The 115,042-nt window shown below is 64.2% G+C and carries 98 protein-coding genes and 3 pseudogenes (2 of these 101 running past the window's edge); 40 read left to right on the forward strand and 61 right to left on the reverse strand.

Features of this window, described 5'->3' with window-relative positions; all coding sequences use genetic code 11:
* The 3 genes in view from AC1DZT_RS17385 to AC1DZT_RS17395 are tightly spaced (each overlapping or abutting the next) and all read right to left on the reverse strand, a layout consistent with a single transcriptional unit that may run on beyond the window.
* Positions 1-61 carry the 5' end (the start) of an iron chelate uptake ABC transporter family permease subunit gene (locus AC1DZT_RS17385; RefSeq protein ID WP_478008038.1) on the reverse strand. It extends 731 nt beyond the left edge of the window, so 61 of the gene's 792 nt are visible here — the first part of the coding sequence; the start codon lies at positions 59-61; its stop codon lies beyond the left edge, outside the window.
* On the reverse strand, positions 51-836 hold the full coding sequence (locus tag AC1DZT_RS17390; protein WP_478008039.1) for an ATP-binding cassette domain-containing protein: 786 nt from the start codon (positions 834-836) through the stop codon (positions 51-53). The genes AC1DZT_RS17385 and AC1DZT_RS17390 overlap by 11 nt, the downstream gene beginning before the upstream one ends.
* Positions 833-1,411 (reverse strand): Fur family transcriptional regulator, encoded by a 579-nt coding sequence (locus AC1DZT_RS17395; protein ID WP_478007912.1) that lies wholly within the window; start codon positions 1,409-1,411, stop codon positions 833-835. Before AC1DZT_RS17395 ends, AC1DZT_RS17390 begins: the two co-directional genes overlap by 4 nt.
* Positions 1,412-1,510: 99 nt before the next feature.
* Here AC1DZT_RS17395 and AC1DZT_RS17400 point away from each other — a divergent pair, with 99 nt between their 5' ends.
* Together AC1DZT_RS17400 and AC1DZT_RS17405 are read left to right on the forward strand one after the other, a co-directional pair.
* The gene (locus AC1DZT_RS17400; protein WP_478007913.1) at positions 1,511-2,392 is read left to right on the forward strand and encodes a zinc ABC transporter substrate-binding protein; all 882 of its coding nucleotides are present in this window, start codon (positions 1,511-1,513) and stop codon (positions 2,390-2,392) included.
* A 63-nt stretch (positions 2,393-2,455) separates the two neighbouring features.
* Complete coding sequence (locus AC1DZT_RS17405; RefSeq protein ID WP_478007914.1) at positions 2,456-3,439, forward strand: aldose epimerase family protein; 984 nt, start codon at positions 2,456-2,458, stop codon at positions 3,437-3,439.
* 114 nt (positions 3,440-3,553) lie between these two features.
* Here the strand turns inward: AC1DZT_RS17405 and AC1DZT_RS17410 are convergent, their stop codons facing one another.
* From AC1DZT_RS17410 to AC1DZT_RS17425, 4 genes are all read right to left on the reverse strand, one after another.
* The gene (locus tag AC1DZT_RS17410) at positions 3,554-4,285 is read right to left on the reverse strand and encodes a dienelactone hydrolase family protein (RefSeq protein WP_478007915.1); all 732 of its coding nucleotides are present in this window, start codon (positions 4,283-4,285) and stop codon (positions 3,554-3,556) included.
* 28 nt (positions 4,286-4,313) lie between these two features.
* Positions 4,314-7,439 carry an efflux RND transporter permease subunit gene (locus AC1DZT_RS17415; RefSeq protein WP_478007916.1) on the reverse strand — a complete coding sequence of 1,042 codons (3,126 nt, stop codon included), beginning with the start codon at positions 7,437-7,439 and terminating at the stop codon, positions 4,314-4,316.
* Between the two features lie 3 nt (positions 7,440-7,442).
* Positions 7,443-8,639, reverse strand: coding sequence for an efflux RND transporter periplasmic adaptor subunit (locus AC1DZT_RS17420; RefSeq protein ID WP_478007917.1), 1,197 nt, complete (start codon positions 8,637-8,639; stop codon positions 7,443-7,445).
* Between the two features lie 161 nt (positions 8,640-8,800).
* Entirely contained in the window at positions 8,801-10,039 is a 1,239-nt protein-coding gene (locus AC1DZT_RS17425) for a urate hydroxylase PuuD (RefSeq protein ID WP_478007918.1), read from the reverse strand.
* Positions 10,040-10,146: 107 nt separating this feature from the next.
* On the opposite strand from AC1DZT_RS17425, the gene AC1DZT_RS17430 reads away from it, so the two are divergent.
* Both AC1DZT_RS17430 and AC1DZT_RS17435 read left to right on the forward strand, forming a co-directional pair.
* Positions 10,147-11,076, forward strand: coding sequence for a LysR family transcriptional regulator (locus AC1DZT_RS17430; protein WP_478007919.1), 930 nt, complete (start codon positions 10,147-10,149; stop codon positions 11,074-11,076).
* Between the two features lie 171 nt (positions 11,077-11,247).
* Entirely contained in the window at positions 11,248-13,290 is a 2,043-nt protein-coding gene (locus tag AC1DZT_RS17435) for a putative bifunctional diguanylate cyclase/phosphodiesterase (protein ID WP_478007920.1), read from the forward strand.
* Positions 13,291-13,379: 89 nt separating this feature from the next.
* Here the strand turns inward: AC1DZT_RS17435 and AC1DZT_RS17440 are convergent, their stop codons facing one another.
* Genes AC1DZT_RS17440 through AC1DZT_RS17450 form a run of 3 tightly spaced genes read right to left on the reverse strand, consistent with a single transcriptional unit; the run spans position 13,380 to position 16,525 of the window.
* Positions 13,380-14,513, reverse strand: a complete 1,134-nt coding sequence (locus AC1DZT_RS17440; protein WP_478007921.1) for a Gfo/Idh/MocA family protein — start codon at positions 14,511-14,513, stop codon at positions 13,380-13,382.
* 12 nt (positions 14,514-14,525) lie between these two features.
* Positions 14,526-15,416, reverse strand: coding sequence for a TIM barrel protein (locus AC1DZT_RS17445; protein WP_478007922.1), 891 nt, complete (start codon positions 15,414-15,416; stop codon positions 14,526-14,528).
* Positions 15,413-16,525 (reverse strand): Gfo/Idh/MocA family protein, encoded by a 1,113-nt coding sequence (locus tag AC1DZT_RS17450; protein ID WP_478007923.1) that lies wholly within the window; start codon positions 16,523-16,525, stop codon positions 15,413-15,415. The genes AC1DZT_RS17445 and AC1DZT_RS17450 overlap by 4 nt, the downstream gene beginning before the upstream one ends.
* 88 nt (positions 16,526-16,613) lie before the next feature.
* Between AC1DZT_RS17450 and iolD the strand changes: the two genes are divergently transcribed.
* From iolD to AC1DZT_RS17470, 4 genes are read left to right on the forward strand one after another with little or no spacing between them, the layout of a single operon-like run.
* Positions 16,614-18,473 carry a 3D-(3,5/4)-trihydroxycyclohexane-1,2-dione acylhydrolase (decyclizing) gene (gene iolD, locus AC1DZT_RS17455; RefSeq protein WP_478007924.1) on the forward strand — a complete coding sequence of 620 codons (1,860 nt, stop codon included), beginning with the start codon at positions 16,614-16,616 and terminating at the stop codon, positions 18,471-18,473.
* The gene (iolC, locus tag AC1DZT_RS17460) at positions 18,470-19,444 is read left to right on the forward strand and encodes a 5-dehydro-2-deoxygluconokinase (RefSeq protein ID WP_478007925.1); all 975 of its coding nucleotides are present in this window, start codon (positions 18,470-18,472) and stop codon (positions 19,442-19,444) included. The genes iolD and iolC overlap by 4 nt, the downstream gene beginning before the upstream one ends.
* Before the next feature lie 11 nt (positions 19,445-19,455).
* Positions 19,456-20,295 (forward strand): 5-deoxy-glucuronate isomerase, encoded by an 840-nt coding sequence (locus AC1DZT_RS17465; protein WP_478007926.1) that lies wholly within the window; start codon positions 19,456-19,458, stop codon positions 20,293-20,295.
* Complete coding sequence (locus tag AC1DZT_RS17470) at positions 20,292-21,137, forward strand: class II fructose-bisphosphate aldolase (RefSeq protein ID WP_478007927.1); 846 nt, start codon at positions 20,292-20,294, stop codon at positions 21,135-21,137. Before AC1DZT_RS17465 ends, AC1DZT_RS17470 begins: the two co-directional genes overlap by 4 nt.
* 395 nt (positions 21,138-21,532) lie before the next feature.
* Here AC1DZT_RS17470 and AC1DZT_RS17475 read toward each other — a convergent pair whose 3' ends face one another.
* Positions 21,533-22,558 (reverse strand): LacI family DNA-binding transcriptional regulator, encoded by a 1,026-nt coding sequence (locus AC1DZT_RS17475; RefSeq protein WP_478007928.1) that lies wholly within the window; start codon positions 22,556-22,558, stop codon positions 21,533-21,535.
* A 244-nt stretch (positions 22,559-22,802) separates the two neighbouring features.
* Between AC1DZT_RS17475 and AC1DZT_RS17480 the strand changes: the two genes are divergently transcribed.
* The 12 genes from AC1DZT_RS17480 to AC1DZT_RS17535 all read left to right on the forward strand — a co-directional run bounded on the left by AC1DZT_RS17480 (position 22,803) and on the right by AC1DZT_RS17535 (position 35,584).
* Positions 22,803-23,927 (forward strand): fatty acid desaturase family protein, encoded by a 1,125-nt coding sequence (locus AC1DZT_RS17480; protein WP_478007929.1) that lies wholly within the window; start codon positions 22,803-22,805, stop codon positions 23,925-23,927.
* An 81-nt stretch (positions 23,928-24,008) separates the two neighbouring features.
* Positions 24,009-24,941, forward strand: a complete 933-nt coding sequence (locus tag AC1DZT_RS17485) for a substrate-binding domain-containing protein (RefSeq protein WP_478007930.1) — start codon at positions 24,009-24,011, stop codon at positions 24,939-24,941.
* 75 nt (positions 24,942-25,016) lie between these two features.
* Positions 25,017-26,036, forward strand: a complete 1,020-nt coding sequence (locus AC1DZT_RS17490) for an ABC transporter permease (RefSeq protein WP_478007931.1) — start codon at positions 25,017-25,019, stop codon at positions 26,034-26,036.
* A gap of 2 nt (positions 26,037-26,038) precedes the next feature.
* Complete coding sequence (locus tag AC1DZT_RS17495) at positions 26,039-26,797, forward strand: ATP-binding cassette domain-containing protein (protein WP_478007932.1); 759 nt, start codon at positions 26,039-26,041, stop codon at positions 26,795-26,797.
* Positions 26,797-27,840 carry a hypothetical protein gene (locus tag AC1DZT_RS17500; RefSeq protein ID WP_478007933.1) on the forward strand — a complete coding sequence of 348 codons (1,044 nt, stop codon included), beginning with the start codon at positions 26,797-26,799 and terminating at the stop codon, positions 27,838-27,840. Before AC1DZT_RS17495 ends, AC1DZT_RS17500 begins: the two co-directional genes overlap by 1 nt.
* Positions 27,837-28,853 carry a hydroxyacid dehydrogenase gene (locus AC1DZT_RS17505; RefSeq protein WP_478007934.1) on the forward strand — a complete coding sequence of 339 codons (1,017 nt, stop codon included), beginning with the start codon at positions 27,837-27,839 and terminating at the stop codon, positions 28,851-28,853. Before AC1DZT_RS17500 ends, AC1DZT_RS17505 begins: the two co-directional genes overlap by 4 nt.
* A 474-nt stretch (positions 28,854-29,327) precedes the next feature.
* Positions 29,328-30,554, forward strand: a complete 1,227-nt coding sequence (locus tag AC1DZT_RS17510; RefSeq protein ID WP_478007935.1) for a BtaA family protein — start codon at positions 29,328-29,330, stop codon at positions 30,552-30,554.
* A gap of 4 nt (positions 30,555-30,558) precedes the next feature.
* Positions 30,559-31,203, forward strand: coding sequence for a class I SAM-dependent methyltransferase (locus AC1DZT_RS17515; RefSeq protein WP_478007936.1), 645 nt, complete (start codon positions 30,559-30,561; stop codon positions 31,201-31,203).
* Positions 31,204-31,340: 137 nt separating this feature from the next.
* The gene (locus tag AC1DZT_RS17520; protein ID WP_478007937.1) at positions 31,341-32,039 is read left to right on the forward strand and encodes an SDR family NAD(P)-dependent oxidoreductase; all 699 of its coding nucleotides are present in this window, start codon (positions 31,341-31,343) and stop codon (positions 32,037-32,039) included.
* Positions 32,040-32,276: 237 nt separating this feature from the next.
* On the forward strand, positions 32,277-33,887 hold the full coding sequence (locus AC1DZT_RS17525; protein WP_478007938.1) for a substrate-binding domain-containing protein: 1,611 nt from the start codon (positions 32,277-32,279) through the stop codon (positions 33,885-33,887).
* A complete protein-coding gene (locus tag AC1DZT_RS17530; RefSeq protein ID WP_478007939.1) occupies positions 33,887-34,483 on the forward strand; it encodes a 5-bromo-4-chloroindolyl phosphate hydrolysis family protein in 597 nt (198 codons plus the stop codon). The genes AC1DZT_RS17525 and AC1DZT_RS17530 overlap by 1 nt, the downstream gene beginning before the upstream one ends.
* Positions 34,484-34,492: 9 nt before the next feature.
* Complete coding sequence (locus AC1DZT_RS17535; RefSeq protein ID WP_478007940.1) at positions 34,493-35,584, forward strand: hypothetical protein; 1,092 nt, start codon at positions 34,493-34,495, stop codon at positions 35,582-35,584.
* A gap of 609 nt (positions 35,585-36,193) precedes the next feature.
* Here AC1DZT_RS17535 and AC1DZT_RS17540 read toward each other — a convergent pair.
* Positions 36,194-37,102 carry an AraC family transcriptional regulator gene (locus tag AC1DZT_RS17540; RefSeq protein ID WP_478007941.1) on the reverse strand — a complete coding sequence of 303 codons (909 nt, stop codon included), beginning with the start codon at positions 37,100-37,102 and terminating at the stop codon, positions 36,194-36,196.
* Between the two features lie 168 nt (positions 37,103-37,270).
* Complete coding sequence (locus tag AC1DZT_RS17545; RefSeq protein WP_478007942.1) at positions 37,271-38,323, reverse strand: NAD(P)-dependent alcohol dehydrogenase; 1,053 nt, start codon at positions 38,321-38,323, stop codon at positions 37,271-37,273.
* 357 nt (positions 38,324-38,680) lie between these two features.
* Here AC1DZT_RS17545 and AC1DZT_RS17550 point away from each other — a divergent pair, with 357 nt between their 5' ends.
* Positions 38,681-39,691 (forward strand): zinc-dependent alcohol dehydrogenase family protein, encoded by a 1,011-nt coding sequence (locus AC1DZT_RS17550; RefSeq protein WP_478007943.1) that lies wholly within the window; start codon positions 38,681-38,683, stop codon positions 39,689-39,691.
* A 173-nt stretch (positions 39,692-39,864) separates the two neighbouring features.
* Here AC1DZT_RS17550 and AC1DZT_RS17555 read toward each other — a convergent pair whose 3' ends face one another.
* Both AC1DZT_RS17555 and AC1DZT_RS17560 read right to left on the reverse strand, forming a co-directional pair.
* Positions 39,865-41,562 carry an adenylate/guanylate cyclase domain-containing protein gene (locus AC1DZT_RS17555; RefSeq protein WP_478007944.1) on the reverse strand — a complete coding sequence of 566 codons (1,698 nt, stop codon included), beginning with the start codon at positions 41,560-41,562 and terminating at the stop codon, positions 39,865-39,867.
* Between the two features lie 374 nt (positions 41,563-41,936).
* Entirely contained in the window at positions 41,937-42,836 is a 900-nt protein-coding gene (locus tag AC1DZT_RS17560; protein WP_478007945.1) for a LysR family transcriptional regulator, read from the reverse strand.
* Between the two features lie 98 nt (positions 42,837-42,934).
* Between AC1DZT_RS17560 and AC1DZT_RS17565 the strand changes: the two genes are divergently transcribed.
* The 8 genes from AC1DZT_RS17565 (at position 42,935) to AC1DZT_RS17600 (ending at position 52,333) form a co-directional block, all read left to right on the forward strand.
* A complete protein-coding gene (locus AC1DZT_RS17565) occupies positions 42,935-43,942 on the forward strand; it encodes a zinc-dependent alcohol dehydrogenase family protein (protein WP_478007946.1) in 1,008 nt (335 codons plus the stop codon).
* A 197-nt stretch (positions 43,943-44,139) separates the two neighbouring features.
* Complete coding sequence (locus tag AC1DZT_RS17570; protein ID WP_478007947.1) at positions 44,140-44,502, forward strand: hypothetical protein; 363 nt, start codon at positions 44,140-44,142, stop codon at positions 44,500-44,502.
* Positions 44,471-45,412, forward strand: a complete 942-nt coding sequence (locus tag AC1DZT_RS17575) for a helix-turn-helix domain-containing protein (RefSeq protein ID WP_478007948.1) — start codon at positions 44,471-44,473, stop codon at positions 45,410-45,412. The genes AC1DZT_RS17570 and AC1DZT_RS17575 overlap by 32 nt, the downstream gene beginning before the upstream one ends.
* 228 nt (positions 45,413-45,640) lie before the next feature.
* Entirely contained in the window at positions 45,641-46,573 is a 933-nt protein-coding gene (locus AC1DZT_RS17580; RefSeq protein WP_478007949.1) for a formylglycine-generating enzyme family protein, read from the forward strand.
* 16 nt (positions 46,574-46,589) lie between these two features.
* On the forward strand, positions 46,590-48,038 hold the full coding sequence (locus AC1DZT_RS17585) for an arylsulfatase B (protein ID WP_478007950.1): 1,449 nt from the start codon (positions 46,590-46,592) through the stop codon (positions 48,036-48,038).
* Between the two features lie 28 nt (positions 48,039-48,066).
* Positions 48,067-48,849 carry a porin family protein gene (locus AC1DZT_RS17590; protein WP_478007951.1) on the forward strand — a complete coding sequence of 261 codons (783 nt, stop codon included), beginning with the start codon at positions 48,067-48,069 and terminating at the stop codon, positions 48,847-48,849.
* Between the two features lie 243 nt (positions 48,850-49,092).
* Entirely contained in the window at positions 49,093-51,192 is a 2,100-nt protein-coding gene (locus tag AC1DZT_RS17595) for a mechanosensitive ion channel family protein (RefSeq protein ID WP_478007952.1), read from the forward strand.
* Between the two features lie 10 nt (positions 51,193-51,202).
* Positions 51,203-52,333: an alpha/beta hydrolase gene (locus AC1DZT_RS17600; RefSeq protein WP_478007953.1), complete on the forward strand. Its 1,131-nt coding sequence runs from the start codon at positions 51,203-51,205 to the stop codon at positions 52,331-52,333.
* A 273-nt stretch (positions 52,334-52,606) separates the two neighbouring features.
* On the opposite strand, the gene AC1DZT_RS17605 is transcribed toward AC1DZT_RS17600, so the two are convergent.
* From AC1DZT_RS17605 to AC1DZT_RS17620, 4 genes are all read right to left on the reverse strand, one after another.
* Positions 52,607-52,981, reverse strand: coding sequence for an antibiotic biosynthesis monooxygenase family protein (locus AC1DZT_RS17605; RefSeq protein ID WP_478007954.1), 375 nt, complete (start codon positions 52,979-52,981; stop codon positions 52,607-52,609).
* 1,022 nt (positions 52,982-54,003) lie between these two features.
* Positions 54,004-55,035 (reverse strand): IS110 family RNA-guided transposase, encoded by a 1,032-nt coding sequence (locus AC1DZT_RS17610; RefSeq protein ID WP_478007955.1) that lies wholly within the window; start codon positions 55,033-55,035, stop codon positions 54,004-54,006.
* 117 nt (positions 55,036-55,152) lie between these two features.
* Entirely contained in the window at positions 55,153-56,718 is a 1,566-nt protein-coding gene (locus tag AC1DZT_RS17615; protein ID WP_478007956.1) for a hypothetical protein, read from the reverse strand.
* The gene (locus AC1DZT_RS17620) at positions 56,676-58,895 is read right to left on the reverse strand and encodes a hypothetical protein (protein ID WP_478007957.1); all 2,220 of its coding nucleotides are present in this window, start codon (positions 58,893-58,895) and stop codon (positions 56,676-56,678) included. Before AC1DZT_RS17620 ends, AC1DZT_RS17615 begins: the two co-directional genes overlap by 43 nt.
* 365 nt (positions 58,896-59,260) lie before the next feature.
* On the opposite strand from AC1DZT_RS17620, the gene AC1DZT_RS17625 reads away from it, so the two are divergent.
* A complete protein-coding gene (locus AC1DZT_RS17625; RefSeq protein WP_478008040.1) occupies positions 59,261-62,131 on the forward strand; it encodes a UvrD-helicase domain-containing protein in 2,871 nt (956 codons plus the stop codon).
* Between the two features lie 6 nt (positions 62,132-62,137).
* Here AC1DZT_RS17625 and AC1DZT_RS17630 read toward each other — a convergent pair whose 3' ends face one another.
* From AC1DZT_RS17630 to AC1DZT_RS17700, 15 genes and pseudogenes are all read right to left on the reverse strand, one after another.
* Positions 62,138-62,593 carry an N-acetylmuramoyl-L-alanine amidase gene (locus tag AC1DZT_RS17630; protein ID WP_478007958.1) on the reverse strand — a complete coding sequence of 152 codons (456 nt, stop codon included), beginning with the start codon at positions 62,591-62,593 and terminating at the stop codon, positions 62,138-62,140.
* 107 nt (positions 62,594-62,700) lie between these two features.
* Positions 62,701-63,042 (reverse strand): hypothetical protein, encoded by a 342-nt coding sequence (locus tag AC1DZT_RS17635; RefSeq protein WP_478007959.1) that lies wholly within the window; start codon positions 63,040-63,042, stop codon positions 62,701-62,703.
* A 48-nt stretch (positions 63,043-63,090) separates the two neighbouring features.
* Positions 63,091-64,788, reverse strand: coding sequence for a DUF2793 domain-containing protein (locus tag AC1DZT_RS17640; protein WP_478007960.1), 1,698 nt, complete (start codon positions 64,786-64,788; stop codon positions 63,091-63,093).
* A 10-nt stretch (positions 64,789-64,798) separates the two neighbouring features.
* Positions 64,799-68,755: a baseplate multidomain protein megatron gene (locus tag AC1DZT_RS17645; protein ID WP_478007961.1), complete on the reverse strand. Its 3,957-nt coding sequence runs from the start codon at positions 68,753-68,755 to the stop codon at positions 64,799-64,801.
* Positions 68,755-69,225 (reverse strand): C40 family peptidase, encoded by a 471-nt coding sequence (locus AC1DZT_RS17650; RefSeq protein ID WP_478007962.1) that lies wholly within the window; start codon positions 69,223-69,225, stop codon positions 68,755-68,757. The genes AC1DZT_RS17645 and AC1DZT_RS17650 overlap by 1 nt, the downstream gene beginning before the upstream one ends.
* 11 nt (positions 69,226-69,236) lie before the next feature.
* The gene (locus tag AC1DZT_RS17655) at positions 69,237-70,112 is read right to left on the reverse strand and encodes a DUF2163 domain-containing protein (protein WP_478007963.1); all 876 of its coding nucleotides are present in this window, start codon (positions 70,110-70,112) and stop codon (positions 69,237-69,239) included.
* A complete protein-coding gene (locus AC1DZT_RS17660) occupies positions 70,109-71,218 on the reverse strand; it encodes a phage distal tail protein, Rcc01695 family (RefSeq protein WP_478007964.1) in 1,110 nt (369 codons plus the stop codon). The genes AC1DZT_RS17655 and AC1DZT_RS17660 overlap by 4 nt, the downstream gene beginning before the upstream one ends.
* The gene (locus AC1DZT_RS17665) at positions 71,218-73,650 is read right to left on the reverse strand and encodes a phage tail tape measure C-terminal domain-containing protein (protein ID WP_478007965.1); all 2,433 of its coding nucleotides are present in this window, start codon (positions 73,648-73,650) and stop codon (positions 71,218-71,220) included. Before AC1DZT_RS17665 ends, AC1DZT_RS17660 begins: the two co-directional genes overlap by 1 nt.
* A complete protein-coding gene (locus AC1DZT_RS17670) occupies positions 73,643-73,873 on the reverse strand; it encodes a DUF7697 family protein (protein ID WP_478007966.1) in 231 nt (76 codons plus the stop codon). The genes AC1DZT_RS17665 and AC1DZT_RS17670 overlap by 8 nt, the downstream gene beginning before the upstream one ends.
* Positions 73,870-74,307 (reverse strand): hypothetical protein, encoded by a 438-nt coding sequence (locus AC1DZT_RS17675; protein WP_478007967.1) that lies wholly within the window; start codon positions 74,305-74,307, stop codon positions 73,870-73,872. Before AC1DZT_RS17675 ends, AC1DZT_RS17670 begins: the two co-directional genes overlap by 4 nt.
* Positions 74,307-74,954 (reverse strand): annotated as a pseudogene (locus tag AC1DZT_RS17680) (phage tail tube protein); the annotation flags it as partial. The gene AC1DZT_RS17675 and the pseudogene AC1DZT_RS17680, both read right to left, overlap by 1 nt.
* A gap of 84 nt (positions 74,955-75,038) precedes the next feature.
* Positions 75,039-75,575, reverse strand: a pseudogene (locus tag AC1DZT_RS17685) (phage tail tube protein); the annotation flags it as partial.
* 24 nt (positions 75,576-75,599) lie between these two features.
* A complete protein-coding gene (locus tag AC1DZT_RS17690) occupies positions 75,600-76,022 on the reverse strand; it encodes an acyl-CoA transferase (RefSeq protein WP_478007968.1) in 423 nt (140 codons plus the stop codon).
* Positions 76,023-76,053: 31 nt separating this feature from the next.
* The gene (locus AC1DZT_RS17695; protein ID WP_478007969.1) at positions 76,054-76,566 is read right to left on the reverse strand and encodes a PIN domain-containing protein; all 513 of its coding nucleotides are present in this window, start codon (positions 76,564-76,566) and stop codon (positions 76,054-76,056) included.
* An 11-nt stretch (positions 76,567-76,577) separates the two neighbouring features.
* Complete coding sequence (locus AC1DZT_RS17700; protein ID WP_478007970.1) at positions 76,578-77,819, reverse strand: helix-turn-helix domain-containing protein; 1,242 nt, start codon at positions 77,817-77,819, stop codon at positions 76,578-76,580.
* A gap of 151 nt (positions 77,820-77,970) precedes the next feature.
* On the opposite strand from AC1DZT_RS17700, the gene AC1DZT_RS17705 reads away from it, so the two are divergent.
* Positions 77,971-78,195: a DUF2188 domain-containing protein gene (locus AC1DZT_RS17705; protein WP_478007971.1), complete on the forward strand. Its 225-nt coding sequence runs from the start codon at positions 77,971-77,973 to the stop codon at positions 78,193-78,195.
* 89 nt (positions 78,196-78,284) lie between these two features.
* Here the strand turns inward: AC1DZT_RS17705 and AC1DZT_RS17710 are convergent, their stop codons facing one another.
* The 9 genes from AC1DZT_RS17710 to AC1DZT_RS17750 all read right to left on the reverse strand — a co-directional run bounded on the left by AC1DZT_RS17710 (position 78,285) and on the right by AC1DZT_RS17750 (position 88,225).
* On the reverse strand, positions 78,285-80,498 hold the full coding sequence (locus tag AC1DZT_RS17710; RefSeq protein ID WP_478007972.1) for a hypothetical protein: 2,214 nt from the start codon (positions 80,496-80,498) through the stop codon (positions 78,285-78,287).
* 105 nt (positions 80,499-80,603) lie between these two features.
* Positions 80,604-81,221: a DUF6441 family protein gene (locus AC1DZT_RS17715; RefSeq protein ID WP_478007973.1), complete on the reverse strand. Its 618-nt coding sequence runs from the start codon at positions 81,219-81,221 to the stop codon at positions 80,604-80,606.
* On the reverse strand, positions 81,218-81,529 hold the full coding sequence (locus AC1DZT_RS17720; protein ID WP_478007974.1) for a head-tail joining protein: 312 nt from the start codon (positions 81,527-81,529) through the stop codon (positions 81,218-81,220). Before AC1DZT_RS17720 ends, AC1DZT_RS17715 begins: the two co-directional genes overlap by 4 nt.
* Positions 81,526-81,864, reverse strand: coding sequence for a DUF2190 family protein (locus tag AC1DZT_RS17725; protein ID WP_478007975.1), 339 nt, complete (start codon positions 81,862-81,864; stop codon positions 81,526-81,528). The genes AC1DZT_RS17720 and AC1DZT_RS17725 overlap by 4 nt, the downstream gene beginning before the upstream one ends.
* 74 nt (positions 81,865-81,938) lie before the next feature.
* The gene (locus AC1DZT_RS17730) at positions 81,939-83,972 is read right to left on the reverse strand and encodes a prohead protease/major capsid protein fusion protein (RefSeq protein WP_478007976.1); all 2,034 of its coding nucleotides are present in this window, start codon (positions 83,970-83,972) and stop codon (positions 81,939-81,941) included.
* A 7-nt stretch (positions 83,973-83,979) separates the two neighbouring features.
* Complete coding sequence (locus AC1DZT_RS17735) at positions 83,980-85,500, reverse strand: phage portal protein (protein ID WP_478007977.1); 1,521 nt, start codon at positions 85,498-85,500, stop codon at positions 83,980-83,982.
* Positions 85,500-85,709 (reverse strand): phage head-tail joining protein, encoded by a 210-nt coding sequence (locus tag AC1DZT_RS17740; RefSeq protein WP_478007978.1) that lies wholly within the window; start codon positions 85,707-85,709, stop codon positions 85,500-85,502. The genes AC1DZT_RS17735 and AC1DZT_RS17740 overlap by 1 nt, the downstream gene beginning before the upstream one ends.
* Position 85,710: 1 nt before the next feature.
* Positions 85,711-87,717, reverse strand: coding sequence for a phage terminase large subunit family protein (locus AC1DZT_RS17745; protein WP_478007979.1), 2,007 nt, complete (start codon positions 87,715-87,717; stop codon positions 85,711-85,713).
* Positions 87,665-88,225 (reverse strand): hypothetical protein, encoded by a 561-nt coding sequence (locus AC1DZT_RS17750; RefSeq protein ID WP_478007980.1) that lies wholly within the window; start codon positions 88,223-88,225, stop codon positions 87,665-87,667. The genes AC1DZT_RS17745 and AC1DZT_RS17750 overlap by 53 nt, the downstream gene beginning before the upstream one ends.
* Before the next feature lie 111 nt (positions 88,226-88,336).
* Here AC1DZT_RS17750 and AC1DZT_RS17755 point away from each other — a divergent pair, with 111 nt between their 5' ends.
* The 3 genes from AC1DZT_RS17755 to AC1DZT_RS17765 all read left to right on the forward strand — a co-directional run bounded on the left by AC1DZT_RS17755 (position 88,337) and on the right by AC1DZT_RS17765 (position 90,091).
* Positions 88,337-88,561: a hypothetical protein gene (locus AC1DZT_RS17755; protein ID WP_478007981.1), complete on the forward strand. Its 225-nt coding sequence runs from the start codon at positions 88,337-88,339 to the stop codon at positions 88,559-88,561.
* Between the two features lie 88 nt (positions 88,562-88,649).
* Positions 88,650-89,210, forward strand: a complete 561-nt coding sequence (locus AC1DZT_RS17760) for a DUF3489 domain-containing protein (RefSeq protein ID WP_478007982.1) — start codon at positions 88,650-88,652, stop codon at positions 89,208-89,210.
* A gap of 50 nt (positions 89,211-89,260) precedes the next feature.
* On the forward strand, positions 89,261-90,091 hold the full coding sequence (locus AC1DZT_RS17765) for a DUF429 domain-containing protein (protein ID WP_478007983.1): 831 nt from the start codon (positions 89,261-89,263) through the stop codon (positions 90,089-90,091).
* Here AC1DZT_RS17765 and AC1DZT_RS17770 read toward each other — a convergent pair.
* The 18 genes and pseudogenes from AC1DZT_RS17770 to AC1DZT_RS17855 form a co-directional block, all read right to left on the reverse strand.
* Positions 90,088-90,321, reverse strand: a complete 234-nt coding sequence (locus tag AC1DZT_RS17770) for a DUF7220 family protein (protein ID WP_478007984.1) — start codon at positions 90,319-90,321, stop codon at positions 90,088-90,090. The genes AC1DZT_RS17765 and AC1DZT_RS17770 overlap by 4 nt on opposite strands.
* Positions 90,318-90,701, reverse strand: coding sequence for a hypothetical protein (locus AC1DZT_RS17775; RefSeq protein WP_478008042.1), 384 nt, complete (start codon positions 90,699-90,701; stop codon positions 90,318-90,320). Before AC1DZT_RS17775 ends, AC1DZT_RS17770 begins: the two co-directional genes overlap by 4 nt.
* 304 nt (positions 90,702-91,005) lie before the next feature.
* Positions 91,006-91,512: pseudogene (locus AC1DZT_RS17780) on the reverse strand (DNA cytosine methyltransferase); the annotation flags it as partial.
* Between the two features lies 1 nt (position 91,513).
* The gene (locus AC1DZT_RS17785; RefSeq protein ID WP_478007985.1) at positions 91,514-92,854 is read right to left on the reverse strand and encodes a site-specific DNA-methyltransferase; all 1,341 of its coding nucleotides are present in this window, start codon (positions 92,852-92,854) and stop codon (positions 91,514-91,516) included.
* Positions 92,855-93,294: 440 nt separating this feature from the next.
* Positions 93,295-93,672, reverse strand: a complete 378-nt coding sequence (locus AC1DZT_RS17790) for a DUF6362 family protein (RefSeq protein WP_478007986.1) — start codon at positions 93,670-93,672, stop codon at positions 93,295-93,297.
* Positions 93,665-93,865, reverse strand: coding sequence for a hypothetical protein (locus tag AC1DZT_RS17795; RefSeq protein ID WP_306122298.1), 201 nt, complete (start codon positions 93,863-93,865; stop codon positions 93,665-93,667). Before AC1DZT_RS17795 ends, AC1DZT_RS17790 begins: the two co-directional genes overlap by 8 nt.
* A complete protein-coding gene (locus tag AC1DZT_RS17800; RefSeq protein ID WP_478007987.1) occupies positions 93,862-94,401 on the reverse strand; it encodes a crossover junction endodeoxyribonuclease RuvC in 540 nt (179 codons plus the stop codon). Before AC1DZT_RS17800 ends, AC1DZT_RS17795 begins: the two co-directional genes overlap by 4 nt.
* 339 nt (positions 94,402-94,740) lie before the next feature.
* Entirely contained in the window at positions 94,741-97,056 is a 2,316-nt protein-coding gene (locus AC1DZT_RS17805) for an AAA family ATPase (RefSeq protein WP_478007988.1), read from the reverse strand.
* Positions 97,053-97,823, reverse strand: coding sequence for a hypothetical protein (locus AC1DZT_RS17810; protein ID WP_478007989.1), 771 nt, complete (start codon positions 97,821-97,823; stop codon positions 97,053-97,055). The genes AC1DZT_RS17805 and AC1DZT_RS17810 overlap by 4 nt, the downstream gene beginning before the upstream one ends.
* Complete coding sequence (locus AC1DZT_RS17815; protein WP_478007990.1) at positions 97,820-98,230, reverse strand: DUF6511 domain-containing protein; 411 nt, start codon at positions 98,228-98,230, stop codon at positions 97,820-97,822. Before AC1DZT_RS17815 ends, AC1DZT_RS17810 begins: the two co-directional genes overlap by 4 nt.
* A gap of 3 nt (positions 98,231-98,233) precedes the next feature.
* Complete coding sequence (locus tag AC1DZT_RS17820) at positions 98,234-99,919, reverse strand: DEAD/DEAH box helicase (protein WP_478007991.1); 1,686 nt, start codon at positions 99,917-99,919, stop codon at positions 98,234-98,236.
* 13 nt (positions 99,920-99,932) lie between these two features.
* Positions 99,933-100,553, reverse strand: a complete 621-nt coding sequence (locus tag AC1DZT_RS17825; RefSeq protein WP_478007992.1) for a hypothetical protein — start codon at positions 100,551-100,553, stop codon at positions 99,933-99,935.
* Between the two features lie 101 nt (positions 100,554-100,654).
* Positions 100,655-101,530, reverse strand: coding sequence for an ATP-binding protein (locus AC1DZT_RS17830; protein WP_478007993.1), 876 nt, complete (start codon positions 101,528-101,530; stop codon positions 100,655-100,657).
* A complete protein-coding gene (locus tag AC1DZT_RS17835) occupies positions 101,530-101,826 on the reverse strand; it encodes a hypothetical protein (protein ID WP_478007994.1) in 297 nt (98 codons plus the stop codon). Before AC1DZT_RS17835 ends, AC1DZT_RS17830 begins: the two co-directional genes overlap by 1 nt.
* Positions 101,823-102,311 carry a hypothetical protein gene (locus AC1DZT_RS17840; RefSeq protein ID WP_478007995.1) on the reverse strand — a complete coding sequence of 163 codons (489 nt, stop codon included), beginning with the start codon at positions 102,309-102,311 and terminating at the stop codon, positions 101,823-101,825. Before AC1DZT_RS17840 ends, AC1DZT_RS17835 begins: the two co-directional genes overlap by 4 nt.
* A gap of 10 nt (positions 102,312-102,321) precedes the next feature.
* On the reverse strand, positions 102,322-102,531 hold the full coding sequence (locus AC1DZT_RS17845) for a helix-turn-helix transcriptional regulator (RefSeq protein ID WP_478007996.1): 210 nt from the start codon (positions 102,529-102,531) through the stop codon (positions 102,322-102,324).
* Between the two features lie 215 nt (positions 102,532-102,746).
* Positions 102,747-104,597, reverse strand: coding sequence for a 7-cyano-7-deazaguanine synthase (locus AC1DZT_RS17850; protein ID WP_478007997.1), 1,851 nt, complete (start codon positions 104,595-104,597; stop codon positions 102,747-102,749).
* Complete coding sequence (locus tag AC1DZT_RS17855) at positions 104,594-105,382, reverse strand: hypothetical protein (RefSeq protein ID WP_478007998.1); 789 nt, start codon at positions 105,380-105,382, stop codon at positions 104,594-104,596. Before AC1DZT_RS17855 ends, AC1DZT_RS17850 begins: the two co-directional genes overlap by 4 nt.
* A gap of 496 nt (positions 105,383-105,878) precedes the next feature.
* Between AC1DZT_RS17855 and AC1DZT_RS17860 the strand changes: the two genes are divergently transcribed.
* From AC1DZT_RS17860 to AC1DZT_RS17885, 6 genes are all read left to right on the forward strand, one after another.
* Positions 105,879-106,334: a DUF2924 domain-containing protein gene (locus AC1DZT_RS17860; protein ID WP_478007999.1), complete on the forward strand. Its 456-nt coding sequence runs from the start codon at positions 105,879-105,881 to the stop codon at positions 106,332-106,334.
* Positions 106,331-107,638, forward strand: coding sequence for a recombinase family protein (locus AC1DZT_RS17865; RefSeq protein WP_478008000.1), 1,308 nt, complete (start codon positions 106,331-106,333; stop codon positions 107,636-107,638). Before AC1DZT_RS17860 ends, AC1DZT_RS17865 begins: the two co-directional genes overlap by 4 nt.
* On the forward strand, positions 107,635-108,018 hold the full coding sequence (locus AC1DZT_RS17870; protein WP_478008001.1) for a hypothetical protein: 384 nt from the start codon (positions 107,635-107,637) through the stop codon (positions 108,016-108,018). Before AC1DZT_RS17865 ends, AC1DZT_RS17870 begins: the two co-directional genes overlap by 4 nt.
* A 173-nt stretch (positions 108,019-108,191) precedes the next feature.
* Entirely contained in the window at positions 108,192-108,398 is a 207-nt protein-coding gene (locus AC1DZT_RS17875) for a type II toxin-antitoxin system Phd/YefM family antitoxin (RefSeq protein WP_478008002.1), read from the forward strand.
* Positions 108,395-111,718 carry a helicase-related protein gene (locus tag AC1DZT_RS17880; protein ID WP_478008003.1) on the forward strand — a complete coding sequence of 1,108 codons (3,324 nt, stop codon included), beginning with the start codon at positions 108,395-108,397 and terminating at the stop codon, positions 111,716-111,718. Before AC1DZT_RS17875 ends, AC1DZT_RS17880 begins: the two co-directional genes overlap by 4 nt.
* On the forward strand, positions 111,715-115,042 hold the 5' portion of the coding sequence (locus AC1DZT_RS17885) for an Eco57I restriction-modification methylase domain-containing protein (protein WP_478008004.1). Its footprint extends 698 nt past the window's final position; only the first 3,328 of its 4,026 coding nucleotides appear in the window; its start codon is at positions 111,715-111,717; its stop codon lies off the right edge, out of view. Before AC1DZT_RS17880 ends, AC1DZT_RS17885 begins: the two co-directional genes overlap by 4 nt.

Consider the following 115,042-nt stretch of genomic DNA (forward strand, 5'->3'; position numbering starts at 1 on the left):
CGGTCGCCAGCGACACGCCCACCCCCGCCAGCCCGGCCCGGATCAGAAAATCATCCAGCATGGTGGTGGCCCTCGTGGTCGTGGTGGTGGTGATCGTGGTCATGGTCATGCGCGGCAGCGGCGCCGTCATCATGGCTGTGGTCATGGCGGTGCTGGTAGAGCGCCAGCGCGCCTTGAGTGCCCAGACCGAACAGCGCCCGATAGGCCGGCGCTTCGGAGACGACGCGCGGCGTGCCCTCGCAGCAGATGTGGTGGTTGAGGCAGATCACCCGGTCGCTTGCCGCCATGACGACGTGCAGATCATGGCTGACCATCAGCACCGCCGCCCCGGTTTCCTGCCGGACCTCGGCGATCAGCCGGTAGAAGGCGGCCTCGCCGGGCTGGTCCAGACCCTGGGTCGGTTCGTCCAGCACCAGAAGCCCCGGCCGGCCCAGAAGCGCCCGCGCCAGCATGACGCGCTGCAACTGGCCGCCCGACAGGCCCGCCAGCGGCTTTGCGCCACTGCCCGGCATGCCGACGCGCATCAGAACCGCCTCGGCCTCGGCATCGGTCACCCGGCGCGGCAGCGACAGGAAGCGGCGCACGCTCAGGGGAAAGCTCGGGTCGATGGCGAGCTTCTGCGGCACATAGCCGATGCGCAGCCCCGGCGCGCGGGTCACACTGCCCCCGGCCAGCGGTACCATGCCCAGCAGCGCCCGCAGCAGCGTGCTTTTGCCCGAGCCGTTCGGGCCCAGCAAAGTCACGATCTCTCCCGCCTCGACCGAGAGGGAGATCTGCGACAGGACCTCCGCCCCGCCGAGGCGGACGCTCAGATTGGCGGCGCTGATGAGCATCAGGCAAGCCCCCGCCGTCCGGCACCCGCGGGGTTCACTTGCGCGCCATCCGCCTCGGGCCCGGCATGGTCGCGGCAGCCGGGGCAGAGGCCCAGCGCCTCGACCGTGGCGCGTTCGACGGTAAAGCCCATCGCCTCGGCGGATTGGGCCAAGGCGGCCCCGATGGCGCGGCCCGGCGCTTCGGCCACGGCATGGCAGGCGCGGCAGATCAGGAAGGCCGGGGAATGGACCTCGCCCGGATGCATGCAGGCGGTAAAGGCATTGAGGCGGCGGATGCGGTGGGCAAGCCCCTGTTCCTCGAGGAACTCCAATGCGCGGTAGGCGACGGGGGGTTGATTGCCGAACCCATCGGCGGCCAGCCGCTCCAGCACGTCATAGGCCCCCATGGCGCGATGCGCCTCCAGCAGGATCTGCAGGGTGCGCTTGCGCACCGGGGTCAGCCGCTGCCCGCCCTCGGCCAGCTGCGCCTCGGCCAGGGCCATCACGTCACCGGCGCAGCGCGCATGGTCATGCGGGGCAAAGGCGAGGTCGGGCTGGCTGCAACCGGGGCAATCCGGTCCGCTGGAATGGTCGTGCATCGGGCATCCTCTGCGCAAGTGTGTTATAGTATAACATTTGCGTTGACATGTTATACTATAACAATCTACACAGACCGCATCCCAAGCGAAAGACCCAATATGCGTATACCTGCTTCTCTTCTGCTGGCCGCCTGCCCGGCGCTGCTGGCCCTGTCCAGTGCTGCATGGGCCGAAGTGCCCAAGGTCGAAACCGATATCCCGCCCGTCGCCGCCCTTGTGGCGCAGGTGATGGAGGGTCTGGGCACGCCGGGCATGCTTCTGGACAAGGGGGGCGACGAACATGACATGCAGCTGCGCCCCAGCCAGATGCGCAGCCTGTCAGGGGCGGGCCTGCTCGTCTGGGTCGGGCCGGAGCTGACGCCGGGGCTGGACACCGCGCGGCAATCGATCCCCGGGCTGCAGGATCTGGCACTGCTGGACGATCCGGCGACCCAGCGGCGCGATTATGCCGAGGGCGGGCTGAACCCGCATGCCTGGCTCGCGCCGGGCAATGCCAAGGTCTGGATCGACCTGATCGCAACCCGCCTCGCCACGATCGATCCCGAACATGCCGAGGCCTACAAGGCCAATGCGGCCAAGGCGCAGGCGCGGCTGGCGACGCTGGACAAGGACCTTTCCAGCCGCCTGTCGGGGATGAAACAGCCCTTCGTCACCTATCACGACGCCTATGGCTATTTCGCCGCGACCTATGGGCTGAACTATCTGGGCGGGCTGGCGGCGGGGGATGCCGCCCCGCCCGGCGCGGCGCGGATCGCCGAACTGCACCAGATGGCCGCGAGCGGCGCCATCGCCTGCGCCTTCCCCGAGGCGCAGCATGACCCGGCGCTGATCACCAACCTCGTGCAGGGCACCAAGGTCTTCGTAGGCCCCGGGCTGGACCCGGTGGGCTCGATGCTCGATCAAAGCGCAGATGCCTATGAAGAGCTGCTGACCGGGCTGACCGACAGCCTCATGGCCTGTGCAAGCCACGTTAATCCTTGACGCTTCGGCCCTCCTCCTCCACCAAGACGGCAGCACGTTTGCGTCGGGATCAGGAGGGCCGCCATGTCAGAAGCCAATATCACCAGCTTTGGAAAGACGGCGGACGGGACCGAGGTGCAGAAGATCACCCTGACCTGCGAGGGGCTGACGGCCGCCGTGATCACCAAGGGCGCCACGCTGCAGTCGGTCCGGATGGAGGGGGTGGCGCATGACCTCACACTCGGCTCGGACCTGTTGAGCGACTACGAGGGCAAGCTGCGCCATCACGGCTCGCTCGTGGCGCCGGTGGTCAACCGGTTCACCGATGGCAAGGCCACGATCGGCGGCAAGGCCTATGCGTTCGAGAAGAACCAGGGCGGCATCCATACGCTGCACGCCGGGGCGGTGGGGACGCAGCACAAGGTCTGGACGATTGTCGCGGCGGATGCGGCCTCGGTCACGCTGGCGCTGGACCTGCCGGATGGCGAGGGAAATTTCCCCGGCAACCGCCATGTCGAGGCGACCTTCTCGGCCCTGCTGGGCAACCGGCTGCAGATGGAGGTGCGCGCCACGACCGACGCGTTGACCCTCTTCAACGCGGCCAACCACAGCTACTGGAACATGGACGGCAGCGAGAACTGGGCCGGCCACACCCTGCAGATCGCCGCTGCCACCTATCTGCCGGTGACCGAGACCTTCGCCCCCACCGGCGAGATCGCCGATGTGAGCGGCACGCAGATGGACTTTCGCCGCGGCCGCAAGATCACCCAGGGCGATACCGAGCTCGACAACAACTTCTGCCTCTCGGGCGGGCGGCAGGGTCTGCGCGATGTGTTGTGGCTGACCGGGACCTCGGGGCTAAAGATGACCATCGCCACCACCGAGGCGGGCATCCAGGTCTATGACGGCCGCGCGGCGGTGCGGCCGGGGCGCGGGATCTACGAGGGTCTGGCCATCGAGGCGCAGAACTGGCCCGATGCGCCCAATCATCCGGGCTTCCCCTCGATCGAGCTGAAGCCGGGGGAGACTTATGAGCAGGTCACCCAGTGGCGGTTCAACCGGTCCTGAACGGTCTTGCCGGGGAAATCGGGGGGGCCAGCCCCCCCGACCCCCCCTGCCGGAGGGGCTTTCCGCCCCTCCCGGGCCACGCCGAGGATATTTCTCTCTGGATGAAGACGCGAGTCAGAGCGATTCTGACAGCAGGGCTTCGAGGCGGCGCCAATGGCGTTCGGCACCGGCAGCGTTGAAGGCGGCGCTGTCGGGGACGCACCAGCCATGCGCCATGCCCTTGTAGTTTTCCAGAACATGGTCGACCTCGGCCTCGCGCAGGGCTTGGGCAAGGCGGGCGGATTGCGGGGGCGGGAAGCTGCCATCGACGCCGGCGCTGCCGACATAGACCTTGCCGGTGATCTGGGCCACCCGAAGATGCGGGCTGTCGGCGGCCTCGCTGGCGAGATTGCCGCCATGCAGGCTGGCCACGGCGCGGATCCTTTCGGCAAAGCTTGCAGCCGCATTCAGGGCCCTGGCGCCCCCCATGCAGTAGCCGATGGCGGCGACGGGGCCGCTGGCCCCCTCCTCCGCCAGCATGGCGAGCAGGGCCTCGGTATCGGACAGGGTCTGCGCCTGCGAAGTGCCGGTGATCATCCGCATCAGGGCGGCGCGGCTGGCGTCCTGGCTGAAGGCGGTGGCGGCCTCGAAAGGACCATAGGCGCCGAAGCGGTAGAAGAGGTCCGGGAGCAGGACGACATGGCCGAGCGCGGCAAAACGTTCGGCCATCTGCGCCAGGGCGGGCCGCGGGCCGAAGGCATCCATGTAAAGGATCACGCCGGTTTTGCCCCCCTTCTGGGCCGGGTGAAACACCTGCACCGCCATCCGGCCCTCGGGCAGGTCGGCTGTTCTGGTCTGCGCGGTCATCCTGGGGCTCCTTTCTGAAATGGGCGTCTCATTCGCCGGCGGTTTCGGCGGCCAGCGCCGAGGCATGCAGCATCTCGTGTTCCAGCGTGACCTGTTCGTGCGAGCGCGGCTTGCTGAAGGGGGCGACCAGCAGATAGGTCGCGGGCGTCAGGAACAGGGTCGACAGGGCGGCAAAGCCCAAAGCCCCGACGATGACCCAGCCCAGCGCCACCCGCGCCTCGGCGCCCGGGCCTTCGGCAAAGACCAAGGGCAGCGCGCCGAGGATGGTGGAGAGCTTGGTCATCATGATCGGCCTCAGGCGGACAAGGCTGGCCTGCTGGATCGCCTCGCGCACCGAAAGCCCCTCGTCGCGCAGCTGGTTGGCAAATTCGACCACCAGAATCCCGTTCTTGGCCATGATGCCGACCAGAAGCACCAGCCCGATCTCGGAATAGACGTTCAGTGAGCCGCCGGTGAGCAGCAGCGCATAGACACCGCAGGCTAGGCCGAAGGGCACGGTGACCATGATGATGGCCGCGCTGACGAAGCTTTCGAACTGCGCCGCCAGCACCATCAGGATCACCAGCGCGGCAAAGCCGAAGGTCGCGGCCAGCCCGCCCGAGTTCTGGCCGATCGTCGCGGCCTCGGCCAGGGGGATGATCGACACGCCGGGCGGCAAGAGCGGGATCAGCGTGGCGCGGGCCTGGTCATAGCCATCGCCGATCGGGAAACCGTCGCTGAGGCCGGCGGTGATGTCGACCGCCCTTTGCTGCGACTCGCGGTTGAGCGAGGGCGAGGAGGCGCCTTCGCTGAGCTCCACCAGGGTCGCCATCGGGATGAAACGGCCGTCCCCGGCGCGCACGAAGATGTTCTGCAGATCGGTCGGGTCGTTGATCGGCTGGCTCGTCGATTGCAGATAGACGGGGTAGGTCTGGCCGCCGAGGTCGATGTCGCCAAGCGGCTTGCCGTCCAGCATCGCCTGCAGGGTCGTGCCAAGCCCGGTCACATCGACGCCAAGCTGGGCGGCGCGGATCCGGTCGATCTGCACGGTGACCTGGGCCTGGGTCGCATCATAGCTTGACCGTACCTGGCCGAAGCGCGGGTCGGCCGACAGCGCCGACACCGCGATATCCGAGGCCTTGGCCAGCGTGTCGTAATTCGTCCCCACCAGCGCGAATTGCAAGCCGTTGCCGCCGCCACGGATGTTCAGGCTGTTGGGCTGGATCGTGGTGGCCCGCACCCCCGGCACCTGGGCGATGGCCTTGTTCACATCGGCGGCGATCGCCTGCTGGTTGCGCTTGCGCTGATCCTGCGGCGCCAGCGAGATCGACATGAAGGCCCGGTTGGTCGAGCCGCCAAAGCCGGTGATCGCAAAGACATTGGACACCTCGCCCGCGGCTTTCAGCGGGGCCAGAAGCTCTTCGATCCGGCCGATCTGGGCAGTGGTGTAATCCAGGCTGACATTGGTCGGCGCCTGCACGCTGACGAGGATGCGGCTGCGGTCCTCGGGCGGGGTCAGCTCCTGCTTGAGGGAGGGGAAGGCCAGGGTGGCGAAAAGCGCGAACAATCCCGCCGCCAGCATGATCAGCCAGGGCACGTTCAGCGCGCCATGCAGCAGGCGGCCATAGAGCCGGGCGATGGTCGCGCCAAGCCGGGCCACGGCGCCATGCCCCTCGCCGGGATCGCGCCGCAGCGCCTTGGCCGCCATCATCGGCGCCAGCGACAAAGCCACCACGGTGGAGACCATGACCGCGATCGCGAGGGTGATGCCGAACTCGCGGAACAGGGCGCCGACCTGACCGGGCAGGAAGGAAATCGGGATGAAGACCGCCGCCAGCGTGACCGAGGTCGAGAGGACGGCGAAATAGACCTCCTGCGTGCCGCTGACGGCGGCGGCGCGCGGCCCCTGCCCCTCGCGCCGGAGGCGGACGATGTTTTCCAGGACCACGATGGCGTCATCGACGACGAGGCCGGTGGCCAGCACCAGCGCGAGCAGGGTCAGGATGTTGATCGAGAAGCCCGCAAGGTAAAGACCCGCCAGCGCCCCCGACAGGGCGATGGGCATCGAAACCGCCGGGATCAGCGTGGCGCGCCAGTCGCGCAGGAACAGGAAGATGATCGCCGTCACCACCGCCACCGAAATCGCCATCGAGCGGACCACCTCGGCCACGGCGCCCTTGATGAAGACCGCGTCGTCCGAGGTGATCTCCATCCGCACGCCGGGCGGCAGGTTGGGGCGCAGCATGTCCAGCGCGCGCTGGATGCCGTTGGAAATGTCGATCGTGTTGGATTGCGCCTGCCCGATGACGCCCAGCCCGACCCCGGCCCGCCCGCCGGAGTTCAGCTTGGTGCCGCTCGGGTTCGGGGCGAGGAAGGCGGTCGCTACATCGGAGAGCTTGACCTCCTTCTTGATGTTCAGCGCGGCGATCTGGTCCAGCGTCACCACCTTGGCTGTGGCGCGCACGATGATGTTCTGGTTGGTCGCGTTCAGCGTGCCGGCCGGGCTGTCATAGGACACATCGGCCAAGGCCGCGCTGACATCGGCCATGGTCAGCCCGCGCGCGGCCAGCGCCGCCGGGTTGATGTCCACCGTCAGGATCTGCGCCGCGTCGCCATAGGTCTGGATATCGGCCACCCCGTCCACCGCGCGCAGACGGTCGATGATCGTGTCGTCGATCAGGTCGGTCAGCGGCCCGACGCCCATCGTGTCCGAGGTGACCGCGATCTGCATGATGGCCTGGGCGTTGCTGTCGGCCTTGACCACGACCGGGTCCTTGGCATCGGTCGGCAGGGTAGAGCGCAGCCGCGACACCGCATCCCGCGTGTCCGAGGCCGCGACATTGAGGTCGGTCGCGGCCGAAAATTCCACCGTCGTCCGGCTCTGGCCATAGCGCGAGGTCGAGGACAGCCCCGTCACGCCAGAGACCCGCGCCACCGCCCCCTCGATCAGCGCGGTGATCGAGCTGTCGACCGTATCGGCGGCTGCGCCCGGGTAATTGGTGCTGATGGTCAGGACCGGGCGGCTGACATTGGGCAATTGCTGGACCTGCAGGCCCAGAAGGGCGGCAAGCCCGGCCACGAAGATCATCGCATTGATCACGAAAGCCAGAACCGGGCGCCGGACGAACAGCGCCGCCAGCGCCGCCCCCTGCTGAAGCTTGGCCGCCTCCGCCATGGCCTAGTTCCCCGCCGCGGCGGCGTTCTGCCCACCCGCGTTCTGCCCACCCGCGACCTGCACCTTGGCGCCGGGTTTCAGCCCGTCCAGCCCCTCAGTCACCAGCGCGTCGCCGGCTTTCAGCGGGCCCGCCACCAGAACGCTTTCGGTGTTGCGCTGCATGATGCGGACCATGACCTTGTCCACCTTGTTCTCGTCGCCCTCCGCCGGGGTCACCCGCCAGACATAGGCCCCGTCCGAGCCCCATTGCACCGACAGCGGGTCCACCGTGACGAAGGTCTGGCCGGGGAAGGTCATCAGCACGGTGCAGCCCATGCCGGGCTGCAGGTTGCCGTCGCGGTTGGCGACCTCGGCCTGAACCTGGAAGGTGCCGCTCGCCGGGTCGATCTGGTTGTCGATCGACGAGACCCGCGCCGCAAGCGTCTGGTCGGGATGCGCCACCGGCACCAGGGCGGCATCGGCCCCGACCTTGACCATGCCCACCAACCGCTCGGGCAGCCAGAAATTCACTACGAGGGCCGAGGAATCCTCGATCGAGACCAGTTCGGTCTGCGCGGTCACCGCATTGCCGGGATTGATCTTCAGGATCCCCACCACGCCCGAGATCGGGGCGAGGATGCTGCGGTCGGCCAGGTCCTGCTCGGCCGCGCGCAGGTTCAGGACGGCCAGCTGGGCGGCAAGCTCCACCGCCTGGGTCTGGGTCGCCGGGGCGGCATTGCTTTGCACCAAGGCATGGTTGCGCTCGACCGTGCGGTTGGCGTCATCCACCGCCAGCCGGGCCTTGTCGCGGGCGATTTCCTGCACGGTGGAATCCAGGCGCGCGATCAGCTGCCCGGCTTCGACATGCGCGCCCGATTGCACGAGGATCTCGGTCAGGGTGCCGCTGGCCTTTGGCATCACCATCACCGATTGCAGCGCGGCACTGGTGCCCAACGCCGTCACCTTGTCGTTGATCACCTGCTGGCCCGCCGCGCGCACCCGCACCTTGGCGATGCGCCCCTTGCCCGAACCACCCGCGGCGGAAGCGCCCGCAGCAGGGGGCGCCTCGGCCGCCTCGCCGTTCAGCCCCAGCGCGGCCATCGGCCCCGCCATGCCATGGCTGGCCAGAAACGCCGCCGCACCCGGCGATAGTTTCAACCCGGCATAGCCCGCAACCACGATCAGGACCAGGGCGAGGATAAGCTGTTTCCAAAAGGACAAGCGGGCAGTCTCCTGAATAACCGGGCCGCAACCCTGCCAGTGCTATCTTTGCGCGAAGCGCCGCGAGGTCAACGCGGCAACCCGGCTTTTCTGACACGATCTGGTTATCCACCCGCGCCCGACAAGGCTTCTACGCCCGGGGCCCGGTTTTCCGTCGCCAATCAGCCGTCCAATCCGGCCGGGGCGCTGGCGCCGCGAAACCATTTGACGATGGCGGCGCGTTCCTGCGGCTCGATGAAGGAGAGGTTGGCGGGCGGCATCGCATGGGTGATCCCGGCCTGTTCATAGATCCGCCGCGCCTCGCGCGCGATGTCGGTGGGGGTTTCCAGGACGACGCCCTTGGGCGCCCAGGGAATGCCCTCATAGCCCGGCTCCCGCGCATGGCACATCGAACAGCGGCCCTGCACGATGCTGACCACATCGTCAAACCCCGAGGCGCTGGCATAGATCAGCGCCGGGCCTTCCAGCTTGGCCTCCTCCTGCGCATGGGTCATCGGCGCGGTCGAAAGCCAGGCGATGATCAGGAACAGCACGCCCGTGACCGCCCAGGTCCAGTGCGGGCTGCCCTGCTTGGCATGGCGGGAGTTGAACCAGTGCCGGATCGTCACACCCATCAGGAAGACAAGGCTCGCGATGATCCAGTTGTACTTCGTCGCGAAGATCAGCGGGTAGTGGTTCGACAGCATCAGGAAGATCACCGGCAGCGTCAGGTAGTTGTTATGCGTGCTGCGCTGCTTGGCGATCTTGCCGTATTTCGCATCTGGGGTTCGGCCCGCCTTCAGATCCGCCACCACCACGCGCTGGTTCGGCATGATGACGAAGAACACATTGCCCGACATGATCGAGGCGGTGAAGGCCCCCAGGTGCAGCAAGGCCGCCCGGCCCGAGAAGACATGGACGTAAAACCAGCTCATCGCGACCAGAAGCACGAACAGCGCCACCATCACCGCCGTCTGGTTGGCATTGACGAAGACCTTGCAGATCGTCGTATAGGCCACCCAGCCAAAGGCCAGCGAGGCGAGCGAGATCGCCACCGCCTGCCAGACGGTCAGGTCCAGAACCTCGGGGTCGATCAGGAAGAACTGCGCGCCCATGTAATAGACCAGCACCAGCATGGTGAAGCCCGAAAGCCAGGTCGTGTAGCTTTCCCATTTGAACCAAATCAGATGCTCGGGCAGCGCGGCCGGGGCCACCAGGTATTTCTGGATGTGGTAGAAGCCGCCGCCATGGACCTGCCACTCCTCGCCATTGGCGCCGGGCGGCAGGGGCACGTCGCGGCGCAGGCCGAGGTCGAGTGCGATGAAATAGAAGCTCGACCCGATCCAGGCCATCGCCGTGATCACATGCAGCCAGCGCACCGCGATCTGCACCCAATCCCACAGCACAACCCAATCATACATCGCCTGGCCCCCATCGCTTTGGCAAAAATCTATACCGCGCCGCACTCTTCTGTTAATCCTGCAAATGCCGGATCACTTTCAAAAAATGCAAAAGGGCCAAAGCGCCGATGTCCTATGTGAACAATTTACGCATGTTCGTGCGGGTCTATGAATTGTCCTCGATGTCGGCGGCGGCGCGCGACCAGCGCACCTCGCCCGCGGTCGCCTCGGCGCGAATCTCGGAGCTGGAAAAGCACCTTGGCATCCGGCTCTTCAACCGCACCACCCGCAGCCTGCAACCGACCGAGAATGGCCGGATCTTCTATGACGGTGCCTTGAAGGTGCTGGAGGCGATCGACGAGGCGGAAGCCTCGGTCGTCGAAGTGGCGCAGAACCCGCGTGGCGTGGTCTTCGTGGCGGCTCCCCTGGGCATCGGGCGGCGCTTCATCGCGCCGCATGTGCCCGGTTTCAAGGACCTCTACCCCGCCATCGACGTGCGCCTGCGCCTGTCGGACCGGGTGATCGACATGACGGCAGAGGGGCTGGATCTGGCCTTCCACCTTGGCACGCTGGAGGATTCCACGCTGAAGGTCCGCCTGATCGCCGATTGCCCGCGGCTTCTGTGTGCCGCCCCCGCCTATATCGCGCGGCGCGGCATGCCGGCGGATGGCGAGGCGCTGGTGCGCGACAGGCACGACTGCCTGAACCTGCGCTTTCCCGGCGCGAAAGAGTTCCAGTGGACCCTGCAGACCCCCGAGGGCCCGCGCCGCTTTGAAATCACCGGGCCCTTCGAATCCGACGATGGCGATGTGCTGACCGGCTGGGCGCTGGACGGGCGGGGCATTGTCCTGAAACCCGTGTTCGAAGTGGCCGATGCCCTGCGCGACGGGCGCCTGGTGCCGGTGGCCCTTGCCACGCCGCCCCTGCCCACGCAGCTGTCCCTGCTGTCGCAGCACCGCAGCGCCAAGGACAGCAAGATCCGGCTTTTCACCGATTTCATGGTGGCCCGGATCAAGGAGGAACTGCGCCGCGCCGCAGGTGTCGTCGCCGGCACCTGAGCCGCAAGAACCCGCGCTGGCGGGCCTTTTCCGGCCCTTACCGCCGTTCAACCAAAAGCTGTGGCGCTCTGCGCAAACCCGCAAAATACCCTCGCATTTTGCGCCAATGCGGATAGTCTGGCCTCGTCTGGCGCATTTTTTATCGAGTCCCTCAACCACAGGATTAGCTTTTTGGTTCAATTGCGCGAAACCGGGGGCGAGAGCGAGGTGCCCGGCACCTCCTCGGAAAAGACCGTGTTGACCTTTGCGCAACTGGGCGCCTTTCAGGACAGCCGCTTTCCTGTCTGGGTCTTCGACATCGACCTGTCGCGGGTGGTCTGGGCCAATGGCCCGGCGCTGGAAATCTGGTCCGCCGCCTCCACCGCCGAGCTTATGCAGCGCGACATGGCGCAGGACATGTCCAGTTCGGTGCAGGCCCGTCTGCGGCAGTTCCAGTCCGGCTTTGCCCTGGGCGAGGTCTATGACGAACAATGGACGATCTTCCCCCTCGGCAAGCCGCGCGTGCTGTCCTGCCGGTTTCGCGGCTGTCTTCTGCCTGATGGGCGCCTGGCGATGCTGGCCGAGGCGCAGGCGATCGGGCGGCAGGATCTGAACCTGCGGCGCAGCTCGCAGGCGCTGCTTTACACCTCGGTCATGGTCACGACCTATTCTGCCAGCGGCGAATGCACCTATGCCAACCCGGCCGCGCGCCGCGCCTTTCCCGCCGCAGGCAAATCCGCGCTGACGCGCTTCCTCAACCCGGTCCTGCGCGAAATTCTGGCCGAGGCCCCGAGTTTCGACGCCGAGGGCACCTATCTGAGCGAGGTCTCCACCTCGCGCGGGATGCGGACCCATGAGGTCGAGATCCGCCAGAGCTATGACCCGATCGAAGGGCAGCGCAACTTCCTGATCACCGAGATCGACGTCACCGAACAGCAGGCCGCCAAGCGCGAACTGGCCAATCTCGCCACGCAAGACGGGCTGACCGGGCTGCACAACCGGACCTACCTCGCCCTCTCGGCCGCGACCTTCATTGAGGATTCGGTTCGGCGCGGCAAGCCGGTGGCGCTGCTTCTGCTTGACATCGACCGGTTCAAATTCGTCAACGACACGCTTGGCCATGCGGCGGGCGACGAGCTTTTGCGCGAAATCGGCCTGCGGCTCAGCGCGGCCCTGCCCGAGGATGCGCTCCTCTCGCGGCTTGGCGGGGACGAGTTCTGCTGCCTCCTCTGCGCGAGCGAGGGCGAGCGCGCCTTCCTGCGCGTCGCGGCCACGGTGCTGAAGGAACTGCGCCGCCCGGTGATCGTGGACAGCTACGACCTCAGCGTTTCGGCCAGCGCCGGGCTCAGCATGGCCGAGGCCGGGCGGGTGACCTTCGACGAATTGCTGCGCAAGGCGGATCTGGCGCTGTTCGATGCCAAGGGCAGCGGCGGCAATGCGGTGCGGGTCTTCCGCCCCGAACTGGCCGAACGCAGCCAGCGCTTCCTGCAGGTCGACAACGAATTGCGCGAGGCCCTGTCGCGCAACCGGCTGGAGCTGTTCTACCAGCCGCGCGTCTGTTTCAGCAGCGGTAAGATCGTCGCCGCCGAGGCGCTGATCCGGCTGAACTCGCCCAGCGGCGCCGCGGTCCTGCCGGACGAATTCATCCCGGTGGCCGAGGCGACCGGCCGCATCTCGGCCATCGGCCGCTGGGCCCTGCGCGAGGCGGCCCGGCATCTGGTGGCCCTGCGTCAGGCCAGGGCCACGATCAACCTGTCGGTCAATGTCTCGCCCCGGCAATTCGCCGACCCGTCCTTTCTGGGCCTGTTGCGCCAGCTGCGCCCGACGATCGACGCCGATGCCGGCGATATCGAACTGGAGATCACCGAGAACATCCTGGTCGAAACCGACCGCCGCCTGCAGCGCGTGCTGATGCAGATTTCGGAACTGGGCTACAAGCTGGCGATCGACGATTTTGGCACGGCCTATTCCAACCTCGCCAGCCTGACGCGCTATCCGATTTCCTGCATCAAGATCGACCGGACCCTGATCGCCCACAAGGACTTTCGCCTGCTGGTGACCGGCGTTCTGACCATCGCCCGCGCCTTCGGGGCGCGGATCGTGGCCGAAGGCGTCGAGACCGAGGTGCAGCGCCAATGGCTGGAAGACAATCTCTGCGACGAGTTCCAGGGCTATCTCTTCTCGCGCCCGGTGCCCTTTGCCGAACTGGTGCGGATGGTGGCCGGGCAGCCCTGAGAGGGAAGCCGCACAAGGCGGCTCGCCCGGTACGGATTCAGACGCCCGCCAAAGCCCCCCGCCGGTGCAGCCCTAGTGCGGATGCCTCGTCAGCGGAACATCGGCGGCCTTGCATCGACCCATTCGCCCCTTGCCTTGGCCGAGGCCACCGCGGCATGGACGGCGGCCATCGAGCGCAGGCCTGCAGCGGCGCGGGGCAGGCCGGGGCGGGCCTCACCGCGGATCGCATCGGCCAGATCGCAGTAGATGTTGGCCACCGCCATCGGGAAACCCTCGGGATGGGCAATCGCCACACGGCTTAGGCGGCGGGCGTCCTCGCAAAGCCCCGCCTCGCCCTTCTCCATGATCTGGGTGCGGCCGCCCACCGGCGTGTAGATCAGCTGGTTGGGCTGTTCCGAGGCCCAGCGAAAGCCCCCCGTCTCGCCAAAGACCTGGATGTCGAAGCCATGCTGCCGCCCGATGGCCACCGAAGAGGTCCAAAGCCGCCCGACCGTGCCCTTGCCCATGCGGAAGTTGACCATGGCGTCATCCTCCAGCTGGCGCGAGGCGATGGTCGAGGCGAAATCGGCCGAAAGCGTGGTGACCTCGTCGTCGCAGAGGAAGCTCGCCATATGCAGCGCATGGATGCCGCAATCGGCGAACTGGCCCGAGACGCCCGCCATCGCCGGGTCATAGCGCCAGCGCACCCGGGGGTTATCCGCGTCGGTGGCGTCGCCGTGGTGGCCGTGGCTGAAGTTGGTGACAACGAGGCGGACCTTGCCGATCTGGCCCTCCTGCACCATGGCGCGGGCCTGGCGGACCATCGGATAAGCCGAATAGCAATAGTTGACCGCGCAGATCTTGCCGGTCTTCTCGGCGACCCTGACGATCTCCTCTCCCTCTTCGACGGTCAGGGTCATCGGCTTTTCGCAAAGCACGTTGAAGCCCGCCTCGAGAAAGGCCTTGGTGATCTGGAAATGGGTGGAATTGGGGGTCGCCACGGTGACGAGGTCGAGGCGGTCGGGGCGGCCCCGCTCGCCCGCCAGCATTTCGGTCCAGTCGCCATAGGAGCGGTCGGCGGCCACGCCCAGCCGCTGCGCATAGGCGCGGCCCGCCTCGGGCCGATGATCCAGCGCCCCCGCCACCAGACGGAAATGCCCGTCGGCCAGGGCGCCCAGCCGGTGAGCCGGGCCGATCTGGCTGCCCTCGCCGCCACCGATCATGCCCCAGTTGAGTTGTGCCATGAGGAGCTCCTTTCAAAAACCGATGGAGGAAAGATAGGCGCGGTTCTTGCGCGCGTCGTCGACTGGGCTGACGTCGAGGGTGGGGTCGCAGTCCTGCTCGACCGTGCACCAGCCTTGAAAGCCCGCCTCAAGCAGGATCTGCCGGACGGCGGGAAAGTCGACGTCGCCCTGGCCGAGGTTGCAGAAGATGCCCTGCCCGCAGGCCTCGTAAAACCCCGTGCTGGCGGCAACCGCCCGGGCCTTGACCTTCGGGTCGATGTCCTTGAAATGCATATAGGAAATCCGGCCGACATGGCGGCGCATGAAGGCCACCGGGTCGAAGCCCGCGTAAGAATGGTGCCCGGTGTCGAAGCAGATTTTCAGGATGCTTTCGTCCACCTCGTCGAGGAGGCGTTCGAGTTCAGGCTCGAAATCGATGAAACCCGCCGCATGGGCATGGATGCCAACGGTCAGGCCGAAGTCCTCGGCCCCGATCCGCGCGACCTGGGCGATGCGGTCGCGGAAGGCGGCCCATTCGGCGGCGTCCATCTGTTCGGCATCCCCGGCCCGCCCCGCCGTCGGTGCCCGGCGGGGGGAGATGCTGTCGATCAGCACGAGGTGGCGCGCGCCATGCGCGGTCAGCGCCTTGCAGGTGCGCAGGGCGGCGTCCTGAACCTCCTCCCACTTGGCCGGATCGTGGAAGGGGCGGAAGACCACGCCGCCGATGAGTTCCAGCCCGTTCTCGGCCAGGGCCTCGCCGAGGATCGCCGGGTCTTCGGGCATGAAGCCGATCGGGCCAAGCTCGATCCCGCGGTAGCCCGCCGCGGCACATTCGGCCAAGACTTGTCGCCAGGGCGGGTTGCGCGGGTCGCCTGCGAATTCGACGCCCCAGGAACAGGGCGCATTGCCGATGCGGATGGTCATGGGGTCGCTCCTTGCGGGACGGCGTGCCATTGGCCATCGGCGGAGGCCCGGAACGCGGTCTCGATGATCTGGGCGACGGCAAGACCGTCGCGGAAGGTCGGCCAGACCGGCTGGCCGCTGTGGATCGCGGCGAGGAAATCCCGCGCCTCGATGATGATCTGGTCCTGATAGCCGGTGCCATGCCCCGGCCCCTGGCAGAAGGCGGCGAAGTCGGGATGGGCCGGGCCGGTCAGGATGCGGGTATAGCCGCGCAAGGCCTCCGGCCCCTCGGCACGATAAAGCCAGACGGCGTTCTGATCCTCCTGGTCAAAGCGGATGCCGCCTTTCGTGCCATGGATTTCATAGGCATAGCCCATCTTGCGCCCCGTCGCCACGCGGCTGACGTAAAGGTGGCCCATGGCGCCAGAGGCAAAGCGCAGCATCAATTGGCCGTGGTCGTCGTTGTCCACGGTGCCGCCGGGGCGGCTGACATGGACCGTCCCGATCCGCGCCGAAAGCTCGGCCACCGGCCCCATCAGCGCCAGCATCGCGTTGATCGGATGGGGGGCGAGGTCGCCCATGCAGCCATTGGCACGGCCCGTGGTCCGCCAGCTTGCCGGGGCCTTGGGGTCGGCGAGGAAATCCTCGGTATGTTCGCCGCGAAACCAGGTGACCTCGCCGATGGTGCCCTGCGCCAGCAGCTGGCGGACGAATTGCGTGGCGGGGGTTCGGACATAGTTGAAGCCGATCATGTTGGCCTGACCCGAGGCCTCGGCCGCCGCGACCATGGCCCTGGCATCGTCGAGCGACGCGCCAAGCGGCTTTTCGCAGAAGACCGGCTTTCCGGCGGCAAAGGCCGCCTCGGCAATCGCGCGGTGGGTGGCCTGCGGCGAGGCGATGACCACCGCCTGCACCTTCGGATCGGCCACGAGGTCGCGCCAGTCTGCCGTGGCGCGGGCAAAGCCATAGGTCGCGGCATGGCGCGCCGCGGATTCCGGGCTGGTGGCCGCGATCACCTCCAGCCGCGGCCTCAGCGCGGTGTCGAAGACCGCAGCCACCGCGGACAGCGCCACGGCATGCGCCTTGCCCATGTAGCCGCCGCCGACCAGGCCTATGCCGATCTCTGTCATCCCGCCTCCCGAGCGATATTGCAACCGGTTGCAAAAGATGTATCCTTGGCGGCGAAATCGCGCAAGCCCCGTTCGAGAGGCACCAAGGATGCAGACGATCCGACTGACCGTGGCCCAGGCCATCGTGACCTGGCTGGCCAACCAATATGTCGAGGTCGACGGGGTCGAGCGCCGCATCTGTGGCGGGGGGTTCGGCATCTTCGGCCATGGCAATGTTCCCTGCTTGGGCGAGGCGCTCTACCCGTTCCGCGTGGAACTGCCGCTCTACCGGGGTCAGAACGAACAGAGCATGGGCTTCGCTGCGGCGGCCTATGCGAAATACCACCTGCGGCGGCGGTTCATGTTCTGCACCGCCAGCGCCGGGCCGGGGACCGCGAACCTGTTGACGGCGGCCGCGCTTGCCCATGCCAACCGCTTGCCGATGCTGATGCTGTGCGGCGATACCTTCCTGACCCGGCTTCCCGATCCGGTGCTGCAGCAGCTGGAGCATTTCGGCAATCCGTCGCTTGGGGTGAACGACGCCTTCAAGGCGGTGAGCCGGTATTGGGACCGCATCACCCATCCGGCGCAGATCTTGCAGTCGCTGCCCGCGGCCTTGGCCACGATGCTGGACCCTGCCGATTGCGGCCCGGCTTTCCTCGGCCTGCCGCAGGACCTGCAGGGCTGGGCTTTCGACTATCCGGCGGCCTTCTTCGACCGCCGCCTGCACCGCATCCGCCGCCAATCCCCCGATATGCGCGAGATCGCCGAGGCGGCCTCGCTGCTGCAAGCCGCCAAGCGGCCGGTGATCGTGGCGGGCGGCGGGGTGCAATATTCCGGCGCTGCGGGCGTGCTGACGGCATTCGCCGAGGCGCATGGCATCCCGGTCGTCGAGACCATCGCCGGCCGCGCCAACATGCTGGCCTCGCATCCCCTGAACATCGGCCCCCTCGGCGTCACGGGGTCGGACAGCGCCAATCGGGTGGCGGGGGCGGCGGATGTGGTTCTGGCCGTCGGCACGAGGCTGCAGGATTTCACCACCGGCTCCTGGACGGTCTTCGCCCCGGATGCCCGGCTGATCGGGCTGAATGCCGGGCGGCAGGATGCTTCCAAGCACCAGTCTCTGGCCGTGGTGGGCGACGCGCTTCTGGGGCTTCGGGCGCTCGGGGACGCCTTGGGCGCCCATGCCGCGCCGCAGGACTGGACCGCCCACGCCCAGGCAGAACGCCGGGCCTGGGATGCCTATGTCGAGGCCAACATCGCCCATGGCAACCGGCCCAATTCCTATGCCCAGGCCATCGGCATGGTGAACGCGCTGTGCGACCCGCGCGACCGCATCGTGACCGCCGCCGGGGGCCTGCCGGCCGAAGTCACCGCCAATTGGCGGACCCTCGGCCTTGGCACGGTGGATGTGGAATTCGGCTTTTCCTGCATGGGCTACGAGATCGCGGGCGGCTGGGGCGCCCGCATCGCGCAAGCCGAGGTCGAGCCCGCCAGCGACACCGTGGTCTTCGTCGGCGACGGGAGTTACCTTCTGATGAACTCCGACATCTACTCCTCGGTCCTGACGGGCAAGAAGCTGATCGTTCTGGTGCTCGACAACGGCGGCTTTGCGGTGATCAACAAGCTGCAGAACAACACCGGTCAGCCCAGCTTCAACAACCTGATCGCCGATTGCCCGACGGTCACCGCGCCATTCGCAGTGGATTTCGAGGCCCATGCCCGGGCGATGGGCGCCCTGACCGAAACCGTGGCGAACCCGGCCGAACTCGGCGCGGCCTTCCTGCGCGCCAAGGCGGCCAGCAAGACCTCGGTCATCGTGATGCAGGTCGACCCCTACGAAGGCTGGACCACTCAGGGCCATGCCTGGTGGGAGATCGGGACGCCCGAAGTTTCAGCCTCCACCAGCGTGCTGGAAAAACACGCCGAGGTCGAGGCCGGGCGCGCGGCGCAAAGGCCGGGGCTGTGAGCGCCGATCTCGCACGCCTCGGGCGCCTGCCCTGCCTCGTCATCGGGCGGGCGGGGATGGACCTTTACGCCGACCCGCCGGGAGCAACGATCGAGACGGCCACCCGCTTCACCACCGCATTGGGGGGCTCTTCGGCCAATATCGCGGTGGCGTTGACCAAGGCGGGCGCCAGGGCTGCGCTTCTGACCTGCATCTCGGATGATGCGGTGGGGCGGTTCTGCCTCGCACAGCTGGACGCCTATGGCGTGGACCGCACTCATGTCCGCGCTGCGGGCGGTCCGGCGCGGACCTCGCTGGCCGTGGTGGAAACCCGGGTCGAGCGTTGCCAATCCGTCATCTACCGCAACGTAGCGGCGGATTTCGACATGACCACCGCCGATGTCGAAGCTGTCGACTACACCCGCTTTGGCGCGCTGGTCACCACCGGGACGGCGCTTGCGGCGGAGCCGTCGCGCAGCGCCACCTTCCGCGCCTTCGACCTTGCCCGGGCGGCGGGCCTGCCGCTGATCTTCGACATCGACTACCGGCCCTATTCCTGGGCCTCGCCGCAGGAGGCCGCGCAGGTCTATTCCCGTGCTGCAGCGCTTTGCGACGTGATCGTCGGCAACGATCTGGAATTCGATTTCATGGCCGGCGCGCCGGGCGCGGGCCTGGCCAAGGCCCGCAGCCTTAGCGCGGGGATCGTCGTCTACAAGATGGGCGCAGAGGGCGCGATCACCCTCCAGGGCGGGGAAGAGATCCGCACCGGCATCTTCCGCACCGCGGCCCTGAAGCCCACCGGGGCGGGGGATGCCTTCCTTGGCAACCTGATCGCCAGCCTCGCCAAGGGCGAGGCCCTGAAGACCGCCGTGCTGCGCGGTTCGGCCGCTGCCGCCATCGTCGTCTCTCGAGTGGCCTGCGCGCCCGCCATGCCCACGACCGAGGAACTGGACCGCTTCCTTGCCTCTCACATCGGCCCAACCGGGGCCTGATAGGACATAAGATGCACATAGCCCCGCATGACAACCGGAACCAAGCCATCGTCGACATGGGCAACCCCTTGGTGCCCCTCGTCTATTTCAACATCGTCACCCTGAAGGCGGGGGCGCGTTTCGACTACCGCACCCCGGGATACGAGACTTGCGTGGTCCCCGCCACCGGCACCGTGACGGTGGAGACGATGGGCGAGACCTTCGCCGACATCGGCCATCGCGGCGCCGATGTCTGGGATGGCGAGCCCGAGGGCGCCTATGTCCCCTCGGGTGCGGCGGCCCGGATCACCGCACGCACCGACACCGAGGTCTTCGTGGCCGGCGCAGCCTATGCCGAGACGCTGCGCCCCTTTGCCGTGCGTGCCGCCGATATCGACCGCGTGCAATATGGCTCAGACGACACCAAGACCCACCGCAAGATCAAGCATATCCTCGGCGCCGCCCATCATGACCGCGTCGGCCGCCTGCTGGTCTCTGAACTCTTTACCGTGGGCGCGGGTGGCTGGTCGGGCTTTCCCAGCCACAAGCACGACACCGACCGCCTGCCGGAGGAGACCCGCCACGACGAATGCTACAACTTCCGCTTCCGCCCCGATTACGGCTCGGGGATGCAGATGCTGCAACGGGTCGATAACGCGCCGGGCGAGGCCTATCACATCATGAACCGCTCGACCGTGCTGATCGACAAGGGCTATCACCCCTGCTGCGTGCTGCCGGGCTACGAGATGTATTACTTCACGATCCTCGGCGGCCAGAGCCAGCGCAGCCTGAAGCAGTATTTCCAGCCGACCCATGCCGCGCAATTGCACACGATCCCCGGCATCATGGACATGGTGGCCAAGTTCAAATGACGCTTGCGACGCTGGAACAGGTCCTGCAACCGGCGCTGGCGGGCGGATATGCCGTCCCGGGCCTCGTCTGCCTCGGCTGGGAGGACATGCGCGCCTATGTCGCCGCGGCCGAGGCCGAGCGCGCGCCAATCATCCTGCAGGCCGGTCCGGCCTGTCGCGCCCACACGCCCTTGCGGGTCCTCGGCGCGATGTTCCGCCACCTGGCCGAGGCCGCCTCGGTTCCCGTCGTGGCCCACCTCGACCACGGCACCACGCTGGAGGACTGCCGGGCGGCGCTGGCTTCGGGCTTCACCTCGGTGATGATAGACGGGTCAAGCCTGCCGCTGGCGCAGAACATCGCCCTGACGGCAAGGGTCGCCGAACTCGCCCATGCCGTCGGGGCCTCCTGCGAGGGCGAGATCGGCTTTGTCGGCTATGCCGGGGGCGCCGCCTCGCGCGGAACCGATCCGGCGGAAGCCGCCCGCTTCGCCCGCGAAACCGGGATCGACGCCATGGCGGTCTCGATCGGCAATCTGCACCTGCAGTCGGACCCCGGCGGCGGGCTTGACCTTCCCTTGCTGCGCGCGATCGAGGCGGTGACCACGGTGCCCCTGGTGATCCACGGCGGCTCGGGCGTCGCCCCGGCCGAGCGTCTGTCGCTGGCCGAGGGCAGCCGGATCGCCAAGTTCAACATCGGCACCGAACTGCGCCAGGCCTTCGGCACGGCACTGCGCGACAACCTGCACCGCGACCCCAGCCAATTCGACCGCATCGCCCTTCTGAAGGCCACCGAAGCCCCGGTGACAGAAGCCGCCAGAGCCGTGATCCGCAGCCTTGGCGCCTCTGGCCGTACGACGCCCTGAGAGGACCGGCGCTGAGACACCGCTTTCGCCTCGCGCACGACGCACCCGCAAGCGTTTTGATCAGGCGAGGGACGGTGACCCAGGCGGCGGGGTCAGATCGCGCAGGCGCGTGAAAACCGGGCCCTGACGCCGCGACAGCACACCCCAGTCCGGGGCCACAGAAGGGGTCGCCACGGATTGCGTCACCCTTTGCGACCCATGTTGGCCTGGTGCGCGCCTTCGCCCAAGTCGATTGGTGGGGGTTGCATCGCCTTCTGGGCGACGCGCGCGAACGTGCCAAGGCCAGAGTCGACGCCCGGATGCAGGGGAGCTCGTCGCCAAATATGCGCGGTGGCGGAGGTCGTCCGCGCATTTGACCAAATCCCATGAATTAAGGGTGCCGGACCCCTCCCTCTTCAGCGGATCGGGATGTTTTCGCGCAGCACGATGCGCGGTTCGATGTCTTTCAGGGTCAGCAGGGGCGTGCTCGCGGCGATGGCGCCGAGGAGGCGGACGACGGCCTGTTCGCCGACCAGACGGGCGTTCTGGTCGATCACCACGTCGATCTGATCCGCGGCCAGCCAGGCGCGGGTGCTGTCGGTCAGATCGTGCATGATCACGAAGGGGCGCCTGGGAAGACGTGCCTCCTGCAGCGCGCGCAGGATGCCGGTGCGGCCCGCGCCGACGCAGTAGACGCCGACCAGATCCGGCGTGGCGCGCAACAGCGCCGTCATTGCCGCGCGGGAACGTTCGCGGTCCTCGCCGGTCTCGACGGCGGGCAGCAGGGTCAGGTTGGGAAAATCATGCTCCAGCAAGGCGCGGAAACCGTATTCGCGGCCCTGATGGCCGTGGTAGGCCCGGGTGCCGAGGAAAAGGCCCACCGATCCCGAAGCCGCCCCCGCCATCCGCCCCATGATCAGCGCTGCCGTGCGGCCGGCGATCGTGTTGTCCACCCCCACATAGGCCGAGCGCGGCGTGGCCAGCACGTCCGAGGCGATGGTGACCACACGCACCCCGGCCTCGCAGATCCGCCTTATCGCCTCGCGTGTCTTGGGGTGGTCGACGGTGACAAGGCCGACACCGCTGGTCTTGAGCGCCAGGTTTTCCAACGCGGGCAACAGGACCTCCGGGCCGAACCCGTCCAGCGGGCGGACGTTGCAGGAAGCGACGAGGGGGAGGTTGGCGGAAAAGGCACGGATGCTGTCGGCCATTTCGGCCATGAAGCCGTTTTGCAGGAAGGGGATGAAGAACTCCAGATGCACGGGGCGCGAGGGCAAGGGCACCATGCCCTCGAAGGGCAGATAGCCCAGATCGCGCGCCGCCTGCAGGACCCGCTGCCGGTTGGCCGCCGACACGCCGACACGACCGTTCAGCACGCGGTCCACGGTGGCGGTGGAGACACCGGCGCTGTGGGCAACGTCGATGATCGTGGTCTTGCCCATGGGCTTTCCCCCGTCCTGCTCCTGATGCGCAGTATGGGCGTCGCGGCGCCGTCACGCAAGAAAACCATCAGCCGGCTTTGATGTGATCTGATGTAATCGGCGGTTGTGACATTCTGCCGCATGCCGGAAGATGCCCCGGAGGACATGGGTTGAGTACATGGGCGGCGGGCAGTTCCGGCACCGGGATGGACCCGCGCAAGGAGGAGGCCATGACACTTCAGCACAGCGGCAGGGGCACGACCCGATGACGGCGAGCGAGGCTGATCTGGTTCCGGCACGCGACTACGGGCTGACCGGGGCCTCTGCGGCCTCTGCCATCGCGCGCGGGCTTGCGGCGGCGGAATGGTATCACACCGAGGTGCCGCGCCGCGAGATGAAGGCCCTGATGCAGCGCCGCGATGGCCCGGCGATCCGCGACACGCTGATCTGGCTGGCCCTGCATCTGGCCTTCGCGGCGGGCGGGATCTGGTTCTGGGGCTCCTGGATCGCCGTGCCCTTCTGGCTGGCCTATGGGGTTCTTTACGGCTCGGCCTGCGATTCGCGCTGGCACGAATGCGGCCATGGCACCGCCTTCCGGACCCCTTGGATGAACGACGTGGTCTATCACATCGCCTCGTTCCAGGTGATCCGCAACCCGATCAACTGGCGGTGGAGCCATGCCCGCCACCACACCGACACGATCATCGTCGGCCGCGATGCCGAGATTGCCTGGATGCATCCGGTCAAGCTGGTGCTGAAGGGGCTGGCCTTCGTGGGCTTCGTCGATGCCTGGGCCTCGCTGAAGGGGATCGCCCGCAACGCGATGGGACAGCTTTCGCCGGACGAGAAGGACTACATCCCGCAGGCCGAGCGCCCCAAGGCGGTCTTCTGGGCCCGCGTCCACATGGCCATATATGGGGTGACCCTGGCGGCCACGCTCTGGATGCTGGCCGCGGGTATGGGCTGGAAAGCCGCGATCCCCTTCCTGCTGATCGGCGGCCCGCGCATCTACGGGGCCTGGCACATGATCATGACCGGGCTTTTGCAGCATGGCGGGCTGGCCGAGGATGTGCTGGACCACAGGCTGAACAGCCGGACCGTCTACATGAACCCGATTTCGCGCTGGATTTACTGGAACATGAACTACCATGTCGAACATCACATGTTCCCGATGGTCCCCTACCACGCCCTGCCCCGCCTGCATCAGGCCATCAAGCACGATCTGCCCGAACCGAACCCTTCAATCTGGCACGGCTACAAGGAGGTCTGGCAGGCGGTGCTGCGCCAAAGGCATGAGAAAGGTTACTACTTCCGCCGCGCCCTGCCGCCCGGCGCCCGCCCCTATCGCGACGATCTGCACGACACGGTTCCCCAGCGCGCCTCGGCCTAGGCGCCAAAGAAGAACCGGTCCGCACCCAAAAACAACGACGTCCGGCATTGTGCCTGACGCACTACGGAGGAGGAGAAGCTGATGTTGAGACGTTCCTTTCTGGGGGCTGTCGCCCTTGTTGCCCTGACCGCCGGCATGGCCAGCGCCGAGGGCAAGACCTTCTACTGGATTTCCCATGGCGGCCCGGCCGACCCGGTCTGGACCTATTTCCTGCAAGGGGCCGAGGCCTGGGCGAAAGAGACCGGCAACACGGTCAACACCTCGTTCTACTCGGGCGACGTGCCGAGCCAGCAGGAGGCGGTCCGCTCGGCCATCGCGGCCAAGGCCGACGGCATCTGCTCGACCAGCCCCGATCCGGGCTCGATGGTCGATGTGGTGAAAGAGGCGCGGGCGGCGGGCATTCCGATCGTCAACTTCAACACCCCCGACACCAAGCCGAACTGGAACGCCTATGTCGGCGGCGACCTTCTGCATGTGGGCCGGGCCTGGGCGCAGTATCTGGTTGACCACAAGATGGTGAAAGAGGGCGATTTCGTCTGGATGCCGGTCGAAGTGCCGGGCGCCTCCTATGGGGTCGAGGAAGAGAAGGGCATTGCGGAGGTCTTCAAGCCCCTGAACATCACCTGGGAAGTCACCGACGCGACGCTCGACCAGGCCGAGGTCATCAACCGGATGACCGATTACGTCACTGCCAACCGCGCCAAGATCAAGGCGATGATCGGTCTGGGCGACATGGTGACCGGTTCGGTCAAGCGGGTCTGGGATCAGGCCGGGGTCAAGCCGGGCGAGATTCCGGTCGTGGGCTGGGGCAACTCGCTCGACACCACTTCGGAGGTGACCGATGGCTATGTGGCCGCCGGCATGTGGCAGGACCCGCAGGCCACGTCTTACATGTGCCTGTCGGCCCTGCTGATGGAAACCGATGGCATCCCGATCGGCTTCAACATCATCACCGGCGCGCTTTACGAAAAGGACAAGGCGCCGCTTTACGCCAAGATCATGGGCGGCAAGTAAGCCTTCCACCTCAGGCACCCATCCGCCCGCAAGCTCCTGCGGGCGGAAACCTTTCCCTTATTCGCAGGACCCGTCATGACTGACCAGGGCACCACCCCCGCTGCGCATCCTCCAGAACTGGGGATCGTGCGGCTCTTCATCGCCAAGCCAGAGTTCGGCCCTCTGGTGCTTCTGGTGCTGATGATCGTGGTCTTCACCTCGATCAACCCGGCCTTCGCCTCGCTCAACAACATCGGCAACGCGCTGACCTTCACGGTGGAATTGGGCCTGATCGCCCTGTCGATGACTTTGCTGATGACGGCGGGCGAGTTCGATCTTTCGGTCGGCTCGGTCTTCGGCTTTTCGCCGGTGATCATGTGGACCTTCTTCAACACCGGAATCATGCCGCTGCCCGCGGCCTTTCTGGCAGCGCTGCTGATCGCGATGGCCATCGGGCTGGTGTCGGGCCTTTTCGTCACCCGGCTGGGCATCCCGTCCTTCCTCGTGACGCTGGGGATGCTTCTGGTGGTGCGGGGCAGCGCGCTCTGGCTGACCGACGGCTTTCCGCAGCGCACTTGGGATGCGCATGACCAATGGCTGTCGCAGGTTCTGGTGGGCGATTTCTACATCGGCGGCCTGCGCATCTACATGAGCCTGATCTGGTTCATCCTGCTGGCCACGCTGAGCCATTACCTTCTGACCCGGACCCGTTTTGGCAACTGGATCCAGGCCACCGGCGGCAACCCCGGGGCGGCGCGCAACCGGGGCGTTCCGACCCAGAGGGTCAAGGTCACCCTCTTCATGATGTCCGCCGCGATGGCGGCCTTTGCCGGCATCATCTCCTCGATCCGGGTCTCCGCCGCCAACCCCAACTCTGGTGCTGGCTATGAGCTGGAAGTGATCGCCATGGTGGTGATCGGTGGCACCGTGCTGACCGGCGGGCGCGGCACCATCGCCGGCACCGTCCTGGGCGTGCTGATCCTGCGCCTGATGCGCAACGGCATCGTGCTGATCGGCGTGCCGGGTCTGGCCTACAACATCTTCATCGGGGCGATCATCCTTGGCATGATGGCGCTGCACGCCGGGCTGGAACGCCGGCACAACACGGGGACCTGACCATGACCGACACCCCTCTGGTGGAAATGCGCCACATCGAGAAATACTATGGCCGCGTCCATGCCCTGCGCGACGTGAACCTGACGATCAAGAAGGGAGAGATCGTCGGCCTCCTCGGTGACAATGGCGCCGGGAAATCCACCCTGATCAAGGTCTTGTCGGGTGCTGTCCCCTATACCTCGGGCGAGATCCGCATCAAGGGCAAGCCCATCGTGATGACCTCGACCAACGATGCCATCGGCGCCGGGATCGAGACGATCTATCAGGACTCGGCCCTTGTCCCCATGCTGTCCATCGCCCGCAACCTGTTCCTGGGGCGCGAGCTTACGACCGGGCCGGGCTTCATGGGCCGGCTGGATCAGGACCGGATGAACGCGGTGGCGGCGGACCTTTTGCGCCGGGTCGGCATTTCGAAGAACATCCCGCCGACCACGCCGATCGGCTCGCTGTCGGGGGGCGAAAGGCAGGCGGTGGCGATTGCCCGCGCGATGTATTTCGACAGCGACCTCATCATCCTGGATGAGCCCACCAACAACCTTGGCGTGGCCGAAACCCAAGGCGTGCTGCGCTTCGTGCGCGAGGCGCGCGACACCGGCCATTCCTGCATCTTCATCGCCCACAACATCCACCATGTCTTTCAGGTGGTCGACCGCATGGTGGTGATGCGGCGCGGCACCGTGGTGGCGGATGACCTGCGCCCCGCCACATGCTCGATCCAGGATGTCGAGGATGTCATCACGGGCGAGCATCTGGCCCTGTGATGCAGACACGCGCGGAAGGCATAAGCTTCGGCTTTGACGCCAGCACCGGCCTGCTGGACGGCTTCACGGTCCAGGACGGGACCCGGACCATCGCCCCCCTGCACCGCGCCCCCTGGGTCGGCACGGGCGAGGCGATGCCACCCGGAGCAGCCCCCCATATCGCAACCCTTGGCGGGGATTTCTTCTGCGCGCCCTTTGCGATGTCGGAAGAAGGCTCGCCAATGCACGGCTGGTCCGCCAACGCGCCCTGGACGGTGGTGGCCCACGCAGGCGGCATCCTGCGCGCCGTTCTGTCGCGCCCGCTCCGCGGTGCGACGCTGGTCAAGGAACTGGCGGTGGAGGATGGCCACCCCTTCGTCTATCAGCGCCACGTCTTCATCGGCGGCACGGGCCGGATGCCGGTGGCAAACCATGCCAATCTGTCGCTGAAGAACGGCGGGCTGATCCGCACCTCGCCCAAGCTGCGCTGGGAGACGACCGCGAAACCGCAAGAAAGCGACCCTGCCCGCGGCCGCTCGGCCCTGCGCTACCCCGCCCAAAGCACCGACCCCCGGGCCTTTCCCGGCCTCGAAGGCCCCTGCGATCTGACCCGCTATCCCTGGAACCCCAGGCATGAGGATTTCGTCATGGGCCTTGAAGCCCCCGGTCACTGGCTCGGCTGGACCGCCGTGACCCGCCCGGCCGAGGGGGATCTTTACCTGTCGCTCCGCAATGCCCATGCCCTGCCCTTGACGATGCTCTGGCATTCGAACGGCGGGCGCGATTATGCGCCGTGGTCGGGCCGCCACATCGGCTGCCTTGGCGTCGAGGAAGGCGCCACGGCCCATATGCTCAGCCTGTCGACCGAGGCCGACCTTTCCGGTCCCGGCGCCCTGAACCTGGGCGGCGTGACCGAGGTGCGCCATGTCATCGGGGCGGTGGCCTGGCCCTCGGGCGAAGCCGTGGCCGAGATCCTGGCCGGCGAAGGCTTCATCGACATCCGCGGCGAGGCGGGGGCGTCGCGCCGGGTTCCCTGCCGCACAGACCTTCTGAAGGACGCATGATGCATATCCTCTATGACCCCGAGCCCCGCGCCAGCGAGGAGATCTTTTCCGCCACCGAACTGGCCGATCTGCGCGCGCACCACACCGTCATCGAATGGCAGGGCGAGGAGCGTGACGCCTTCTACGCCCGCCACCTGCCGCAGACCGAGGTCCTGATCTCGCAGCAGGCGATGGGGGCAGACCGGCTTGCCCTGGCGCCGCATCTGCGGGTGATCTTCAACGTCGAGACGAATTTCCTGCCCAATGTCGATTACGACACCTGCTTTGCCCGCGGCATCCATGTGCTGGCCCCCGGCGCCGTCTTTGCCGCCCCGGTCGCCGAGATGGCGCTTGGCATGGCGCTGAGCCTCGCCCGCAACATCCACGGCGAACATGCCGCCTTCCTGCGCGGCGAGGAGAAATGGCTCTTCGAGGGCAACAAGCAATCCGAGCTTCTCGCCGGCTCCACCGTCGGCATCGTAGGCTTTGGCGACCTCGGCCGCGCGCTGCATCGGCTGCTGCAGCCCTTCGCCCCCCGCGTTCAGGTCTTCGACCCCTGGCTGCCCGAGGGCCATCTGCGCCGGCTTGGCGTCGAACCGGTCGGCTTTGACCAGCTGATGGCCGAGAACCGCTTCGTCTTCGTCATGGCCACGATCACCACCGACAATGCCGGCATGATCGACGCCCGCGCCCTTGCCCTGATGCAGCCCGGGGCCATGCTCTTGCTGATGAGCCGTGCCGCCGCCGCAGACTTCCCCGCCCTGACCGCGGCGGCACGCTCCGGCCGGATCCGTGTCGCGACGGATGTCTTCCCGGTCGAACCGCTGCCCCCGGAGGATCCGATCCGTGCCGTGCCGAACATGCTGTTCTCCCCCCACCGCGCCGGCGCCCTGACCTTCGCCCTGCGCGAGATCGGCACCCGCGTGCTGGAGGACCTCGCCCTGATCGCCCGCGGCCTGCCCCCCGTGGCTTGCCGAAGGGCCGAGAGGGAAACGGTGACACGCATGCGCTCGAAGCCGGTGGAAAAGGCGTAACGGCGTCGCTGTCGCAACGGTGGGGCTGTTGACTGTCAACAGCCCTGATGTTTGCACGGCTGTCGTGACGCTCGTTGCTTCCGAGACTCCCGGTCGGTCCTCAGCATCAAAGCTGAACCGGACGGCGCAGAAGCGTCAGCTGGACCGCGTCCAGTCCATCGCAGACGGATTGCGCAAAGTTCCTCCGTCAGGGCTTCAGGCTGCTCTGCGGCATCGAATTGGCGCGGACCGGCACCAACCGGGGCCTGCGCCTGCAGAAGCGCCGTCGCCACGAGGGATCCCTTGTCACAAACCCTTCGCGTTTGGGTCGCAGGATTGTGACCTCTGCACGGTAGCAGGACGGCACTCCAACCCAAACCGACGCGTGGGTTTCCCCTTCGCATGGGGTCGGAGCCGAAACCGAAGGGCGCGCCGAGCGATCCGGTGCCCCAGAGCCTGCCCCGAAACGCAGCCCGACAGCGGAGGCCGCTTCAGATGACCTATTCACCGGCGATGGAAGATCAACTCGGGTCCGCGGTGCACCAGAACGCCGCCTGGAGCGTGACCGGCCTGCTTGAACGCCTGTTCTCGCGCCTGTTTCACGGGCTGGTCTATCCGCAGATCTGGGAAGATCCCGTGGTCGACATGGCCGCCCTTCGGATCGGGCCACAGGACAACATCATCTGCATCGCCTCGGGCGGGTGCAACGTGATGTCCTATCTGACCGCCCGGCCACGCTCGATCGTCGCGGTGGACCTGTCGCCGGCGCATGTGGCGCTGGGTCGGCTGAAGCTGGCGGCGGCGCAGTATCTGCCCGACCAGGCGCGTTTCTTCGACTTCTTCGGGCGCGCCAATCTGGCGGGCAATGTCGCGGCCTATGACCGCTTTCTCGCCGCCCACCTCGACCCCGAGACCCGGGCCTTCTGGGAGGCGCGTCCGCTGGGCCGCCGCCGCATCTCGATGTTCCGGCGGGATTTCTACCGCTTCGGCCTTCTCGGCCGCTTTCTGGGCGCGACGCATCTGGTGGCCCGGCTCGGCCGCGTCGATTTCACCGATTTCCTGAAGGCCACGAGCCTGGAGCATCAGGTCCGCTTCTTCGACGAAAGGGTGGAGCCCCTGTTCCGCAACCCCCTGGTGCGCGCGCTCGCCAAGCGGCGCGCCTCGCTGTTCGGCCTGGGGATTCCGCCGGCGCAATATGACAAGCTGGCGGCCGATGGTGGCGGCGACGTGATACCGGTGCTGCGCGAAAGGGTCCGCAAGCTGATGTGCGACTTTCCGGTGCGGCAGAACTACTTTGCCGCGCAGGCCTTTCAGCGCGGCTATGCCAAGACCGAGGACGGCTCGCTTCCGCCCTATCTCGAGCCGCAGAACTTCGAAACGCTGCGCGACAATGCCGGGCGGGTGCAGGTGCTGAACCGTTCGCTGACCGATCTTCTGGCCGAGGCGCCTGACCGGTCCAAGGATTGCTATGTGCTGCTGGATGCCCAGGACTGGATGACCGATGCCCAGCTGAACGCCCTTTGGACTCAGATCAGCCGGACGGCAAAGCCCGGCGCGCGGGTGATCTTCCGCACCGGCGGGCAGCAGGACATCTTGCCGGGCCGGGTGGCTGCGGACACGCTGGCCGGCTGGCATTATGACGAAGCCGCCTCGCGCCTTGGCTTCACCAATGACCGCTCGGCCATCTACGGCGGGTTTCACCTCTACCGGCGCAAGGACTGATCCCATGGCACAGCAGTCGCTTGGCCATGCCGCCCTGATGGATGCCACCTACCGCTATCAGCGGGTGATCTACGACGCGACCCGGCGCTATTACCTGCTTGGGCGGGATCAGCTGATCGCGGATCTGGCGCCGGCGCGGGGCCACCGCATCCTCGAAATCGCCTGCGGCACCGGGCGCAACCTCGACCTCATCTCGCGCCGCCATCCGGGGTGCCGGCTCTTCGGCCTCGATATCTCGGGCGAGATGCTGCATTCGGCCCGGGCCAAGCTTGGCCGCCGCGCCCATCTGGTGCAGGCCGATGCCTGCAGTTTCGATGCGATGCGGGCCTTTGGCGAGGCGGAGTTCGACCGGATCATCCTGTCCTATTCCGTCTCGATGATCCCGGACTGGATGGCGGCGCTGGACACCGCGGCGCGCCACCTTGCCAAGGGCGGGCAGTTGCATGTCGTCGATTTCGGCGACCTGTCCGGCCTGCCGCAATGGTTCCGTCGGGCGCTGCACCGCTGGCTGGCGAAATTCCATGTGACACCGCGCGAAAACCTTGCCGTAGCACTGGAGAGCGTCGCGGCACGGCATGGCTGCGAGGTCCGCCACGGCACGCATTTCCGCGGCTATGCCCGGCGTGGCACCTTGATCCGGAACGGGTGACCGTTGTCCGGAAGGCCTCACCTCCAGCAGGCATGACACCGCGCGCGCGGCAGCGGTGCCGCGATCAGGTCTTGTCTGGCGCGGCGGAATCCCGTTCACTTAAGATGATCCTTTCCCTGGCTTACGGAGTTCCCATCATGGCGCCACAGCTGACCGGCAGGCATGTCGTTGTGACGGGCGGAACCGGCGCGCTCGGGCAGGTCGTCGTGGACCGGCTGCTGGCCGAGGGGATGATCTGCCATGTGCCCCGCCACGGCGCCGAGGGTGACGAGACCCCCGTCCCCTCCGGGCTGCATCTCGTCTCCGGCATCGATCTGACGGATGAGGCGGCGGTGGCGGGCTTTTACGGCGCCATCCCCGAGCTTTGGGCTTCCGTGCATCTGGCGGGGGGCTTTGCCATGGCGCCGGTGACCGCGACGGGAAGGGCGGATTTCCTGCGGATGATCGAGATGAATGCCGTGACGACGTTCCTCTGCTGCCGGGCCGCGGTGGCGGCGATGCGCAAGGGCGGTCAGGGGGGGCGCATCGTCAATGTGTCGGCCCGACCGGGCCTGGACCCCCGCAAGGGTTCCGGCATGGTGGCCTATGCCGCGGCAAAGGCGGCGGTGGCCGCGATGACCCAGGCGCTGGCCGAAGAGGTCAAGGCCGACCGCATCCTGGTCAACGCCATCGCGCCCTCGACCCTCGACACGCCCGCCAACCGCGCGGCGATGCCGAAGAGCGACCCGTCGCACTGGCTGAGCCCCGAGGCGGCGGCAGAGGCCGTCCTGCAGATGATCTCGCCCGCGAACATGGAGATCAGCGGCGCGCTCCTGCCGCTTTATGCCCGCGCCTGAGGGCCCTGCCCGCAAGCCGCCTGAAAGCCCGGGCCTTGCGGAGTGCCGGGACTTCTGTCGCAAAACTGTCATCGAACGGACGTCTTACTCAACCGCCTGACGCGGAAAGGGACCCTGCGGCGGGCGGAGGCCTTCGGCCGACCTGTCTTTCGTCTTTCCCCACACTCGGCGCTTGGTGGAAAGCCGCAAGCGGTCTCGGTCTTGGCTGTCGAAGCTCTGGCGCGGCGGGAGAGTTTGATGAAACGGGTGCTTTTGATCGTGGCGGCCCTGGCGGTTGCGGCCGTGGCGCTGGTGTCGGGGCTTGGGCTTTTCACGCCGCCGCCGGTGCCCCTTTCCATCCTCGCCGGGTCGGAGAACAAGACGCTGGAGCCTTTGATCCTTGACTGGGCCGGCAAGAACAACACGCAAGTCTCGCTCACCTACTTAGGCTCGGTCGATATCTCGCGCGAACTGCAGAAGGGCAGCGCCAGCAGCTATGACGCGGTCTGGCCGGCGCATTCGCTGTGGATCGCACTGGGCGATACGAAAAAGGCCACCAAACACGCGGAATCGATCCTGCGCTCGCCGGTGGTGCTGGGTCTCAAAAAATCCATCGCGGAGAAGCTGGGCTGGGTCGGGCGGCAGGACATCACCGTGCAGATGATCGCCGAGGCCGCCAGCGCCAACAAATTCCGCCTGGCGATGACCTCGGCCACCCAGTCGAACTCGGGCGCCGCGGCCTATATCGGCTTTCTCTATGCGATGGCCGGCAATCCCGACCTTCTGACCATGGCCAACCTCGAGGACCCAAAGGTGCAGGACGGGGTGCGCCGGCTTCTGGCCCAGGTTGACCGATCCTCGGGCTCCTCGGGCTGGCTGAAGGATTCGCTCGTCGCCAACCCCACCGCCTATGATGCGATGGTGAACTACGAATCCACCGTGCTGGAGGCCGATGAGGCGCTGACCGCCGCCGGGGCCGAGCCGCTTTACATCATCTACCCCGCCAACGGGCTTTCGGTCGCCGACAGCCCGCTTGCCTATATCGACAAGGGCGATGCGGCCCGGGAAAAGGCCTTCCTCGCCCTGCAAGGCTTCCTTCTGTCCCCCGCCACGCAAAAGACCCTCTCGGACCTTGGCCGCCGCTCGGGGATTGTCGGGATGGAGGCGCAGGGGGCGGACCCCAAGGTCTGGAACAGCGCCTGGGGCGCCGACCTTGCCCGCGACATCGCCCCGGTGCCGATCCCGGGGCCCGATGTCATCGCCGAGGCCCTGACCCTCTACCAGACCGAGCTGCGCAAACCCTCGCTGACGGTCTGGGTGCTGGATGTCTCCGGCTCGATGGGCGGTGCGCCGATCGAACAGTTGAAACAGGCGATGACCCTGCTCTTGGACAAGAAATCCGCCGCGGTGAACCTGCTGCAACCCTCGCGCCGCGATGTGACCATCATCATCCCGTTCAATGACAGGGTCGGCCAGCCCATCGTCGTGAAGGGATCGGGCGATGCCGACCTTGCCGCGGCGCTGGCCCAGGTGGATCGGCTGCAGGCGGATGGCGGCACCGATCTTTACGCGGCCCTCGGCACCGCGCTGCAGGCCTTGCAGCCCTACAAGGACGACGGCACGCTTTTCACCTATCTGCCGGCGATCGTGGCGATGACAGACGGCGCCTCGGATATGGGCAATTTCAACTGGTTCACCCGGATCAGAAGCCAGATCGGCTTTGGCACCGATGTGCCGATCCATGCCATCGCCTTCGGAGACGCCGACATGGCGCAGCTGACCGCCCTGACCAATGGCAGCATCGGGCGCCTCTTCATCGCAAGCGACGATCTGGCCGGGGCGCTGCGTCAAGCCAAGGGTTACAACTGATGGGCCTGCCCGACGGAACCCGGCAGATCCTCGCCGCCCTCATGGCCTCCGCCGCCTTCCTGGCGCTGTTCATCGCGGCCGACCTCGTCTGGTGGCTGGCGCTTGGCCTTGCCGCCGTGATCTATGCCGCCCTTCTGCTGCTGATCCCGCGCCGCCGCCCGCTGACCGAGGTGATGGTCTCGGACCAGGTCACGGCCGAGGATATCGCCCGCGCGACCGAGGCGCTGAAGGACGCCGCCCTTCGGCTGGGCGAGGCCGCCAAACGGGCGCCCGAGGCCGACCGCGCCGGGCTGGTCGACATGTCACGCCACCTGTCCTCGATCCGCGAGCTGATCCGGGCCGACCCGCGCAACTACCGCCAGACCCGGCAGTTCATCTCGTATTTCCTTCCGCTGATCGTGACCGCGGTCGAATCCTATATGGGCCTGGCCCAGCTGGCGCAGAAGGAGAATGCCGCCCGCCTCGCCGAATTGGGCAGCCTGATCAAGGGTTTCCTGCCCGTGGTGCAGAAGATCGACCAGGCCTGCATCGAGAACGACTTCACCGAGCTGGAGGCGCAGGTCTCGGCCCTGCAATTCCAGTTGAAACGCGTATAGAGGGGCGTCATGAACCGCACCATCCTTGGCCTCGTCCTTCTGCTGGTGGTCGCCGGCGTCACGATTGCCGCCACCCAGTTCAACCTGATGGGCCTCTTGCAAAGGGCCGCGCCGGTCTCGCCGGTCACCGTCTCGATCTTCTATGGCGGCGAGAAGGCCTCGCTTCTGGCCAATCCCAGGATCACCGCGATCCTGAAGGACCGCTATGGCGTGACGCTTTCGGCCACCAAGGCCGGCTCGGTGGAGATGGTGACCACGCTCGACACCAGCGGCAAGGATTGCCTCTGGCCCTCCAACGGCGTGTCGGTCGAGATGGCGCGCGCTTCGGGCAAGACGGTGCTGTCGGATGCGACGATTTTCAATTCCCCCATCGTGCTTTACGCTTGGTCCGACGTGGCCGATGCGCTGACCCGCGCCGGGGTTGTGCATGCGGGCGCCGATGGCACGCTTTACGCCGATGTGCAGGCGCTGGGCGGGCTGATCACCAGCGGCAAGCGCTGGAAGGAGGATCTGGGCCTGAACATCTACGGCCCCTTCAAGGTCACCTCCACCGATCCGGTCAAGTCGAACTCCGGCCTGATCTGGGCGGCGCTGCTGGCCCATGGCTTCAACGCGGGCGCAACCCCGACCGAGGCGGACCTCGAGGGCCTTCTGCCGAAGCTGAAGAGCTATTTCGCGGCGATGGGCTTCATGGAAACCTCCTCCGGCGATCTCTTCGAGAATTTCCTCAAACAGGGCAAGGGAGCGCGGCCGATCATCGTCGGATATGAGAACCAGATGGTCGAGTTCATGACCGAAAACCAGCGCTATGCCGATCTGATCAAGACCAAGATCAAGGTGATCTACCCCGAGCCCACCATCTTCGCCTCGCATCCCCTGATTTCGCTGACCCCAACCTGCAAGCGGCTGGCCGATGCCCTCTCCGACCCCGCCCTGCAGCAGATCGCCTGGGCCGAGCACGGCTTTCGCACCGGCCTGATTGGCGTGACCAATGACCCGGCGGCGATCCGCGTGGCCAAACTGCCCGAAACCGTGGCCCTGGTGGTGCCGATGCCCTCGGCCAAGGTGATGATCGACATCGTGGCCGCCGTGGAGAACTGAGTCGTGTTTCGACGTGCAGAATTGCCCCCGGCTTTCTGTCGGTCCGTCCGTTGCGAGGCAGCAGAAGGGGGCTGAAACGGGGGGAGACGATCACGTAGGTGCGGCAGGTCTTCCAGGTTCAGGTCTGGTCGGTGAAGAAGAACCTGCGGGAACAGGACGCATCTCGGATACCGCCCGGAAGGTCCTGCAGTCCACCGAGATGAACCGCGCCGGGTTTGCCGGAGGCTCCAACTTCTGAGTAGGATGAGCATCATGAGCAAGAACAAGCTTGCCCCTGTTTGAGGAGGATCAGTTCCACGACGAATGGCGCGAATGCGCGGCGCGTGACCTGCAATCGGTGTTTCACCCGGCGACGGCAGCAAACCCGACCATAGGGCAGGAAAAAACTGGCCCATGGCGACCGCGTCCCGGTCGAAAAAATCGCCTCCACGGATCGGCCTTGGGCGAGCGACGATACAAAGTCCTGTGCGCACGGGGATTTGGCGTGCGATTGCATTTTAGCTGGCACCAGGTCTCTACGCTGCTCCGATTGCGGAAAGTGCGCTCTGTGCTGACTGGGCCGGCACCGCTCATCCGGATACAGGCCAGCCGTGACGATGGACCTGGCTGCTACCACGGTTGCGACTTCGGTGCATTGGGTTGCCGAAGCCGCTTTACGTCCTGAACGGGCGGCGCGCCGAACAGCCGACTGTATTCCCGGTTGAACTGAGTGACGCTTTCGTAGCCCACAGCGAAGGCCGCTGTCGCCGCATCGGTATCCTTGGCCAGCATCCGGCGACGCGCCTCGTGCAGGCGCAGAAGCTTCTGGTACTGCAGCGGGCTGATCGTCGTTATGTCGCGAAAGTTTTTATGAAAGGTTGAAAGGGCCATCCCAACCTGATGCGCCAAATCTTCGACCCGAAGTTTTTCCGCGTAATGGGCGCGCAGCCAGCTTACGGCACGAGAAATCTGGTCGCCCTTGGACCCAAGCCGCACCATCTGCCGCAACCGGTCGCCGCCCACTCCGGTCAGGATACGGACCAGGATCTCGCGGTGGATCATGGCGTGCAGTAACGGGATGTCCCGCGGCGATTCCAAAAGGCGCACCAGGCGCAGGACGGCCTCCAGCATGTCCGGAGTTACCGGCGCGGTGACGACACCGGGCGTCGACGCTTCGCCGCGCGTTCCCGCGGCATCGATCTCGGCGATGACCTCCCGGGTCATGTCGAGGTCCAGGGTGATCTGCAGCGCGACGTAGGGATCGGTGGGGCTGGCAGCCGGCACTTCGGTGATGGTCGGCAGTCCGACGGAGGTGAGAAAGAAACGGTGCTCGTCATACGAGCGGTCGATGTCGCCTATCAGAATGCGTTTGGAGCCGCGGGTTCCGACGCAGAGGCTTGGTTCAAAATGGTAGGTCCGTATGGGCATCGGTTCGGTAAGCCTCGCGACCCCCAGCCCGGGGACGATGGTCGGACCAGACTCATGGCCTTCGAGATAGGCTGTGATGATGCGGCACATCTCGGCCCGTGCCCGGTCCATGCGAAGCGTGTCCGCAGACGGGGCCAGATGATCCGCAAGGTGTAACGCGGTTGGCAAAGTCCGCCTCCGTCAGGGAGTTCTGTTCCACGTGATCGATTTTTCGTGTTGCGGGTCTTGGGTTTGTCCAGGCGTCGTTCAAGATACCCGGACATCAAGGTCACATAGCATTCAGGGTGCCTTCATATCCAACACAAAGCGGTAGCGCACATCGCCCCGCCGCAGTCGGTCCAGCGCCACGTTGATTTCGCCCTTTCCGATAATCTCGACCTCTGCAACGATGCCATTCGCGGCGCAGAAATCCAGCATTTCATGGACCTCGCGCGTACCGCCGACGCCGCTGCCGGCCAGAGTCCGCCGGCCCGCCGTAAGAAGATAGGTCGACGGCGAAAGGCTTGCCGGGACGCCAACGACGCATAGCACGCCGTCACGCCTTAACGCGGCAAGGTAGGGGTCCACGTCATGAGTGATCGGGATCGCGTCAAGGATGAAGTCGAACCGGCCCGCCTGAGCCTTCATCGCTTCGGTGTCGACGGAGACCACCGTCTCGTGCGCCCCGAGACGCAATGCTGCCTCGGCCTTGGCGGGGGATGTGGTGAAGGCAACCACGTGCGCACCGAGCGCCCGTGCGAATTTGACCGCCAGATGCCCGAGGCCGCCAATCCCTGCGACACCCACGACCTGGCCCGGCCCGACGTTCCAGTGGCGCATCGGCGCGAAGGTCGTCGCCCCGGCACATAGAAGTGGGGCCGCGGCGGCAGGGTCAAGGCCGGGGGGAAGCGGATAGACGAAGAGTTCGTCGGCGATGAAATTGTCCGAGAACCCGCCACGAAGCCGCGTGCCATCCACCCGGTCAAGCGAATCGTAGGTCGGCGTGTGGCCCTCGACGCAATAGAATTCGTCGTGGGAATTGCAGTTGGCGCATTGTCGGCAGCTGTCCACGATGACCGAAACCGCAACCATGTCGCCGACCGCATGGGCTTCGACCTCGGTGCCGATCTCGATGACCCGGCCAACGATCTCGTGGCCGGGCACCAGCGGATATTCGTTGCCCCATTCCGCGATGAAATGCAGGTCAGTATGGCAGATACCGCAATAAAGCACGTCGAGCGCCACGTCGCGCGGTCGCAGCTGTCGGCGGTTGAATGCGAAGGGCTGCAGTCGTCCGTTCCGCTCCATCGCAGCAAAGCCGCGGGCCGGGCGTGTGAGAAGGGCTTCGCTCATGGGGTTCTCCTTGCTCCGGGACAGTGCCGCTGCCCGTCTCATTTCGGTTCCGCGATGATCACCGGTCTCACCCTGTGGCGTGAGACCGTTCTTGCGGAATTCTTGCCCAATCCTCTCGCACGGCGCAGAAAAGCTCTGCCCGTTCGGGTGGATGCCAAGTCTCTCCTCTCCGGCCGCGACGCTGTGTGCGGTGTTCGACGCGCCGTGCGGCGACGGCAGCTCGCGGAATGTCCGCGACAGGCGGCCGGCAGTCCCGACAGATGCAATTCAGACGATCAGGCAAGCTTCCCGCAGGATCCGGCTTTCCGGTGCCCGCCCGCACGCCCATGTCCGGAACAACCAGACAGGAGTGCCGCCATGAAGACCTATCGCTTGACACAATCCATTGGCCCCGAGGGCCTTGCCCTGCTTGACGAGGCGATCCCCGACCCCGGCCCTGGCCAAGCGCTCGTGCGCATCCGTGCGACGGCAATCAACTACCGGGACCAGTACGTCCTTAAAGGCTGGATACCGAACGTGAAGGCGGAGGTCGTGCCGCTGACAGATGCCGCGGGCGACGTCGTCGCAATTGGAGCGGGCGTCCGCCGGGTGGCGGTTGGTGATCGCGTCGTCGGCACGATCTTCGCCAACTGGCAAGGCGGACCCTACACGTTCTCGCCCGAGCAATTCACTGTCGAGCACGACGGATGGTTGACGGAATACAAGGCGGTCGCGGCCGAAGCCCTCGTCCGCATACCAGACAACCTGAGCTTCGAGGAGGCTGCCGCTGTGGTTTGCACTGGAACGACCGCTTGGACGGCGCTCGACGGCGTCCGTGGCGGCGACACCGTGCTGACGCAGGGATCGGGCGGCGTCTCGCTCTTCGCCATACAGTTCGCCCATAGGCTTGGGGCCCATGTCATCGCCACGATCGGCGACCCTGATAAGGCCGACCGGCTGAGGGCGCTCGGCGCGGACGATGTGCTCAGCTATCGCGACGCGGACTGGGGCGAACAGGCCCGGGTGCTGACGGGTGGTCGGGGCGTTACCCGTGTCGTCGAAGTCGGCGGTGCGAGCAATATGGGACAGTCGCTGAAGGCGGTCGCCACCGGCGGGCAGATCTCGCTCGTCGGCATCCTCGGTGGCGCCGAAGGCAGCGTCGATTTCATGGCGATGTTCGCGGCTCAGGCCACTGTGCAGCCGATCCCGGTCGGCAGCCGGAACAACCTGGAGGCGGCCTTTCGGCTGATCCAGCAGCACGGGATCCGCCCGGTGATCGACAAGGTTTTCGACTTCTCCGAGGTCCGAGATGCCTTTGCCTACGCCGCCGGAGGCCGCGCGTTCGGGAAAGTGATCATCCGCGGCGTGCCGCCAGAGTGCGCTGCATGAGACCGGACAGTTGCGCAGCGCCAAAGATCTGGCACTCTGGCCAAGCCAGACGTTCTGTGGAACGACTGGCTGTAGAGGGTTTGAACAGGAACGCGGTTTTGCTCCGCCTTCCGCAAGTCGCCAACGATCGGTTCCGGTGGGGCAACTGGCTTCATGTCAATTTACCGGGGCACTTAATCAAACCCGGCGCGTTGAAGGCCCTCGAGCAGATGCTCTCGATCCTCATGTCGTTTGAATGGCCTCATGTTCATGAAAAGCTGCGGTGAGAATTGCGGTTCACGCTCGAACAGCTTGTTTCGTGCGTTCTCTGCCTCAGTCAGGTCTCCGAGTTGCGCGCTGGCCGCCGCAAGACCTGCCAATACGCCGATTGACGGGTCGAGGATGGCGCTGAAAACGTCGGAGGCCTCGCGGTAATTCCGGGCGCAGTAGAGCGCCAGCCCAAGATTGGTCGCGTACCAGGACGGGTGCGCCTCATGCCGCGCCATGGCGCCTTTCGCCCAATCGACGCCTTCCTCGGGTTTGCCGAGATAGGTGGCGAGGGGAGAGCGGAGGGCCATGATGTGCGTGCTGTAAGGGTTGAGCGCCGTTGCCTTCTTGTGATGGACCTCCGCGACGTCCAGTTGTCGCGCATACATCGCGATCTGTCCGGCCACGAGATGGCACCAGCTTTCGCTGGGATCGAGGGAAAGGGCGTGCTCGGCAGCCTGACGGGCGGCAGTCAGTTTATGCGCCGTCGGGCTCATCGACCAATTCCTGAGGCGCATCAGCCCAAGCCAGGCCCAGGCAAGGCCATATCCTTCGTCAAGCGTTACGGCGGCCTCCAGATGCATCAGAGCAAGTTTGTTTGAATCCCTGTCGGGCCTGTTGGCGTAGTGCAATCCCTGCAGAAAGCGATCGAAGGCCTGAGCTTTCTCCGGACGCAGGCGGCGGACCGCTTCGATGCTGCTGTCCTCGATGCGCCCGGCCACCGTGGCAACGACGCGAGCGACGACATCATCCTGAAAGGTCAAGACTTCCTCGACTGAAGAAGCAAAGCGTTCTGCCCAAAGAGTACGCCCTGATTTGCCTTCGACAAGCTGGACATCGACTCGCAGGGCCCCCGGCAGACGGCGCACCGAGCCCTGGACGACGTAGGTCACCCCCGTCTCGGCGGCAAAGTGCAGCGGGTCGTCGAAAGCTGCCGCTGCCGGTCCGGTCACCGCAAGCTGCCGAAATCGGGACAGACCGAGGACGAGGTCATCTGCGAGACCCTCGGCCAGATAGGTTTCGGTATCCGACGAGACCGCCTTGAAGGGCAGGACACCGACGCGCGTCAAATGCAAGGGTGCCGCGTCACTTGGGGCCGGATCGGGTTCGCCGACGCGGCATCTGAGGACACGCACGGGACCGAGAATGTTCTTCAGAACCTGCGGTCCCAATTCGACCAGCGGCGCATCAATCTCTCCATCCACCGCAGCGACAGCCGGCCCGGAAATGCAGATGCCACCCGGATATGCGAGGCTTTCGAGGCGCGCGGCGATGTTCACGGCATCACCCAGCAGATCGCTGCCGAAGGGATGAACCGCGCCATGGTGGATGCCGATGCGGTAGGTCAGCACCTCGGCTGATCTGGCCTCGACCGGGATCCTGCGCTGGATCGCTATGGCTGTATCGACGGCGCGCTTCGCCGATGGAAACTCTGCCAGGATGCTGTCACCGGCCGTCGAGAAGATCCGCCCCCCGCGCCGGTCGACCTCTTCTGAAAAGATCGTGCGACTGGCGGAAAGCGCACGGAGCGCCAGGGCTTCATCGCGGCTCATGGCCCTGCTGTATCCGACGGCGTCCGCGGCAAGGATAGTTGCCGTGCGGCGCTCGATCGCTGTCGTGACCAAGATGAGCTGCCCCTAGTTCAACGGATCAAGTTCGCAATTAGCATGTCGGGTGCAGCCAAGATAGGATTCCTTGCCGTCGAAACTTGCCAGTAGCGCGTGGCCCCCTGTCGCCCATTCAGTCCTACATGGAACTGAAGATGACGAAAATACCATCCGGACTTCGGCACCGGCTGAGCGGATCGTGAAGGACATCGACCGCACGGGCCGCATCCTGCATTCTTTTGATAAGAAGCTCCGCATCCTTTGTTCGGACTTCGTGGATAATCTCGGACCTGGTGAGAAAGTACCTGAAGGGGCTGCGTTTGGTGATCGCAGAACGCCACGCTGGTGCCCTCCCCGTCCAAGGCCGTTTTCCGCTGACAGTGCCCCGTCCCTTACTCTGAGCCCGGCTTCCAGCCTGCGGTTCCGGGCCCGTCATGCTTGATTCTTGCGATGATGAGGTCCAGCAAAGCGCGCAGTCGCGGCAGCCGTTTCAGATCGCGATGGTAGCCAATCCAGGTGTCGCGGGACGGTGGGCTCTCGCCCAGATCGACCAAGGAGATCCCCGCGGTCGCCTCTCCCAGAGCCTTCGGCAGCACCGCCAGTCCTGCGCCCAGAGCGCAGAGGCGCGCCTGCACCTCGCGGCTGTTGCCGCGGCATACGACCTTTGCCTTGGGTAGGGCCTGCGTGACCCAGGCTACGTCCGGCATCCCACCGAAGGCGGTATCCATCAGGATGAGCCCGCAGCCGGTGCCGTCGCCCCGCTCGACCGGGGTATGGCCGGGCCTTGCGTAAAGACCGTAGGGTAGGGTCACCAGTTTGCGTGCGATCACCTCCGGTTCATCGAAGGGCTGGATCCGCATGACCAGATCAGCCTCCCGTCGAGACAGGCTGTAAAGGCGTGGGTCGGTCAGCAGTTCGACGGTGACGTTGGGGTGCAGCTGGGTAAATTCCGCCAGAACCGGGCTCAGCAGCGTCGTGCCGAACCAGTCGGAGCACGACAGGCGCAGCATCCCCTCCAGCCCGGCGACACTGCCCGCCAGCTGGCGCTGCATGGCATGGGCTTCCTCCTCCATGTGGAGCGCATGGGCGAACATCGCCTGGCCTTCGTCGGTCAGGATGAAGCCGTCACTGGTGCGCTGGAACAGGGCGGCGCCGACCGCCTGTTCCAGCACCCGCAACCTGCGCCCCATCGTGGGTTGGGTCTGCTTCAACCGCCGCGCGGCCGCACCCAGCGTGCCTTCGCGCGCGATGGCAAGGAAGATCGGAAGATCGCTCCATTCAAGGTCAGGCATTGCGCACCCATGCATTTATGTATGGAAATCGTGCGATACTTTTCATCGTCATGCACGGGTATTGAGCACATATTTGGCGCATCACCAAGGAGATTGTCATGACCCACCCGGAACGGACGATGAAGGCCGCGCTTGTCGAGACCAAGGATGCCGCCTTCCGCATAGCAACCCTTGCCCGTCCGGCCTTGAACCCGGGCGAGGTTCTGGTCCGCATCCATGCAAGCGGTGTCAATCCGCTCGACACGAAGATCAGGGCCGGTGCGGCGGCCCATGCCCGTCATCCCCTGCCGGCTGTCCTCGGTCTCGATCTGGCGGGCGTGGTGCAGGAGGTTGCCCCCGACGTCACGGGTTTTCGCCCCGGCGACGCGGTTTACGGGATGACCGGCGGGGTTAGCGGCATTCAGGGCACGCTGGCGGAATATGCCGCCGTCGATGCCCGGCTTCTTGCGATCAAGCCCGCCAACCTGTCGATGCGCGAGGCCGCGGCCCTGCCGCTGATCACCATCACCGCCTGGGAGGGTTTGGTGGACCGGGCGAAAATCCGCTCCGGCCAGACCTTGCTGGTCCAGGGCGGCGGTGGCGGCGTCGGCCATATTGCGGTGCAGATCGGCGTCGCACTTGGCGCAAGGGTCTATGCCGTCGACAGCGCGGGCAAGGCGGACTTCATCCGCGCGATGGGCGCCACGGCCATCGATTACGCCAGCGAGACGGTCGAGGACTATGTCGCGCGCCACACGGGCGGCGCGGGGTTCGACCACGTCTATGACACCGGCGGCGGCGCCGTTCTCGATGCGTCCTTTCAGGCGGTGAAGCGGTTCGGCCATGTGGTGAGTTGCCTTGGCTGGGGCACACATGCGCTGGCCCCCCTGTCCTTCAAGGCGGGTACCTACTCGGGCGTCTTCACCTTGGCCCCGCTGCTGGATGACGAGGGCCGCGACCACCATGGCGACATCCTCAAGGCAGCCGCCGCAATGGTCGAAGCGGGCCAGCTCAAGCCCCGTCTCGATCCGCGCGTCTTTTCCCTTGAGAGGGCAGACGACGCCTATGCCGCCATCACCGAAAGAACGGCAAGGGGCAAGATCGTCGTCTCCATCGTCGCCGAGTGAGCCACGGTCCTTTTCACAGGCGCTCCTCATGAAAAGATGGTTCATTCCCGGTGCCTCGCGCGGTTTTTGGCGCGCGCAGACAGAAGCTTTGTTCGGGGCGAGGGTCGTTGACGTTGATCACGCGTCCGCCAGTGCGGTTCGTCTTGGGGCGACAGAAAAGAGCCATCGCATACCCGGACAGACGCGCCGAAATCATCATGGATCTGGCCGACCCGCCTGCTCGGCTTCCCTTGGGGAATGACACCTTTGAAGCAATCGAGGCCAAGCACCGCTCCGATGCCGCGATCCTGCACGTCTGGAGAAAGGTCGCTGTCTCGACCGATTCTCCGGCGTGTCAGGGCTTGGTGTTCCTCAACTGCCTCTTTCAATTGCGCCAGGATGGCCTTCACTTCGATCCAATGCCGATCAAAAGTTTAATTTGTTCGAAAAAAGGCAAAATGATATTAATTTGCAATGTACGACAGAAACAGCGTCCGTCTTTCCATGATTCACACTTTGCCAGCGGTGGCAGAGGCCAGGGGTGTGTCCTTGGCCAGAATTCTGGCGCTGGGTGGGCTTGAGGCGGATGCTTTTCTCGACCGCGACAAGGTGGTCCGGCGCAGTCAGATCCATGCGATCATGCAGGGTCTGGCCCGCAAGAGCGGCGATCCGACCATCGGCTTCAGGATGGCGGATGCCACGGATCCCGACATGCTTGGCCCGTCGGGACGCTCGCTTCTGGTGGGCCGAACTTTGCGCGAGGCCCTGGCGCTGCAGCGGCGGCATCTGCCCGGGTTGCAGCGCGGCACCTCGATTGCGATGGCGAATTTCGGCCCGCGGTTTCAGTGGACGCATCACCTGCATTGCAGCGACCCCGGCGAGGCGCGGTTTCTGAACGAAGGTATCGCGGCCTTCACCGTCAAATCCGTCCGGGCGCTGTCCGGCGACCCTGACGCGCGGATGCATGTGGTCCTGCCGCACCGGCCGATCGCGCCCCTGTCCACTTACGAGGCCGCCCTGCACTGCGCCGTCTCCTTCCTTCCGGGTCCGGATTTGATCATCCGGTTTGATTCGAAACTGCTCGATTGCCGCAACGCCCTGCACCGTCAGGACGGGCCCGAGCTGGATCAGGCCAGAGTGAGCGCGATGCCGGTCGAGGTGGATCTGACCGACGCGCAGCTTCTGCGGTGCCTGCCGCGGATGTTCGACGTGGCGGTTCTCATGGGGCGGATGACCCTGCGCGACACGGCGCAGACCCTGGGGCTTTCGCCGCGCAGTCTGCAGCGGCGGCTGGCGGCCATCGGCACCTCGTTCGAGGAAATCGTCGATCAGTGGCGGGATCGGCAGGCGCTGGCGCTGTTGAGCGGCCCGGACGGGGGAACCGCCCAGATCGCGGCGCGCCTCGGCTATACCGACGCATCGCATTTCATCCGGGCATTCCGGCGCTGGCATGGCACCACGCCAAGCGATTTCCGCCGCGAGCGGGCGTAAGGCCGCGCGTGACTGCCAAGCGCGGGCCGCGCGGGTTGCCGACATTATGGCGCGAAATGGCAATTGAGATGGCGGCAGGCTGCACCTAATGTCGACCCAGGCACTTTGTGAGAGTGTCCTTGTAACAATCTGAAAAGATTGATGTTCCCTAAACCTCGCCCCGCTTTGCGGTGGCGGGGCCCGGGAAAGGTTTGTGCGCTGGAAACTCGGACAATCGGGCAGGTTGACATGTCGCCGAAGGCAAAACGAAAGGACCCGGTGGAGACGCGCCTTGTCGCCGGGACGGTGATGATCCGCATCGAAAGCGGCATCTTTCACATGGGGTCGGAAGAGCATTACCCGGAAGAAGCCCCGGTGCACACGCGCAGCGTCGAGGCCTTCTGGATCGACCGGACGCCGGTCACCAATGTCGAATTTGCCCGCTTCGTCGCCGTGACGCGCCATGTCACCCTGGCCGAGCGCCAGCCGCGCCCCGAGGACTTTCCCGAAGCGGACCCTTCGCTTCTGGTGCCGGGGTCACTGGTCTTCCGGACGCCCGATGCGGCGGCTGACCCCGAAGACGGGCTGGCGTGGTGGAGCTATGTGCCGGGCGCCTCCTGGCGCTGTCCGCAGGGCCCGGGCAGCAGCCTGGAAGGGCTGGACGATCACCCCGTCGTCCACATCGCCTTCGAGGACGCCCTCGCCTATGCCACCTGGGCCGGAAAGGACCTGCCGACCGAGGCGGAATGGGAATTTGCGGCGCGTGGCGGGCTTGACCGCGCGGAATTTGCCTGGGGTGACGACCTCGTGCCCGGTGGCAGGCACATGGCCAACACCTGGCAGGGCCGCTTCCCGGTCGAGAACACTGCGGAAGACGGCTTTGCCGGCACCTCGCCGGTCACGGCCTTTCCCGTCAACGGCTATGGGCTTTACGACATGATCGGCAATGCCTGGGAATGGACGAAAAGCCACTACCGCGCCAGCCATGCCGAACCCCGGCCCTCGGCCTGCTGCACCGCCACCGCAAGGGCCGGGGCAACCGAGCATAAGGTCCTGAAAGGGGGTTCGCACCTTTGCGCCCCGAATTACTGCCGCCGCTACCGTCCCGCGGCCCGGCAGTCGCAATCCATCGACACCTCCTCCAGCCACATCGGGTTCCGCTGTGTGCTGCGGGATCAATGACAACAGCGAGGCAATCATGAAAGACATCGACATCTCCGCCGCCCAAGACGATACGCCGCGGCCGACGCGACGCGACATCCTCGCCGGTTCCGCAGGGTTCCTGGCCGCCGTGGCCGGCCTGTCCGTGCTGGCCGGAAGGGCGCAAGCCAAGGACAGCAAGCGTCCGCATATCGTCTATATCCTGGCGGATGACCTCGGCTTTGCCGATGTGGGCTTTCGCGGCTCGGATATCCTGACCCCGCATATCGACAAGCTGGCGGCCGGGGGCGTGGTGTTGCAGCATTTCTACACCCAGCCGCTGTGCACGCCGACCCGGGCCGCGCTGATGACCGGGCGCTATCCGCTGCGCTATGGCTTGCAGGTCGGCGTCATCCCCTCGGGCGGGCGCTATGGCCTGGCGCAGGATGAATTCATCCTGCCGCAGGTTCTGAAGCAGGCGGGTTATGCCACCCGCATGATCGGCAAGTGGCATCTTGGCCATGCCGACCGCGCCTTCTGGCCGCGGCAGCGCGGGTTCGACTATTTCTACGGCGCGCTGGTCGGCGAGATCGACCATTTCAAGCACGAGGCGCATGGGGTCACCGATTGGTATCGTGACAACGAACTGGTCGTGGAAGAGGGCTATGACACCGAACTTTTCGGGGCCGATGCCGTCCGCCAGATCGCGGCGCATGACCCCGCGACCCCCCTGTTCCTCTATCTGGCCTTCACCGCGCCGCACACGCCCTATCAGGCGCCGCAGGCCTATCTGGACCGTTATCCCGACATGGCCGACCCCAACCGGCGCACCTATGCTGCGATGGTCTCTGCCATGGATGACCAGATCGGTCAGGTCGTGGCGGCGCTGGAGGCCAAGGGCATCCGCGAAGACACGCTGATCGTGTTCCACAGCGACAATGGCGGCACGCGGTCGAAGATGTTCGTGGGCGAAGGCGCCGTGGGCGGCGATCTGCCGCCGCGCAATGATCCGCTGCGCGACGGCAAGGGCAGCGTCTACGAGGGCGGCACCCGCGTGGTGGCCCTTGCAAACTGGCCGGGCCACCTCGTGGCGGGCCAGTCCGAGGGCGTCATGCATGTCGTCGACATCCTGCCCACCTTCGCGGCCCTGGCAGGGGCGGACACCGGCAAGACCAAGTCCCTGGACGGCAAGGATGTGTGGAAGGCCTTCGAAGCCGGCCAAGCCTCGCCGCGCAAGGACATGGTCTACAACATCGACCCGGGAACCGGCGCCCTGCGGGACGGCAAATGGAAACTGGTCTGGACCGCAACCCTGCCACCCAAGGTCGAGCTTTTCGACCTCGCGGCCGATCCGTCAGAACAGAAGGACCTGTCGGCGGCGCATCCGGAAAAGGTGGCCGAGCTGCAGGATCGCGTGATCGATCTGGCCCGCTCGATGGCACCGCCGCTGTTCTTTGCGACCGCACTGGGCGCGACCCTGTCGCAGCCGCTGGCGATCGCCGACTGAAATCCCGCTTCCAGAAGGAGAATTACCGATGCGACAGAACGAAAAACCCACCCGGTCGCGGGTCATCGCCGGTGCTCTGCTCCTCGCGCTGGCTTCGGCCGGTGCCGCAAGGGCCGAGGGCCCGACGGCCGGCAGCGGCAAGGAGGTGATCCTGTCGGGCTATCTCTTTGCGAGCGGGCTGAAAGGCCGGGCGTCCACGACGCCCGGACTGCCGCCGGCCAATATCAACCTGAGCTTCCGCGACGTGCTCGACGACCTCGACTTCGGGTTCATGAGCGCGGTCGAAGTGCGCAACGGGCGCTGGGGCTACATGGGGGATATCATGTACTCTCATGTCTCGCCCAGCGGCACCGTGCCGGGCCCGCTGCCGGTCTCGGCCGGGCTGGACCAGAAGAGCCTGACCCTGCAGGGCAACGTCTATTACCGCGTGCATGAAAGCGCGCAGGTCAATGTCGATCTTGGCCTGGGGCTGCGGTACTGGAATGTCGACAACGCCGGCACGGTTGCCCCCGGTTCGCCGGCCTCCATCGGCTTCTCCCATACCGAAAGCTGGATCGACCCGGTCATCGGCGCCCGGATGAACGCCAAGATCAGCGGGCCGTGGAGCGTCACGCTTGCCGGGGACGTGGGCGGATCGGGTGCGGGTTCGGATCTGACCTGGCAATTGCAGGGTACGGTGAACTTCCAGAAGAACGACAAGTTTGCCTTCTACGCCGGCTATCGGGTGCTGGCGGTCGATTACAAGAACAGCGGCTTCATCTACGACGTGACGATGCGCGGTCCGGTCATCGGCATGTCGATCAGGTTCTGAAGCGCCCGGCGGCGCGGGTTTTTACCGAGAGAAGCAAAAGACATGAGGGGTCGGGTCGCCACAGGCACCGGCGTGAATGGGGGCGCGCGAAAGGAAATGCGGTTGCTGCAGAAATCACCACTCGGACGGATATTCGCAGTTGTCTGGCCCTGCCTGTTCCTGCTTCTTGCGACCCCGGCCTTTGCGCAGGACGGAGCCCGGCCGACGAGTGCCGACCTCCGCTCGCCTGCAGCAGTCGATGCGATGGTGTCGCGGCTGACCGATCAGGAGGTGCGCGACCTTTTGCTGAGCGAACTCGGCGCGCGGGCCGCCGCAGCGGAACCGGCCGCCCCGCCGGCGGATTCCGTTGCCGGGCTTTCAGAGCGGCTGAATACCCTCGCCTCCGAACTTGGCACGGCCGTGCGGGAAAGCCCGGCGCATGCAAGGGCCGCCTTTGTCGCCTGCCGCGATTATCTTGCTGAATTGGGCAGCCGCGGCACGGCCTGGCTTGCCGCGGCGCTGCTGATCGCCCTGATCCTCGGACACCTGGCTGACCGGGTTCTGGCGGGCAAGGTGGTGCCGCCGGTGACGCTTTCCACCCTGCCGGGGGTCGGCGCCGTCGCAGTTCCTTCCGCTGTCGCGGCCCTGGTCGCGCCGCTGCGCCACCTGTCGCACGAGATTATCGGCGCTGTCGTGGCGCTGGCGGTGTCGGCTGCCGCCGCGGCTTTCCTGCTGCCACCGCGCGAGACGCGGGTGGCGCTGACGGTCCTGGTCTGGCTGGTCTTCGTCCCGCGCCTGGGGCTTGAGTTGGCGCGGCTGCTGACGCGGTCGCAACCGGCGGGGGCAAGGTCGGCGCGCCTGTTCCCTGCGGGCATCCTGCTTGCCTCCGTCCTTGCCGGCATCGCAGAGACGCTGTGGCGCATCGCGGTCGAGACGGGGCGCCAGGAGCAAACGCAGGGCGCCGGGTTCTGGGTGAACACGATCGTTTTCCTGCTTCTGGCCGCGATGGTCTGGGCCTCGCGCCCGGTGCTGCGCGACACTGTCGGCAATGGCGCGGCGGGGCAGCCTCGGTCGCTGTTCGAACGGGCCTATCCTGCCCTTGCCTTGGCCGCCATCCTGTGGACCTGGCTCGCCTCGACCGCAGCCATGGCCGCGGGTGCGCCGCAGGGCATGCAGACAGGGCGGCACCTGATCGGCCTCTGCCTGCTGCTGGCGACACCGATGTTCGACGGGCTGATCCGCACCGGAGTCCTGGCCGCGCTGCGGGGCGCGCAGGGCAGCGGCGCCCTGGCCGATGCCGCCAAGGAGGCGGTCTATTCCAGCGGCGTGCGGATCGCGCGGGTGGTCTTCTTCGGCGCCGTCGTGCTGGTGACGGCCTGGCTCTGGGAGATTTCGCTCTACCGTGTCGCATCGTCCGGCGTCGGCGAGGTTCTGGCGCGGCGCAGCGTCATGGCGCTTCTGATCCTTCTGTCGGGCTATGTGGTGTGGGAGCTGATCCGGCTGCTGATCAACCGCCGTCTGTTGATCGAGACGGGGCATGCGCCGAACCCGCTTTCCCCCGAAGAGGTGGATGACGGCTACCAGCCGAGCGCGGCATCGCGCCTGGCCACCATCCTGCCGCCGCTTGGCTTTGTCGCCCAGGTTGCCGTCCTGGTCATCACGGTGCTGATGACGCTGGACGTGTTGGGCGTGAATGTGACGCCCCTGATGGCGGGCGCGGGCGTCGCCGGAATTGCGCTCGGCTTCGGTGCGCAGAAACTGGTGGCCGATGTCGTCTCCGGCGTCTTCTTCCTGATCGAGGATGCCTTCCGGGCCAATGAATATGTCAAGACCGGCGGCATCGAAGGCACGGTGGAGAGCCTGTCCATCCGGTCGCTGCATCTGCGCCAATCCGACGGCGCGCTGAACTGCATCCCCTACAGCAATGTCAGTGCCATCACCAACATGAGCCGCGACTGGGGGACGATGAAGCAGGTCTTCACCGTGCCCTTCGACACCGACATCGAGAAGGTGCGCAAGATCTTCAAGCGCATCGGCCAGGATCTGATGGCCAACCCGGCCTTCGCGCCCGCCTTCATCCTGCCTTTCAAGTTCAAGGGCGTCAGCCAGGTCAACGATGTCGGCATCGTGGTGCGGGGCAAATTCATGTTCCGTCCGGAACTTTCCCAGCAGTTCCTGATCCAGCGGGAAATCTACCGCCGGGTGCAGCTGGATTTTGCCGCGGCGGGCATCGCCTTTGCCCGGCGGGAGGTCCGCGTGGCCGTCAGCGACGGGGGGCCCCTGCCCTCGACGGTCGTTCTGGGCGGCGCGGCAGCCCTTGCGGCACCCGTCTCCGACCCTGCAACCCCCAACCTGTCCACCTGAGGATATCGCCATGAGCTCTCCCGTCTTTCCACCCTCGTTCAGCCGGCGCACCTGCCTTGGATATTTCGGGGCTGCGGCATTGGCAGGCTGCGGCCAGCGCGGCGTGGTCGGTGTCGTGCCCCCTGCGGCGGCCACCGATACCGTGATCCAGAAGGTGATCGTTGCCACCTCGCGCAAGCCTGCCGCCGCGCCGGAGTTCTTCTCTTCCGGGCGCGATTTCACCACGCATTTCGCCGAATTCAGCGTCTCGATCCCAAAGGAGCGCAAGCTGGGGACGGTCAGCTATCCGGGTGAAAAGCCCGACCCGCACCGGGATTTCCTGGTGACCGAGGCGGAAACGCTGGACGGGCCAAGGGGTTTCGTCGGCGCCGTGAACGGCGCCGCGGCTGCGCTGCCCGCCTCGGCCCGCACCGGCGCGCTTCTGGTGCACGGCTTCAACACCAACTTTGCCGAAGGCCTGATGAAGACGGCGCAACTGAACCATGACCTGCAGGCCCCCGGCGTGCATGTGATGTTCACATGGCCCTCCGAGGCGCATCTCATGGCCTATATCGCTGACCGCGAGAACGCCCTGTTCTCGCGCGATGCCCTGGCCGAAACGCTGCGCCTGATGAGCAGGACAAGGCTTCGCAGCTATAACTTGGTCGCGCATTCCATGGGGACCTTTCTCGTCATGGAGACCCTGCGCACGATGGCCCTGTCCAACGATCGCGCCGCGCTGGACAAGATCGGCGCGGTCGTGCTGATTTCGGCCGACCTGCAGATCGACGTCTTCCGCAAACAGGCGGTGCCCGTGCTGGCGGCGGGCGTGCCGATCTACCTGCTCGTCTCGGATGATGATCGCGCCCTTGGCCTGTCGGCGAAACTGCGGGGCGAGAGCCGCCGGGTCGGAAGTGTCCACTCGAAGGACGAACTCGGTGGGCTCGATGTCGCGGTGATCGACCTGACCGATGTCAATGCCGGCGAGATGACGGGCCACCTCAAGGTCGGAACCTCGCCCGAACTGATCGCCTTCATCCAGAAAATCCGGCGCGCCGGGGTGGCGATCTTCGATGACGGCCAGAAGGTGGGGCTTCTGGATCAGGGCGCCGTCATCATGCAGGACGCCACGGGGGTGCTTTTGAACCCGGTGAGCCCATAGCAAGGCCGAGTTTTCCTTCGCAGGCTATTGGTTCATCCCTGAAATCGATCGCCGAATCCTGAGGCCGCATCAATGCCCGCTTTCCAAATCTCGTGGCCACGGCGATGCGGCACCGCGGCCAGCCGGCCTCTCGCCCTTTGCGACGCTGTTCCTAAGCCAACGGCAAAGGCATCAATCGCGTTTCGCAGGACCTCGAGGCTCAGCCCGGTCGCGCGCTGCCGGGCCGTCGGGACCCGCTCCTAGGCCACAAAGCGCTGCGTCGTGACAACATCGTCACTGGTGATACCGTTCGTCGGTACCATCGTTTCGCGCCGTTCCGATGACATTGCCATACTCGCACTCGACACGACATATTCGGATGTGCCAAGTGGCGTAAACCTCCAGCCTGCCAAATGCCTTGACGGCCATATGGGCGGCTTCCGTACGCCACGCATCAATTGCCGCCATGGACCTCCAATAGCTGACGGAGATTCCCAACTTGTCGTCGCGCGCAGCCTCTCTGCCGAGAAAACCGTCCTGCAGCTGCGCCAAATCCAGCATGCGTTCCGTCATCGCGAGATACCGTGCTCCCGTCTCGGCGGACATCGGTTTCAAGGTGGTCGCGGAAATCACAGCATAGTAACCCTGCGAGTCAAACACTTCGGTCATCCGACTAACCTCGCAAAAAGATGTGAAAGCCGATGATACCGTGCAGTCGAACAGCTCACAACGGGCGCGCCGCGCTGGTCACGAACCTGATCCGGGAGAAGCCGGTGCAACAGGCCACAAAACGACTCCAGTCGGCAGTATTGCTCTCCTCGCTGCGGCGCACCGGCCAGGCGAAGGTGAGCGCAAAGGCGTCGGCGATGTCCGGGCTTGGGATGCCGCGCTTTTCATGTCTTCCTTGCGCTCAACCACGATGGCATTGCGCGCATCGCCGCGGTAGTTCGGGCCGGCCAGTTCCGCCGCCAACAATGGGCCGATCACGTCGCAGCTGTGCAGATCAAGGTGCGGTTAACCTAGGCGTCGTCGCATCAAGACGGATTTGAGGATAGACCTCAGTACTGCCTGTTGCAGGTCACCGAGGGCAAGAAGCATTGCAGTGCGCCTTGTCGTGGATGCCACCAACAATGGTTCGATACCAGTTGCGCCTGCTATGCGGGCGGAAAACACGAACGGTCAAAATATTCGTCAAATTCTTCTGTTCAAAAGCAATGGCTTGAAGCTGAAACTAAATCCACGCAGCAATCAGCTTCGGAGAATATCCTCCCAGAGAGCCCATTTCCGGCGTTTTTCCACAAACGCAGTGTTCAGCTGTTCCCGCATAACCCCCCAATATAACGAGAAATTCCTGCCGATCGTGGCGGGTGAGAATAGGTATCCAGGGGCAAGTGGCGGAGGGAACGCGACTGCGGTCGAACCTTCTCTTGTGGATGCCGCTCTCATTTGCAAGGAATTTCTGAACCTTAGACATGTGATCGAGTGCGGACTCTTGTCAGGCCTGTTGGTGCGGCCCGATAGCTGCCGCTGGCCGAGATGGTGATGCGCGGACCGGGGCCAGATCTCTGAGAGCGAGCTCGAGGCTCGGAGAAGGTTTCTGTTTTGCCCAACCCGGATCATGTCGATCATTTGCCCATGCAGTTCATGTCTTCCTCACAACTTGGTGGTCCGGTTCGAACCGTGCCGCCGGATCAGGCAGCGTTTCCGATCTCCGGACCGCGATAGTCTTCGCCGCGCGTCAGCATCGCCCAGATGCCACGCGCCATCTTGTTGGCCAGCGCCGAGGCGGCCAACATCGGCGGCTTGCGTTGCAGCATGCGCGCCAGCCAGGGATTGCGCGGTGCGCCATGGCGCAGCGCCCAGCGGATCACGGCCATCGCGCCGGTGATCAGTAGGCGGCGAATGTCGCGCTGGCCCATCTTCGAGGTTTTCCCGAGCTTCTGCTTGCCGCCGGTCGAGGCCTGTCGCGGGACCAGACCAAGCCAGGCCGCAAAGTCGCGGCCGCGTTTGAACTGTTCCATCGGCGGCGCAAAGGTCTCGACGGCCAAGGCGCTGATCGGACCCACCCCCGGCATGGTCTGCAGGCGGCGGGATGTCGCGCCTTCCCTTGCGATCGCGTCGATCCTCTTTTTCATGGCATTAATCCGGCCGGTCAGATGCACGATCTGATCCAGCAACTCGCGACAGATTTCCCGGGCGAGCGGCGGCAAATCCGAGTTCGGATCTTCAAGGACGGCACCGAGGCGCGGGAGATAGCCGATCCCCTCCGGCGCGATGAAGCCGAACTCGTACAGGTGCGACCGCAGCGCATTGACCGCTTCGGTGCGCTGTTTCACGAACTGCTCACGGGTGCGGAACAGGATGGAACGAGCTTGCTGGTCACCGTTCTTGCGCTCGACATAGCGCATGGTCGGGCGCAGCGCCGCCTCGACGATCGCCTCCGCATCTGCAGCATCGTTTTTCTGCCGCTTGATGAATGGCTTGACGTAGCGCGGTGCGATCAGTCTGACCTCGTGGCCGACCCGCTCCAATTCCCGCGCCCAGTGATGCGCGCCGCCACAGGCCTCCATCACGACGAGGCACTGCCCATGCTCCGCCATGAATCGCTGGAACTGCGGCCGCGACAGCTTCTTGCGGAACAGGACCGTCCCGTCTGTGGCCGCGCCATGCAGCTGGAACACGTCCTTTGCCAGATCAACCCCGATGATGCTAACTTCCTTCATGGATGCCCTCTCGTTTCTCGTGTGACTTCAGCATCACTAGCTTGGCGCATCGCGACGCCGTTGGGGAGAGAGCGGCATCCACCCCATCTCTGGGGTGAGAGCGACGCTCCCTTGCGCCTATGCCTCCCGAAGCCGGCGGCATTCGGTCAGGAGGCTGATCGCCGTTTCAAGTCGATCAGGTGTTGGTTGGGGCGGGTTGCCCACCGTCGTGGTGCCAGGGGTCAAGGTCCAGCCACCTTCATCCATTACGATCCTGAGCCGCATGATTTGCTTTCCTCTCGTTCTGGCATCTGCGAGGCCGCGCCCGACCGACCAATACGCATGTTGCGCCATGATCCAGTTCTCGATCAACCGGGCCAAGAACTCCCCGGGGGGCAGAAGCTTCCAAGCTTCTGCGGCCTTGCGCGCACGCGCCAGAGGCAATCTGTCTAGACTTTCGAACCGATGTGCCTCAGTCGGCGCCTCGACCAAACTAAAGGTCAAGCCTCGAAGTAGGGCCGTGGAAAGCTGCGCAGGATTGCGTGGTCGTCTCTGCAGTTCGGTTTGGATGTTTCTTAGGAATGTGACCGGGTTTCCTGTAATCCCGGGCCCAGTCACCCAGCTTTCGGCTGACTTCGGGAGGTCGGCACCCGCGGCGAGTTCGTCGAGGAAGGTCCGCGCTATCTGCTGGGTCGTCATCGGTCCTTTCATCAAGGCGCCGATCGTCCAGTAAAATAGTCCTTCCAGCACGAGGCGAAACAACTGTCGAACCTGAAGCTCTCGCCATTGAAACGATATCTCAGGACGTAATGCCGAATTGCGCCAAGCATCTGGCAGGTCTGCCATCCTCATTCGCAACGCGTCGGCGGTTGCTGCGGTCTCTTGCAGGTCCTCATGCGCCGCCAACAATAGCTTAATTCCCTCGCGACGCGCTTTCGCCGCCCCTTTTTCCATCAAGCGGGAGAACGTGATATCTATTTCGCTGTCGGTGGTCCCCTCCAACGACCACAAGGCGCCCCACCGAACTGCGTCTTCACGAGTTACAGTGACAGGGCCAAACTTGTTGAAAGCTTCATGCGCCAACTCTGTCCGTATTGCATCCTCGAATTCGTCCAGAACCGGGTCGAGGGCAGGATCCGGCTGAAACACACCAGCGGCTGACTCGACAGGCACGAGCCATTCGAGCGTGCGCAGGGTGGGCCCATAGTTCAGCGGAGAGATGATGCCCGTCGACTCTCGCCTCATGTCCCTGCGCGCCGCCCATTGGACACCGCCAAAATGGTATTTCGGCGCGGTCATGAGCTCCTGCATAGCTTGCCGCCCAGGAAGATCACTCTGGGGATCGCGCAGGAATTGCGACCAAGCATAGATCGCCTCGATGCGGTCGACAAAGTCGCGCATCTGCTCTGACGTCGCCCCTTTCATTCCGGTGCTTTTGACTATCGTTCTGACCCGGCGCCAGGCCCAAGCCATCACGATGTAAGGACGGATATGCCGCGCGACATTGTTCAGATCAGGCAGCACCTGATCCATGAGTTCGAAGTTGATCTGTCGAAGGCCCAACGGGTCGACGCCGCCGATGCCCATCTTTGCGGCCGCGACTGGCCGCGCCTCAATCTGCTGGCGCGTTTCAATTAGCATTTCCTCGAGAGACGGCATGCTCAGCAATCCTTGTTGAGGATCAGGCGGGAACAGCAATCGCATACCGCGACACCTTGGGACTTCAAATCGGCTCTCGACCCCGTGGGAAGCAAGATACGCTTGCGCGGGCAAGAGTCCGTCGCTTCGTCAAGGACCGTGATCTTGGCAAAGTCGGCCGGGTTTTGGAGGGCGCGAAGTAGTTTCGGCCAATGGCGGGACGTCTTCAGGTCGTCGAAGCCATTGTTTGGGCCGCGCCCTTCGGCAGCTGCAAGGTAGGCCAGGATCTGCTCACCCATGGTCACTGCGCACTTCGCTTTGTTGAGCTCTGCCGCCAGGTCTACCTGCGGATTGAGGATACTAACAAAAGCAGGAATGCAGTTGAGATCGAGGTTTACTGCGCCAAGGTCGACCCCCCTTTTGAGGAAGAAGCGCCGCGACCTTATGGGGCCTGAGCCCGGCTGGAGTGTGCTGTGGTATAGTAATGCAGTGGCAGTGATCAGGTCCGCCTCTGGACCGGAGATGGCCGACACCCGATGCAGGATCCTTTGCACCCAAGATTGGACTTCGTGCCGTTCGGGGCGCAGGCGATCCGCCAAGAAATGAGCCAAGGACAATGCGATTTGCACGGCGCCTTCCTTTGCTGAGGGGGCGAGGATCGCGTCCAAAAGCTCAGCAAAATACCGCCGCGACTTTTCGTTCGCCCGTTGGTCGGCGGATGTCCGGGCGCTCAGTGCATCGACGTCGTCCTCATCAGCGTCATCGCCGCCGGAGGCGGCCTCATGCCATGGGCCACCTACCTCGATGAAGCTGGCCCGGATCATGGCCATCGCCCTCTGCCAGGCGAATTGTTGGCTGCCTCCCTCACTCGAGGACGTGGCTGACGTCAAATGCGCGGTGGCCAGATCGCCCAGCGTCACGAAGGGCGAGCCTTGGGCACCGTTCGCCGTTACCAGCCCCGCGCCGGTAAGAGGCGCGATGACGGGAAGACGTCCAGGATCATCCTTGAACCAGGCGAGGATCGCAGCAACATCCTCGGGGGTCTCGGTCCCACTGAGCATGGCGAACAGTTTCGACGCGATGGCGCCTGTACGCCGGATCAACTCCAAGGTGATCGACACGGAAAGAAATCCCTCCCATGCGAGCTCGCCCTTTTCCAGGCGCAGGATGAGTCGTCCCGTCTTCAGAGCGTCCAGTTCGAAGCCTGCGGCCGGCAGGCTGAAGAGACCCTGTTCATCGGTCTCGATCTCTCCGACGTCTGCCGATCGAAGGGGGCTCCGCAAACCAGCCCTCATCTTGCCGTGACCAAGAGGTTTCAGGATGCGGCCGACGACCGTGTCTCCTTCCAGCTTCGCATGCAAAAGGCCGATTTCGGATCCGGCCTGCGCCTCCTTGTCCTCATCTGGCGCCAGGCGAGCGGGCGGGGTTCCGACCGATGATTGCCAATAGGATTTCGCCTCTCGCTGGACCCTGAGGACGCTGGCTTCGATGTTGTTGCCGAACAGACCGGCATTGGTTGCATTGGCACTGCCTGCGAGAAGGAGCCGACCCTGCCTGCATCGAACCTCCCAGGTCTTTGCGTGCAACCTCCGGTGATCCTCCGCCAAATGCGAAAGCGTCACGGGGTCCCATTGCCGTTTTGCAGCAAAGGGCCAGGGATACGTGACCCCACCACCTGCACTTCCGAAGGGATGTGCGTGCAAGTGAACATCGTCGCAACGGGTCATCGCTGAAAGCTTTTCGATGCCCGTTCCATCCAGATCGAAGTACGGCGAGGCCACAGTGATGCGGGTCGCTCCGCCGAGTTGATCGGCATGGAGCGCGACCTGTTCAGCAATCGGCGTTTCAAGACTGTGCAAAAGTCGAAACTGGCCATTGCGGCTTCCACGCGACGCAGCTTTTCGAAGGTCAGCCGCGATTTCCTGACACGCATTTGCGTCCGTCACCGCCACGGATTTCGACGTCGCCAAGCCCTCGAAGAACGCCGCTGCATCATCGAATGCATCGGCAGCAAAACTGGGATGCAGGTGTTCGATTACCTCTAAGTTCCCACCCCAGCCTGAAAAGGTCAAATTTCCCGAGCCAACCATGAGATGTGTGTCGGCCTCATTCGACAGAACGGTGATTTTCGGGTGAAAGACGCCCGGCCGGTTGCAAACGACGGGCGAGATTTCATAGTCCCGACCGACGCGACGTGCGCCCTCTTCACTGAGCGCTGCCCGCACCCCTTCCAGATCGGACAAGATAAGCGCGCCTCGCGCCCGCCCGCGAAGAAGAGCATCGAGAATAACTGCTTCGAAAAAGGACAGGCTCAGCGCGTAGGTTGTGAAAACGACCCTTGTCCATGGAGCCGATGAAACAAGATCAACAGGGTTCAATCCAACCTATCCAATCGTAGCCACTTGATGCGCTTCTTCAAAGTATTGCATGTCAAATGGCGTTCGAAGTCCACTGCATTTCGCCTTGATAGCCGATCAAGGTTGCAGTTGGCAAAAGTCCCAGCTCAAGTTGGTTCTTGGAGACGAGAAGGCACAGATCATTGATTCGACTGCAACAACGCCCACTGCTTGGATTTCTGATTGACCCGTTCGGACTGTTCGCACGGCGCATGGAAATGGATGGTGATCTACTGCGGATCACCCGAAGTGGACAGGTTGCAACTGTAGGGTTGGACTCGCTGACAGGCCCACCTGTTCTGCAGAAAGGGTTATTCGGGACAACACTGACCATTTCGACCGCCGGACGCGCTAGCCAGAAACTAAAGGGCGCTGGAAATCTCTCTGCTCGGCAGTTCTCAGAGAAGCTGCAGAACGCATGGACCGAGTTCAACTTGGCCGCCATTGAAAAGGAGTCTGTGCGTCTGGAACGCATCTTGGGTGAGGTCCGCTCGCTCGTAACTCCGGCATTCTATCCAGCCGCATGTAGAATCTCGTCTTTGCTCGATGACGCGCGTGCACTTGATGCGTCACTTCTATCAAAGTTGCAGCCAAGCGCGGTCGGGCCCGGCATCACAGCGAAGATCACGACAATCCGGAGGTTCGTCGCCGACCCACGACTTGCTCGGAACAGCGGAATCACAGCTTTCGTCGCCGAGGAGTTGAACCGGTGGCGGGACTTCTTCGACACAATCGAGAGCAAGCCGCTGACACCTGAACAGCGGCTCTCGGTCGTGGTTGATGAAGACGCGACGCTCGTCCTAGCAGGGGCGGGCTCAGGCAAGACCAGTGTGATCACTGCCAAGGCCGCCTATCTCGTCAAGGCCGGGATCCGTCAACCCGAGGAGATTCTGCTTCTGGCCTTTGCCAAGAACGCGGCAGCGGAGATGTCCGAACGGGTTGAAGCGCGGTCCGGTGTGCCGATCGTGGCACGAACCTTTCATGCGATCGCTTATGAAATCATCGGGATCGTTGAAGGATCAAAACCGGCCCTTGCTGACCATGCTACCGACGACTTGGCTTTCACCAACCTGATCAAGCAGATATTGAAAGACTTGGTCCATCGGATGTCGGATGTTTCAAGGGCAATCATCGCGTGGTTCTCACATTTCTTGGTCGAGCCGAAGACCGAATGGGATTTCAAGACCAAGCATGAGTTCTATACGCATATGGAAGCCCAAGACTTGCGCACCCTTCAGGGCGAGAAGGTCAAGAGCTACGAGGAATTGCAGATCGCCAATTGGCTTTACGAGAATGGCGTCGCCTACGAATACGAGCCGGACTACGAGCACAAAGTCTCTGAAGTTGGCAGGCGGGACTACCAGCCTGATTTCCGTCTGACCGAAAGCGGCATCTACATCGAGCATTTTGGGGTGCGCCGCCAGAAAATGGCCGATGGTCGGGAGCAATTGATGACTGCCCCTTTCATCAACCGCGATGAATATCTGGAAGGGATGGAGTGGAAGCGGCGGGTCCACGCTGAACATGAGACCACCCTCATCGAGACCTATAGTTATGAACGGCAGGAAGGACGCCTCTTGATCGGCTTGGCCGAAAAGCTGGCCGCTCATGTAGCGTTGAAGCCGCGACCGGTGGACATGATTTATGACCGGATCGTGGAACTCAAGCAGGTTGATGACTTCTCCAAGATCCTTGGAACTTTCCTGCGGAAGTACAAAAGCGGCGGCTATCGCCTAGAGGAATGCGCGGCGAAATCGGACCGGATGAAGCTGGGCAAACGGGCTAAGGCCTTTCTTGATGTCTTTGCGCCGGTTTTCGACGAGTATCAGAAGCGGCTCGCGGGACGGATCGACTTTGAAGACATGATCTTGCGCGCCGCGCGCTATGCCGAGTCCGGGCAATATGTTAGCCCCTTCCGCCACATCCTGGTCGACGAGTTTCAGGACATTTCTCAAAGCCGAGCGCGATTGGTGAAGGCCTTGAAAAACCAGCATACGGACGCGCGCATCTTTGCTGTCGGCGATGACTGGCAATCGATCTTCCGTTTCGCCGGATCAGACATTCATTTGATGCGCCATTTCGGAAGAGAGTTCGGCGGCACCTTTGATGGCGAAAAAGGGGTTCATCGCGCCGTCGATCTCGGCCGCACCTTCCGATCTGTAGACCAGATTGCCTTCGCCGCCAGAACTTTCGTTTTGCGGAACCCTGCTCAGATCGAAAAGAAGATCGTCCCTGCCGGGTTTGCGACCGAACCGGCCATCAAGATCGTCTCTGTGTCGAAGAACGAGGAGGAGCGGAAGCTCTGCGAAGTTCTTGCGGGCCTGCCAGCCGGGGAAGCAAAGGCCGTGTCCGTCTTGCTGCTTGGCCGCTACCGTTTCCTTGAGCCGGACCTTCAGGACCTGCGGCGCTTATTTCCGCGCTTGGGGATCACCTTCAAGACAATCCATGCCTCGAAGGGGCTCGAAGCTGACCACGTGGTTCTTTTGAATGCCGATAGTGGTCGAACTGGTTTTCCCTCCGAGATCGTCGACGATCCTCTTTTGTCATTGGTTTCGCCGGAGGAGGAAGCCTTCCAGAATGCTGAAGAGCGGCGGGTGATGTATGTCGCCATGACTCGCGCCCGTCACTCCCTCACGATCCTGACTTCGAATGCACGGCCGTCGCCCTTTGTCACCGAACTGAAGAAGGATCCAGCCTACGGTATCGTGGCAATGCCGGGGGCATCAGCGGAGGAACACATCTGCGGTGAATGCGGCGGGCGGTTGCTAGGCGTCACTGGGCAGGATGGTCGTGTGTGGTATCGCTGCGAGCACGTCCAGCATTGTGCAAACCTTCTGCCCGCCTGTCCCTCCTGCGGGTTAGCCTTGCCGCGACGCCAGTCAGGAACCGAGTTTGCCGCATGTTCCTGCGGCGCCAAGTTTCCATGCTGTCCGGATTGCGTTGACGGATGGCTGATTGAGCGAACTGGACCCTACAGCAAGTTCTTGGGTTGCGTCCGCTTCCCCACCTGTGTTGGGAAGGCACAGATTTCCGGCGGTCCCCGTTCTCGTTCTCCGCGTCGAAACAGATCAGGATCGCCTTGATGCACATTACCCCAAACTGAATAGGGATTGCACCTGAAACCCTGGACAGGCCTTGGCCGAGTAGTCGTTGTGTCCCGAAACCTTCTGGATCGCCGCGCGGCCCTTGATCTCATGGATCAGCCGTCTCGCGGCCGCCGCCTGCGCCGGCGTGAAGTTCTTCTCGAACTCATCGTCCGCCTCTGCACCATATCCGCCAAGCAGACAGATCCCGATCGTCCCGCGATTATGCCCTTCAACATGGGCGCCAATCTCGGTCTCCGGACGACCCGGCGCCACCACCCCGTTCCGGTCAATGACCCAGTGATAGCCGATGTCGCGCCAACCGCGCTGCCGGACATGCCAGCGGCGGATTTCGGCGACCTTTTCGACGAGCGGGTGCCCGTCCATCCATTCTGGACGTGTGTCGGCGCAGTGCAGGATGATCTCGGTGACGGGGTAGCGGGCCCTGCCTTGGAAAATCATGGGATGTCCTTTCGAAGATGATGGGTCAGACGCAGACAAAAAAGATGAAGCCGACCAGGACAGCGACGCCCCAGAAAAGGGCCTCGCGGCGGAGGTGGCGGAATCGTTCAACCTTGCGCATCGCCGTCCCCTTTCGCCTTGGAGGTCCGGGTACGGATCAGGTCTATCAGCAGACCGGCGATGGAAATCCCACCCAAGCCCACGATGAACGAAGCGAAGCCATTCGTGTCGCCGTTCGGTGCCAGGTCACCGATCATCGGGCTGATCAGCGGATTGACGAAGGGCCCGACATAGAGGGCACAGATCGAGCCCACGAGGAGGGAGGCCACGCCGTCCTGCCAGCGCTCGCGTAGGGTGACCCAACGAACGATGCCGCCTGCGGCACCAGCGAGCGCGGTTTTCGCCTGATCGGTCATGATCCATGACCAGAAGTCGTTTGGGTTTGCCACGAAGGGCTCCTTTCGTATGGAAAGTTTGGGATGCGGATTTTTGCTAGTTCAGGACCAGCTGCCGCCCAGCGCGGCGGCCGGGCCGAGGTAGATGCATTCGAAATAGCTGCCCGCGTTGACGACAGCCGCAGCCGCGACATCGAGCGCGATGGAGGGGATGATCGTCCCGGCGGTGGTGATCTCGAAGGTGCCGTGGATAGATGCCCGAAGGGCCGCCGACGTCGCCGCCGACGCAAGGGCACCGCCGCTCGCCGGAACATCGGACGCCGTGCCCGATGTGGCAGTTGTGCCGCCAACCGCCACGGTCCCCCGCGAGCCGAAATCCTGCATGGACATCTTGCCGAAGATGGCCGAGCCCGCACCCTTCAGATCGAACTTCGCCGAACCGCTGGTGGCCGACATCGAGGTCAGGAGAAGCGAACAGGAGAAACGGTAAGTGCCTGCTGCCAGGGACAGCGCCCCGTTGGTCGACCAATTGAACAGCTTCTGCGCCGTGGTGGCGCTGGTCAGGGTGTAGTTGGCTTGCAATACCCCGTAGACAGGAGTGGCCCCCGATCCGCTGCCGCCGATCAGATCGACCGACGAACCGGCCTGCCGTCCACGGAACTTTCCTGTGCTGGAATTGTACCAGAGGTCGCCATCCGCCACGGTACCCGGGTCGCCCGCATTCGGGTTCAATTGCAGCGCCACCATGGCGCGGACCCGGCCGGAGGTGCGCTCCAGTTGCAGGGCGTTGAACCAGGTGGCGCCGTCGCCCGAGACCTTGATCTGGAAATCGTCGGACCCGGTGAGGCCAAACTCTGCCCGTCCGGAAAACCCGGTCTGGAACAGGAAGGAGCCGGTGTCTGTGGCGGCGGCCTTGTTGACCTTGACCTGATGTCCTGCGCCCGCGTTGTTGAAGAGGCTGGCTGGGGCATTGATTGACAGGCGGTTCGTTGCATCGGCCGTGGCACCACCAAGACCGAGATAAAGGGCCGAAACGTTGGCCGCGGCCATGGCGATGGCAGAAACACTGCTGGCGAAGGTCACCGTGGGGCTGTTGATCGTCAGCGTGCCCAGCGCCCCGGCCACCGCCGATCCGATGGTCACATTGGTGGTCGAACCCGACAATCCGGCGATGCCGATATTCACGGCCTTGGTGACCCCGCTCGTCGTAGCCCCTGTGCCAATGCCGAGAGTTGAGGCCGCTGCGGAACTGCCCACCGTGACGCTGGTGGCCGAGAAGGTGGTCGTGTTCTGAAAGGTCTGGGCGACACCTGAAAGGACCGCCAAGGTCCCCGATACATCCGGAAGGCTGAACACCCTCGTCGCACCTGCGGTGAATCCTGCGGTCTGGAACCGGGCCTGTTTGGTCGGATCGATGTCGTCCTGAAGGGTGAATGCGGCATCGGAGAAGATGCCGGTGATGATACTGGCCCATGTGCCCGTTCCCGCGTTGAACATCAGGAGCGTGTCGGTACTGGCATCGACGGCTGTCCAACCGTCGAGCGGGGCATAGAAGACCCATGCGCCGTCCTGCCAGGCGCCAATCTTTCCTGATTGCCCGGCCCATGCGCCAGTCGGCGAAGCAGGGACGATCCAGCGCTGGCCTTCGACCGGACTTCCAGGAGGTGTGGCCAGCGCCGCGCTCTGAACGGTGACCTGCACCAGCGCATCCAGTCGGCGCAGCGCCTCGTTCACCGTGACATGTTTCTGCGACTGGTTCGCCGCGAGATAGGGCAGAACCAGGTTGGGCGTATCCGCCATGTGCATTCTCCTAGGGGGTCAGGATGGTTTCAGCAGGCGCGCCGCGGCCCAGTTGGCCGTTCTGGAAAACGCGCAGGCGCAGGCTGGCTACAGGTGCGCCGAAATCGGTGGCCTGCATCGCGGCTGAATAGGTCCAGGCGGCAACTGGCAGGCCGGTGACCGTTCGGACCGCCGAGCCGCCACCGTTCAGCACTTCGATGTCATAAGCCTCGGCGTTCTCGCCCAGCGGCACTTCTGGCGCATTCCAGCTATCGCCTGCCAGCGACCTGGTCCGCCGCAGCCAGGACAGGGTGATGTCGCCCGATCCCTGCCAAACGCCCTTGATCCGCACTGGACTCCAGGTGCGCAGGCCCCGGCCCTGCGGCGTAAAGGCCAGAGCGAGGTTGATGGCATCCCCGGCAGCACGACCCACCGGTCCGATGCGCCAGTTCCAAGGCATGCCAAGCTCCGCCTCTGTCACCGGCAGCGGCACCAGTGCCGACCCCAGAAACACGATCCGACTGCCGATCGCGGCCGAGGTCACGATGGCGTCTTCGGTGCCAGACTGTCCCCGCAGCAGTCGTGTCAGTTTCCAGCGGCCGGTCGTGACGATGCTGGCCTGTCCGAACTGCAGCACCTCCCAGGTGCCGGGAGCGGTTTCCAAAGACAGCGCATTGGCGCCCGCGAACAGCTGCTCGTCGGTCACGCTCTGCAGTGATCCGGAGGCGATATCGACCAGCAGCGCATTCGCCAAATCGAAGCGCCAGGACGGCCCGGACGCCAGCGCCGCCGCCAAAGTGCCGAATTGGGCGGGCACCGAGGCCGTGGAAAACAGCGAGAACCCATCCAGCGAAGCACTGCGCCAGATCGCGGCCTGACCATACCAAGGCGAAGCTGCCACTACTGCGAGGGGACGGTAGGCAGCCACGTCTTCGCTAAGTTGCGGCAGGTCGAGGATTTCCGCATCTGGCGGGCCGTAAACCACCGGCACGGCAGTTGACACGCCCCGTGATGGACCCTCGGGCAAGCCGTAGACCGTCTGGTCCCGTCGCGATGCTTCCACCCGCCGCGCTTCGCCATCGGCGATCTGGGTCAGCGCGAAATCCAAGCTGCGTCCGTCATTCTCGACCGAGACGACATCTGTCGGGTCCAGCGCCAGACGCGAGGGCGGCAAGGCGAAGGTCGCGGTTTCGCGGCCGATCCAGGCTTCGAACAGCGCACGGCGGGCGTTGCGATCGGCCGTCGCCGGTGGATGGGCAATCGCGAATTGCTCGGCCTGGACCCTCACACTGTCGACCGTCACGCGGCGAGCCTCCACGGTGACCGCCTCATAATCCTCATCGGCCGACAGAATCCGCCATTTCAACACGCGCGGCAGTTCGGTTTCCTGGCCGCGCGTGAACTCGATGTCCTCGCCCTCTGGCCGGTCGGCCGCGACCAGGTCGTCGGCGGTGATCGCGGTCAGAGAGGTGCCGCCCCGCGGCACGAAGCGCAGCAGCCCCTGGCTTTCCACGGCATCGAAGCCAAAATACCGGGCCAGCGGTGCGATGGAGGCACGCGGGCTTTCGAGGGCCGCGATCACGAAGCCGGGCACGGCATCGGCCAGGCGCGAGACATCCAGCGCGTTCGGATCGATCCCCGTCCGGGCGCAAATCGACCGAACTAGGTCCCCGAGGCTGGCATTGCCGAGGCGACCGTTCAGCCAATGCCCGACTTCCCAATTCGCCGTGTCGCCCCAGACATCGCTGCGGCTGGGCCAGGCGGGATAGGGCCGCCCGTCCCAGCACCAGACCGCGCATTCGGTCATGTCGATCATCGGACCGGAATAAACGGTGGATGTCGGATTGTGGGCAGTGTCCGACCAGTAGCTGATCAGCGCCTCCAAATAGCGGCGCTGGATCGCGTCGTCCCGCGCGCCGGATGAGAAGTGGGGCAGTTCGCTTTCAGAACTCTTCGGGTCGAAGAAGACATTGGGCTGGTTCGTGCCCTTGTCGACGGCGGGACAGCCAATCTCGGTGAAGCGGATTGGTTTCGACTGCGGCACCCATGCCGTGGCGCTGGCGCTCTCGACGCCGCCCGGGCGGTTCTTATGGCTGTTCATCCACCAGTTGCGGAAATCCTTTGGCCGGAAGACCCAAGGCTTGCCATAGGCGCCGTCGCTGATCGCCGACCTGGTCTGGGTGTTGCGCGCGGCGTCCGAGGCGTAGAACCAGTCGAAATATTCGCCGCCCTCGATATTCGATTGCAGATAGGCCGGGTCATGAATGCCCGACCAACCGCCCGAGGCGTCGAGGTGCGATGTGCCATCCCGCCAATCCGACAGGGGCAGATAGTTGTCGACCCCAATGAAGTTGATGTTCGCATCAGCCCAAAGCGGGTCCAGGTGGAAATGGATGTCCCCGGTGCCGTCGCCCGGCTGATGGCCGAAATATTCCGACCAGTCGGCCGCATAGCCGATCTTGGTGCCAAGCCCCAGGATCGCCCGGCAATCGGCGGCGAGAGTCTGCAGAGCTGCAACGGCGGGATAGGTGCTGGATCCGGAGCGCGCGGTGGTCAGACCGCGCAGTTCGGAGCCGATCAGGAAGCTGTCGACGCCGCCCGCCGCCGCACAAAGCTTGGCATAATGCAGGACCATCCGGCGATAACCCCATTCGGATGGCGAGCCAGTCCAGCTGACGGCCGTGCCATTGGTCGAGAAGTTGGCGGCTGCTGCGGATCCGAAGAAGGCTGCAATCTGGGTCGCTGCGGCCCCAGTCTTCTCCACAGTTCCGGTTCGCCCGGCTGCGGGCGAAACGGTGATCCGGCCGCGCCAAGGATAGACGGGCTGGCCGAGGGTGGCGGCATTGGCGCTGTAAGGGTTCGGCAGCGTGTTTCCGGCCGGGATGTCCATCATCACGAACGGGTAGAACGTCACGCGCTTGCCCCGGGCGCGCAGGTCCTGGATCGCTTCGACCACCGCGAAATCCGCAGGCGTTCCGCCGAAGGCCGCCGCACCGCTGACCTGGCTGATCAGATGCGCGCTGGTGCGTGTCAGACCATTCACCGCCCATGACTTCGGCGAAGTGGCTTTGGTGGTGGTCTCGACCCCGGGCTGGATCAGGCACGACCCGGCGCGCAGATCCGTGCCGAACCAGCTCACGACCAGCGAGACGCTTTCGAGGTTCGGCGCCACCTGTTCCAGGTTGTCCAGCGACGCGGGCAAGTCGGCCTTGCCGAAAGTGCTGTTCTGGTTCTCGGGGACCGTCGTGCCACCCGAGGAGCGGGTGATGGTCTCGGTGGCATAGACAAACTCGCCTGCGCCGGGGATCAGATTCACGGCCCGGATCAGGCTTTCGGCGGAGCCGTCAGCCAGCGTCGGTCTGATCACCTCGAAAGACAGCTGGGGGATACGATTGCCGAACTTCTCGAGCGGCAGTTCCTCGAAGACCACGTAGGCCATGCCGCGATAAGCTGGGGCGCTACCACTTCCCATCTTGGCGGTGATGAAGGGATCGGGCAGTTGGGTTTCTGTCCCGGTGTAAACACGCCAGACCGCGCCCGGCAGATCAAAGGGTTTGCCGTCCGCCCAGATGCGCCCGATCCCTGAAATCGGGCCCTCGCAAAGCCCGACCGCAAAAGAGCAGGAATAGGAGTAGGTCGTGGTCTTGACCTCGCCGCCACCACCACCTTTTCCGCTACCGCCTTGCGAGGTCGTCGTGGATTTCTCGAGGAAATCGGTCGCCCAGAAGATGTTGCCGCCGATCTTCATGCGCCCGTAGACGTTCGGGATTACCGAGCCTTCGGTGGACGACGTTACACGCAGGCTTTCCAGCCGCGCCCCTTCGGAAATCTGGTTTGGGGCGAAGGAGGCGATGATCCGGCTGTCGATGATGGTGCCGATGATCGAGCCTGCTGCCTGACCAATCACGGCACCGGACAGGCCGAGGATGGTGCCGCCGAAGCCCGCACCGATTGAGGCGCCAGCGGCAGCAAGAACGATGGAGGCCATCAGATCACCTCGACGGGTGCAGGAAACACAAATGCAAAGGCCGCGCGCCGCGCCCACGCCGGGGTGAAAGCCTCTTCGACCACGCCGGAACGGTCATAGGCATGGATCAGGCTCGGCCGGATCACGCTGGCGCCGAGGAAGCCGCAATGCTTGGCAGGTACGCCCGGCGCCATGCGAAACAGGATCAGCGTGCCAGGACCGGCGTCGCTCAGCGACACCTCTATCAGGGCCGCCCGCGCTGCTTCGGCCAGGACTTCGCGCCGCCCCGCCTCGCCCCAATCGCGGGAATAGGGCGGCACCTCCCAAGGCTCGTCGCCATGCAGGGCCCGCCAAATGCCTCGTGCCAGGCCAAGGCAATCGCAGCCAACGCCCTGCACCGAGGACTGGTGCAGATAGGGCGTGCCAAGCCAGGATCGTGCGATGGCCAGCACAGCCGAAGGATCGGCCGGGGTCAGGGTGTTGGCGGTCATGTGGAAATCCGTCAGGTAAGGGGCGCGCCGTTGTTGGCATCGCCCTGATTGGGATAGCGCAGCACGGCTTCCTCGCCGGGCATGTGGGGAAAGCCCCGGAAGTTCACGCCATTACCGAACTTGGCCGAACAGGTCGCGAACTGCTTGTCACAGCCCGCTGTGGCGAGGAAAGCATCGCCGACGGCAATTGGTCGCACCGGGGCTTCGAAAAGGGTTATCGCACCTTCGGCGAAGCTGGCGATCTCGGCCTTGCGCCCGGCATTGGCGCCGGTCGTCCAGGCGATGACGCCAAGGGTGAAAGTGTCAGTGGCAAAGCTGCCCAGCGCGGTGGCTGTGAAACCCCGACTGCCTGAGAGTGTCGCCACTGTCCCGGTCGCTGACCAGAGCGGCGAGGACAGGCTCACCCCGCATCGCGTGTCGCCGAGATCGGCGTCGCAGGAAAACTGATAGGTCCGGCCGACCGTCTGGTTCAGCCAATGCGCGAGGGATCGGACTTCGGCCACGAAACTGGTTCGCCCACGCCGGATATCACCCAGATTCCCCAGCCGCATCAACAGGCGCTGGTCGGTCGAGGCCCAGTTGACCCGCCAGACCTCGACCTCGGCATTGTCCCAGCGCCCGTCCAGAATGTCGGTTTCGGTGATCCGGTCCGAGGACAGTGCCCCCTCGACATCCTGCGCATCGACTGAGAAATCCTGCGCGGCGCGGATTTCCGAGGGGACGAAGCCGCTTTCGGGCTCAAACAAAGTGCCCGCAAAGGTGAGCGGCAGGTCGTGGTCGGTGAAGCCGAACACTGCACCATCGCTGCGGGTGATTTTCCAGCACCAGGACAAGGTGGTGGTGCCGCCATCGAGATGGGCCTGCAGCCCAGAAGGCAGAGATTTCATCTGCGGACCTCGATCAGTGGGATGGATGTGATTGACCCGAGGCGCTCGATATCGAGCGTGACGGGCAGATCATCTGTGTCGAAACGCACGGGCACATCGAATTCGAACCCTGCGGTCAGATTGGCCCCGACCGAGGGTGGACTGAGGAAAGTCACGATCCCGGTCGAGACATCTGCGGTCCAACCGGGGGCGGCCCCTGTCCAGGCCGGTTCGCGCAAGCTCGCGCCAAGGATGGTGACGATCTGCCCTGCCGTGCTGTTGCCAGCCCCGAGGAGGCATCCTGTCAGGCCAGCGCCCACGACAATGTCGAAGGACCAGAGCCAAAAGCCGCCTCCGAGGTCGGTGATCACCACGTTTGAGATCGCCCCGCCATTCTGGTTGTAGATCGTCGGCGCGGCAAAGGTCCCCTTGATGCCGCTGTCGAGGTTGCCGGGCTGCAGGCGCAGGTTCAGGCGCGCATCGGGAGACCCACCTGCCTTGAACCAGACCTGTGCGCGGTACTTCTTGCCCTGCTGGACCGGAACCGAGGCGTGCTGGCGCAGACCCGAACCGGTCGTCCCGAGATCATAGGCAGCGGTAAAACTGCCATAGGTCACCGCACTGTTTGCCCCAAGGGCCCCGGTGTTCGACCACGTCACGGACTGCATATTGCTGCCCGAGGTTAGCAATTCAGGTCCTTGCAGCGTCAAGATCCCAGCCTGAACTGTTCCGGCCAAGGGCTTCAGGATCGTGCGTGACCAGGTCTGCCCGCCCGAGGTGTAGAGCTTCTTCAACTGAAACGTGGTGGTCGTGCCATCGCCGGTGCCGAGTGGCTGGTCAAAGGCAGAGATCGCTGTCGAGGGGAGGCAGGACTTGTAATCGGCCCAGTCTTTCCAACGAAACCCGCACAGGCGGCCGTTCCTCGCTTCGAAGAAGGCGATCACCGCCGCCAGATCGTCGGCGCGGCGGATCCCGTAGGCGGCATCGTAGGACCGCCGCGAATTGGCCCATGACGCGTTACGCTCTTCATCGCCCGAAGCGAGCGTCACGATCTGGGTCCGCCTTTGCGGACCACCTCGCGCGCCCCGGCTGATCATGTCGGGAAAGCGGACTTCATCGAATGCCATCAGAACGCCCTCCGACCAAAGGCCACCGCACGGGCGATGTCGCTGGCGACCTGGACGCGCGATTGCCGAAAGCTCTGGGCATCCCGGGCGTTGATGGTTACGGCAATGTTCTGGCCGCCACCGCCTGCCTGCGAACCGCCCTGCGCGGCCAGTTCACGGCGCGACAACACGCGTTCGCCCTTTTGCAGTATGGCTGGCACCTCGTCGGGACGGAGCCCCGCCCAGCCGCCGGAGTGCATCCGTGGTGCGCCGGCGAAGGCCAACGCCGGGATCATCCGGCGGGAAGCGGTGCTCCCAACCAGGCCGCCCGAATGCAGGACGGGCGCGAAGATGCCACCGATGCCGCCCAGCGCCCCGGAAAGCATGTCGGCGATTGGGCCGAGCACGGATTTGCGCACAGCCAGTTTGGCGAGGTCTGCCAGGATCGAGGTGACGAGATCGCCGAAGTTTAGCTTGCCCGTTTTCACAAACTCGCCCACCGCGTCCTCGGCAGACTGGAAGGCACCGACAAGCGCCTGGCCGACGTCGGCACCAATGTCGCGGGCCTTGCTGGCATAGTCAGACAGAGCCGCGGTGACCGCCTTCCAGCCCGTGGCAGTTTCATCCGCAGCCGCCTTTCCTGCGGCACCGGCGCGCCCGGCAGCGCCACCCGCATCATTCAGCGCATCGGTGGTGCCATCGGCGGCGGCTGTCGCCGCATCAAGGGCGGCTGTACCGTCGGTTCCGGCCGAAGTCATGGCCGATTGCAGGGCTTGCCAACTGGCCAGCGGTCGGGTGGCAGCATCGGTCAACATGCCTGCTGCTTCATCATAGGCGGCGGCTCGATCACGCGCATCGCTGGCCACTATGCCAAGCCCAAGATCGGGCGTCTCGAGATAGGTCTTGCCCATCGCAGCCTTGAACGCATCGGCTGCGGCGGCACCGGCGGCCGTTGCCGCCCCGGCGAAGGGATTGTCGACCCGGCCCAAAGTGACTGGATCGAGCGTGCCGATCTGGATTCCGCCCTCGCCGGTGGCCCAGTCGGGCAGCATGTCGAGCGCGGCATTCAGGCCGGAAATGAAGGTGTTGATCCGCGTTACGACGCCATTCAGCATCGCCTCGACGCCGCCGATCAGCCCGTTCGCGGCCTGGAATGCGAAGTCGGCGATGGCCGAGGGCAGCGCAGCCCAAATTGCCTTGACCGCATCAAACGCCCCCTGAAACACGCCGGTCGCCGAATTGCCAAAGCCAACGACTGCCACCAACGCGCCTTGCATCGCATCGGCTACGGTCGCGGTGATGCCTGACCAACTGGCGCTGAGGCTGGCGACAAGGGCATCGATGCCCAACCCGATCCGGTCCCACACTTCACTGGCGAGATCGGACAGCAAGCCGAGGGCTGCGCCAAACCCGCCAGCGCCCTCGACCAGCTTCGAGAACTGGTAGACCAGTTCCCCGGCCCCCACGATCAAAGCGCCAATTCCGGTGCGGATGAGGGCACCCTTCAGGACTGTCAAGGAAAGAGAAAATCCGCTGACGCCCAGCGCAGCGGCGCCCAGTGCCACGACGAAGCGCCCTGCAAAGAAGGCGGCAAACGCCCCGGCGATGCTCGCGATTTCGCCGATATGGTCGCCGAGGAAGGCGATACTGGTCTGGAAAATGCCCCCCTTGCGGGTTGCGTTGGCCAGTGCGTTGGCCACCGTTTCCAGGGCCGGAGCTACGGCAACGGTCAACTGATTGGTCAGGCCCAGCCAGACGAGGCCCAGCCGGTCGATGGCATCGCCAGCGGTTCGGATCTGGTCAGCATCCTGATCCGACACCGCGACGCCGAAGTCGGTGATGTCCTGAGATGCTTGGCGCAGCGTTGCGCTGTCGATCCGGCTGAAAGCCAGCGCCGCCTTGTCGCCGAACAAGGCTGAGGCCACTGCCGCCCGTTCGGCTGGGGGGACGAATTTGGTCATCGCGTCCTGAATGGCCACGATGCGCTCATCCAGCGGCAGCGCCTGCAAATCGGTGGCCGTCAGGTGCAAGCGTTTGAGGGCGTCGACCGCCGTGCCGGTGCCGCCCGCCGCATCAGAGAGTTTCAAGGTCAGTTTCTTGGTCGCAGCTGCAATCTCGTCCATCGAGACCCCGGCCAGATCGCCCGCGAAGGTCAGTACCTGGATGCTGCGGGTCGTGGTACCGAGGGATTGCGCAAGGTTGGCCTGCGCGTCGATGGTCTCAAGGCCAGACTTGATCATGGCGATGCCAGCGGCGGCAGCCGCAGCAACGGCCACCGCCGCCGCGATCTTCACCCGTGTCGCAAATGCTGCCAGCCTTGCATTGGCGAGTTCCGCTTCCTTCGACATCCGGCCGAAGCCCTTTGCCCCGGCATCGCCCACGCCTTCCAGTTCGGCGCGCACCTGTTTGCCGCCGACCGCCGCGAGGCGGACCGATACGCGCTTTTCAACCATCCTCGGCTCCGATCTTTTCGTTGATGCGGCGGACCATCACCGCCTCAAGTTCTGGCAGCAGTTCGGCCGCCACCATCGGGTTCAGGCCCAGTGCTTGGGCCAGCGCCAAGGCCGCGCTCATGTCCCAGCCAATGACTGCCTTACCCGCCACTCGCATCTGGCCGCCGAGACGGCAGACCAGATCCCAGACCTGCCAGCCGTCATGGCTCAGCGGCTGGTTCACCCGCGCGGGGCAGTCCTGGCATTGCGTTTCGCAGGCCGCGCAGTAGCCGTCGCCCCCACCGAAGTGCCAGTCGGCGAGGGCGCAGAGCCGTTTTTTTCCGCATCCAGCAGCATGCCGCGGCTGACGTAGAACAGGTTGAACGCCTCGAAAATCGGCCACAGCAACAGAAGGGCTTCGATCCCTTCATCGCTGACGGGCAGCGGATTGCCGTCCACATCGCCGACGCCTTCCCAATCCACGACAGCATGGCGTGCCAGCGCCCCAGCGAAGATCGCGGCCCGGGCGTCATTGCTGGACATGGGATCCAGATTCTGCACAGCGGGGTCGGCGCGGGTGGCGACCATCAGGGCGGTCGTCAGCGGCAAAAGCTTCAGTTTCACGCCATGGCCGAGGTCCAGCCATTGCGGTTCGCGGGAGAGGTCGAGACGGATCATCAGTAACTTCCAATGCTGTTGACGAGGACGACGGTGCACATTCGGGCGGGGCTGGTGGCCAAGGCCGCCTGCCAATCAAAGGAAGCCTGGACACCCTTTGGGCCTTTGATCTCGATGCGGGGGCGCGGCAGATAGACCGCATGGGCGGTTAGGGTCAGGCTTTCACCCAAGGGCAGGACATAGCTGAACTCCAGGGCTGCGGCCGTGCCGTTGATGGCTTGGGTCAAGAGCGTGGTGTCGGCAAAGCGCACCTCGATCTTGCCGGTCAGTGCCGCGATGGTGGGATCCGCACCATCGATCTTGGCATCGGAGCGGATGGTTTCGATCCGGTCGAGGTTGTTGGCATAGGTCAGGTCCGCCGAGACGATGTTGCCCAGCGATACCCCATCGCGCTTGATCGCCCCATTGAAATGGCCGAACCGCTTCAGGGCAATCGTCGCAGGCGTGCCTGCAGCCGTGGACCCGGCGATGGCTTCGCCCTGTGCCACAAGCATCGCCTTGGCGCCAAGCAGGCCAGAGCGCTCCATGGACCAGGACAGTTGGTCCAGCACGCAGCCCGAATACATGGCGAAGCGCGGCACCTCAGGCATCGCGACTTCAATAGACATGCTGGGCAGGGCCCAACTTCCTGACGAGAAAGTGTGGGAATTCAATCCGCCGGTCAGGGTCGCAGCCGAAACCGAGCCATTCGATGCTGGTGAAATTGATGCCGCCAGAGTGAAACCGTTCCCCGCACTGCCGAGGACGTCATAGACCATTGTCAGCGCGGTAGCCGTGCCGGTGTAAGTCGCTAGCGCCACGCCAGCGACCACACTGGCGTTCAGAGCCACCGCCAGCGCCGTCATGGTGGCGGCGAGGTTGGCGCCGATGTTCACCTGGTTGCCGGTGGCACCCGAGGCCACAAAGGTGAAGGCCGTGCCGTTGATCGTCAGCGTCGAGTTGACAGCGGGTTGGGCCGAAAACGTGATCGACCCGGTCGCCGCCACCGTGCCAGCCGTCGTCGGTGCGCCGAACGCCGCCTTCAACCAGAAGCCGAACCCCACGGCATCGATCGGCACCTCGACATCGCCATCAGTGGTGATCGCATCCAGCAAAGGTGCTCGCGGATCGCGGCCATAGCCCAGCAGTTCGGATGCCAGCAGCGGTTGCTCGGCCGCAAGCGAGGAGGTGATGAAGGGCATTTGGGTGTAGCCCGACCCCGGTGGGGTGCCGTAAATTGTCTCGAACGCAAGCGCCATCTGCGCCCGCGCCCCTTGTGCGCGTGCCATGTCAGTGTCCTTTCGTGAGGGAAATCAGATCAGTGGGTCGGAGGTGGCGTAGTGCAGCACGATGACGATCACAGCCGCCTTGAGTGTCGCCGCCCCTTCAATGGGCAGATCAACCGGCTCGGGCGCTTCCGCCTCGACCCAATCGCATAGCCCGCCCAGCGTTCGATCAACGGCCAGCGCCGAGCCGACATCGGCCGTCAGCGCATCGAACAGAGCATCGCGCCCGGTCCCCGCCTGGATCACCACCTCCAGTTCCGCCCGATGCTCATAGAAATATGTCAGCGGCGATAACGTCACCTCCGGATCACCCGGCTTTCCGTCGCGAAGGATGATCAGGCCGGTGGCCGGGATGCGTTCGGGCAGCACGTCGCCGCGAAGCACTGGAGCGGCAAGGGTTTGCAGTCGGCCATGCAGCGCTGCGAGGATGGTTTCTCGTTGGGTGGACATGTATCGCTGCAACCTCTCGGTAGGGACAGGGTCACAGCAGTTCGGCAAAGCTCCCGAACTTGACCCTGAAACGATGATTCTTGGCCCAATTGTCCTTGATGGCGTCGGCCTCGGTGAGCGTCAGAAGTCCTTCTCGGATCATCTCGACAGCCAAATCCACGGTTCCGACGATGGCCAGCTCGTGGGAGACGCGACGTGCTTCGTTTATTGCACGTCGGTCATCGATCGCAATGCCCGCGCCGATCGAAATAGCGTGGGCAATGGTAGCACTTTCTCCGACACCGAGCCGCGAAGTACCGGTCAGTTGTCCAAACAAATCCAGCGCCTCGTCGCTTTCGACACGGCAGATTTGGAAGCACCCAATGGCTAGTGCCGCCTCGAACGCCACCAGTTGATCCGCATAAAGTTCAGTCACCTCGGCAGCGGCATGCTCCGTGACCAAGAAATCGTGCGACAAAGCGCGCAAGAGGTCCATGCGATCGATGCGCAGGAAGTTCACCAGAACGGATGTGTCCGTGACGAGGATGACTTTGGGTTTCGACATGTGCGACCGTTTCACTCGGACCTTGCGGCTTCCGCCAGATCGAGCAGCAACCGGCCATCAAATGAGATGGTCTTGCCAATATCGAGCAGGCGACCCCGGGAGATTTCTTCTTGGCGGTAAGCTTCGAGGGCAAGATGTGCGACTCGGCTCCGCAATTCCCTGGATCCCCGCTTCTCCTCCACCGGCTCTTCAAGGTCTTGGAAGAAATAGAGGGCTTTCAGATAGTCCCGCCCTGCTTGGGCCAGGTCGGCACCGAGCAACTGGTCAGCCTCAGCTTGATTGATGTACCGCAGGCTTTTCAGGCGATAGACCGCAGCTTGGTAGCTGACACCGAAACGGTGGGCGATGATTGCGATATCCTGAAACCCAATGGTCTGAGAGCGAGGCGCGGGGCGCAGTTGGCCATGGATACTGCCCCCGGTTGCCGCATCGAATACGACCTGATCAGTTCGCGACGGCTGGCCTTTGCCAAGTTGCCGGAGTTCGTCAGCGAGCCCTTCTTCTGGAAGAAGGAAGGCTGCTGCGAAAGCATTGGCACGCTGCTCGATCCTCTCGCTGCTATTATCGGCAGTGCTGACCCCCACGCCGCGGTCCCGATCAAGAAGGGCATGCGCATACTCGTGCGCTAGCGAAAACCGCTGACGCGCTCGCACGTGACCGGCGTTCACGAGAATCGCCATTCCGATACTTGAATGCCGAAGGAACAAGCCGGACATCATTTCCGGCAGCTCGGCCGTCGTCGCCCAAACCCCTTGGTCTGCAAGGAGTTCCGTCAGATCCGGTACGCGTGAACTGCCGAGTTCCAGTCGACGTCGCTCTTGATTTGCAATTCGCTCGCCTTGAGCTACGGCTTCGCCCGTCGAACGTGGCGCGGTTTCGCGATAGGCAGGCGGCCCAAAGCGCTCCTCGCGACCCAGCAGAATTTCAAGACTTACGCCTTCGGCGCAAATCCTGACGCAGCGGTCGACCTCTGCCTTGACCTCTGGCGCTTGGTCGAGTCCCGGAGCAATCCGATGGAGTGCGACGAGCAGATCTTCTTCATTGTCTGCAGCTTGGTCGAGGAACCAGGTCACTGGACGTCGATAAAGATCCGCGAGCCTCGAGATTTCGAGAGTCGAAATCGCCCGATTTCCGGCCTCAATCTGGGTCACGGACGTTCGCGGCAATCCCAAATGGCGGGACGCTTCGTCTTGGCTCACAGACGAGAGCTCGCGCGCTTCCCGTAGTCGGCGCAACAGTTCGGCGCGGTTCATGGTGCCTCCTCACGTTCTACAGTCGGGCTACCCCCGTTTATCCTTTTCAGGATGGATACTCTATTCGAACACTACCGTCAAATTCTTACTTGAATGTTGCGACGCCGTTCCCCATCTTCAAGTCTTAGCCAATCGAAAGGGGGTGATTTAGATGGCAGGTAAGAACCAGCATGTGGTTCGTCGTGACGGAGGTTGGGCAGTGCTCGGCGCCGGGAATAGCCGTGATACGGCGCGCTACCCGACGCAGGCGGAAGCTACGTCTCGCGCGACGCAGATCGCGCGGAACCAGCAAAGCGAAGTGGTTATCCACGGACGCAATGGACAGATCCGTGAGCGCAACAGCTATGGGAACGATCCGTTCCCGCCGCGTGGTTGATCTGATGCGGAGGGTCTAATCGGACCCTCCGCATTCCAACTCTTGGGTCTATGACTTTCGCAAGACTGACTTGTTGCGTCCGTCAACCATCAAGCTGCCTCCCAGACTCGGTTCAGAACGCGCGCAGCAATCTCCGCCTTGTCCTGCGGTAGAAACCGGCCGTAATGCTGGGCCACCATTTCCGGCGTATCTTGGATGGCATAACTCGCCTGTTCATAGGAACCGGTCTGCTTCAGCACATGGGTTGCGAGGACATCGCGAATGTTGTGCGGCCCATGCGGCAAGAGCCCCGGGATCGCCCCGAGATTCGTATAAGGATTGTAGATCCCGTATCTCTGGATTGCGACACGCCAAGCCTCGTAGAAGGTGTTCTGATCATAGGCCGCATTCGCACTTCGGCTGCTGACGGTCTTGACGAAAAAGGTGCCGGGATCGGCCGCAAGACCTAACAGGTGCTGCCTGAGGCGGCGGACATAGTCGTCCATTTTCTCGTACAATTGCCCGAGGTTAGGCAGGATGAGTCGGAACGGACGTGATCCGAAGAAGGAGGAGTTGGCGTTCTTGAAGGCCACGGCCGGGATCAGAACCTCCCAACCATTGTCCCGCGCACTCCAGCGCAATTCACCGCGCTTCATGTCCTCGAGTTTGCGTTCGGGCGTCGGCAATTCCTCGGGCGGACAAAGAAGGAGTTCGCGCAGGTTCTTCTGCCGCAACCCTGTGTGAAGCCCGATCCTTAGCATCAGGAAAGCCCGCACCGACTCAGCGGCCGCCTTCGGATGTTGACGCTCGTCGGGGATCCGCCGCAGGATTTCCTCAGTGATCTTGCGGTACTCGCCAACCGGACTTGCGGCTTCCAGGACCGACAAGATCGGCTCGAATGGATCGCGGTGCACCTTGGCCACGCGTTCGACCTCCTTGATGCGGCGCCGGGCGTGCAGATACATCCGCTCGCAAGCCGCTGCCCAATCCTGTCGCGCCGTTCGAATGTCAGCATCGTCAATCAGGCCTTCGATCGGATGCAGCTTGCTCGCCATCGAAGGCGTCTGCCTCAGCCAACCGGTCTCGGTGCGGGTAAAGGCTGCAGCAAGCGACAGCAGATCGACCTCCCAGCTGGTCAGGAACCCGCGCCGTTCCTCCCGCCAGCGCAGGTACCAGTCCCAGACCTTAGGAAAGACCATCATGGCAAAGGTCAAAGCAGAGAGCGGCACGCCTGCGCCCCTGATTTCTCCCTCGCTCGACGCGGCCAGGGCACCGAACCACAGACCGAAATGCTCGGTCTTCTGAGCCGCCGTTTCATCGCCCCAGACTCCGTTGCGTTGCAGTCCGAAGGCCGCGAAAGTCGCGGTCTTGAACTTCAACAGATCCGACATCTCGTCGTTGAGTGCCTTGGGCGCTTCGACGACCCTGTTGGCATCGCCCTCGACGCCGACCTGCCGTTTCGACGCGTGGATGTTGCGGAACCGGATCGAATACCGCTGCTTCACAGCATTGGCCTGGAACCTCCGGTATTCAGTCGACCCCGAGATGATCACCGTCCGAACCCACTCGAGAATTTCCTCCCGCTCCGCCTTGGGCCGCTTGTTAAAATCTTCCGGCAAGTGCCAGGCGAGGCGCCGTCGTTCCGATGGCGTGACTCCCTCGAGACTATGCCCAGTCGAGGCGCGGCCAGTGTTGCCGACCTTGCCGCGAAAATACCCCTTCGGGAGACCATAGCGTTCCTCGACCCGGTGCAGGATATCGAGGCTTGAAAGGTTTCCCGGCTGCTTCGCGCCACGGGCCCAACTGATCAAGGTGCTGCGGTTGATCCTGTCGCCGGGACGGGCCACCGCATCGTAAAGGTGATAGACGGTCTCGCCGTGGCGCGCTGCGTGCAGGCGCAATGCCTCACCGAAGGTGGCAGGTTCGTCCCAAGTGTCGGATAGAGGCACGGGGCGCTCGACGATGGGCTTCGGCCGTCGGCCAGGCTTGCCCCTCGACTGTTCGGGTTTCAGTGGGATAAGTGTTGTGTTCGGCAGTGCTTCCAACTCCTCGCGCAGCATGACGGCGCGCGCACAGGCATCGACGAGCGGCTTCACGTGAGGCCGCGCCGCAGTGAGCAGCGCATAGTCCAGCCCACTCTGAAACGCGAGTTCGCGCCAATCGAGGAATTGCCCCCGATAGGCCAACATCTCCCGGCTTTCGATCAAGGCTTTGAGGTGTTTCGTCAACTTTCCGATGGCTAATTCGGGGAGCCGACCGTCCAGCCGAAGCCTGGCATAGTCGTCGATCTGTTTTGTGGTGAGTTCCGAGGGGTTTGTTTTCATTGACTTAACTTCCGAAGCGTGGGGCGGGCCACGTATCGGAATTCTGGATGCCCCGAAAGAGGTCTACCCGGTTGCCGTTGCGTCGGATTTGCGAGCCGGCACTGCCTATCGCCAGCCTACAACGACAGTGCCCGCAATGCTTCCCACTACCCTCTCAGCATCTCGCGCCAGATCCAACCGCTTCGGCAGCTTGACCTGCGGCACCAGTAGGAAGATCGGCACGGTCGCCACGCCACGTCCGGTTTTTGACTTGGATGCCACTGCGCGGCCCTTTGTGTTCAGTCGCCCTTCCGCCACCAGCAGGCTTGGCCCGCGACGGCGATAGATGAACCGCAGCCGCAACCCGGTACGGCGCTCCCATTCGCCAGGGGTAGTTTTTCCGCCCCGCGTGGACTTGCCGGCAGCAGGCGTCGGGATCGCCAGCCAGAAGCCGTTCTTCGACCGGATCAGCGGGCCGGTGTCATGCGCGCCGACGATCACCGGCGCATTCGACCAAACCAGCGTAGCAGCGTTCAGGCTTTCCCCAGACTTCGGGAAGTTGGCGGCGCGGATCGAATTGGCAAGGCGCATGCCCAAGCCCACGCCGGTTATCTGCGCCCGCCAGGCGGATTTCAGATTGGTGCCTGCCTGCCGAATCGCGGCGGAGACGGCGCGTTCCCCGGCGAGGACTTCCTCCCGCATCATGGCGACGATGTCGGGCCTGATGTCGATCTTCAGCTTCATGTCGGGCGCAGATCCATGGTCCATACCAGGCGCTCACGGTCGCGCACCGGTTCGCCCTGGATCAGGAAGGCCTCGCTGTCGATCTCGATCCGGTCACCAGGGCGCGGGTTCGGCACCTCGGAGATGCGCACGTCGATACGGGTGGTCTCCGACCAGAGCCGCGCATCTCCGAAGTCCGAGATGGAATCGGCGCGCCGGGCGATGACGCGCACCAGGACGGGTGCGCCGCCATCGGATGTGTAGACCGCGTCGCGCCCGATGTTCGGGTCAGCGAAAAGGGCCGCCACCGCAGCGTCAAATGCCGTCACTGGAACGCGCCGTTTAAGCGAACGCGGCCGATAAGGTCCGTGGCCCCGCCTGCCACGACGTCGGTCGCCACGCCAATCAGCGTGTTCGACGTCAATGTCTTGGTCGTGTTCTTCGCCGTGTTGTCCCAGTAGATCTTGTCGCCCACCGCCCAAGCTTGCGAGGCGACCTTCTTCATATCGTAGACGCCCTCGAGGGCGGTTTCGACCGGATCGCCAAGTGCGGCGGTGCCTGCGGCCACGCCGAAGATGGCCCCGACGAGCAGGCCATCGCCGGAAGTCACGGCATAGGGCGCGGTCAGGGTGATGATATTGCCAGGCTGGACGTAGTTCTTCATGTCGGGGATCCTTTTTGATAGACGAAGGGCGGCCCTTCAGGACCGCCCGTGTGTCAGGTTTCAGGACGGTCGCGTTACGCGCCGGGGTTCTTGTAGAGCCCGCGCCAGTCGATGGCCTTGGCACCGAAGTCGAGGCGGCACTTGATCTCCACCCCATCCACATCGAAGCCGTTGCGGGTCTCGATATAGGCGCCCTGCTGGCCTTCCAAATAGGCGTACTCGATGGTGTCGATCTGGTTCGGACTGGCCGCCAGATACCAAGCGGTGGCGCTGTTGGCATCAAGACGGGGTTCGCTGATGGGCGAGAGGGTCCTGATCGACTGCGGCACGACCTTGGTGCTGTCGGCGGGCACAAGGTTTTGCGCCACCAGCTGCTCGGCCTTCAGTTCCAGCGCAGCCGGCACGATCAGGAAAGCGGGTCGGACGTTCAGCACGGTCTTCTTGTCGAAGCCGGTCTGCAGCGCCATCGCCGCGCGCGCCGCCCCCACCGCATCCACCGCCAGCGCCGTGCCGGTGCCGGCGAGGTTCTTGTGGTTGGCATGGAACAGCGCGTTGCCATCAGCCATCGCCGGGTTGGCGGTGATGATGCCCCAGACCACATCACTTTCCAGCTGCGCGATGGAGTTGCCATACATCGCCGGGATCCGGGTGAAGGCGTCCAGATCGTCATTGATCAGGGTCTGACGGGTGATCGCGACCACACGGCCATAGGTCTTGACCTTGTAGCTTTCCTTGCTCTCGCCGAGCGTCCCGCGCTTGAACTCGCCGCTTTCGCCGACCTCCAGCAGCTGGGGCGCTTCGCCCAATTGCACCCGGTTCATCGCCTTGAAGTCGGTGGCGAGCACCTGCCGGCAGAAAAACATGAAGGTGCGGGGATAGGTCTCGTAGGCCTGCCGCAGGGTCTTGTTGGTGACCGCCGACAGGATTTCGGGGAAGTCGGAGGTGGAATGCAGCGAGCGGGTCGCCACCTCGTCGCGCGACAGGCCGCGAGTGTTGACGCCCGCATTGGCCAGGCTTTCGCGGGCCAGTTCCAGAAGCGACATGCCGCGGTACTGGCGGGCAGAGTCGTCCAGCTGGAACAGCGTCGGGCTGTAGCGGTGCAAGAGCGCATTGGCCACAGCATCGCGGCGGGTCACGCGTTCATCCCGGCCGCCGAGGGGGATCGACACATGCGGGAAGGTGCGGGTCTCATCCGACCTGGCCGCGACCTGATCCAGGATCAGACGGCGGGATTCATCCACGGTGACCCCGCGCTTGACCAGATCCTCGGCAAAGCCGCGCTCGAGGTTCAGACGGCCCGCCAGATCGTAGATGGTGGAGACGCGGTCGCGTTCGCCCTCGCGGGCGCGGGTTGCGATGGCCTCGGTATCGGGCGCCGGAGCCGGTTCCGGCATACGCGCGGCGGTCGGTTCGGTCTGAGGCGGGGCCGCGAGGGGGACCTGCCGGGTTTCATGGCTGGCGGGGGCATCCCCTGCCACGGTGGTCGTGTTCTCAGGCATGGATGCCTCCTTTTGCATGCGGATATCGACGATTTCAACGGGATAGTTGGCCTGATCGGCAGCGCGCACCTGCGCGCGGGGATCGGCGGGAACGGTCACGAAGCTCACCTCGAGAGGGGTCCAGCGCTCGACGATGCGTTGTTCGACATCGCCCTTGGCGGCGGGCTCGACCACTTTCACCCGCTCGATGGAGTAGCCGACCGAGACGTTGCGGATGATGCCGTCGCTGATCAGGCCGAACATGCGGTCGGCGGCCTGATCGAGCCCTTCGCGGGGAAAGCGGATAGTGGCCTTGCCTTCCTTGCCCTCGATCCAGGCGCGTTCGACCACGCCCACCTGCGAGTAGGAGGACCAGACCGAATGGCTGTCGAGCGCCGGGGCCCCGGCATTGAGGCGGGTCAGGTCTACCGCCCGGTCGCTGACCTCGAGGATCTCGTCGAAGGGGACGGAGGTGTCCCAGCCGGTCCAGCGCCGCCGCCGGACGGCCGCGCCAGTGGTGAAGACCACATCGATAGAGCGGGCCTCGGCATCGACGGTCGCAGGCAGGATGGGCGCGCGCCGCAGCTGCATCGGCAGGGCGACCGGCATCGCCATGATCGTTTCGGGCATGGCCCTGTTACTCCTGTGCTGTGGATGGGGATCCGGCCGGATCTGCGGCAGGGTCGGCGGCCGGATCGCTAGTTTGCGCGCTGCCGGTCTTGGTGACGCGGCGCGGGTCGCTGTCGAGAACGATGCCGAGGGCGTCGAGCTTGGTATTGGTGGCGGCGATTTCCGCAAGAACCGCATCTGGATTGCGGCCCTGTTTTGCGATCACCTCCGCCAAGGTCATGGTGCCTGAGCGGATCGATAGGAGGTTCGCCAGAGCGTCCTTCTGCGGATCGACTGCTTCGAACTTCGGTGGCGACCATTCGACCGGCACGTCGGGCGAAGGGATCTGCCCCGCTGCCCATGCGGCTTCGGTGAACCAGCGCCAGACCGGGGCGCAGAACATCGGGATGAACAACTGCCATTGCACTGCGTCGATCTGACGACGGAATTCGACCAGCCCGGCCCGGATCGAGGAGTAGTTGACCTGACTGAGATCACCGGTCAGCAACTCGTAAGGCACGCGGAACCCGGCCGAGATCGTGTGCAGGCTGGCCCGCTTGTATTCGCCGTAGCCGCCGGTGGCGGACGGCTGGTTGAAGCGGATGTCCTTACCGCCCCGTGCATAGGCAATCAGGCCCGGCTCAAACTGCTCGACCCGGTTTCCGTCGGCATCGACCACGGCGGGCGCGATGCCCTGCTGTGATTCGTCGTCGCCGAAGACGATGGCGGTAACGCAGGCTTCAGTCTTCTTGCGGACCAGTTCGGCCACTTCATAGTCGTCGAGATCACGCAGAGACCGGATCACCGGCGCGCCCCAAGGCACGCCGCGTACCTGCGTGCGCTGCTTTTCATAGACATGGGCGATCTCAGTGGCGGGGACCGGGCGACTTGCCGCCCCACCCCGCAAGCTGCCTTGGGCATCGCCCGGATGGTCGGTGTAGAGCCAGTAAGCACGGCGCTTGCCCACGGCGTCGAATTCGATGCCCTGCACGATGCGCCCCGCGCCAACGTTGCTGGACTTTGTGGCGTCGAGGAAATCTGCCTCAAGCACCTGCAACTGCAGCGGCACCGCTAGACCGTCCCCCACCCGACGCAGACGGCGGCGCACTAGCACCTCGCCCGCCTCGACCATCTCCCGACAGATCAGCGTCTGCAGCCCGTAGAAATCCAGCTGGCCGTCCGCATCGCAATCGGCCGTCCAGCGGGTGAACAGGGCGTCGACCTTTCGGTCCAGCTTGTCGTCGCCGCTGGCCGCACGGGGCATGATGCCGCTACCCACGATGTTGTTCACCAGCACCGCCACCGCCTTGGCCGCATGCGGGTTGTTCCGGACGAGATCGCGCATCCGGTCGCGCAACAGTGCCCCCGCCACGCCGATTTCGGTGTCGGCCGAGGATCCCGGCGCGCGCCACCCGTCCGTACGCCGCCCCTTGGACGCGCCGTCATATCCCCGCGTCAGGGTCTCGAAGGCCTGACGCGCCAGCACACGCCGGGCCGCCATGCGCGGGGCGACCGAGCCGATGGCATGGTCCATCCAGTTCGCAGGCATCAGCGATCCCCGCGCGAGAAGCCCGCGAGCCCGGCCACGGGCAGCGGTCGACTGACGCCCGCGATCGCGCGTTCGATGGTCCGGATGCGGCCCAGCAGATCCTCGGCCGAGCCATAGTCGACGGATTTGCCGTCATAGCTGACCCGGGTCGTGCCGCTGGCATAGGCCCGGCGCAGGGCCGCCAACTCCGTTTCCGTCCAGTCGGTCATGTCAAAACCATCCTCCGCGTCGGCCAAGCCAGTCCGACTGCCGTTTTCCCTGGGGTGCGGCTTGCGGCCGGTTGACCCGTCCCGCGCCATCCATTTCCGTCGGCGCTGCCCCGAGTTGATCCTCGAGATCGCGCCATTTCTCGTCGGTCCAGCGATCCGCCCCCGCGATCCAGGCGGCGGCGCGGGCATAGACCCGGCAATCCAGCGCCTCGTTGCGTTCGCGCAGCTTCTGCCATTCCAGCCGGGCAAAGCCGCGCTTGGTGCGCACCGTCACCAGCTGTTCGGCCACGAACTGCTTCAGCCATTCGTTCTCGACCCAGTGCGGCAGATGCACCGAGCCGGGCGGGAACGCGGCCCCATCGGCCATGTCCTCATCGGTCGGCCGCGCCAGCCGCAGGAAGCGATAGGTTTCGGCCTTGAAGGTCGACACCGCCACCGTCCAGAGCCGCGCGCCGCGCCGCAGGCGTCTTCCGCCCTCGGTCGCGTCGACGAAGGTCGGACCCGAGACCGGGCTGGAGCGGTTGAACCCCTCGACACCCTTGACCGGCGATACCTGCGCAAATCCCTGCGCCCGCGACCACGAATAGACCGCCGGGGCTTCATAGCCGGTGTCGATGGCAAGCCGCGCGATGCGCAGATGCGCGCCGCGTTCATGCGACCAGGACCGGTCCAGCAAGGTCGTCAGCTCCAACCAGGCATCGTGTCGGTCCGGCCCGCCCTCAATCACAACATGATCGACGAGCCAGCTCTCCAGCCCGCGACCCCAGGCCCAGACGTCGACCTCGATCCGGTCCTTCTGGACGTCGGCCCCAGCGGTCAGGAACAACCCGCCCGCAGGCACCGTGCCGGATATCCAGCGCTCGCGCCGGTCGTAGAGCCGCTGCCAGTCCGGCGCTTCCCCGGTCTCGACCCAAGTTTCGCCAAGGATCGTGTTACGGAACGCCTTGATCGCCTCGTCCGACCCTTGGGCTGCTTCCCATGATCGCACGATCCGCTCCCAGCTCAGCCAGCCGATCGGCGAGTAAAGCGCCGAGAGGTGATACCCGACCGTGGTCGGATCGGCGGCAGCGGCAGTCGCGCGCCATTCGCCAGCCTCCAGCATCGCCGTCTTGTTGTGTTCGCCGATGGGCTGGTCACAGCCTTCGCAATGATATTCCGCCGTTTCCGGCTTGCCCTTCTGCCAGCGCAGGCGGTCGAACTTCAGCCACTGGTCATGTCCACAATGCGGGCATGGCACGAAGAACCGGCGCTGATCGCTGGCCTCATACTCGCGTTCGATCCGGCTCAGCCCCCGGATGGTGGGGGTCGAGACCAGAAATACCTTGCGCCGATGGGCAAAAGTCAGCGACCGCGCCTCGGCCAGCGTGACCGGATCGCCTTCCTCGTCGGCCGAGGCCGGATAGGCGTCGACCTCGTCGAGGAAGATGTAGCGCGCCGGGGTGGACCGCAGCCCGACCGCCGAGTTCGCCCCGGTCATGATCAGGATGCCGCCCGCAAACTCCTTCGACAGCATGGTGTTGCCAGCATCCCGCGAACGCGCCGGTTTGACCCGGTCCCGCAGGTCCGGGCTTTCGTCGATTAGCGGGTCGATCCGCTGACGCGAGTTGCGCTTCGCCAGTTCCACTGTCGGCTGGACCGCCAGCATTGGGCCCGGCGCCTGGTGGATGGCAAAGCCGATCCAGTTGTTGCCTGCCTCGGTCGCGCCGACCTGTGCCGCCTTCATGAACACGATGCGTTGCATCACATCGCCGGGCGACAGCCGATCCATGATCTCGCGCATGTAAGGCGTGCGCGCGGTGCGATAGCGCCCTGGTTCTGCCGAGGCGCGGCCCGACAGCATCCGATGCCGGTCGGCCCATTGCGAAACGGTCAGATCGGGATCGGGCGTCAGCCCCGCGCCCCAGGTGCGCAGGATTTCCGCCGCGCCGTCGAAATCGGTCAGGTCGTCGTCAGTTTCACCGGAAGTCAGGCCGGACCTCGGCAAGCTCGTCGAGGTGGGCACGGACATGTTTTTCCAAGGCCTTCTGCATCGCGGCAGGTTCCACGCCCAGTTCCGCCGCCATCAATGCCGACGACCGCGCGGGCCAGTTCACCCATGCGTCCCGCACCTCCCGCGCCAGCCGGAACACCAGCGACAGCGCCCGGGCCCGCTCGATTAACTCCCCCTTCAGCTTTTGCAGCCGGATCCGCCGCTCCTGCGCCTTCAGCACCTCGTTGGCCGTCTTGGCCTGCAGGTAGGTCGTGCCCCCGCCGACCGCCGGGACCGCCAGACCCTGTTCGCGCAAGGTGTCGCCGACGGCGGCGACGGCCGCCTCGGGGACCGGCCGCAACTTCTGCTCGGGGGGCTTTCGGGTCTTCGACGGGTCGGTGGTTTCCGCCCGGCGCACATCGCTGGCGTCCGCGTTGATGCTGCCATCGGCGAACAGGACCAGGCGCTCGGCCGTCTTCGCCTTCTGGATCGCGCCCCGCGACAGCCCGACATGCGCGGCGTACTGGCGCTCGCTCATGCCCTGCATTGGCCGCTCCGATTATCATTCAGATTCATGTGCTTATCGAGTTGATAAGCGCGACGGACAGAGCGAACGTCCTTTCAGAAGGACGATTCAACTCACTTGGGAGCCACCGAAATGACCCGCCGCGCACAAGACAGCACGACAGCCCTCGACGCCTTCCTCGGCAAGAAGGCCGAGATCGACGCGATGCTCGCCCGACTTCAGGCGCTCAGCGACGACCATTTCAACTTCGATCCGGACGCGGTCAATTGGGGCAGCGTTGGCTCGATCAGCAGCGTCGCCAGCGACCTCCGGAAGATCGCCGATTTTCTTTTTGGCGAGGGCGAACACGCCGAGTAACCCAGCCAGCCATCGCGCGAGCCCCGCCCAGCGGGGCTTGGCCTCGTAGAAGGGCTCGCATCCCGTGCGCCCCGACACGGAGACGACGATGACCCAGCTTTCCGACACCCAAGCCATGATCCTGAGCGCCGCCGCCCAGCGGCCTGAGCGCATCGCCCTGCCGCTGCCCGAGAGCCTGCGCGGCGGTGCCGCCGCCAAGGTGGTCGGCGCGATGATCTCCAAGGGCCTCCTTCAGGAGGTCGACGCCAACCTGCGCAAGGGCGAACCCATGTGGCGCGAAACCGGTGACGGCCACGGCACCACACTGGTTGCGACGGACGCGGGACTCGCCGCCATTGGCATCGAGCCCGAGGGCGCGCCCACGAGCGCCAACGAAGCGCCGAGCGACGCGCCCGCGCCTGACACCCCGACCGGCGCCGAAACCGCGCCAACGGCGCGCACGCCGCGCGAGGGGACCAAGCAGGCCACGCTGATCGCCATGCTGCGCGCGCCGGACGGCGCGACCATCGAGGAGATCACCGCCGCCACGGGCTGGCAGGCGCACACGATCCGGGGCGCGATGGCCGGGGCGCTGAAGAAGAAACTCGGGCTCGAAGTGACCTCAGAGAAGGTCGAGGGGCGCGGGCGGGTGTATAGACTGGCCAACTAATCGCCTTTATTCGCAGCACCTTTTGGCTATGCTGCTTTGCGGAGGACCACATGGATTACCGGAACCCGCAAAGCAGCACGATCATCTTCGGTTTCGACTCAGCGTGGACAGATTCCGCAAAAGCGCCGGGAGCAATCTGTGCCATCGCGTTCGATGAGCGTGGCCAAGTCGAGTTTCATGAACCTCGTCTCGTCTCATTTGCAGATGCGCGAGCCTTCATCGGATCGCTCCGTCAAGATTTTTCTGTGAGCCTCGTCGCACTTGATCAACCAACGGTCGTGCCCAATTCCGCAGGAAGTCGTCCGGTTGACAAGGTTGCCGGGTCGTTGGTCTCATTTGTCGGCGGAGGCGTTCAGCCTGCCAACCGTAGCAAGATCGGCATGTTCTGTGACGACTCGCCCGTTTGGTCTTTCCTTTCGGATCTCAATGCGACGCAAGATCCTATCGAGGCGCGCACGGCACCTGCCGGACATTTTCTGATCGAAGTGTTTCCGGCGCTTGCTCTCCCGGCGTTCGAGGATGCCTTTTCTCAGCGTTTACGCGCGCCAAAGTACAACCCGCAAAACCGGAAGAAATTCCGTCTGGAAGACTGGCGGTCCGTGACGCGCGTAGTCCAAACTACCGCACAGGGTTTCGACTTGAGTGGCCTCGCCGACTGGTCCGACCGCATGCACGCGCTCTTTCAGCCTCGGAAGGCCGATCAGGACAAGCTGGACGCAGCCCTCTGCGCTCTGATCGGTCTGGCGTGGCGGGCCGGGCCAGTCTCCTGTTCAGCCATGCTCGGTGACTTGACCAATGGCTACATGGTTACGCCGATGTCTGAATTCACGCGGCCCAGACTGGAGCAAGCAGCAAATGAGCGTGGTGTGCCAATCGCCTAGGACCGCAACCTCCAGCCTCTAACCCGGATTGCCTCGAACAGCCGCCGCAGGACATAGGACCGCGCGATGCTGACCAAAGTGAACACCGCGCCCATCTTCAGGTTCTGCGCCAGCGTCGTGTGCAATCCGAAGATCGGGAAGATCAGGATCTGGGTAGCGACCGCGACGCCGTAGCCGACGATCACGTTGGCGATAGACTCGACCAGCGACATGAGGCGGGACTGCTTCATGGCGCCACCTCATCCATTGGCCAGCAATTCAGCTGCCAGAGTTCGCAGCGCATGCGCCGCAACCAGGGGGACCACGCCGTTGCCGCAGAGGCGAAGGCGGTCCACCCGGTGGGCCAGCCCATCAGCGCCTCGACGAACAGCGGGTTCAAGGTTCGGCGCACATCGCAGGTATCGCTCCCAGCCATCGGCGTCACCAGGACCTGGCGGCCAAGCAGGCCGTTCACTGGCGTGTTCGCCAATGTCGTGGCCCCATCCTTGTGATCCCGCGCCGTCGGCGTCATCCACATCTGGCTGGCGTGGGTCAAGTCCGCCGTCTTGCGGTTGCCCGCGCTCGGTTTGCAGCCGTCGTTCGCCATCGGCGTCGGCCAGTCCCGTGCCATCCGGTCCAGACCCTTTTCGCCCTTCCGCTCGCCACCCCGGCTGCGGAAGCTGTCGATCTGCGGCGTCGGCCAAAGTGCGGCCGTCGTCGCCAGATTTATCCCGTGCTGACCGGCTTCCTGCGAGGGCGTCGGCTTCGTTTGCCGGTTCTCGTTGGCGCTGGCCCTCGGCGTCGGCCAGAGGCGCAGCAGTTCCGTCCGGTTCCCGCCGCTCGAGCGGGTTCCAGAGCAGGCGCGCGGGGTCGGCCAGTTCGTCCCCCTCGCGGATGGCAAGGATGAACAGACGTTCGCGCCGGTGGGGCGCACCGACTTCCGCCGCTGTGAAGAGGCCTGCCGCAAGGCGGTAGCCCATGCCGACCAGTCCTGCGGCGACTTCGGGGAAACCGAGGCGGAGATGATGGGCGACATTCTCGAGGAACACGAAGGGCGGCTCGACCTCGCCGATGATCCGGGCGACATGGGGCCAGAGATGGCGCGCGTCGTCAGCGCCCCGGCGCTTGCCTGCGACCGAGAACGGCTGGCACGGATAGCCCGCAGTGACGATATCCACCGCACCATGCCAAGGGCGGCCGTCGAAGGTTCCAACGTCGTCCCAGACAACAGCCTCATCCAGGGACGCGTCTTCCATCCGCGCCACGAGAGTGGCTGCGGCGAAGGTTTCCCGTTCGACATGGCCCACAGCACGATATCCGGGGATGGCGATGGTGAGGCCGAGGTCGAGCCCGCCAGCGCCGGAGCAGAGGGAGAGGCCGAAGAGACATGCGTCTGCGGCTCCGGAGCCAAGTCCGGCGGAAGGTAAAGCCAGGTCATGCATGTCACGCGGTGGCTTCGGGTTGGGTTTCAGGCGCGGCCGGGGTATCCCCCAGCCTCTCCGTTCTCACCTGTGCAAAGGTCCGGCCATCGCCGTCGAGGATCGCGTCGCGTCCCGTGTCGGCCTGCCAGCGTTCGACGGCAACATCGATGTAGGCCGGGCTGATCTCCATCGCGAAGACGCGGCGGCCATTGGCCTCGCCCGCCATGATCTGGGAGCCGGAGCCCGAGAACGGCTCGTAGCATAGCCCGCCCCGCGCAACATGTTGGCGCATCGGGATCCCGAAGGCATCGAGCGGTTTCGGCGTCGGATGGTCGGGCCGCTCGTCCTTCGCGAAGCTGGGCAGCGCCCAGGTCGATGGCAGGGTTTCCTCGGCCACCTTCGGCGGGCGGTTCGGACGCCGCCAGCCCATGAAGCAGGGCTCGTGCTTCCAGAGGTAATGCGAGCGCGTCAGAACCCCGCGGTCCTTTACCCAGATGATCTGCTGATGCACGAAGGCCCCGGCCTTTTCCCAGCACGCTTCCAGCATCGCCTGGCGGCGCGAGGCGTGCCAACAATACCACGCGGCATTCTCGGCGATGGCCTCCGCAACAGCGGCCGCGATGAAGCCGTCGTAAAGCTCGGCCCCCTGCGAGCTGTCGTCCCAGGTCGTACCATAAGACGCCGACCAATCCTTGTTGCGGGTCGGGTGGTTCGAGCCGTCATAGTCGACGAGATACGGCGGATCGGTTGCGAACAGGATGGCACGCTCGCCATTCATCAGACGGCGCACATCGGCAGCACTGGTGCTGTCGCCGCACAGCAGCCGGTGGTCACCGAGGATCCACAGATCGCCGGTGCGCGAGGCCGGATTGCGCGGCGGTTCAGGGATGGTCACCGGCGGCACCGAGCCCCCGGCGCCACCTTCTTGCCCGTCCTCTTCCGGCACGAACGCCAGCAGCTTGTCCAACTCGCCGTCGGAGAAGCCGACCAGCGACAGGTCGAAATCCTCTGCCAGCAGGTCGTTCAGTTCCGCTGACAACAGCGCCTCGTCCCAGGTGCCCAACTCCGTCAGCTTGTTGTCCGCGATCCGGTAGGCCCGCCGCTGCGCCTCGGTCAGATGCCCAAGCACGATCACCGGTGCCTCGGTTAGCCCCAGCTGCGTCGCCGCCAGCACCCGGCCATGACCCGCGATCAACTCGCCATCCTCTGCCACGAGGCAGGGCACGGTCCAGCCGAACTCGGCCATGCTGGCGGCGATCTTCGCAACCTGATCCGCGCCATGCGCCTTGGCATTGCGGGCATAGGGCTGGAGCTTGGCAAGTGGCCACATCTCGATGCGATCCGGGGCAAAGCTCAGCGTCATCGTCGGGTCATTCCTCGGATCAGGGTGGATACCCCTGGCTTCCGGACTCCGGGGTCCAGTCTGGACTCCACGCGGGGTCCAGCGGCCACCGGAGGCGTCCAGCTTCAAGGGTTTGATTTTGCGGTGTTTCAGGCGGGTTCAGGCGGCGGTGGCTTCCGGGTGGCTTCCCAAAAATCCGGCCCTGTCGCTAGCGATGTGCCGCGCTTCGCCCGCCAGCATACGAATATGGCCAGGAAGGAACCAGAAATCAGTGGGTTAGCGGGATGGACCCCGGTTGGACCCTTCCCGGACCCCGGAAGCCAACCCGAAATCCAACCGCATCCGCCCAAAAGCAAAGGGGAGAGTGAACCCTTCGGCGCACTCTCCCCATCTTGCCTTCGGAATAGCACGAACATGTTGCAGATGTCGAAGGGAAAAGTGTTGCAACACATTGGAGTCGCTCACGCATTCAGTCGCGCCGCGATCTTGGTCAGCGCCAGCTGCCAGCGCCGCCACGCGGTGGTGCGGTCGCAGCCTATCTCGCCGCTGATCTGCTTCCATGGGACGCGTGCGGCGCGGGACCAGACGAGCTTGCGCTCGGCCTCCTCGATCCACAGCACCCAGTCCGAGGTCTGCTCCAGCCGCGTGATGGCTGCGGCCGATGGCCAGACCCGCATCGGCTCAGGCTCCATCGCGGCGATCTCGCGGCTGGTACGCACGATCTGCGGCCAGGCGTTGAAGAACCCCTGCGCCTTGACCGGGGGCAGTTTGCGCAGAGTGCGGAACGCCTCCTCGAAATGATCGGCCACGCACTCGGCCGTCCAGATGCGGTCAGCCATGCCGAACCTCCTTTCCCATCGGGCGTCGCCCGTAGAGCTTCTCCCCAAGCTGGCGGACCAGTTCGCGCTCCGGCCATGTCAGACGCTGATCGTCGGCCGACACCGCCAGCACGCCCTGTTCGTGCCAACCTTCGCGCTTGACCTGATCGGGGTCGCGGCGCTGGCCGCCGTAGCCGTGGGGATGCCACCTCATTCGACACCCCCATTCGTTGCAATGGCCCAAAGCAGAAGCGCGATGGCATCAGCCTCGTTGTCGTCAGCGGGGCTGAAGCCACGGGCGCGGGCAGCGGCGATCATCGCGTCCTTGTCGGCATTGCCCTTGCCGGTTGCGTGGCGTTTGATCGTGCCGACCGGCACACCCTCGTAGGGCACGCCCCGCAGTTCGGCCCATGCGGTCAGCGTGGCCATCAGCCCGCCATAGACATGGGCCGCATCGGTCGCGACATGGCGGCGGACCTCCTCGAACCAGATGGCGGCGATGGGACCGGACAGGCGGTCCAGCTCTCCCAGCCAGTTGGTGAACCGCAGGTAGCGCATGCCGCCGCCGTCGAAGCGACCGGGGCGGAAGCTGGCGGTGCCGCTGGTGATCAGACCGTCGTGGCCGCGCAGGGCCCAGCCTGTGGTGGTGCCCAGATCGAGGGCGAGGATGCAGTGGTGGCTTGAACTGGTGACGGGCAGCAATTCAAACCTTGCGCTGTCGGAATTGGGGATCAGAGTCGTCGCAGCCATGATGGCTCTCCTGTCTTGGGGGGCTGGTCGGGCAGAAGACGACGGCGGTCATGTGCTTGGCGGTACGGGCCGCCGTCGTCGGATCGGGGGATGGGGAGACCTGTCAGGGCGGCCCGCGCGCCAGGCCCTTACGCATGGGATGAGTGGCCCACCCTTGGGTGGGGCCATCCCATACGTAGTATGGGGGTTCAGCACCTAACTGTTCGAACCGAATCAACACGTTGATTTTGTTGGGGAATAAGACTTCATGAAGTCTTCGGGCATGAGTTAGGGACCTAACTCTTATTTGCGCGTAACCCGTTGATTTCATTGAGTGCACAGTTGGCGCTGTCATATGAGTCAGGCCTCACTCATATGAGTTAGGTCGTCTTCCGGCCTGTCCTGGTAGACCCAGACAGCCGGATTTTCGACCTGCAGGCTGAGCCCGGACTGGGGGCATTTGAAGTGGCTGGGCAGGACCGGACGGGCGGTCGTGGTGACCTCGCCAGTGGTCGGATCGACCTCCTCGACGGGCAAACCGAACTGCATGCCTTCCACGCAGAGATAGCCGAACCGTGACCGGGTGACGGGAAAGCCAAAGCCGGAGGGGTCGCGCAGGAACTTCACGAAACCCTTGGTGGCGAGCACAGAGAGGCGCTCGCGAATGGTGTGTTTGCTGCCCAGACCACCCCGGTTCTCGAAGGTCTCGGCGAACTGCATGGCGGTGTAGAGCCGTTCGCCCGCCGCCTCATCGAGGAGCATGCCAAGGATGACATCGTGCTTGCGCAGCCGTTCGGCGTCGAACTTGGCCCCAACCTCCTTGCGCACCAGCCGCTCGTTCATCGGGTTCAATTCGACCCAGCGCCCCGCCACCTTGTCGATCAGCTTGCCGGGCAGCGTGGGGCCATTGCGCAACTCGATTTCCAGGCGACGCTGGGTGCTGTCCTCGTCGGGCCGGTGCATGAGAAGCCCCGAGGTATAGAAGCCGCGCAGCGCGCTGGCGCCGGAGAGGGCAAGGAAGGGATCGTCCTTGACCTGATGCTTGGCCGCCTTGCGGGTGTGGTGTGCGAGGATCACGCCGGCGTCCGGACTGACCGCTTCGCGCAGCACCTCGACCCGGTCCTTCAGGAAGAACATCATGGCAGTGTTGTCGTTCTCGCCGCCGCCATCCGGGCCGCCATCGAACAGGTTGCGGATCGGATCGATGACAATGATGTCGGGTGGCGCATCGGGAAAAGCCGCCCGGATTGCCTCGGCGATGCGGGTAACACCGTCGGCATCCAGTAGCAGCTTCAGTTTCGGAGTGGCGATGAAGGTGTCGCGTGCGGCCGCGATCACCCCGGGGGCCAAGCTGATCTGCTGCATTCGCTCACGCAGGTAGTGATACTGGATTTCCGCCTGCAGATAGAACACGCGCAGCGGCCGGGGCGGCGTGAAGCCTAGGAACGGCACGCCTGCCGCCATGTGGACGAGCCACGAGATCAGGAAGTCGCTCTTGCCGACCTTCGGCGCGCCGCCCAGCACCAGTAGTCCGCCCGGCGTCAGCACACGCGGCGAGATGATGTCATCGGGCATGGGGCTGCGATCATCGAGCAGCGCGCCAAGGCTGAAGGTTTGCAACGGGCTGGCGGGGGCGTTCATGCGGGCCGCGCGAATGAGCGGCGGGCCGTTGCGCTTCACATGCAGGGCCCACAGCCGTTCTGCCTCGGCCTGCAACCGATCGAGCGGCCATTCAGGGCGCAGCATGGCAGCGTTGTAGCCGCAGATCGCTTCCCAGCCTTCGGCAGGGTCAATGCGGCCGTCGTGCACCAGGCGGATGTAATGGCCGATGGCGGCGCTCGCCCCCTGAAACCGCGACCAGTCATCCACCGCACCCTCACGCACCGGGGTAGTCAGGATGGCGTCGACGCTCGGCTTGGCGGCGGGCAGCGGCGTGCTGGTCATGCCCACGCCCAGCAGCGGCGGCATGTCGGCCACCCGTTCCGCGAAGTCGGCCAGATCGACTTCGATCGGATGGTGGTCGCGGATTTGCACCAGCCGCTGGTGCCCGTGCTTGTGGTAGACCGTTCCCGCGACACGGATCGGCTGGTGTGCTGATCGGAAATGGGTGTCGCCGCCGGCCTTGATGGCGATATCGCCGCGCAGGCGGCACAGGGTGGCCAGATCCTCGCCCTCGGCGGGTTCGGTCAGTTTCCACCAGACATGCAGCTTGGCAGCACCCTCGGGCGTGCGTCCACCGCTTTCCACGATCAGCGTGGGCACCCCAACGTGGCTGACGATGTAATCCAGCTTGGCCGGGATGTCGCCCGCGTCGAGGTCGACCACGATGGCCTGCATCTGCAGCACATCGGCGGCGCGGGCCTGGCCCTGTTCGGCGACCGTGCCGGGGATGACATAGACCGCAGCGCCTTCACGGTTGGCCCATGCGGCGAAGGTCGCCAGCTTTTCGCGGGCGGTCGTGTCTGCCGATATCCAGATGTTATGCGGCTTGCCGTCCCGGCCCTGACCCCTGTCGACGAAGCCGCGTAGCGGGATCAGCCCCTCGCACCAGCTGAACACGGTGTCGAGGAAGATGGAGATCTGATCCGGGTCGGGATCACAGCCGGAGGGGGTCGCAGTCGGCGGCCCGTCGTTGAAGTCCGTCCAGGGGTTGAAATGCACGATGTCACTGGTCAAGGCGCGAGGCTCCAGCAACGTGCCGCCCAAGGGCAGAAGCGGCATTCGAAGAAATCGGCGCTGGCGGCGATGCGCGGCAGCAACTCGCCCGCATCGGTTGCCTGAAGGATCCGCACCCCGCGATCCGACATGCGCTGCGCAAGATCGGCATCGAAGGGCACCTGCTCGTGGTGCAACTCGGCCGTATCCTTGTTGATCGTGGTGAACACGGCGGGCGCGGCGCTGATGCCTGGCACGCTGGCTTCCATGTAGGCCTGATAGACGGCGATTTGCGCGGCATAGACGGGTTTGGATTTCGTCACGCCGTCCTTGACGCAGGCCCGCCAGTTCTTGGCGTTCATCGTCTTGCATTCCCAGAGCGCGGGAACGGCGAGATCGAAACCCACAGGGCCAGCAGCGATGATGCCGTCGACATGGCCCCGAATGCGCCCGCCCGCGATGGAAAAGCCGAACTGGCCGCCATCGGGCCGGTTGCCCTTCCGGGTGTAGAGGTCAAAACCTGCACCGCGCAGCCAGGCGACCGCCAGGTCTTCAAGCCCATGGCCGATGGCGAAGATGCGCAGCGATTGACCACTGAAGTCCTGGCCATCGTCTTTCGGCGTGGCCGTGAATTCAAACTGCAGGGCGCGCTCGCAGGCATGGCCAAGGCGGGACCCGCCAAGATAGTCGCGGGGCGTGCGGGTCGCCTGATCGGCAGTCAGGGCGCGATCGACGGCGGCGTTGACCCGGTCGGCGAAGCTGGGGCGAGAATTGTAATCGAGGGTCAAAACGGCACCTCCGGCGCATTGGCTTTGGCGATGTCGGACATGGCTTCGCGGAAACCCTCGACGGCCTCTTCGATCAGGGCACGCACTTGCGCCTCGGTCAGACCACCCAGAGGGGTAGCCCAGCCGATCTCGTCCATCAGCAAGGCGACGCGCTTCATGGTGGCGGCGATGGCCGCGCGCTCTTCATCGGTCAGGTCAACCATGGCCACACGCTCCCGCGCCAAACGCGTCCAGTAGCCTTGGCAGGACATCGAGCAGAACCAGACCGATGGCCGGGGCCGCTTCGAGCGGTGCGGATCGAACCAGCCAAAGCCATGGCTTGGTTGCCGGCAGACAGCACAGAGTGTTCCACGCGGATGCCATGGCCGCCGCCGGTCCTCGGCCGTAATGATGGTGATGGAGGTCATGGGTCATGCCGCCCTCCGTTCGGGGCTGGCCGCGCCGTCGATCAACTGGCGGATGGCGCGCTTATTGAAGCCGAAGGTCATCAGCGCCGAGGCGCGGTAGCGCGTCAGGCCGAAGTCATGGCGGCATTCGGGGGCCAAGTATTGCAGCTGCTTTTCGGTCGGCGGCTGGCGCAGCCAGGAACGGGTCTTGAAGGCGCTTTCGTCGGTTTCGTGGGTGTTCAGCCAGTCGTCGGCCTGCGCGAGGCACACGGTGCGCTCGCCGACACCCAGCAAGTGCGGGCGCTCATTCTTGCCACCGCCCACGGCATACCAGACCCCGTCCAGCCAGAAGATGCCGCCCCAAGCGGTGAAGCCGGTGGCCATCATCGCATCATCGGTTCCGAAAAGGTCGACCCATGCAAAGCTGGACCGCTTCAGCAGGTCGATCTCTGTCATGATGAAACCCGACAGCGGCGCTACACCACCGCCTTCGCCGTCTTCGTCCTCCCGCGGGAAAACCTCGCCACAGAGCGGGCATTCGGTTGCGGCCAGCGGGATCTCCGCGCCGCAGCCGGGGCAGGATTTGGTCGGGGCCTCACCAGCCTCGGTCTTGCCCTCCAGATCGACATCCTGTTCCAGCGTGCCGTGGATCAGGCTGGAAGTGCCGAAGTCCAGGACGACGCAATCGGTTTTCACGATGCCGGGGTGTTCTTCCGGATCCACGATGCGCAGGCCACGCCCGACCATCTGGATCATGGTGGACTTGTAGGAACTGGGGCGCAGCAGCACGACGCAGGAGGTGGGCGGGTGGTCCCAGCCCTCGGTCAGCACGGCCACATTGACGATGACGCGGATGCTGCCCGCCGCATAGTCGGCCAGGATCGCCTTGCGGGTGTCGGACGCCAGATCGCCGTGGATCAGCGCCGCCGTGATCCCCGCCGCGCGGAAGGCTTCGGCAACGTGTTCGGCATGGGCAACGGTGGAACAGAATACCACGGTCTGCCGGTCGCCCGCCTTTTCCTTCCAGTGCCGGATCACCTCATCGGTGACGGGGGCGCGGTCCATGATGCCCGCGACTTCGGCCATGTCGAAATCCGAAAGGGTCTTGCGGACCGACCGCAACTCGGCCTGCACGCCCACGTCGATAACGAAGGTCCGGGGCGGCACCAAGTGGCCCGAGGCGATCAACTCACCCAGCCGCACCTGGTCGGCGACATTGTCGAAAACCTCGCGCAGCCCCTTCTTGTCACCCCGGTTCGGCGTCGCCGTGACCCCGAAGATCCGGGCATCGGGATTGGCATCGCGCACCCTGTCGATGATGCGACGGTAGCTCTCGGCGACCGCGTGATGCGCTTCGTCGATCACCAGCAGATCGAGGCGCGGCATGTCGGCGAGGTTCGACGCCCGTGCCAACGTCGGCACCATGGCGAAGGCTACCTGGCCGCCCCAGGATTTCTCGGTGGCATCGATCACCGACGTGGAAATCCCCGGCACCACCCGCTGGAACTTGGCCCGGTTCTGGGCGGTCAACTCGTCGCGATGTGCGAGCACGCAGGCCTTGGCACCGTCACCGATCATCTCGCCGGTGACCGCCGACAGCATGATGGTCTTGCCCGCGCCGGTGGGTGCCACGCCCAGCGTGTTGCCGCGGGAGGCGAGCGCAGCCACGCTGCGCTCGACGAAGGTTTTCTGGCGGGGGCGCAGACGCATGGCCGATCCCTCCTTACTGGGCCCAGCTCGGCCGCCCGACATTGCCGGGGGCGGAAGCGGGCTGGCTGGGACGGGCGGCCACCGTCTGCTGCGGGGCATAGCCCTGCGGGGCAGAGGTGCCGATCGGCATGGCAACGGTCCCCATCACGGCGGCATAGTCGCGGTGATCGGGAGTGGCAGCGCCCCGCACCTCGTTCTTGTCGTCGCCGTTGGTGTCCTGGCCAATGTCGATCCGGGCCACGAATTCCAGCCCGTCCAGATCGCCGAACCCGTTGATGCGGCGGCGGGCCTGCGCTTCGGGCGAGTTGTCCTTGTCGGAAATCCCACGTGCCGAGTTCAGGATGCCGCGGATCAGGCTGCGGCCCATGTTGGCCCAGTCCGGACCCTTGGGGCTGTAGAGACCGATCAGCGACCAGACCTTGCGCCGCGCATAGGGCCCGTCGACCACCGTGTATTCGGCGTCGAGATAGACCGCACCGGTCGCGGCGCGCTTGGCGAAACCGCCGGTCCAGCCTTGCGAGGGATCATCGAAGCCGCCGGGACGGATGGTCAGGCGCACCTTGGCCAGCGTGCCCTTCGGGATGACGTTGGAGTTGGATTGGGCAGAGTTGAAGTCGTTCCAGATACCGGACATGGCACGGATCCTTTCAGTTGGAGGTCAGGACGCGCGGCGGCGTCAAACAGGAAAAGCCATCGCGGGGCCCGGATCGGGACATCGGGCCTGTCGAGATGCGGTCAGCCATTGACCGGCACCTCCGCAGTGGCAGGATCGGCCGTGGCGATGGTCGGGTAATTCAAACGTTCCTGCGCGGGCCGGATCGGGCTCTGGATCTTGGCCATCAGCCGCCCGAGGTGGGGTTCCTCGACCATGGCTAGACGCCCCGAACGATCCTTGGCCGGATAGCCCCAGGGATTCAGCGTCTGGCAGACGAAGGTGCGCTGGGGCTGGCCATTGGCATCGGCAATGTCGGCCATAGTGATGACCTGATCGACGATGCCCGGCAGTTCGAGGCCGGTCTTGCTGCCGTCGATCTGCGGCTGAAAGACCTTGCGATTGAAGTCGTCCAGCTTCTCGTCAAGGATGCCCACAAACCAGACATGCTTGCCGCGTGCATGCTGCAGGTGGGTCAACCACCCGATCATCTCGCGGCCGTGCAGCCCGTAGGCACCTCGGATGTCCGGTTTACCGGTCTTATCCGAGAATGCCTCGGGCTGACCCCGGCACCACTGAAAGCAGAGCCGCCCCGCCACAGTGATGCTGTCGATGAAGATGGTCTCGTAGCGATCCACCACGGCCGGATCGCCGAAGCGGCCGCAGACCTCATCGAAATGGGCCTGGCTGTAGGGCTGGTCCTCGCGAAGCGCCGGGTTCGGCCCGCCGATGAACACGGCGAAGTCGCGGCATTCCTTCCAGGTGCGGGGCCGCAGCGTGTCGCCATCCCAGCCCTCGACCGCCAAATCCCCGGCTTCGAGATCCATGAACAAGGTCGTGGGGGCATTCAGTGTCCACAGCAGGCTGGTTTTGCCGATGCCCGACCGGCCAAAGATGCAGCCCTTGATACCCTTGCGCTGCGCCAGCCGTTCGTCGGCGCTGATGATCGGGAGGGCCATTACTTGCCCCCCTTCGCTGCAATCAATGCATCGCCTGCAATGTCTGCGCCCCGAGCGCCGACTTTGCGCGCTTCATCCTGCAAGGTCCGCAAAGCATCGATCTCGCGGTAGAGGACCGAGGACTGTTCGTTCAGTGCGATGAGCGCGAAGGCCAGATCGTCCACGGTCGCGGTTTCGATCGGCTTGACCGTCTCTTCGCGGCGGTTGCCCAACGCGGGGATCCGGACAGTTTCCGGCAGCTTCTCGAGGCCATAATGGCGCGCGCGCAGCTGGCCCAGTTTGCTCTGGCCGATCATTTCGTCACCTCGTCATTTTGGGAAAAGCGGAAGCGCTGTTTGCCGGTCCGCACCGTGCGCGCGCCCTCGAACGCCATGCGGATATGCGCGGGCCAGGCGGAGTACTTGCGCTCGGCAACATCAAAGGAGATGTCGACGTACTCCGTGGGATCGTCGCCATCCGCCTTGATGCCCTCGACAAGGGACGCGAGCTTCGCCTGGTCCCAATCGACCCGCTTGGGCAGTTCAGCGACCACGGTCACGGCGCCATCGGCGAAGCGGATCGTGCCGGTGTCTTTGCCATCGGCATTGCGCGCGGCATGGGCCCGGTCGCCGTACTTCAGCGCGATCGCCCCATCGAGCCAGTCGCAGAGGCCCTTTGCGGTGCGCAGTTGGTCTTCGGCTTCCAGACGCAGAGGGGCGAGTTCTTCGCCCGAAAGTGCGGCGATGGCGCCGACCTGCATGCCGCGCAGGTCATTGAGGGTGATGCGGTTGGGGATGTTCATGACCGCCCCCTCACGCCGACTTGAGTTCGGGCTTGGCCGATGTGCTTGCGCGCACCTGATCACGTTCGAAGGCTTCGACGTCTTCGAGGCGATAGACGACCCGGCCGCCCAGTTTGACGAACCGCGGACCTTCACCGGCCCAGCGCCACCGTTCGAGGGTGCGGTGCGAAATGTTCCAGCGATCGGCGAGATTGATCTGGTTCAGATGCCTGAGTGACATGCTGGTCTCCGTTGAATTGCCTCCGGGTATGTCCAGCAGCGCCGAGGCACTTGGACATACGTTCATTTTCAACGGGTTACGCTTGGCTTGATATAATCAGGCTTGGATTTTCTTGTGACATCCAGACAAGAAAAAGCCCCGGAAAACCGGGGCCGAACAAAGCCAGTTGTGACATTGGGCTCGGCCGGTTGTGACAACCGCCCTTCGGCGCGGCCTTACAGAGGCGTCTTATCCAGAATGTCGGCGACCGAAATCTCGCGGCAGCTGGGATTGATTCGGTACCCGGACCGCTCTTTGTTCTCAATGAACGTGTCCTGCCCCATCGGAATGCCCATCGACACCGCCAACGGCTCGATGGCGTTGCGCAGGCGCGTGATCTGTGTGCGCATTGCCTGGTCAGAAATATTCAGCGCCGTCGCCAGATCCGGCGCTGGCAAGTACGGTACTTCTAACCGGTTTCCCTTTGCCACCCTGAAGGATTCGATCAGCGCGCCGACCAATTTGTAGTTGGTCCCGTCCAAGGCCAGCCCGCCACGGAATTGGACGCGTTCCTGGTCCTTGTCGAATGCGAATTCCAGAATCGGTGCTGAAAGCCGATCCATGAATGCCTTGGCCTCCGCGTCGTAGTTCGAGGGTGGGGTCTGTTCGACGACCTTACTGCTGTAACAAGCAGCAAGAAGAGAAGCTGGTGGAATTTCGTTCCGGTAAAGGGCCGTACTGTGCTCTTTGACCGCCGAGGAAATCACATCTTCGACTGCCTTGGCATGCCGCTGAAACAGGTCATAGAGATGATCGCCCGCGACGGAGGCTGGCATGTCAGGAAAATGCCCGACGGCGGATACGATTTCGGAGAAGTCGACGAGGAACCGTTCCTTCGACGTCGCAGAGACCTTCTTGAACAGTGTCACATAGGCCAGCGCCATCCTCAAATCGTCGCCATCGTTTCTGTTAGCGAGTAGTAGGTCGTTCATGTAAAGGTCGGATGCTTCGTGGTCCCCCAGCCCAGCTGCCAAGATGCCGAAGCGACGGTCGATGCACTGCGAACAAAGGCCACAGTGCTTCTGTTTCTCGTTCCATTTTCGCGGCCGTGTGCAGCTGGCCGTCTTGTTCAAAAGATCGACCATCCCCCCTGCCTCGATCAGCTGCGTCACTTCCTTCTTGGTCATCCATTGAAGAGGCGTTTGAATCCGGATCTGGCAATCCAGCAGGAGCGAGAACAGGCCTTCAAGTCCGCGAAGTACCTTCGGATGGGTCGTCCTGGTTGCCCGACCGCCGATCACGTCCCCGGCGAGCGGGAGGTTGATGCTGACCACGCCGTTCTCATAGAAGCTGAATGTATCCTTGCCAGACATCCGGGCGACAACCAGACCAAGGCAAGCAAATAGGAACGAACGCGTCCGTTGCGTGTATTCCCGCGCTGAGACGTTTTCGTTGCTTACCCAGACCGGTATGAATGACAGACGCCGATCATGGCCCCTTCGCTTCAGTTCGGCAATCAGGTGCTCTTGGACATTACGGACCTTGGTCGACGAATAATGTCCGACAAGGGTGAGCGACCTACCGTTGGCGACCAAGTCCGTGACCGCACCCGCGAAGGAGTCGACTCCACCCGAAAACAGCGCGACGTCATCGTGCTCGTCTTCCGGGTCGATCAGGTCGCGGAAATACAGTTCCTTAGCCTGGACCGGAGCCATGGCCTGCCGGAATTCGAACAAGTAGGTGTCGTCTGAAAGGAAACCCAACGTTTCGACCAGTGCGTCCCGGACTTCGCTGTCTTGCCAAACCTGCAACTGACGCACCGGGATGAAGAACTTTAGGCTGCGCCGCCAGTTTTCGCCGAACTTCGAAAGTTGATCAGTTCCTCGGTCCAGTCGCTGGTCGGCACAATAGACGTAGGAGGCGATTTCCAGAAGATCGATCAACAGGTCGGGAAGATTAGCAAGCATCGTCCGGCTGATATAATCGATGCGCAAGTTCACATTTTTTGATGGGCCGTGAACGTTCATGGCAATAGCGCCTTCCGAAGACGGCGCATCCACTCCGCACTCGATCACGTGTTGCTTCATGGTTTCCCTTTTCTAATTGCAAGTTCGGTTCGGATCTTTTCCACGGCATGCGAGGAAAAAGCCCGCACGTCGGCGCGAGAAATGGCCTTCCCGTCCCTATAGTGATTTTTGCCCAGCCAATCCCTTGCGAAGGTTCGCATGATCAGCGCGGACTCATTGCAATGGCGCCGGATCGCGCCATTGAATGTTTCAAGATCATGGATCGAACGCGCGATCCGGTCGGGACCGACCATGCGGTGTAGATTTCGGTCAACATAGTAATGAATAACACGGTCGACGAAGCTGGAGTAGAAAGTGTGCGCCAGCCCGGCGAACTTCTCTGTCCCCTTCAGTCCCTTGAGCGCCGCCTCCACATCCGCCGTGCCGGGACTCCAAAGAGATGGCAGGTTCGATTGAAGCCCTTCGGCCAGAGCCGACAGTCCGGCTCGGCGCGCGATCTCGCCGAGGTCAGTGGTCCCTTGGTGAACTCGGCGCTGTGCCCGCTCGACTGTCTGATCGTACTGGAAAAGAATTTCGGCAATCGAAGATAACGGGGAACCCTTGATACCCAACTCGGCGAGTGCCGCGACAGGATCTTTGCTAGCTGCGGCCTGGGGCAAACGGATCAGAAGCCAAAGTGCTTCGATGAACACATCGTCCTTGAGCGCGAAACTTAGGGCTTCTTGTCCGAAATTGGTGATTTGATCGACAATGTCCTCTGTCGGCATTCCCCCATCGACCAAGTATTGAATGATCTCAGGCAATAGACGATAGGCCGGCAGTTTTCCAAGTCGCTGATGGCCCATCGTTTCAACTCTCAACCATCGTTCAAATCCACCAACGAAATGTCATTTCCCGCCAACTGAAAGCTACGCAACGCCGAGCGCTCCGTCGTACTGCTTCGCCCTCTGCAGATCATGATTCGCTTTATGAGCGTTGTTAAGGTCAAATCATGCACGCCAAGGGCGATCTCGGGGCGTATGGCAACTATGCATCATTTCGAATGATTGCGCGAAAACCAGATAAGACACTGATTTGCATTGTGATTTTCAGGAAACCGCGTAGCGCTTACCTATCCAACCAATCATGCATGAAAATCCTAATGAAGCGCCCCAACGCCCTGCTGCCCAACCAGATGACCCCGGCCCAGCGCCGCAGTGAACTGTGCGGGTTGCTGGCCCTCGGCCTGATCCGCCTCCGGATGCGCGAAAGGGGCGAAGTCTCTGACCAGACTGGAGAAAGTTGCCTACACTGTCTGCCCGACCAATGCCTTCATGCAACTCCAACCCACGGGAGAAATGCATGAACAAGCCTGACCCCATCCCTGCGCGCTTGGCCGCGCTGAAGACCACATCGACGCCCGACCTGAAGGCGCAGTGGCGCGACCTGTTCGAAACCGAACCGCCGCCGTTCAACCGCCGCTACCTGGAAAGCCGCCTTGCATACCGCATTCAGGAACTGGCCTATGGCGGGCTGAAGCCCGAAATCATCAAGCGGTTGGAAGCCTTGGGCGAACAGCATGATGGCGGTAATATCACGACGCGCCGGATCCGCGCAGATCGCGACCGCCCTATCACCGGCACCCGGTTGCTGCGCGAATGGCAGGGCGTCGAACAGATCGTCACTGTGACTCAAGGTGGCTTTGAATGGCAGGGCCGGCCATACCAGTCGCTTTCTGCCATCGCGCGCGCCATTACCGGCACGCGCTGGAACGGCTGGGTCTTCTTCGGGCTGAAAAACCATCGGAGGACGGCATGAACAAACCTGTCGTCCGCAAGCTACGCTGCGCCGTCTACACCCGCAAATCATCTGAAGAAGGGCTGGAGCAGGAGTTCAACAGCCTGCATGCCCAGCGGGAAGCCTGCGAGTCCTACATCGCCAGCCAACGGTCCGAGGGCTGGGTGCTGGTTCGCGATCAGTATGACGATGGTGGCATATCCGGCGGAACCTTGGAACGCCCCGGCCTGAAGCTGCTGTTGGCCGACATCGAGGATGGGCTGGTTGACGTTGTGGTCGTCTACAAGATCGACCGCCTGTCACGATCGCTGATGGACTTTTCCAAGCTGGTCGAGGTGTTCGACCGCAACGGCGTGACCTTCGTTTCGGTGACGCAATCGTTCAACACAACCACTTCCATGGGGCGGCTGACGCTGAACATCCTACTTTCCTTCGCCCAGTTCGAACGTGAGGTTACGGCCGAACGGATCCGGGACAAGGTCCGCGCCAGCCGGATGAAAGGCATGTGGATGGGCGGCTGCCCGCCGCTGGGCTACGAGGTGAAAAATCGGAAACTGGTCGAGATCCCCGTTGATGCTGCCCATGTTCGCTGGGTCTTCGCCAGGTTCGTCGAGATTGGATCTGGCACCGAACTGGCGCGCGAACTGGCCGAACGGGGCGTCACCACCAGCCGTGGCCATCGCATCGACAAGAAGTTCATCTACCGGATGATGAACAACCGGGTCTACATCGGGGAGGCGGTCCACAAGGGAACCAGCTATCCCGGCGAGCATGCGGCGATCATTGAACGCGAGGTTTGGGACAAGGTCCACGCCATCCTGACGGAAAGCCCGCGCAAGCGCGCGGCTCGGACCCGCGCCGACACGCCCGCGTTACTGCGGGGATTGCTTTACGGTCCCGATGGTGCAGCGTTCTCACCGACCCATACCCGCAAGGGCGGGCGGCTATACCGCTACTATGTCAGCCAGACGGTGCTGAAGCATGGCGCCGGATCGTGCCCCGTGGGCCGCGTGCCCGCTGACGAGATCGAGGCTGCCGTCATTGACCAGATGCGCATCGTGTTCCGCCAACCCGAAATCGTCGCGGGAACTTGGAAGGCGGCCCGTGAGAAAGATGTGGGGATCAATGAGGCTGAGACCCACGCAGCCCTGACCCGGCTTGATCCGCTGTGGGACGAGTTGTTCCCTGCCGAGCAGGCCCGCATCGTGACGCTGCTGGTTGAACGTGTCGACATCGGCACCGAAGGATTGAACGTTCGATTGCGCGTGGATGGACTGGCTAGGCTGGCGCGCGAAATGCGTCCGGAAGTGGGAGAAGCTGCGTGACGCGGACAATGCCGATCTCCGACACGATCAGCGTGCATGTGCCGTTCCGCCTTGTAAAGCGCAGCGGGCGGAAAGAGATCTGGCTGCCCGAGGGTGCCACGCAATCGTGCCGGGCGGACAGCACTCTGGTTAAGGCGCTGGCGCGGGCTTTCCGCTGGAAACGCATGCTGGAGTCGGGCGAGTTCGCCACCATGGCTGAGTTGGCAGAGCACGAAGCTATCGCAGCGTCCTACATGACCCGCGTCCTGCGCCTGACCCTGCTCGCGCCCGACATCGTCGAGGCGATTCTGGACGGTAGGCAAGGCCCGGAGGTGACGCTGGCGCGTGTACTCGAGCCGTTCTTTGCAGAATGGGCAGAGCAGCTGAGCGGCACCAGATAATTGCCCTTCTCATTCAATTGACAGAGTTCGGCAAGTAGAAGTGCGAAGGCCGCGAAGTCGACGTAGAACCAAGGGATTAGCGACTACGGTGATCGATTGACCGGAACAAGACCATTGCCAGAAAGAGCCATTTCGTCCTAAATGGCTCAATCGAGTTTCGGCTGGGTTCGACGATGAAAACGATGTCTGCGCGAGAAGCAAAGAACGGCTTCGGCCTTCTGATCGACACCGCGCGTGCGGAGCCGGTGCTGATTGAAAAACACGGGCGCGGAGTCGTGGTGGTCGTCTCGATGGAAGAATTTGAACGACTTTCCTTGCAGGCTGGACGCGCAGGCGGGGAGGTACCGGGGAACAAAGGGCCAGCGAATGGTAGCCAATGAAGCGTCCGCGCCTGGTCTTTGAAGGTGTCGACACAGCTGGCATCAGCGAAGTTGGATTAGGAGTGGGCTTGAAAACAGGACGATCAGGCATCAAGGATAACCGTAGCAGAGGGGCTGTCCACGATTTCATCACTGAGCGCGCGGTTCCCGACAGCCGTCTGTCCGTTGTCTCCGCTTATTTCACAACCTTCGCCTACGATCGTCTCCGCGCGACGCTGGACAGCGTCGGGCATATGCGCTTCTTGTTCGGCGAGCCAAGGTTTCTGAAGGACGCGGACAATGCGGGTCTGGTGCCGCCCGCTTTCTCGTTTGACGAGTCCGGGCTGCGCCTAAACGAGCAAATCCGACAACGGGCCGCCGCGTTGCGATGCGCCCGATGGATCAAAGATCGTGTCGAAATACGGTCGGTCAAGCGCTCCGGCCTACTGCACGGAAAGCTCATACATATCGATGATGGACGCCGCCCACACGCGGTGCTCGGCAGTTCGAACTTCACGATCAATGGGCTCGGACTCGGTGACTCGCCGAACATCGAACTCAATTTGATCGTCGATAGTGATCGCGACCGGGAGGACCTGCTCGCCTGGTTTGACGAGCTATGGAACGACACCGGCCTGACCGAAGACGTTCGAGAGGAAGTGCTACGCGCACTCCAAGCCAGCTACGCCCACGCAGCGCCCGAATTTGTCTATTTTAAGACATTGCTGCACCTGTTCGGTGACTTCCTGACCGACCAAGCGGCAGAAGAGGCGCTGATCCAGCAGACTGCGTTCGAGCAGACCGCGATCTGGCGCAAGTTGTTCGATTTCCAACGCGACGGCTTGCGCGCCGTGCTCGCCAAGATCGAAAAACACGGCGGCTGCATCCTCGCGGACAGCGTGGGTTTGGGCAAGACCTTCACTGCTTTGGCCGTCATCAAGTGGTTCGAGAAGCGCAACAAGAACGTACTGGTGCTCTGCCCGAAGAAGCTTCGCGAGAACTGGACCGACTACCTCGCAACCAATAACAGCGAGATGAACCCCCTTCGCGAGGATAGGTTCGGCTACACCGTCCTGTCTCATACAGATCTTTCGCGTGAGAAGGGCAAGGTCGGTGACATTGACCTCACGCGGATTGAATGGGGCAACTACGATCTCGTCGTTATCGACGAGTCACACAATTTTCGAAGCGCATCCCGGAACAAGACTGTCGGCGGACGTCGCAGCCGCTACGAACGGCTGATGGACGAAGTCGTCAAGGCCGGCATAACGACCAAGGTTTTGCTACTTTCGGCCACACCTGTGAACAACGATCTGAGCGATCTAAAGGCCCAACTCGACCTGATCTCCGCCGACAGGGGAGATGGCTTCACGGACCTCGGCGTCCCCAACCTCGGCGCGCTGATCGGCGGTGCAAGACGACGCTTTGCCGATTGGGCGAAGAGCGGCAGCCGCGATGCCGGCGACCTGCTGAACAAGCTGCCGCCCGCTCTATTCAGCTTGCTCGATGGCGTGACCATCGCGCGTTCGCGGAAGCACGTCGAACGTCACTACGCTGCTTCAATGGAAAGGGTCGGCGGGTTTCCAAAACGAGCTGCGCCAGAATCCGTCTTCGCCAACATAGATAGTCTGGGTAGGTTTCCGGCTTTCGAGGATGTGGATTCTGCAATTGGTAAGCTCGAGCTTGCGCTCTATGGTCCACTGACATTCGTGCTCCCTGAGTATCGTGCCTTCTATGACAAAGGTGGAAATTTCGATCAGGCCAATCGCGAAAAGTACCTCATTGCGATGATGAAAGTCGGCTTCCTAAAGCGGCTGGAAAGCTCGGTAAGCTCTTTCCGTTTGACGATGGATCGTATGATCGCCCGCATTGACCAACGGCTTAAGGATCTCGAGGGCTTCGATGCGACTGCGGCAATTGACATGCCAGCGCCGGACGAGAATGAGCTGGATGACGAGTTGGAAGAAGCTTTCGAGGTTGGCGGCGCGTTGAAATACAAGCTCTCGCACATCGACCGGGCGGCGTGGAAGGCGGCGCTGACGCGCGACCGCGACCGCATCGTCGCACTGACTATTGAAGCGCGCAAAATTACACCGGATCGCGACGCAAAACTGGCCCGGCTCAAGGACATCATTCGAGTCAAGGCAAATAGGCCCACTGTCAACCGCGACGGCGACGCCAACCGCAAGATCATCCTGTTCACAGCGTTCACCGATACCGCCCGCTATCTGTATGAAGAATTGCTGCCCGTCGCGCGTGAATGCGGGCTGCATGCAGCGCTAGTGACAGGCGATGGCTGTAAGACGACCTTCGGCAGGGCGCGCTTTCAGGACGTGCTGGTCAACTTTGCGCCGCGCGCCAAACGCCGTGCCGCGATGCGTAGTGCGGAGACCAGCGGCGAAATCGACCTGCTGATCGCAACCGACTGCATTTCCGAAGGCCAGAATCTTCAGGATGCTGATCTGCTAGTGAACGTGGATATTCACTGGAACCCGGTCCGTCTCATTCAACGCTTTGGACGGATCGACCGGATCGGTAGCCGGAACGCTACCATTCGAATGGTTAACTTTTGGCCGACCGAGGACTTGAACAAATATTTGCACCTCAAAGATCGCGTTGAGTCCCGCATGGCACTGGTCGATCTTTCGGCCACTGGCGAAGACGATCTGCTCAACGCTCGCGCCGGAGCCGATGTTGACGCGCGCTGGCGCGACGATCAACTCCTCCGCCTGAAGGATGAGGTTTTCGACCTCGAGGAAACTGGAGGCGGCGTGACGTTGGCCGATTTCGCGCTAGACGATTTCCGCGCGGACCTTCTCGGTTTTGCTCGCGCAAACGAGCAGGCATTGCGCGACGCGCCCCTAGGGCTTCACGCAGTCGTGCCCAGCGAATTCAAGGGAGGCGTCGTCGATCCCGGTGTCATCTTCTGCCTTCGGCGCCGCCCGCCAGATCCGAACCCGGAACAGGCAAAGATCAACCCTCTCGATCCCCACTATCTCGTTTATGTGAAAGACGATGGGGCGGTTCGTCTCGGCTTCGGCCAGCCCAAACTGATTCTGGAAGCGTTTCGCGCGCTCTGCCTAGGCCGTGACGAGCCTTTTGAGGCGCTTTGCAATGCTTTCGACGACGAGACCGATCACGGCGAGAAAATGGAACGCTACGATGGATTGATACGCGCAGCCGTCACCTCGATCGGTGAAACTTCGGCGACACGTACCTTGGCAGCGCTGACGGGCTCTCGCGGGGCGCGGGTGCCCGACGGAACCGCACAAGCCCGGGTCAGTTTGGATTATGACCTTGTTACATGGCTCATCGTCACGCCGGTCGCGGGGGTAGAATGAGCCACGCAGCAGAACGTCTTGCTCAGATCCGCGATGCAATTGCAGGGCTTGCTGACGCTGACCTCGCAGGCGCGGGGCGGAAGCTGCTTGATGTCATGGGCTACCGCAGCCCCAAGACACTGGACGCCCCCACCGCACCCACCCATTTTCTAGATGCTCTCGGCATGGAAGCAGCGCGTTTCGAGACGCACCGCTGGCGCGCAGTGTATTTCCTTTTCCAGCTAACCGGCGATGAACTACCGGCTCTGTCGCGCGGTGGCGATCCGGCCACCGGTGAGAGCTTCCAGCGCGGTGCGATCGATTCCTTCGTCTTCCTCGCCATCGACCTCGACGATGATAACTGGTCGCGCAGGCAGCTTGTGACGATCGTGCGTGCGCTAAATCGTGGATTCGCGATGCCCGCGATTGTGTTATTCCGCCACGGCGGGCGGGTGACGCTAACTGTAATCGACCGGCGCGCTAACCAACGCGATGCCTCGCGTGACGTAGTCGGCGGCCGGATCAGTCTGGTCAAGGACATCAACCTTGCCCGGCCTCACCGCGCCCATGTCGAAATCCTGGCCGACCTGTCCCTAGCCGCACTCGCTCGGCGTAAGGCTCCTTCGGATTTCCGCGCGCTTTACGATCTGTGGCTCGAAAGCCTGTCGGCTGCTGAACTCAACAAGCGCTTCTACGAGGAGTTGGCCAACTGGTTCGCCTGGGCCAGCACAAGCGCCCCACTCGCTTTTCCCAAAGGACAGGGCAACGGCGAGGGTGCCAAAGAAATTGCGCTGATCCGCCTGCTCACGCGACTTATGTTTGTCTGGTTCATCAAGGAAAAGGGTCTCGTTCCCGACACGCTTTTCGATGGACCGTCGCTGGCGAAGCTGCTGAAGGAGCCGCCCGCTGCCATGCCCGGTGGCCACAGCTACTACCTCGCCGTACTCCAGAACCTGTTCTTCGCCACCCTTAACACCGAAATGTCCGAGCGGCGCTGGCGGCAGGACGATAGCGGACAATCGAAGGACTATCTCGGCCACCACGTCTATCGCCACGCCGCCCTGTTTAGCGAACCAAACAAGGCGTTGGAAGCTTTTGCCAGCGTGCCATTCCTCAACGGCGGTCTTTTTGAATGCTTGGATGCCGAGATTGCAAGTGACGATCCTCGAGCTGGGCACGGCGAGCGGGAGCGCGGCCGGCTGATTCTTCGCATCGATGGTTTTTCTGATCAACCCGACAAGCAGCCACGCCTGCCAAACGCCCTGTTCTTCGGTGGCGCGAAAGGCATCGATCTGTCTGGCTGGTTCGAGAAGGCCAAAACTCCGCGCGACGTCCCTGGCCTGATCGACCTGTTCGAGCGCTACAAGTTTACCGTTGAGGAAAACACTCCTCTAGAGGAAGAGGCCGCGCTCGATCCTGAACTCCTTGGCAAAGTATTCGAGAACCTGCTCGCTTCCTACAACGAAGACACCAAGACGACAGCGCGCAATAAGTCGGGCAGTTTCTACACCCCGCGAGAGGTGGTCGATTTCATGGTGGACGAGGCGCTGGTCGCCTGGCTGATGCCGAAACTACCGACCGAACTTGACCTTAAGACCGCAAAACCACGCCAGCAGGGGCTTGATCTTGGCAATGCTCCCGATGAGCTGGCTCTAGAAAGCCGTCCGGCAGTCCCGCCCGCTACACCAGTGGGCAAAGACGAAAAGCGTTTGCGTGAGCTCCTCAGCTTTGCGAGCCGCCAGCACGAATTCAGCCCGGCCCAGGTGGATGCACTGATCGCCGCCATCGAGAGCTGCAAGGCGATCGACCCAGCCGTGGGATCCGGCGCCTTTCCACTTGGTCTGCTGCAAAAACTGGTCCACATGCTCGACGTGCTGGACCCCGGCGGGGAGAAGTGGAAGGCACGCAACCGACTTTACTACGAGCGCCGTCTCGCTGACGCCGAGGCCATTCCAGCCGCTAACGAGCGCGCGGCCGAGATCGAGAAGGCCGAGGAGGCGCTCACCGAGTTCGACGCCAAGTTCGAAAGCGGCCACTATCCGGACTATACCCGCAAGCTGTTCCTGATCGATCGCTGCCTGCACGGCGTAGATATTCAGCCAATCGCTGTGCAGATCGCCAAGTTGCGCTGCTTCATCAGCCTGGCGGTAGAGCAAAAGGCGGATCCCGCTCGTCCCAATCGTGGGATCACGCCGCTGCCCAACCTTGAGGCTAAGTTCGTCGCCGCCAATACCCTGACCCCGCTGCACCGCAGCGGCCAGGCTGGGCTGGTCAGCCAAGATTTGCTCAAGAAGCAGCGGGCGCTGCGCGAAGCAAACCGCGCTTTCTTTGCCGCCGCCAATGGCGCCGCCAAACGGCGGGAGCAGCGAAAGATCAAGCTGCTGCGCGCGGAGATCGCCGAAGAGGTGACACGAGATCATGCATTCGTCAGCGACGATGCCCGGAAGCTTGCGGCGTGGGACCCGTTTGATCCCAACGCATTTGCGCCCTTCTTTGACGGTGAATGGATGTTCGGGCTCGACGCATCGGTCGACGAGGGCTGGTTCGACATCGCTTTCGCCAATCCACCCTACATCCGGCAGGAAAAAATCGAGAGCTTCCGCGTGAACGATAAGCCGGTTATCGCCAAGGCCCAACTCAAAGCGGATTACAAGACCTTCGTCGGCACGGCCGACATCTACGTCTATTTCTATGAGCGAGCGCTCCGGCTGTTAAAACCAGCAGGTGCGCTAGCGTTCATTACCTCAAACAAGTGGTATCGTATAAACTATGGCAAGGGCCTGCGCGATTGGTTGGGCACCCACGCGCGCATCCGAAGCATCATTGATTTCGGAGATGCGCCGGTATTCGAGGCGATCGCTTACCCCACCATCCTCGTCGGCACACGTAAACTGGCCCCTGGAAAGCCAGGCCCAAATGAAATCGTTCGCGCGCTGAACTGGGTGCCAGTTATCGGCGAGGACCCAAAAGAATCGGTTAAGCGTTTCCCCGAGATATTCGCCGCTGAAGCGTTTGAAATGCCTCAGGCTGAATTGTTGAGCAGCACCGATTGGCAGTTTATCCCGCGCTCGTCTGGGGCAATTCTAGCTCGTCTTCGTTCAGCGCCACTGTCGGTCAAAGACTTCACCATCGACACAGTGTATCGGGGTATTACTACCGGTTTCAACGATGCCTTCGAGATCGACGATGCGGAGCGGAAAGCCCTAATCAGAGAAGACAAGTCTTCAAGTGAACTAATTAAGCCGTTGCTGAAAGGAAAGGATCTAACGCGTTGGTCCCCGCCAGTAGCGACAAGGTGGATAATTTTTGCTCGCAGGGGAACCCAACTTGCGGACTACCCTGCGA

Source organism: Rhodobacter sp. P1_C2 (assembly GCF_056406375.1).

Excerpts from the sequence above, each read along its gene's own strand:
- AC1DZT_RS17495 (WP_478007932.1), top strand. The coding sequence starts at position 26,039 with ATGACCGACACCCCTCTGGTGGAAATGCGCCACATCGAGAAATACTAT.
- AC1DZT_RS17510 (WP_478007935.1), top strand. The coding sequence starts at position 29,328 with ATGACCTATTCACCGGCGATGGAAGATCAACTCGGGTCCGCGGTGCAC.
- AC1DZT_RS17425 (WP_478007918.1), bottom strand. The coding sequence starts at position 10,039 with ATGTATGATTGGGTTGTGCTGTGGGATTGGGTGCAGATCGCGGTGCGC.
- AC1DZT_RS17875 (WP_478008002.1), top strand. The coding sequence starts at position 108,192 with ATGAAAACGATGTCTGCGCGAGAAGCAAAGAACGGCTTCGGCCTTCTG.
- AC1DZT_RS17830 (WP_478007993.1), bottom strand. The coding sequence starts at position 101,530 with ATGGCCCTCCCGATCATCAGCGCCGACGAACGGCTGGCGCAGCGCAAG.
- AC1DZT_RS17630 (WP_478007958.1), bottom strand. The coding sequence starts at position 62,593 with ATGATTTTCCAAGGCAGGGCCCGCTACCCCGTCACCGAGATCATCCTG.
- AC1DZT_RS17585 (WP_478007950.1), top strand. The coding sequence starts at position 46,590 with ATGAAAGACATCGACATCTCCGCCGCCCAAGACGATACGCCGCGGCCG.
- AC1DZT_RS17710 (WP_478007972.1), bottom strand. The coding sequence starts at position 80,498 with ATGAAAACAAACCCCTCGGAACTCACCACAAAACAGATCGACGACTAT.
- AC1DZT_RS17430 (WP_478007919.1), top strand. The coding sequence starts at position 10,147 with ATGTCCTATGTGAACAATTTACGCATGTTCGTGCGGGTCTATGAATTG.
- AC1DZT_RS17840 (WP_478007995.1), bottom strand. The coding sequence starts at position 102,311 with ATGAACATCCCCAACCGCATCACCCTCAATGACCTGCGCGGCATGCAG.
- AC1DZT_RS17560 (WP_478007945.1), bottom strand. The coding sequence starts at position 42,836 with ATGCCTGACCTTGAATGGAGCGATCTTCCGATCTTCCTTGCCATCGCG.
- AC1DZT_RS17745 (WP_478007979.1), bottom strand. The coding sequence starts at position 87,717 with ATGTCCGTGCCCACCTCGACGAGCTTGCCGAGGTCCGGCCTGACTTCC.
- AC1DZT_RS17715 (WP_478007973.1), bottom strand. The coding sequence starts at position 81,221 with ATGAAGCTGAAGATCGACATCAGGCCCGACATCGTCGCCATGATGCGG.
- AC1DZT_RS17725 (WP_478007975.1), bottom strand. The coding sequence starts at position 81,864 with ATGAAGAACTACGTCCAGCCTGGCAATATCATCACCCTGACCGCGCCC.
- AC1DZT_RS17490 (WP_478007931.1), top strand. The coding sequence starts at position 25,017 with ATGACTGACCAGGGCACCACCCCCGCTGCGCATCCTCCAGAACTGGGG.
- AC1DZT_RS17395 (WP_478007912.1), bottom strand. The coding sequence starts at position 1,411 with ATGCACGACCATTCCAGCGGACCGGATTGCCCCGGTTGCAGCCAGCCC.
- AC1DZT_RS17445 (WP_478007922.1), bottom strand. The coding sequence starts at position 15,416 with ATGACCATCCGCATCGGCAATGCGCCCTGTTCCTGGGGCGTCGAATTC.
- AC1DZT_RS17800 (WP_478007987.1), bottom strand. The coding sequence starts at position 94,401 with ATGGCTGCGACGACTCTGATCCCCAATTCCGACAGCGCAAGGTTTGAA.
- AC1DZT_RS17755 (WP_478007981.1), top strand. The coding sequence starts at position 88,337 with ATGACCCGCCGCGCACAAGACAGCACGACAGCCCTCGACGCCTTCCTC.
- AC1DZT_RS17610 (WP_478007955.1), bottom strand. The coding sequence starts at position 55,035 with ATGAAGGAAGTTAGCATCATCGGGGTTGATCTGGCAAAGGACGTGTTC.
- AC1DZT_RS17545 (WP_478007942.1), bottom strand. The coding sequence starts at position 38,323 with ATGAGCGAAGCCCTTCTCACACGCCCGGCCCGCGGCTTTGCTGCGATG.
- AC1DZT_RS17440 (WP_478007921.1), bottom strand. The coding sequence starts at position 14,513 with ATGGCACAACTCAACTGGGGCATGATCGGTGGCGGCGAGGGCAGCCAG.
- AC1DZT_RS17795 (WP_306122298.1), bottom strand. The coding sequence starts at position 93,865 with ATGAGGTGGCATCCCCACGGCTACGGCGGCCAGCGCCGCGACCCCGAT.
- AC1DZT_RS17600 (WP_478007953.1), top strand. The coding sequence starts at position 51,203 with ATGAGCTCTCCCGTCTTTCCACCCTCGTTCAGCCGGCGCACCTGCCTT.
- AC1DZT_RS17845 (WP_478007996.1), bottom strand. The coding sequence starts at position 102,531 with ATGTCACTCAGGCATCTGAACCAGATCAATCTCGCCGATCGCTGGAAC.
- AC1DZT_RS17485 (WP_478007930.1), top strand. The coding sequence starts at position 24,009 with ATGTTGAGACGTTCCTTTCTGGGGGCTGTCGCCCTTGTTGCCCTGACC.
- AC1DZT_RS17475 (WP_478007928.1), bottom strand. The coding sequence starts at position 22,558 with ATGGGCAAGACCACGATCATCGACGTTGCCCACAGCGCCGGTGTCTCC.
- AC1DZT_RS17675 (WP_478007967.1), bottom strand. The coding sequence starts at position 74,307 with ATGATCCGTCTCGACCTCTCCCGCGAACCGCAATGGCTGGACCTCGGC.
- AC1DZT_RS17880 (WP_478008003.1), top strand. The coding sequence starts at position 108,395 with ATGAAGCGTCCGCGCCTGGTCTTTGAAGGTGTCGACACAGCTGGCATC.
- AC1DZT_RS17470 (WP_478007927.1), top strand. The coding sequence starts at position 20,292 with ATGACGCTTGCGACGCTGGAACAGGTCCTGCAACCGGCGCTGGCGGGC.
- AC1DZT_RS17850 (WP_478007997.1), bottom strand. The coding sequence starts at position 104,597 with ATGAAGCAACACGTGATCGAGTGCGGAGTGGATGCGCCGTCTTCGGAA.
- AC1DZT_RS17785 (WP_478007985.1), bottom strand. The coding sequence starts at position 92,854 with ATGACGCTGAGCTTTGCCCCGGATCGCATCGAGATGTGGCCACTTGCC.
- AC1DZT_RS17520 (WP_478007937.1), top strand. The coding sequence starts at position 31,341 with ATGGCGCCACAGCTGACCGGCAGGCATGTCGTTGTGACGGGCGGAACC.
- AC1DZT_RS17530 (WP_478007939.1), top strand. The coding sequence starts at position 33,887 with ATGGGCCTGCCCGACGGAACCCGGCAGATCCTCGCCGCCCTCATGGCC.
- AC1DZT_RS17705 (WP_478007971.1), top strand. The coding sequence starts at position 77,971 with ATGGCAGGTAAGAACCAGCATGTGGTTCGTCGTGACGGAGGTTGGGCA.
- AC1DZT_RS17825 (WP_478007992.1), bottom strand. The coding sequence starts at position 100,553 with ATGTCCGGTATCTGGAACGACTTCAACTCTGCCCAATCCAACTCCAAC.
- AC1DZT_RS17605 (WP_478007954.1), bottom strand. The coding sequence starts at position 52,981 with ATGACCGAAGTGTTTGACTCGCAGGGTTACTATGCTGTGATTTCCGCG.
- AC1DZT_RS17650 (WP_478007962.1), bottom strand. The coding sequence starts at position 69,225 with ATGACCGCCAACACCCTGACCCCGGCCGATCCTTCGGCTGTGCTGGCC.
- AC1DZT_RS17695 (WP_478007969.1), bottom strand. The coding sequence starts at position 76,566 with ATGTCGAAACCCAAAGTCATCCTCGTCACGGACACATCCGTTCTGGTG.
- AC1DZT_RS17535 (WP_478007940.1), top strand. The coding sequence starts at position 34,493 with ATGAACCGCACCATCCTTGGCCTCGTCCTTCTGCTGGTGGTCGCCGGC.
- AC1DZT_RS17615 (WP_478007956.1), bottom strand. The coding sequence starts at position 56,718 with ATGCGATTGCTGTTCCCGCCTGATCCTCAACAAGGATTGCTGAGCATG.
- AC1DZT_RS17740 (WP_478007978.1), bottom strand. The coding sequence starts at position 85,709 with ATGACCGACTGGACGGAAACGGAGTTGGCGGCCCTGCGCCGGGCCTAT.
- AC1DZT_RS17590 (WP_478007951.1), top strand. The coding sequence starts at position 48,067 with ATGCGACAGAACGAAAAACCCACCCGGTCGCGGGTCATCGCCGGTGCT.
- AC1DZT_RS17645 (WP_478007961.1), bottom strand. The coding sequence starts at position 68,755 with ATGGCCTCCATCGTTCTTGCTGCCGCTGGCGCCTCAATCGGTGCGGGC.
- AC1DZT_RS17465 (WP_478007926.1), top strand. The coding sequence starts at position 19,456 with ATGCACATAGCCCCGCATGACAACCGGAACCAAGCCATCGTCGACATG.
- AC1DZT_RS17415 (WP_478007916.1), bottom strand. The coding sequence starts at position 7,439 with ATGGCGGAGGCGGCCAAGCTTCAGCAGGGGGCGGCGCTGGCGGCGCTG.
- AC1DZT_RS17540 (WP_478007941.1), bottom strand. The coding sequence starts at position 37,102 with ATGGACCGGGCACGGGCCGAGATGTGCCGCATCATCACAGCCTATCTC.
- AC1DZT_RS17505 (WP_478007934.1), top strand. The coding sequence starts at position 27,837 with ATGATGCATATCCTCTATGACCCCGAGCCCCGCGCCAGCGAGGAGATC.
- AC1DZT_RS17765 (WP_478007983.1), top strand. The coding sequence starts at position 89,261 with ATGGATTACCGGAACCCGCAAAGCAGCACGATCATCTTCGGTTTCGAC.
- AC1DZT_RS17855 (WP_478007998.1), bottom strand. The coding sequence starts at position 105,382 with ATGGGCCATCAGCGACTTGGAAAACTGCCGGCCTATCGTCTATTGCCT.
- AC1DZT_RS17860 (WP_478007999.1), top strand. The coding sequence starts at position 105,879 with ATGAACAAGCCTGACCCCATCCCTGCGCGCTTGGCCGCGCTGAAGACC.
- AC1DZT_RS17450 (WP_478007923.1), bottom strand. The coding sequence starts at position 16,525 with ATGACAGAGATCGGCATAGGCCTGGTCGGCGGCGGCTACATGGGCAAG.
- AC1DZT_RS17500 (WP_478007933.1), top strand. The coding sequence starts at position 26,797 with ATGCAGACACGCGCGGAAGGCATAAGCTTCGGCTTTGACGCCAGCACC.
- AC1DZT_RS17515 (WP_478007936.1), top strand. The coding sequence starts at position 30,559 with ATGGCACAGCAGTCGCTTGGCCATGCCGCCCTGATGGATGCCACCTAC.
- AC1DZT_RS17865 (WP_478008000.1), top strand. The coding sequence starts at position 106,331 with ATGAACAAACCTGTCGTCCGCAAGCTACGCTGCGCCGTCTACACCCGC.
- AC1DZT_RS17750 (WP_478007980.1), bottom strand. The coding sequence starts at position 88,225 with ATGCAGGGCATGAGCGAGCGCCAGTACGCCGCGCATGTCGGGCTGTCG.
- AC1DZT_RS17640 (WP_478007960.1), bottom strand. The coding sequence starts at position 64,788 with ATGGCGGATACGCCCAACCTGGTTCTGCCCTATCTCGCGGCGAACCAG.
- AC1DZT_RS17405 (WP_478007914.1), top strand. The coding sequence starts at position 2,456 with ATGTCAGAAGCCAATATCACCAGCTTTGGAAAGACGGCGGACGGGACC.
- AC1DZT_RS17690 (WP_478007968.1), bottom strand. The coding sequence starts at position 76,022 with ATGTCCACCCAACGAGAAACCATCCTCGCAGCGCTGCATGGCCGACTG.
- AC1DZT_RS17570 (WP_478007947.1), top strand. The coding sequence starts at position 44,140 with ATGGATCTGGCCGACCCGCCTGCTCGGCTTCCCTTGGGGAATGACACC.
- AC1DZT_RS17580 (WP_478007949.1), top strand. The coding sequence starts at position 45,641 with ATGTCGCCGAAGGCAAAACGAAAGGACCCGGTGGAGACGCGCCTTGTC.
- AC1DZT_RS17815 (WP_478007990.1), bottom strand. The coding sequence starts at position 98,230 with ATGACCTCCATCACCATCATTACGGCCGAGGACCGGCGGCGGCCATGG.
- AC1DZT_RS17775 (WP_478008042.1), bottom strand. The coding sequence starts at position 90,701 with ATGGCACGGGACTGGCCGACGCCGATGGCGAACGACGGCTGCAAACCG.
- AC1DZT_RS17760 (WP_478007982.1), top strand. The coding sequence starts at position 88,650 with ATGACCCAGCTTTCCGACACCCAAGCCATGATCCTGAGCGCCGCCGCC.
- AC1DZT_RS17660 (WP_478007964.1), bottom strand. The coding sequence starts at position 71,218 with ATGGCATTCGATGAAGTCCGCTTTCCCGACATGATCAGCCGGGGCGCG.
- AC1DZT_RS17665 (WP_478007965.1), bottom strand. The coding sequence starts at position 73,650 with ATGGTTGAAAAGCGCGTATCGGTCCGCCTCGCGGCGGTCGGCGGCAAA.
- AC1DZT_RS17730 (WP_478007976.1), bottom strand. The coding sequence starts at position 83,972 with ATGCCCGAAACGATCATGGCGATGCCGGTCGCCCTGCCGATGCAGCTG.
- iolD (WP_478007924.1), top strand. The coding sequence starts at position 16,614 with ATGCAGACGATCCGACTGACCGTGGCCCAGGCCATCGTGACCTGGCTG.
- AC1DZT_RS17480 (WP_478007929.1), top strand. The coding sequence starts at position 22,803 with ATGACGGCGAGCGAGGCTGATCTGGTTCCGGCACGCGACTACGGGCTG.
- AC1DZT_RS17790 (WP_478007986.1), bottom strand. The coding sequence starts at position 93,672 with ATGGCTGACCGCATCTGGACGGCCGAGTGCGTGGCCGATCATTTCGAG.
- AC1DZT_RS17565 (WP_478007946.1), top strand. The coding sequence starts at position 42,935 with ATGACCCACCCGGAACGGACGATGAAGGCCGCGCTTGTCGAGACCAAG.
- AC1DZT_RS17625 (WP_478008040.1), top strand. The coding sequence starts at position 59,261 with ATGGAAATGGATGGTGATCTACTGCGGATCACCCGAAGTGGACAGGTT.
- AC1DZT_RS17735 (WP_478007977.1), bottom strand. The coding sequence starts at position 85,500 with ATGCCTGCGAACTGGATGGACCATGCCATCGGCTCGGTCGCCCCGCGC.
- AC1DZT_RS17595 (WP_478007952.1), top strand. The coding sequence starts at position 49,093 with ATGGTGTCGCGGCTGACCGATCAGGAGGTGCGCGACCTTTTGCTGAGC.
- AC1DZT_RS17550 (WP_478007943.1), top strand. The coding sequence starts at position 38,681 with ATGAAGACCTATCGCTTGACACAATCCATTGGCCCCGAGGGCCTTGCC.
- AC1DZT_RS17700 (WP_478007970.1), bottom strand. The coding sequence starts at position 77,819 with ATGAACCGCGCCGAACTGTTGCGCCGACTACGGGAAGCGCGCGAGCTC.
- AC1DZT_RS17410 (WP_478007915.1), bottom strand. The coding sequence starts at position 4,285 with ATGACCGCGCAGACCAGAACAGCCGACCTGCCCGAGGGCCGGATGGCG.
- AC1DZT_RS17400 (WP_478007913.1), top strand. The coding sequence starts at position 1,511 with ATGCGTATACCTGCTTCTCTTCTGCTGGCCGCCTGCCCGGCGCTGCTG.
- AC1DZT_RS17525 (WP_478007938.1), top strand. The coding sequence starts at position 32,277 with ATGAAACGGGTGCTTTTGATCGTGGCGGCCCTGGCGGTTGCGGCCGTG.
- AC1DZT_RS17655 (WP_478007963.1), bottom strand. The coding sequence starts at position 70,112 with ATGAAATCTCTGCCTTCTGGGCTGCAGGCCCATCTCGATGGCGGCACC.
- AC1DZT_RS17770 (WP_478007984.1), bottom strand. The coding sequence starts at position 90,321 with ATGAAGCAGTCCCGCCTCATGTCGCTGGTCGAGTCTATCGCCAACGTG.
- AC1DZT_RS17835 (WP_478007994.1), bottom strand. The coding sequence starts at position 101,826 with ATGATCGGCCAGAGCAAACTGGGCCAGCTGCGCGCGCGCCATTATGGC.
- AC1DZT_RS17820 (WP_478007991.1), bottom strand. The coding sequence starts at position 99,919 with ATGCGTCTGCGCCCCCGCCAGAAAACCTTCGTCGAGCGCAGCGTGGCT.